Origin of the sequence: Micromonospora sp. NBC_00860 (assembly GCF_045207375.1) — a bacterium.
GTDB lineage: Bacteria > Actinomycetota > Actinomycetes > Mycobacteriales > Micromonosporaceae > Micromonospora > Micromonospora vinacea.
Map to the genome: position 1 here is coordinate 4,286,652 of NZ_CP108825.1, position 114,522 is coordinate 4,401,173.

At 71.9% G+C, this 114,522-nt stretch carries 105 protein-coding genes and 1 pseudogene (2 of these 106 running past the window's edge); 49 read left to right on the plus strand and 57 right to left on the minus strand.

Going from position 1 to position 114,522, the window contains the following annotated elements:
• The 3 genes in view from OH804_RS19620 to OH804_RS19630 are tightly spaced (at most 55 nt apart) and all read right to left on the minus strand, a layout consistent with a single transcriptional unit that may run on beyond the window.
• Positions 1-83, minus strand: partial view of a sensor histidine kinase gene (locus tag OH804_RS19620; protein ID WP_406058690.1) — the start only. The gene continues 1,489 nt to the left of window position 1, outside the view; the window shows 83 of its 1,572 coding nt (coding positions 1-83); the start codon lies at positions 81-83; its stop codon lies beyond the left edge, outside the window.
• Between the two features lie 54 nt (positions 84-137).
• On the minus strand, positions 138-863 hold the full coding sequence (gene bioD / locus OH804_RS19625; protein ID WP_196921778.1) for a dethiobiotin synthase: 726 nt from the start codon (positions 861-863) through the stop codon (positions 138-140).
• Between the two features lie 55 nt (positions 864-918).
• Complete coding sequence (locus tag OH804_RS19630; RefSeq protein WP_406058692.1) at positions 919-2,055, minus strand: 8-amino-7-oxononanoate synthase; 1,137 nt, start codon at positions 2,053-2,055, stop codon at positions 919-921.
• Between the two features lie 166 nt (positions 2,056-2,221).
• On the opposite strand from OH804_RS19630, the gene bioB reads away from it, so the two are divergent.
• The 3 genes from bioB to OH804_RS19645 are packed head-to-tail and all read left to right on the plus strand — an operon-like array spanning position 2,222 to position 3,925.
• The gene (gene bioB / locus OH804_RS19635; protein WP_196921776.1) at positions 2,222-3,217 is read left to right on the plus strand and encodes a biotin synthase BioB; all 996 of its coding nucleotides are present in this window, start codon (positions 2,222-2,224) and stop codon (positions 3,215-3,217) included.
• Positions 3,218-3,222: 5 nt separating this feature from the next.
• The gene (locus tag OH804_RS19640) at positions 3,223-3,414 is read left to right on the plus strand and encodes a hypothetical protein (RefSeq protein ID WP_196921775.1); all 192 of its coding nucleotides are present in this window, start codon (positions 3,223-3,225) and stop codon (positions 3,412-3,414) included.
• Between the two features lie 4 nt (positions 3,415-3,418).
• Positions 3,419-3,925: a GNAT family N-acetyltransferase gene (locus OH804_RS19645; RefSeq protein WP_196921774.1), complete on the plus strand. Its 507-nt coding sequence runs from the start codon at positions 3,419-3,421 to the stop codon at positions 3,923-3,925.
• 110 nt (positions 3,926-4,035) lie between these two features.
• On the opposite strand, the gene OH804_RS19650 is transcribed toward OH804_RS19645, so the two are convergent.
• Complete coding sequence (locus OH804_RS19650; protein WP_406058695.1) at positions 4,036-6,939, minus strand: glycoside hydrolase family 9 protein; 2,904 nt, start codon at positions 6,937-6,939, stop codon at positions 4,036-4,038.
• 355 nt (positions 6,940-7,294) lie between these two features.
• On the opposite strand from OH804_RS19650, the gene OH804_RS19655 reads away from it, so the two are divergent.
• Positions 7,295-8,077, plus strand: coding sequence for an LPXTG cell wall anchor domain-containing protein (locus OH804_RS19655; protein WP_406058697.1), 783 nt, complete (start codon positions 7,295-7,297; stop codon positions 8,075-8,077).
• 317 nt (positions 8,078-8,394) lie between these two features.
• Positions 8,395-9,960, plus strand: a complete 1,566-nt coding sequence (locus tag OH804_RS19660; protein ID WP_406058699.1) for an aldehyde dehydrogenase family protein — start codon at positions 8,395-8,397, stop codon at positions 9,958-9,960.
• A gap of 63 nt (positions 9,961-10,023) precedes the next feature.
• On the opposite strand, the gene OH804_RS19665 is transcribed toward OH804_RS19660, so the two are convergent.
• Positions 10,024-11,100: a GNAT family N-acetyltransferase gene (locus tag OH804_RS19665; RefSeq protein WP_406058701.1), complete on the minus strand. Its 1,077-nt coding sequence runs from the start codon at positions 11,098-11,100 to the stop codon at positions 10,024-10,026.
• An 89-nt stretch (positions 11,101-11,189) separates the two neighbouring features.
• Positions 11,190-11,891, minus strand: a complete 702-nt coding sequence (locus OH804_RS19670) for an amino acid-binding protein (RefSeq protein ID WP_196921771.1) — start codon at positions 11,889-11,891, stop codon at positions 11,190-11,192.
• A 150-nt stretch (positions 11,892-12,041) separates the two neighbouring features.
• On the opposite strand from OH804_RS19670, the gene OH804_RS19675 reads away from it, so the two are divergent.
• Together OH804_RS19675 and OH804_RS19680 are read left to right on the plus strand one after the other, a co-directional pair.
• Positions 12,042-13,121: a phosphotransferase family protein gene (locus tag OH804_RS19675; RefSeq protein ID WP_196921770.1), complete on the plus strand. Its 1,080-nt coding sequence runs from the start codon at positions 12,042-12,044 to the stop codon at positions 13,119-13,121.
• Entirely contained in the window at positions 13,121-14,335 is a 1,215-nt protein-coding gene (locus tag OH804_RS19680; protein ID WP_406058704.1) for an acyl-CoA dehydrogenase family protein, read from the plus strand. The genes OH804_RS19675 and OH804_RS19680 overlap by 1 nt, the downstream gene beginning before the upstream one ends.
• A gap of 197 nt (positions 14,336-14,532) precedes the next feature.
• On the opposite strand, the gene OH804_RS19685 is transcribed toward OH804_RS19680, so the two are convergent.
• The 6 genes from OH804_RS19685 to OH804_RS19710 all read right to left on the minus strand — a co-directional run bounded on the left by OH804_RS19685 (position 14,533) and on the right by OH804_RS19710 (position 21,176).
• Positions 14,533-15,579, minus strand: a complete 1,047-nt coding sequence (locus OH804_RS19685) for a LacI family DNA-binding transcriptional regulator (RefSeq protein ID WP_406058706.1) — start codon at positions 15,577-15,579, stop codon at positions 14,533-14,535.
• 82 nt (positions 15,580-15,661) lie between these two features.
• On the minus strand, positions 15,662-17,083 hold the full coding sequence (locus OH804_RS19690; protein WP_196921768.1) for a GH1 family beta-glucosidase: 1,422 nt from the start codon (positions 17,081-17,083) through the stop codon (positions 15,662-15,664).
• Complete coding sequence (locus tag OH804_RS19695) at positions 17,080-17,922, minus strand: carbohydrate ABC transporter permease (protein WP_406058709.1); 843 nt, start codon at positions 17,920-17,922, stop codon at positions 17,080-17,082. Before OH804_RS19695 ends, OH804_RS19690 begins: the two co-directional genes overlap by 4 nt.
• A 10-nt stretch (positions 17,923-17,932) precedes the next feature.
• On the minus strand, positions 17,933-18,904 hold the full coding sequence (locus tag OH804_RS19700; protein ID WP_196921766.1) for a carbohydrate ABC transporter permease: 972 nt from the start codon (positions 18,902-18,904) through the stop codon (positions 17,933-17,935).
• 109 nt (positions 18,905-19,013) lie between these two features.
• Positions 19,014-20,303: an ABC transporter substrate-binding protein gene (locus OH804_RS19705; RefSeq protein WP_196921765.1), complete on the minus strand. Its 1,290-nt coding sequence runs from the start codon at positions 20,301-20,303 to the stop codon at positions 19,014-19,016.
• A gap of 309 nt (positions 20,304-20,612) precedes the next feature.
• Complete coding sequence (locus tag OH804_RS19710) at positions 20,613-21,176, minus strand: plasmid pRiA4b ORF-3 family protein (RefSeq protein WP_406058712.1); 564 nt, start codon at positions 21,174-21,176, stop codon at positions 20,613-20,615.
• 150 nt (positions 21,177-21,326) lie between these two features.
• On the opposite strand from OH804_RS19710, the gene OH804_RS19715 reads away from it, so the two are divergent.
• The 9 genes from OH804_RS19715 to OH804_RS19755 all read left to right on the plus strand — a co-directional run bounded on the left by OH804_RS19715 (position 21,327) and on the right by OH804_RS19755 (position 31,941).
• Positions 21,327-22,073, plus strand: a complete 747-nt coding sequence (locus OH804_RS19715) for a pyrimidine reductase family protein (protein ID WP_406058714.1) — start codon at positions 21,327-21,329, stop codon at positions 22,071-22,073.
• 148 nt (positions 22,074-22,221) lie between these two features.
• Positions 22,222-23,976: an ATP-binding protein gene (locus tag OH804_RS19720; RefSeq protein ID WP_406058716.1), complete on the plus strand. Its 1,755-nt coding sequence runs from the start codon at positions 22,222-22,224 to the stop codon at positions 23,974-23,976.
• Between the two features lie 18 nt (positions 23,977-23,994).
• A complete protein-coding gene (locus OH804_RS19725) occupies positions 23,995-25,143 on the plus strand; it encodes an exonuclease SbcCD subunit D (protein WP_406058718.1) in 1,149 nt (382 codons plus the stop codon).
• Complete coding sequence (locus OH804_RS19730; protein WP_406058720.1) at positions 25,143-27,617, plus strand: AAA family ATPase; 2,475 nt, start codon at positions 25,143-25,145, stop codon at positions 27,615-27,617. The genes OH804_RS19725 and OH804_RS19730 overlap by 1 nt, the downstream gene beginning before the upstream one ends.
• Positions 27,580-28,617: a hypothetical protein gene (locus OH804_RS19735; RefSeq protein ID WP_231392560.1), complete on the plus strand. Its 1,038-nt coding sequence runs from the start codon at positions 27,580-27,582 to the stop codon at positions 28,615-28,617. The genes OH804_RS19730 and OH804_RS19735 overlap by 38 nt, the downstream gene beginning before the upstream one ends.
• 18 nt (positions 28,618-28,635) lie before the next feature.
• A complete protein-coding gene (locus tag OH804_RS19740; protein ID WP_406058722.1) occupies positions 28,636-29,493 on the plus strand; it encodes a spermidine synthase in 858 nt (285 codons plus the stop codon).
• A gap of 125 nt (positions 29,494-29,618) precedes the next feature.
• Positions 29,619-30,311 (plus strand): sigma-70 family RNA polymerase sigma factor, encoded by a 693-nt coding sequence (locus OH804_RS19745; RefSeq protein ID WP_196921758.1) that lies wholly within the window; start codon positions 29,619-29,621, stop codon positions 30,309-30,311.
• A complete protein-coding gene (locus OH804_RS19750; protein ID WP_196921757.1) occupies positions 30,308-31,090 on the plus strand; it encodes an anti-sigma factor in 783 nt (260 codons plus the stop codon). Before OH804_RS19745 ends, OH804_RS19750 begins: the two co-directional genes overlap by 4 nt.
• Before the next feature lie 203 nt (positions 31,091-31,293).
• Positions 31,294-31,941, plus strand: coding sequence for a hypothetical protein (locus tag OH804_RS19755; RefSeq protein WP_196921756.1), 648 nt, complete (start codon positions 31,294-31,296; stop codon positions 31,939-31,941).
• A gap of 78 nt (positions 31,942-32,019) precedes the next feature.
• On the opposite strand, the gene OH804_RS19760 is transcribed toward OH804_RS19755, so the two are convergent.
• The 5 genes from OH804_RS19760 to OH804_RS19780 are packed head-to-tail and all read right to left on the minus strand — an operon-like array spanning position 32,020 to position 41,517.
• On the minus strand, positions 32,020-33,780 hold the full coding sequence (locus tag OH804_RS19760) for a stealth family protein (RefSeq protein ID WP_406058725.1): 1,761 nt from the start codon (positions 33,778-33,780) through the stop codon (positions 32,020-32,022).
• A 25-nt stretch (positions 33,781-33,805) separates the two neighbouring features.
• Positions 33,806-36,049, minus strand: coding sequence for a glycosyltransferase family 4 protein (locus tag OH804_RS19765; RefSeq protein WP_406058727.1), 2,244 nt, complete (start codon positions 36,047-36,049; stop codon positions 33,806-33,808).
• Positions 36,046-37,695: a stealth conserved region 3 domain-containing protein gene (locus tag OH804_RS19770; RefSeq protein ID WP_406058728.1), complete on the minus strand. Its 1,650-nt coding sequence runs from the start codon at positions 37,693-37,695 to the stop codon at positions 36,046-36,048. The genes OH804_RS19765 and OH804_RS19770 overlap by 4 nt, the downstream gene beginning before the upstream one ends.
• On the minus strand, positions 37,692-39,629 hold the full coding sequence (locus tag OH804_RS19775; RefSeq protein WP_406058730.1) for a PIG-L family deacetylase: 1,938 nt from the start codon (positions 39,627-39,629) through the stop codon (positions 37,692-37,694). The genes OH804_RS19770 and OH804_RS19775 overlap by 4 nt, the downstream gene beginning before the upstream one ends.
• 25 nt (positions 39,630-39,654) lie before the next feature.
• Positions 39,655-41,517 carry a stealth family protein gene (locus OH804_RS19780; protein ID WP_406058731.1) on the minus strand — a complete coding sequence of 621 codons (1,863 nt, stop codon included), beginning with the start codon at positions 41,515-41,517 and terminating at the stop codon, positions 39,655-39,657.
• Positions 41,518-42,020: 503 nt separating this feature from the next.
• On the opposite strand from OH804_RS19780, the gene OH804_RS19785 reads away from it, so the two are divergent.
• Complete coding sequence (locus OH804_RS19785; RefSeq protein ID WP_406058733.1) at positions 42,021-42,941, plus strand: DNA-3-methyladenine glycosylase family protein; 921 nt, start codon at positions 42,021-42,023, stop codon at positions 42,939-42,941.
• A gap of 46 nt (positions 42,942-42,987) precedes the next feature.
• Here the strand turns inward: OH804_RS19785 and OH804_RS19790 are convergent, their stop codons facing one another.
• Positions 42,988-43,491 (minus strand): DUF1990 family protein, encoded by a 504-nt coding sequence (locus tag OH804_RS19790; RefSeq protein ID WP_406058735.1) that lies wholly within the window; start codon positions 43,489-43,491, stop codon positions 42,988-42,990.
• A gap of 95 nt (positions 43,492-43,586) precedes the next feature.
• Between OH804_RS19790 and OH804_RS19795 the strand changes: the two genes are divergently transcribed.
• Positions 43,587-44,081, plus strand: a complete 495-nt coding sequence (locus tag OH804_RS19795; protein WP_406058737.1) for a GNAT family N-acetyltransferase — start codon at positions 43,587-43,589, stop codon at positions 44,079-44,081.
• Here the strand turns inward: OH804_RS19795 and OH804_RS19800 are convergent.
• Together OH804_RS19800 and OH804_RS19805 are read right to left on the minus strand one after the other, a co-directional pair.
• A complete protein-coding gene (locus OH804_RS19800; protein ID WP_406058739.1) occupies positions 44,056-44,478 on the minus strand; it encodes an SRPBCC family protein in 423 nt (140 codons plus the stop codon). The two genes, OH804_RS19795 and OH804_RS19800, sit on opposite strands and share 26 nt — an antisense overlap.
• 172 nt (positions 44,479-44,650) lie before the next feature.
• Positions 44,651-44,863 (minus strand): hypothetical protein, encoded by a 213-nt coding sequence (locus OH804_RS19805; RefSeq protein WP_124858806.1) that lies wholly within the window; start codon positions 44,861-44,863, stop codon positions 44,651-44,653.
• A 135-nt stretch (positions 44,864-44,998) separates the two neighbouring features.
• On the opposite strand from OH804_RS19805, the gene OH804_RS19810 reads away from it, so the two are divergent.
• Together OH804_RS19810 and OH804_RS19815 are read left to right on the plus strand one after the other, a co-directional pair.
• Positions 44,999-46,114, plus strand: coding sequence for an ATP-dependent DNA ligase (locus OH804_RS19810; RefSeq protein ID WP_196921746.1), 1,116 nt, complete (start codon positions 44,999-45,001; stop codon positions 46,112-46,114).
• 58 nt (positions 46,115-46,172) lie between these two features.
• Entirely contained in the window at positions 46,173-47,744 is a 1,572-nt protein-coding gene (locus OH804_RS19815) for an alpha/beta hydrolase (protein WP_406066599.1), read from the plus strand.
• On the opposite strand, the gene OH804_RS19820 is transcribed toward OH804_RS19815, so the two are convergent.
• The gene (locus OH804_RS19820) at positions 47,671-48,183 is read right to left on the minus strand and encodes an ion channel (protein ID WP_196921745.1); all 513 of its coding nucleotides are present in this window, start codon (positions 48,181-48,183) and stop codon (positions 47,671-47,673) included. The genes OH804_RS19815 and OH804_RS19820 overlap by 74 nt on opposite strands.
• 74 nt (positions 48,184-48,257) lie before the next feature.
• Between OH804_RS19820 and OH804_RS19825 the strand changes: the two genes are divergently transcribed.
• Both OH804_RS19825 and OH804_RS19830 read left to right on the plus strand, forming a co-directional pair.
• Positions 48,258-48,710, plus strand: coding sequence for a GNAT family N-acetyltransferase (locus OH804_RS19825; RefSeq protein ID WP_196921744.1), 453 nt, complete (start codon positions 48,258-48,260; stop codon positions 48,708-48,710).
• Positions 48,711-48,774: 64 nt separating this feature from the next.
• A complete protein-coding gene (locus tag OH804_RS19830) occupies positions 48,775-49,272 on the plus strand; it encodes a hypothetical protein (RefSeq protein ID WP_406058743.1) in 498 nt (165 codons plus the stop codon).
• A 140-nt stretch (positions 49,273-49,412) separates the two neighbouring features.
• Here OH804_RS19830 and OH804_RS19835 read toward each other — a convergent pair whose 3' ends face one another.
• The 10 genes and pseudogenes from OH804_RS19835 to OH804_RS19880 all read right to left on the minus strand — a co-directional run bounded on the left by OH804_RS19835 (position 49,413) and on the right by OH804_RS19880 (position 60,691).
• Entirely contained in the window at positions 49,413-50,138 is a 726-nt protein-coding gene (locus OH804_RS19835) for an ABC transporter ATP-binding protein (RefSeq protein WP_406066601.1), read from the minus strand.
• An 11-nt stretch (positions 50,139-50,149) separates the two neighbouring features.
• Positions 50,150-51,145, minus strand: coding sequence for an ABC transporter ATP-binding protein (locus OH804_RS19840; RefSeq protein ID WP_406058745.1), 996 nt, complete (start codon positions 51,143-51,145; stop codon positions 50,150-50,152).
• Position 51,146: 1 nt separating this feature from the next.
• Complete coding sequence (locus OH804_RS19845; protein ID WP_406058747.1) at positions 51,147-53,855, minus strand: FtsX-like permease family protein; 2,709 nt, start codon at positions 53,853-53,855, stop codon at positions 51,147-51,149.
• Positions 53,852-57,034: an FtsX-like permease family protein gene (locus OH804_RS19850; protein WP_406058749.1), complete on the minus strand. Its 3,183-nt coding sequence runs from the start codon at positions 57,032-57,034 to the stop codon at positions 53,852-53,854. Before OH804_RS19850 ends, OH804_RS19845 begins: the two co-directional genes overlap by 4 nt.
• Positions 57,035-57,162: 128 nt before the next feature.
• Positions 57,163-57,327, minus strand: a complete 165-nt coding sequence (locus OH804_RS19855) for a hypothetical protein (RefSeq protein ID WP_196921739.1) — start codon at positions 57,325-57,327, stop codon at positions 57,163-57,165.
• Positions 57,324-57,539: a helix-turn-helix transcriptional regulator gene (locus tag OH804_RS19860; RefSeq protein WP_196921738.1), complete on the minus strand. Its 216-nt coding sequence runs from the start codon at positions 57,537-57,539 to the stop codon at positions 57,324-57,326. Before OH804_RS19860 ends, OH804_RS19855 begins: the two co-directional genes overlap by 4 nt.
• The gene (locus OH804_RS19865; protein WP_196921737.1) at positions 57,539-58,018 is read right to left on the minus strand and encodes a DUF2975 domain-containing protein; all 480 of its coding nucleotides are present in this window, start codon (positions 58,016-58,018) and stop codon (positions 57,539-57,541) included. Before OH804_RS19865 ends, OH804_RS19860 begins: the two co-directional genes overlap by 1 nt.
• Before the next feature lie 61 nt (positions 58,019-58,079).
• Positions 58,080-58,694: a YdeI family protein gene (locus OH804_RS19870; RefSeq protein ID WP_406058751.1), complete on the minus strand. Its 615-nt coding sequence runs from the start codon at positions 58,692-58,694 to the stop codon at positions 58,080-58,082.
• Positions 58,691-59,320 carry a hypothetical protein gene (locus OH804_RS19875; RefSeq protein WP_406058753.1) on the minus strand — a complete coding sequence of 210 codons (630 nt, stop codon included), beginning with the start codon at positions 59,318-59,320 and terminating at the stop codon, positions 58,691-58,693. Before OH804_RS19875 ends, OH804_RS19870 begins: the two co-directional genes overlap by 4 nt.
• Before the next feature lie 120 nt (positions 59,321-59,440).
• Positions 59,441-60,691 (minus strand): annotated as a pseudogene (locus OH804_RS19880) (DUF222 domain-containing protein).
• Positions 60,692-60,773: 82 nt separating this feature from the next.
• Between OH804_RS19880 and OH804_RS19885 the strand changes: the two are divergent.
• The 4 genes from OH804_RS19885 to OH804_RS19900 all read left to right on the plus strand — a co-directional run bounded on the left by OH804_RS19885 (position 60,774) and on the right by OH804_RS19900 (position 63,857).
• On the plus strand, positions 60,774-61,622 hold the full coding sequence (locus OH804_RS19885; RefSeq protein WP_406058754.1) for an MBL fold metallo-hydrolase: 849 nt from the start codon (positions 60,774-60,776) through the stop codon (positions 61,620-61,622).
• On the plus strand, positions 61,619-62,074 hold the full coding sequence (locus OH804_RS19890) for a MarR family winged helix-turn-helix transcriptional regulator (protein ID WP_231392558.1): 456 nt from the start codon (positions 61,619-61,621) through the stop codon (positions 62,072-62,074). Before OH804_RS19885 ends, OH804_RS19890 begins: the two co-directional genes overlap by 4 nt.
• Positions 62,075-62,199: 125 nt before the next feature.
• On the plus strand, positions 62,200-62,766 hold the full coding sequence (locus OH804_RS19895) for an RNA polymerase sigma factor (RefSeq protein WP_406058757.1): 567 nt from the start codon (positions 62,200-62,202) through the stop codon (positions 62,764-62,766).
• Positions 62,763-63,857: a hypothetical protein gene (locus OH804_RS19900; RefSeq protein ID WP_406058759.1), complete on the plus strand. Its 1,095-nt coding sequence runs from the start codon at positions 62,763-62,765 to the stop codon at positions 63,855-63,857. The genes OH804_RS19895 and OH804_RS19900 overlap by 4 nt, the downstream gene beginning before the upstream one ends.
• A gap of 63 nt (positions 63,858-63,920) precedes the next feature.
• On the opposite strand, the gene ligD is transcribed toward OH804_RS19900, so the two are convergent.
• Positions 63,921-64,958, minus strand: coding sequence for a non-homologous end-joining DNA ligase (gene ligD, locus OH804_RS19905; protein WP_196921730.1), 1,038 nt, complete (start codon positions 64,956-64,958; stop codon positions 63,921-63,923).
• Between the two features lie 47 nt (positions 64,959-65,005).
• Between ligD and msrB the strand changes: the two genes are divergently transcribed.
• On the plus strand, positions 65,006-65,410 hold the full coding sequence (gene msrB, locus OH804_RS19910; protein WP_091400676.1) for a peptide-methionine (R)-S-oxide reductase MsrB: 405 nt from the start codon (positions 65,006-65,008) through the stop codon (positions 65,408-65,410).
• A gap of 61 nt (positions 65,411-65,471) precedes the next feature.
• Here the strand turns inward: msrB and OH804_RS19915 are convergent, their stop codons facing one another.
• The 3 genes from OH804_RS19915 to OH804_RS19925 form a co-directional block, all read right to left on the minus strand.
• Positions 65,472-66,080, minus strand: coding sequence for a DUF305 domain-containing protein (locus tag OH804_RS19915; RefSeq protein ID WP_406058762.1), 609 nt, complete (start codon positions 66,078-66,080; stop codon positions 65,472-65,474).
• A gap of 64 nt (positions 66,081-66,144) precedes the next feature.
• Positions 66,145-66,885, minus strand: a complete 741-nt coding sequence (locus OH804_RS19920; RefSeq protein ID WP_196921728.1) for a lytic polysaccharide monooxygenase — start codon at positions 66,883-66,885, stop codon at positions 66,145-66,147.
• A 108-nt stretch (positions 66,886-66,993) separates the two neighbouring features.
• Positions 66,994-67,269 carry an isoamylase early set domain-containing protein gene (locus OH804_RS19925; protein WP_196921727.1) on the minus strand — a complete coding sequence of 92 codons (276 nt, stop codon included), beginning with the start codon at positions 67,267-67,269 and terminating at the stop codon, positions 66,994-66,996.
• A gap of 155 nt (positions 67,270-67,424) precedes the next feature.
• Between OH804_RS19925 and OH804_RS19930 the strand changes: the two genes are divergently transcribed.
• The 5 genes from OH804_RS19930 to OH804_RS19950 all read left to right on the plus strand — a co-directional run bounded on the left by OH804_RS19930 (position 67,425) and on the right by OH804_RS19950 (position 71,118).
• Positions 67,425-67,685 (plus strand): Prokaryotic metallothionein, encoded by a 261-nt coding sequence (locus OH804_RS19930; protein WP_091400670.1) that lies wholly within the window; start codon positions 67,425-67,427, stop codon positions 67,683-67,685.
• Between the two features lie 211 nt (positions 67,686-67,896).
• Positions 67,897-68,838 carry a DMT family transporter gene (locus tag OH804_RS19935; protein ID WP_406058765.1) on the plus strand — a complete coding sequence of 314 codons (942 nt, stop codon included), beginning with the start codon at positions 67,897-67,899 and terminating at the stop codon, positions 68,836-68,838.
• Positions 68,839-68,862: 24 nt separating this feature from the next.
• A complete protein-coding gene (locus tag OH804_RS19940; RefSeq protein WP_196921725.1) occupies positions 68,863-69,318 on the plus strand; it encodes a GNAT family N-acetyltransferase in 456 nt (151 codons plus the stop codon).
• A 118-nt stretch (positions 69,319-69,436) separates the two neighbouring features.
• Positions 69,437-70,537, plus strand: coding sequence for a lytic polysaccharide monooxygenase (locus OH804_RS19945; protein WP_406058767.1), 1,101 nt, complete (start codon positions 69,437-69,439; stop codon positions 70,535-70,537).
• A 92-nt stretch (positions 70,538-70,629) separates the two neighbouring features.
• The gene (locus tag OH804_RS19950) at positions 70,630-71,118 is read left to right on the plus strand and encodes a GNAT family N-acetyltransferase (protein ID WP_406058769.1); all 489 of its coding nucleotides are present in this window, start codon (positions 70,630-70,632) and stop codon (positions 71,116-71,118) included.
• Between the two features lie 145 nt (positions 71,119-71,263).
• Here OH804_RS19950 and hemQ read toward each other — a convergent pair whose 3' ends face one another.
• Genes hemQ through hemE form a run of 3 tightly spaced genes read right to left on the minus strand, consistent with a single transcriptional unit; the run spans position 71,264 to position 74,526 of the window.
• Positions 71,264-71,965, minus strand: a complete 702-nt coding sequence (hemQ, locus tag OH804_RS19955; protein ID WP_196921722.1) for a hydrogen peroxide-dependent heme synthase — start codon at positions 71,963-71,965, stop codon at positions 71,264-71,266.
• Complete coding sequence (gene hemG, locus OH804_RS19960; RefSeq protein ID WP_196921721.1) at positions 71,962-73,425, minus strand: protoporphyrinogen oxidase; 1,464 nt, start codon at positions 73,423-73,425, stop codon at positions 71,962-71,964. Before hemG ends, hemQ begins: the two co-directional genes overlap by 4 nt.
• Before the next feature lie 3 nt (positions 73,426-73,428).
• On the minus strand, positions 73,429-74,526 hold the full coding sequence (gene hemE / locus OH804_RS19965) for a uroporphyrinogen decarboxylase (RefSeq protein WP_406058772.1): 1,098 nt from the start codon (positions 74,524-74,526) through the stop codon (positions 73,429-73,431).
• A gap of 138 nt (positions 74,527-74,664) precedes the next feature.
• Between hemE and OH804_RS19970 the strand changes: the two genes are divergently transcribed.
• The 8 genes from OH804_RS19970 (at position 74,665) to OH804_RS20005 (ending at position 82,784) form a co-directional block, all read left to right on the plus strand.
• Positions 74,665-75,237 (plus strand): DUF3000 domain-containing protein, encoded by a 573-nt coding sequence (locus OH804_RS19970; RefSeq protein WP_196921719.1) that lies wholly within the window; start codon positions 74,665-74,667, stop codon positions 75,235-75,237.
• Positions 75,238-75,332: 95 nt separating this feature from the next.
• A complete protein-coding gene (locus tag OH804_RS19975; RefSeq protein ID WP_406058774.1) occupies positions 75,333-76,661 on the plus strand; it encodes a ribonuclease D in 1,329 nt (442 codons plus the stop codon).
• 259 nt (positions 76,662-76,920) lie between these two features.
• Positions 76,921-78,114 carry a thiolase family protein gene (locus OH804_RS19980; protein WP_196921717.1) on the plus strand — a complete coding sequence of 398 codons (1,194 nt, stop codon included), beginning with the start codon at positions 76,921-76,923 and terminating at the stop codon, positions 78,112-78,114.
• Positions 78,111-80,180 carry a 3-hydroxyacyl-CoA dehydrogenase NAD-binding domain-containing protein gene (locus OH804_RS19985; protein ID WP_406058776.1) on the plus strand — a complete coding sequence of 690 codons (2,070 nt, stop codon included), beginning with the start codon at positions 78,111-78,113 and terminating at the stop codon, positions 80,178-80,180. Before OH804_RS19980 ends, OH804_RS19985 begins: the two co-directional genes overlap by 4 nt.
• A 170-nt stretch (positions 80,181-80,350) precedes the next feature.
• The gene (locus OH804_RS19990) at positions 80,351-81,190 is read left to right on the plus strand and encodes a hypothetical protein (RefSeq protein WP_196921715.1); all 840 of its coding nucleotides are present in this window, start codon (positions 80,351-80,353) and stop codon (positions 81,188-81,190) included.
• A gap of 159 nt (positions 81,191-81,349) precedes the next feature.
• On the plus strand, positions 81,350-81,688 hold the full coding sequence (locus OH804_RS19995; RefSeq protein WP_196921714.1) for a helix-turn-helix transcriptional regulator: 339 nt from the start codon (positions 81,350-81,352) through the stop codon (positions 81,686-81,688).
• Positions 81,685-82,161: an SRPBCC domain-containing protein gene (locus OH804_RS20000; protein ID WP_196921713.1), complete on the plus strand. Its 477-nt coding sequence runs from the start codon at positions 81,685-81,687 to the stop codon at positions 82,159-82,161. Before OH804_RS19995 ends, OH804_RS20000 begins: the two co-directional genes overlap by 4 nt.
• Positions 82,158-82,784 (plus strand): dihydrofolate reductase family protein, encoded by a 627-nt coding sequence (locus tag OH804_RS20005; RefSeq protein ID WP_196921712.1) that lies wholly within the window; start codon positions 82,158-82,160, stop codon positions 82,782-82,784. The genes OH804_RS20000 and OH804_RS20005 overlap by 4 nt, the downstream gene beginning before the upstream one ends.
• A gap of 117 nt (positions 82,785-82,901) precedes the next feature.
• On the opposite strand, the gene OH804_RS20010 is transcribed toward OH804_RS20005, so the two are convergent.
• The 4 genes from OH804_RS20010 to OH804_RS20025 form a co-directional block, all read right to left on the minus strand.
• Positions 82,902-83,321 (minus strand): VOC family protein, encoded by a 420-nt coding sequence (locus tag OH804_RS20010; protein WP_406058780.1) that lies wholly within the window; start codon positions 83,319-83,321, stop codon positions 82,902-82,904.
• Complete coding sequence (locus tag OH804_RS20015) at positions 83,318-83,722, minus strand: VOC family protein (RefSeq protein WP_406058781.1); 405 nt, start codon at positions 83,720-83,722, stop codon at positions 83,318-83,320. Before OH804_RS20015 ends, OH804_RS20010 begins: the two co-directional genes overlap by 4 nt.
• A 160-nt stretch (positions 83,723-83,882) precedes the next feature.
• The gene (locus tag OH804_RS20020) at positions 83,883-85,058 is read right to left on the minus strand and encodes a cell wall metabolism sensor histidine kinase WalK (protein WP_196921709.1); all 1,176 of its coding nucleotides are present in this window, start codon (positions 85,056-85,058) and stop codon (positions 83,883-83,885) included.
• Positions 85,055-85,723, minus strand: coding sequence for a response regulator transcription factor (locus OH804_RS20025; RefSeq protein WP_196921708.1), 669 nt, complete (start codon positions 85,721-85,723; stop codon positions 85,055-85,057). The genes OH804_RS20020 and OH804_RS20025 overlap by 4 nt, the downstream gene beginning before the upstream one ends.
• 142 nt (positions 85,724-85,865) lie before the next feature.
• Between OH804_RS20025 and OH804_RS20030 the strand changes: the two genes are divergently transcribed.
• A complete protein-coding gene (locus tag OH804_RS20030) occupies positions 85,866-87,017 on the plus strand; it encodes a peptidase C39 family protein (protein WP_231392557.1) in 1,152 nt (383 codons plus the stop codon).
• Here OH804_RS20030 and OH804_RS20035 read toward each other — a convergent pair whose 3' ends face one another.
• Both OH804_RS20035 and OH804_RS20040 read right to left on the minus strand, forming a co-directional pair.
• On the minus strand, positions 87,018-88,301 hold the full coding sequence (locus OH804_RS20035) for a PQQ-binding-like beta-propeller repeat protein (protein ID WP_196921707.1): 1,284 nt from the start codon (positions 88,299-88,301) through the stop codon (positions 87,018-87,020).
• Positions 88,298-89,578, minus strand: coding sequence for a PQQ-binding-like beta-propeller repeat protein (locus OH804_RS20040; protein ID WP_406058784.1), 1,281 nt, complete (start codon positions 89,576-89,578; stop codon positions 88,298-88,300). Before OH804_RS20040 ends, OH804_RS20035 begins: the two co-directional genes overlap by 4 nt.
• Positions 89,579-89,704: 126 nt before the next feature.
• On the opposite strand from OH804_RS20040, the gene OH804_RS20045 reads away from it, so the two are divergent.
• On the plus strand, positions 89,705-91,597 hold the full coding sequence (locus tag OH804_RS20045; protein WP_406066603.1) for a hypothetical protein: 1,893 nt from the start codon (positions 89,705-89,707) through the stop codon (positions 91,595-91,597).
• 24 nt (positions 91,598-91,621) lie between these two features.
• Here OH804_RS20045 and OH804_RS20050 read toward each other — a convergent pair whose 3' ends face one another.
• Positions 91,622-93,418, minus strand: coding sequence for a hypothetical protein (locus OH804_RS20050; protein WP_406058786.1), 1,797 nt, complete (start codon positions 93,416-93,418; stop codon positions 91,622-91,624).
• The gene (locus OH804_RS20055; RefSeq protein ID WP_406066605.1) at positions 93,418-95,175 is read right to left on the minus strand and encodes a hypothetical protein; all 1,758 of its coding nucleotides are present in this window, start codon (positions 95,173-95,175) and stop codon (positions 93,418-93,420) included. Before OH804_RS20055 ends, OH804_RS20050 begins: the two co-directional genes overlap by 1 nt.
• Positions 95,176-95,551: 376 nt before the next feature.
• Between OH804_RS20055 and OH804_RS20060 the strand changes: the two genes are divergently transcribed.
• Complete coding sequence (locus OH804_RS20060; RefSeq protein WP_406058788.1) at positions 95,552-96,745, plus strand: hypothetical protein; 1,194 nt, start codon at positions 95,552-95,554, stop codon at positions 96,743-96,745.
• 201 nt (positions 96,746-96,946) lie between these two features.
• Here the strand turns inward: OH804_RS20060 and dxs are convergent, their stop codons facing one another.
• From dxs to OH804_RS20075, 3 genes are all read right to left on the minus strand, one after another.
• Entirely contained in the window at positions 96,947-98,893 is a 1,947-nt protein-coding gene (gene dxs, locus OH804_RS20065; RefSeq protein WP_196921703.1) for a 1-deoxy-D-xylulose-5-phosphate synthase, read from the minus strand.
• A gap of 125 nt (positions 98,894-99,018) precedes the next feature.
• Complete coding sequence (locus OH804_RS20070; protein WP_196924824.1) at positions 99,019-100,236, minus strand: class I SAM-dependent RNA methyltransferase; 1,218 nt, start codon at positions 100,234-100,236, stop codon at positions 99,019-99,021.
• A gap of 70 nt (positions 100,237-100,306) precedes the next feature.
• On the minus strand, positions 100,307-102,391 hold the full coding sequence (locus tag OH804_RS20075) for an APC family permease (protein WP_406058790.1): 2,085 nt from the start codon (positions 102,389-102,391) through the stop codon (positions 100,307-100,309).
• Positions 102,392-102,554: 163 nt separating this feature from the next.
• Between OH804_RS20075 and OH804_RS20080 the strand changes: the two genes are divergently transcribed.
• Positions 102,555-103,220, plus strand: coding sequence for a TrkA family potassium uptake protein (locus OH804_RS20080; RefSeq protein ID WP_196921701.1), 666 nt, complete (start codon positions 102,555-102,557; stop codon positions 103,218-103,220).
• Between the two features lie 3 nt (positions 103,221-103,223).
• Entirely contained in the window at positions 103,224-103,913 is a 690-nt protein-coding gene (locus OH804_RS20085; RefSeq protein ID WP_196921700.1) for a TrkA family potassium uptake protein, read from the plus strand.
• A gap of 24 nt (positions 103,914-103,937) precedes the next feature.
• On the opposite strand, the gene OH804_RS20090 is transcribed toward OH804_RS20085, so the two are convergent.
• The 4 genes from OH804_RS20090 to dut all read right to left on the minus strand — a co-directional run bounded on the left by OH804_RS20090 (position 103,938) and on the right by dut (position 106,366).
• Positions 103,938-104,621 carry a DUF3159 domain-containing protein gene (locus tag OH804_RS20090; RefSeq protein WP_196921699.1) on the minus strand — a complete coding sequence of 228 codons (684 nt, stop codon included), beginning with the start codon at positions 104,619-104,621 and terminating at the stop codon, positions 103,938-103,940.
• A gap of 25 nt (positions 104,622-104,646) precedes the next feature.
• On the minus strand, positions 104,647-105,027 hold the full coding sequence (locus OH804_RS20095) for an OB-fold nucleic acid binding domain-containing protein (protein ID WP_030489360.1): 381 nt from the start codon (positions 105,025-105,027) through the stop codon (positions 104,647-104,649).
• A gap of 114 nt (positions 105,028-105,141) precedes the next feature.
• Positions 105,142-105,804 carry a DUF3710 domain-containing protein gene (locus tag OH804_RS20100; protein WP_196921698.1) on the minus strand — a complete coding sequence of 221 codons (663 nt, stop codon included), beginning with the start codon at positions 105,802-105,804 and terminating at the stop codon, positions 105,142-105,144.
• A 25-nt stretch (positions 105,805-105,829) separates the two neighbouring features.
• Positions 105,830-106,366, minus strand: coding sequence for a dUTP diphosphatase (gene dut / locus OH804_RS20105; protein ID WP_406058794.1), 537 nt, complete (start codon positions 106,364-106,366; stop codon positions 105,830-105,832).
• 84 nt (positions 106,367-106,450) lie between these two features.
• Here dut and OH804_RS20110 point away from each other — a divergent pair, with 84 nt between their 5' ends.
• The gene (locus OH804_RS20110; RefSeq protein WP_406058796.1) at positions 106,451-106,984 is read left to right on the plus strand and encodes a DUF3093 domain-containing protein; all 534 of its coding nucleotides are present in this window, start codon (positions 106,451-106,453) and stop codon (positions 106,982-106,984) included.
• Positions 106,985-107,111: 127 nt separating this feature from the next.
• On the opposite strand, the gene OH804_RS20115 is transcribed toward OH804_RS20110, so the two are convergent.
• On the minus strand, positions 107,112-107,990 hold the full coding sequence (locus OH804_RS20115; RefSeq protein ID WP_406058798.1) for a hypothetical protein: 879 nt from the start codon (positions 107,988-107,990) through the stop codon (positions 107,112-107,114).
• Positions 107,991-108,106: 116 nt separating this feature from the next.
• Positions 108,107-108,403 (minus strand): DUF4193 domain-containing protein, encoded by a 297-nt coding sequence (locus OH804_RS20120; RefSeq protein ID WP_007075406.1) that lies wholly within the window; start codon positions 108,401-108,403, stop codon positions 108,107-108,109.
• A gap of 433 nt (positions 108,404-108,836) precedes the next feature.
• Between OH804_RS20120 and OH804_RS20125 the strand changes: the two genes are divergently transcribed.
• Positions 108,837-109,349 (plus strand): LytR C-terminal domain-containing protein, encoded by a 513-nt coding sequence (locus tag OH804_RS20125; RefSeq protein ID WP_196924823.1) that lies wholly within the window; start codon positions 108,837-108,839, stop codon positions 109,347-109,349.
• Between the two features lie 143 nt (positions 109,350-109,492).
• On the opposite strand, the gene OH804_RS20130 is transcribed toward OH804_RS20125, so the two are convergent.
• Complete coding sequence (locus OH804_RS20130; RefSeq protein ID WP_196921695.1) at positions 109,493-110,311, minus strand: inositol monophosphatase family protein; 819 nt, start codon at positions 110,309-110,311, stop codon at positions 109,493-109,495.
• Between the two features lie 667 nt (positions 110,312-110,978).
• On the opposite strand from OH804_RS20130, the gene OH804_RS20135 reads away from it, so the two are divergent.
• Both OH804_RS20135 and OH804_RS20140 read left to right on the plus strand, forming a co-directional pair.
• Positions 110,979-112,589 carry an RNA polymerase sigma factor gene (locus OH804_RS20135; RefSeq protein WP_406058801.1) on the plus strand — a complete coding sequence of 537 codons (1,611 nt, stop codon included), beginning with the start codon at positions 110,979-110,981 and terminating at the stop codon, positions 112,587-112,589.
• Between the two features lie 245 nt (positions 112,590-112,834).
• Complete coding sequence (locus tag OH804_RS20140; protein WP_030337431.1) at positions 112,835-113,068, plus strand: hypothetical protein; 234 nt, start codon at positions 112,835-112,837, stop codon at positions 113,066-113,068.
• 633 nt (positions 113,069-113,701) lie between these two features.
• Here the strand turns inward: OH804_RS20140 and OH804_RS20145 are convergent.
• Positions 113,702-114,522 carry the end of a DEAD/DEAH box helicase gene (locus OH804_RS20145; RefSeq protein ID WP_091400594.1) on the minus strand. The gene runs 913 nt beyond the window's last position, so 821 of the gene's 1,734 nt are visible here — the last part of the coding sequence; the start codon falls outside the window, past its right edge; it ends in the stop codon at positions 113,702-113,704.

A 114,522-nucleotide genomic window follows, 5' to 3' on the forward strand; every position in this document is an offset into this window, starting at 1 on the left:
ACCACCGCCCAGAGCAGCACGTCCAGCAGCAGGCGACGCCGCCGGTGCAGCCAAGCCGGCGGCGGGGAGTCGAGGATCCGCACGGCGGTCAGGCTACCTACGCCCGACCTGGGCGGACACCGACGAAAGTCAGGTGTTCAGCCGCTCTCCTCGGCCCATACCCGCCAGTCGTCGAGCACGCCGTGCAGGGCCGGGGTGAGCCAACCCGGCGCGGACCGTCGGAACACACCGGGGTCCATCGCGCCCGCGCCGTCGGGCAGCGCGCCGAGCAGGTTCGGCACCAGATCGGTGAGGTTCGTCCAGTGCACCAGCTCCGGCCGGGCCGGCCAGGCACCGATCACCACACCGGCCGGCACCGCCCTACGGTCCAACGCCTCCAAGGTCAACGCGGTGTGGTTGAGCGTGCCCAACCCGGCGCGGGCGACCACCACCGCGGGCGCACCGAGCGACACCGCCAGGTCGGCCATCGTCCACGGCTCCCCCGACGGCCGCAGCCCCATCGGAACCAGCAACCCACCCGCGCCCTCGATCAACACAAGGTCGTGCTTGTCGGCCTCCGCGCGGACGGCGTCCACCGCGGCGTACAACTCCAGCGGCGGAAGGTCGGCGACCCGCGCGGCGGCCAACGGGGCGAGCGGATCCGGATAGCTGGCCAGAGTCCGACCGGTCAGCGGCGCGGCCAGCCGGTTCACCGCATCCACGTCGCCCGGCTCACCGCCGGCCGTACCGGTCTGACCCGGCTTCACCACCGCCACCCGCAACCCGGCCGCCTGCGCGGCGGCCGCGATCGCCGCGGTCACCACCGTCTTACCGACCTCGGTGTCCGTCCCGGTAACCAGAACCGACCCCGCCCACCCGCTCACGGGGTGGTCTCTGTTCGCGACTGCGGGGCTCGCAAACCCGGCTCACTCCTCGCGCTCACGGGGCGCAGTCCACGATGACGTCCAGCGCCCGCTCGAACGCCGCCCGGGGCACTCCCGCGCTCACCGTGAGGCGCAGACGGGAGCGGCTGTCCGGGGTGGACGGTGGCCGGAAACAGCCCACCGCGACGCCCCGGTCCCGGCAGTCCGCGGCCCAGGCGGTCGCCGCCTCCGGCCCGGGGGCGGTCACCGAGATCACCGCCGCGTCCGGTGCGGAGACGGTCAGCCCTGCCGCCCGCAGCCGACCGACCGCCACCCTCACCCGGTCGGACAGTTCGGCGCGCAGGTCGTCGCCGACCTCGGCGAGCCGCAGCGCGGCGTGCACACCGGCGGCGACCGCCGGCGGCAGTGCCGTGTCGAAGATGAACGTGCGCCCCGTCTCGACCAGATGCCGCACAAACTCGGCCGGGCCGGCGACGACGCCACCCGCGCCACCGAGCGCCTTGGACAGGGTGGCGGTGACCACCACGTCCGGCTCGCCGGCCAGCCCGGCGGCCGCCACCGCGCCCGCGCCGGCCGGGCCGGTCAGCCCCAGCGCGTGCGCGTCGTCGACCAGCAGGAGCGCGCCGTGGCGGCGTGCCACCGCGTGCAGTCGAGCCAGCGGGGCGAGGTCACCGTCGACCGAGAAGACCGACTCGGTCACCACCACCGCCGGGCGGCCGGGTGCGGCCGCGAGCGCGGCGGCGACAGCATCGACGTCGGCGTGCGGGGTGACCACCGTCTCCGCGCCGGAGAGGCGGCAGCCGTCGATCAGCGACGCGTGGTTGTGCGCGTCGGAGACGAGCAGCGTCCGAGGTTGGACGAGCGCCCGCAGCGCACCGAGGTTGGCCAGGTAGCCGGAGGAGAAGACCAGGGCCCCGTCGGTGCCCAGCCAGTGGGCCAGGTCCTCCTCCAACGCCCGGTGCGCGTCGGTGGAGCCCCGCACCAGGCGCGACCCGGTCGCCCCCAGCCCGTACGCCGACAGGGCCGCCGTGGCCGCGGCGGTGACCTCCGGGTGGGTGGCCAGGCCGAGGTAGTCGTTGCCGGCCAGATCGGTCATCTGATCGTCGGCCGGACGCGGATGCAGTCGCCGGGTGAGCCCGGCCTTCGCCCGCAGCTGCGCGCGGCGGTCGAGCGCCGCCAGCCAGTCCGCCACCGTCACCCTCCCCCGCTGTGCGTGCCGGTCAGCCCGACACCCGCCGGGCGAAATTACCACCCGCCGCCACCGCCCCGACGATTCCACTCGGTGCGAGCTGTCCGCGAACTGCCAGGGCATTCCGGCTGATCGGGGGCTCTCGCACAGGCCTAGTAGGGTACGAGCCATGCCAGAGATCCTCGACCAGGCCCGGACCCAGGTCCTGGGTGACGGTGTCGGCCTCGATCAGGCCGGCATCCTCGCCGTGCTGAACCTGCCCGACGAGCACCTGCCCGCCGCCCTCCAGCTCGCTCACGACGTGCGGATGCGCTGGTGCGGCCCGGAGGTCGAGGTCGAGGGGATCGTCTCGCTCAAGACGGGCGGTTGCCCGGAAGACTGCCACTTCTGCTCACAGTCGGGCCTGTTCACCTCGCCGGTGCGCTCCGTCTGGCTGGACATCCCGTCGCTGGTCGAGGCGGCGAAGCAGACCGCCGCGACCGGTGCGACCGAGTTCTGCATCGTCGCCGCGGTCCGCGGTCCGGACGCCCGGCTGATGAAGCAGATGCGCGAGGGCGTCGCCGCCATCAAGGCGGAGGTCGACATCCAGGTCGCCGCGTCGCTGGGCATGCTCAGCAAGGAGCAGGTCGACGACCTGGTCGACATGGGTGTGCACCGCTACAACCACAATCTGGAGACCTGCCGGTCGTACTTCCCCAACGTGGTCACCACCCACTCGTGGGAGGAGCGCTGGGAGACGCTGCGGATGGTTCGCGACTCGGGCATGGAGGTGTGCTGCGGTGGCATCCTCGGCCTCGGCGAGACCGTCGAGCAGCGGGCCGAGTTCGCCGCGCAGCTCGCCGAGTTGAACCCGCACGAGGTGCCGCTCAACTTCCTCAACCCTCGCCCCGGCACCCCACTCGGTGACCGCCCGGTGGTGGAGGGCAAGGACGCGCTGCGGGCCATCGCGGCGTTCCGGCTGGCCATGCCGCGCACCATCCTGCGGTACGCCGGTGGTCGCGAGATCACCCTCGGCGACCTCGGCACCCGCGACGGTCTGCTCGGCGGCATCAACGCGGTGATCGTCGGCAACTACCTGACCACGCTGGGTCGGCCGGCGACTGCCGACCTGGAGCTGCTGAACGAGCTGAAGATGCCGGTCAAGGCCCTCTCCGACACGCTGTGACGACGATGACGACGACGCAGCTGTGGTGCGACCGGTGCGGTGAGTCGGCGACGGCCACCGCCCACCCGGCCTGCGCGTCGGCCCGCCAGTTGGAGCCGCCCCGGTTCTGCCCCTCGTGCCGACGCCGCATGAAGGTGCAGGTGCTGCCGGTGGGCTGGTCGGCGGTCTGCGTCGAGCACGGCGAGATCCGGGGCTGAGCCGGTGCTGCGAGGGCGGGCGGTGACGCTACGACCGGCAACGGGCGCGGACGTGCCGGCCCTCGCGGCGATCCGGGCCGACCCGGAGGTACGCCGGTGGTGGCGGGGCGGCGACGACCTGGCCGATTCGGTGCGCGCCGACCTCGCCGACGACGACCTGCACGTGTACGCGATCGAGCACGACGGCCGGGTGATCGGCGCGATCCAGTGGTACGCCGAGGCGGACCCGGACTACCGACACGCCAGCCTGGACGTCTTCCTCGACCCGGCGGAGCGCGGCGCCGGCCTCGGCGGTGACGCGATCCGCACCCTGGCCCGCCACCTGATCGACGAGTACGGCCACCACCGTTTCACCATCGACCCGGCGGCGGCGAACAGCGCTGCCATCCGGGCGTACGCCAAGGTTGGTTTTCGTCCGGTGGGGGTGCTGCGCCGCTACGAGCGCGGCGCGGACGGCCGCTGGCACGACGGCCTGCTGATGGACCTGCTCGCCGACGACCTCACCGGCTGACGCCGAGCCGCGGATCAGCCACGTTGCAGCAGATCTGGACAGTTACCGTCCGCACGGACTATTCAGCTCGCGCGGAACGGTAACTGTCCAGGATCTCGTCGCGGTGCCGGTCAGGCGATGGTGCAGGGGATGTTGTTGACGGTGAAGGCGGTCGGTTTCGGGTTGGTACCGCTGTACGTGCCGTTGAAGCCGAAGCTCACCGACGCGCCCGCCGCGATCGTGCCGTTGTAGGACAGGTTCGTGGCGGTGACCGCCGCGCCGCTCTGACTGAACGACGCCGACCAGCCCTGACTGACGCTCTGCCCACCGGGGAAGCTGAACCGCACTGTCCAACCGTTGATCGCTGTGGTGCCGGTGTTGGTGATCGACACGTTGGCGGTGAAGCCGCTGCCCCAGTCGGTGGTGGCGTACCCCACAGTGCAGGTGCCGCCGACCGGCGGGGCCGCGGTGGTCACCGCGACCGGCGCGGACGCCGCGGACGTGTTGCCGGCCGCGTCCACTGCCACCACGTAGAACTGGTACGCCGTCGAGGCGGTCAACCCGGACACCGCCTGGGTGGTGCCGGTCGGCGAGCCGACCAGCACGTCGGTGGCGCCGGCCTCGCGGTAGACCCGGTAACCGGTGACGCCCACGTTGTCGGTCGACGGGGTCCAGGCCAGTGTGAGCCCGGTGGCGGTGACGGCCGAGGCGACCGGAGTGCCGGGCGTGCTCGGTGCTGTGGTGTCGGCGGTGCCGGCCGGTGGTGTGGTCACGCTGAGCACCGGTGAGGCGGCCGACGTGTTGCCGGCACCGTCGCGGGCCACGACGCTGAACTGGTACGTCTGCGCCGGCAGCAGCGTCGAGATGGTAAGCGTGGTGCCGGTGACGGGCCGGTTCACCACCGTGTCGCCGCCGACCAGGATTTCGCGGACGTCGTAGCCGGCCAGGCCGCTGCCACCGCTGTCGGTGGACGGCGCCCAGGTCAGGGTGACAGTGCGGGGGCCGAGGTTGGACGCAACCGGGGTACCCGGGACGGTCGGCTTGGTGGTGTCCGGTACGACCGGGCCCGGCTCGTCGCCCCAGACGCGGGTGGCGCCGGAGTAGAGCGGCACCTTCCGGTTGGGCCCGGCGGTGGCCTGGTACGACGGGTCGTTCGTCGGGTCCCAGGTGCCGCCCTCCGGCACGCCGATCTTGAACTGGACCTCCATCCGGTGCTGCGACTGACCCGCCGGGGCGATGGTGTGCCCGGCGCAGTCCACCTCGACGTACCAGATGTCACCGCTGAACTGCTTGGCGGTGGTCGGGGACGGGCAGCCCTGGGTGTAGCCGGCGGTGACCTGCACCGGGCCGGTGCCGTCGGGCCGGAAGTAGTACCGGAACCGGCCGTCGGTCAGCGCACGGGCCGGGAACGCGGACTTGTTGTAGACCATCACCTTGAGCCCGGTGGCCCGTGGTTCGGCCTGCGTCACAGTGGTTTCCACTGTCAGCTCGTCGATGTCCGGCGTCTCGGCGACCGGGAAGTTCGCCAGCGGCGTGCCGCCGTACTCGGAGGTCAGCCGGACCAACGCGGACGTGAAGCCGGCGTTGTAGTCGGTGGCCACCTCGTTCATCACGTAGTCCGAGCGGCTGTCGCTGTACGCGTCGTTGGCCGAGGACGGGCCGCCGACCAGCGCGCCGTAGAGGGTGTGCCGGGTCTCCACGGGCACTGTCTGGCTGTCCCACCAGGAGCCGTGCGCGGTGCGGTGGTGCGGGTTCTTCGGCGAGTTGGCGCCGAACCCGATGACGTAGCTGGAGTTACGGGGGTTGTCGCCGAGCGCGTAGTTGATCTGCCGGACGGCGAAGTCGTGGTAGCGCGCCTTGCGGGTGGTGTCGGTGGTCTTGTCGCTGTAGACCAGCGCGGCGAAGGAGGTGTTCGCGGCGTAGCGCAGCGCGCCCCAGGAGTCGAGCACCGCCATCCCGCCCGGCGAGTACGGAACCCGCTGCCCGTTCACCCCGACGGTCCAGTAGTCCAGCCACCGGTTGGCGTCGTCGACGTACTTCTGCTTGCCGGTCAGGTTGGCCAGCAGCACGTACGCGCCGAACTGCTTGTTGTCCCAGGCGATGGTCCACTTGTAGGAGCGGGTGGTGGACTGGTTCTCGGTGCCGAGCTTGTCGTACTCACTCTCGGCCTTGGTCAGATAGCTGGCCTCGCCGGTGGCCCGGTGCAGCCAGATCGCGGCCCAGACCAGCTCGTCCTGCCAGCCGCTCCACGAGCGGTAGAAGCTCGTGGCGTCGGTGATGCACTCGTGGTAGGCCTTCCGAACGGTGTCGGCGAAGGTGTAGAGCTGCCGGGCGTGCCCGAGCAGCCGGTCGGCGTAGGCCGCGTCGGTGGGCCGGAACACCATCGACGAGGCGGCCATCGCGGCCGCCGTCTCCCCCGCCAGGTCCGCGCCGCCACAGCTCGCATCGATCTTGTACGCGGGCCGCGCCATCTGCATCACCTCGGCCGGGCCCCACCACTTGTGGTCGTCGTCGCCCTTGCCGACCTGTCCGTAGAGGACGTTGGCCGACGGGTGCGCCTTGATGAAGTAGTCGTTGACGAAGCGCAGGTTGTTGAGCAGGTGCGGCAGTTGCCCGGAGGAGGTGTAGCCGCTGCGGTACTCGACAGCTCCCCAGGCGAGCATCGTCGCGCTGAACGCCATCGGGAAACCGAACTTCACGTGGTCGCCGGCGTCGTACCAGCCGCCGGTGAGGTCCACCCCCGCGCTGGCGCCGTCGGTGAGCGCGCTGTCTCCCCGCCAGGAGACGCGGTTCCAGTCGGGCAGTCGACCGGACTGCTGCGCCTCGTAGAAGAGCAGCGACTTCTGCAACGCCTCGGCGTAGTTGTAGGTCGCGGCTGGCGCGGCGGAGGCGGGCGCGGGCGGCGGCGCGGTCACCGCGAGGGACGCGCCGGTGAGCAGCGCGACGCCGATGGTCAGCAGCCGCCGCGGCCAGGGCTGGTCGGCGGCCGGTGACCGGCCAGGCTGGCCGCTGAACGGCCGGGTCAGGTGGCGCATGGCGGGCTCCTGTCGGAGGCGCCGCCGGCGGTCGCACCGACGCGGGACGGCGTACGGGCGGCACGGCCACCGGCGACAGCGGGGGTGGCGGTGTGACCACGGGTCATGGAAGCGCTCCCATGGATAACCGACAATGTAATGTGCACGTCGTCGATTGGGAAGCCCGCGCTGCGCCGCCAGCGCCACCGCGCTCGCGGGTGTTACGGCGACACGCGCACGGCAGCACGGAAGGTCGACCCGGCAGGAACTTCCCGTCCGAGACGTCGTCCCAGCTCAGGCCGGTTGGCCGATGCCGTGGGCAGGCCCCACCCGTGGATCATGGGCGGCCCCCCTCGATCATCCCGGAGGAATTCTCATGCCACTGCGTCGGCGCCTGACGCGCGCGGCCGTCTGCACGGCCGCCGCCACGGCCGTTCTCGCCATCGCCTCCCCGGCCTGGGCATCGAGCATCGTCCCCCTCAACCCCGCCCACGCCGGCGCGACGGCGGGGACCTTCCAGCAGGAGTGCCAGGACCCCAAGTTCGGCACGCGCCCCACTAACCAGGACGGCTGGCACTTCGTGCTGCCCACCAAGGGAGCCGGCGACTTCCAGAGCCTGACCCTGACCTTCACTGACAATGCGGGCGCCCCGGTTACGGTGACCGTGCCGGACCCCGCGGATCCGTACACCGACTTCCTGTCCGCCAACGGCGGCGGCGACAAGCAGGTGAAGCACGCCTACCTCTTCACCCCGACGGGATGGACGTTGACCGGCGGCAGCGCCCTGGTCAGCGGCGGGGGCGACAAGTTCAACCTCAGCCACACGTGCGCCGGCACCGGCACCACCGAGTCGCCGACCCCGACGCCGACCACGCCGACCACGGAGTCCCCGACGCCGACGCCAACCACCGGCTCGCCGACGCCGACCACGCCGGCCACGTCGACGCCGACGGGCTCGGTCTCGCCGTCGGAGTCGGCAGCGCCCGGCGGATCAACCTCGACCCCGGGAGGCGGCGCGGGCGGCGGCGACAACGGTGGCAGCCTCCCGCTCACCGGCGCGGCGGTCACCAGCATGGCACTCGGCGGTGTCGCCCTGATCGGCGGCGGCGCCCTGCTGATGGTGCGTCGCCGGCGCGACCGGATCACCTTCACCAGCTGACCCAGGAACGCCCACGACCGGCTCCGGACATCGCTCCGGCGGCCGGTCGTCGGCGTTTCGCAAGCCTCGCGCGCCCCGTTCCGTACTCACGGGTAACCCAGCCAACAACCTCACATCATTCATTGGCATCGATTAATCGGTTGCCATCCTCGCTGGCCACGACCCTCCTCTCGGAGTCGACCATCAAGCGGCTTCGGTCGGCCAGCGTCCAGCCAGACGCACGTACTGTTGCTGACCCACTACCAGGCGCGAGACAGTACCGCTCACCAGCGGTGCCGTCGACGCCGCCGCTCCCCGGTCAACCCTGAGGAGAAGCGATGGCACTACGACTCGCCGACGACACCGCCTGGACCGACATCCTGGCCCGCGCGGTGGCCGTCACCCCGGAGGCGTTCGGCGCCGAGGTCGACGGCGTCACCACACTGCACAACCTGGTCGAGGGCGAATGGCGGGCGGTCGGCCAACCCGCCGCGATCCGCACTCCGGTGGACAACACAGTCCTCATCAACCTGCCCCGGATCGACGCGACCACCGCGCGCGCCGCTGTCGCCCACGCCGCCGCCGCGCACCGGACCTGGGCCTGGACCCCGCTGGCCGACCGCAAGGCCCGGGTCGTCGACGCCCTGGACTCGCTCACCGCCCACCGCGACCTGCTCGCCCTGCTGCTGGTCTGGGAGATCGGCAAGCCGTGGCGGCTGGCCTGCGCCGACGTGGACCGGGCGCTCGACGGCGTCCGCTGGTACGTCGGCGAGATCGACCGGATGCTCGCCGACGGCCGCCAGCCACTGCCCGGGCCGGTCAGCAACATCGCGTCGTGGAACTACCCGATGAGCGTGCTGGTGCACGCCGAGTTGGTGCAGCTCCTGGCCGGCAACGCGGTCATCGCCAAGACCCCGTCCCAGGGCGGCGCGGTCTGCCTGACCGTCGCGCACGCGCTGATGCGCCGAGCCGGACTGCCCGCCACGCTCGTCTCCGGCAGCGGCGGGGAGTTGTCCGAGGTGCTGGTCCGGGCACCCGAGATCGGCGCGGTGGCGTTCGTCGGCGGCCGGTCCAACGGTGGCAAGGTGGCCGCCGCGCTGCTCGACAGCGACAAGCGGCACTTCATCGAGCAGGAGGGTCTGAACGCCTGGGGCATCTGGAACTTCTCCCAGTGGGACCTGCTCGCCACCTACCTCAGGAAGGGCTTCGAGTACGGCAAGCAGCGCTGCACCGCGTACCCCCGGTTCGTGGTGCAGCGCGACCTGGTCGACGAGTTCCTCGACATGTACCTGCCGGTCGTCCGCTCGGTCCACTTCGGTCACCCGCTCGCCGTCGGCGACGACTGGGCCGCCGGTGACCCGCTACCCGAGCTGGACTTCGGGCCGCTGATCAGCGCCGCGAAAGCCGACGAGCTACGCCGCACTGTCGACGAGGCGGTCCGCGGCGGCGCGATCCCGCTGCACCGGGGCAAGCTCACCGGCGCGCCGTTCCTTCCCGGGCAGGACACGTCGGCTTACGTGGCGCCGTCGGTGCTGCTCGCCCCGCCCGGACGGTCCCGGCTGATGCACGCCGAGCCGTTCGGGCCGGTCGACACGATCGTCGTGGTGGACACCACCGACGAACTGCTGGCCGCGATGAACGCCTCCAACGGCGCGCTGGTGGCCTCGCTGGCCTGCGACGACACCGACGAGGCCGGCAAGCTCGCCGTGGACCTGCAGGCGTTCAAGGTGGGCATCAACAAGCCGCGCTCACGCGGTGACCGGGACGAACCGTTCGGCGGCCGGGGCGCCTCCTGGAAGGGCGCGTTCGTCGGCGGCGACCTGCTGGTGCAGGCCGTCACCGTCGGCGGCGACAGCCGGCTCTACGGCAACTTCCCCGACTACAGCAGCTACCCCACCACCTGACACCGGGAACGCGAGAGGCCCCCTTGTGGACGCCTGGCGCGCACAAGGGGCCCTCGTCGGGCCCTAGACGCCGGGCGCGGCGAACGCGCCCTTCCGGTCCGCCGGGGCGGCGACACCGAGCGGCACGGTGAGGGTGAGCAGCCCACCGTCGCGCTCCGTCGCGGCCGGCCGACCGAGCCGGTGCAGCGTGCGCAGCATCGGGTCGTTGGTGGCCTGGATGTGCAGCACCAGCGCCGCGTACCCGGACCGGTCGGCGTGCTGGACCAGCCGGCGCAGCAGCGCCGACCCGAGCCCGCGCCGCTGCCAGTCGTCCCGCACCAGCAGCGCCACCTCGGCCTCGTCGCCCTCGCCGAGCAGGTTCGCCATGGCGACCACCGACTCGGCAGTGCCGTCGGACCCGGTGGTGCTGGCGATCAGCGTCAACCCTCGGCTCGGCTCCAGCAGCCGACGCAGGCGGGCCGGCTGCGGCAGCGCCGCCCCGCCCAGGTAACGCCGCTGCCGGCTGCGCGGTGAGCACGCCTCGTGCAGCTCGACGACGCCGGACAGATCGCGGGCGCTGGCTGGTCGGACGGCCACCTCCGCGCCGTCGGGCAGCACCACTGTGACCTGTTCGGCGGCTCGGCGCGCCACTGTGGCGGCCAGCTCGACCAGGGCCTGCGCCCGCGCGTATTCCGCCGGGGTGAAGTCGGGCGCGGCCCGGCGCAGCGCGAACGAACCGCCCGCCGGGTCGGCCAGCAGCATGCTGGCCCCGGTGATTCCCCGTTCGACGCCCACCGACGCCGGCCGCCAGCTGACGACGTCGGCAGCGAGCAGGGTCCGCAACGCCTCGCCCGTGGCGTCCGGGTCACGGACCAGCCGGTTGGCCAGCCCGAGCACCCGGGTGGGCTGGTCGGCCAGACCACGCGCCTCGCTGCGCGCCACCCAGCAGTCCCGCCCCCGGCCCCGCTCGACGGCGGCGATCAACTCGGCCTCGTCGAGCGCGTCCGGCGCGTCGACCAGGAAGTCGTCCACCGCGCCCTGCTCGGTGGGCTGCACCTGCACGGTGAGGATGTTGACCCCGCGCAGCGCCAGGCTTGCCGTGAGCACCGACAGGTAACCCGGTCGGTCGTCCACCGTCGCTCGGATCCGCCACAACGTCATGGTTGGCTCCCTTCCCCGGTAAGAGCCTCACCCCCGCCTGTTGCCGCCCGGTTGCCCGGCGGTGTCGGCCCGGGAACTCCTCGGGCCGGTCAGGGGCCGGCGACCACCGGCGGCGCGCCGACGAGGTCGAGTCGGTCGCCGAGGATCACCGCGCAGGCGCGGACGAGCTGGGTGAGCCGGTCCACCTCGGTGCTGTGGAACGCTGCGGCGGAGAGGGTCTCGCTGCGCTCGCGGGCCACCACCAGCACCAGGCCCGCCCGGCCGAACGGCGCGATCGCGTGGTGGGTGCCGTCGGGCGTGGTCATCGACCGGCCGCGCAGCGGGGTCACCTCCGGCAACCGCAGGGGCACGGGGGTACGCCAACTGGCGTGCCCCACTGTCGCCCCGCCACCGCTGGTGCGCGAGGCCCAGTCGACCGGCACCACTGCGGCCACGGCCCAGTCGGCGGCCAACAACCCGGGCACCGCGTCGACCAGGGTGGCCAACCCGTCGGCCGGGTTGGCCGCGACCTGGGCCAACAGCTCCGCGTCCTGGCCGGTGGTGGTGGGCGCGCCGATCGCCCGCCACACGCCGTCCACCCGCACGCCCGGTATCGCCGCCAGGCCGGCCAGCAGCCGCTCCACACGCGCCGCACCCGGCCAGACGACAGTGAAGTCGTCCACCGCGCGCCCGCCGAGTCGTTCGAGGACCACCACCTGGACGATGTCCGCCCCCGAGACGCCCAACGTGCGGGCGACCTGACCGAGGGTGCCCGGACGGTCCGGCAGGGTGACCCGAACTCGCAGCAACATGTCTGTCCCTCCGCTCGGCGGGCCGGCGAGAGAGCGGCCGGCAGGCTGACCCCAGCCTGGTAGTTGACCATTTCGTCCCTGTTGCAGGGGCATGTCCCGAGCGGAAATTCTGACCTTGACAACGTGAGCGGGCTGCCATCAACTAGTCGGATGAGCGATCCGGCCGTCGACGCGTCACGGCCGGGGGCCGTTTCCCTCTCGCCGGCGGGGCTGGCCCTGGACCGTCTCGCCGAGCATCTGGCGGAGCACCGACCCGAGCTTGCCGTCGGGCCGCTGCGTGCCACGCTGATCGCGGGCGGCAAGTCCAACCTCACCTACCTGCTGCGCCTCGGCGACCACGAGGTGGTGCTGCGCCGCCCACCGCTGGGCCACGTGTTGGCGACCGCGCACGACATGGCACGCGAGTTCCGGGTGATCTCGGCGCTGGCGCCGACCGATGTGCCGGTCCCGGGCACGCTGCTGCTCTGCACCGACCCCGAGGTGATCGGCGCACCGTTCTACCTCATGGAGCGGATGCCCGGCGAGGTGTTCCGCACCCGCGCGCAGACCGACCCGCTGGGCGACGAGCGCCGCCGGGCCCTCGCCATGGCGATGATGGACACCCTCGCCGCGCTGCACAGCGTCGACCCGTCCAGCGTCGGGTTGGCCGACTTCGGCCGCCCCGAGGGCTACCTGGCCCGGCAGGTCCGCCGCTGGGCCGGGCAACTCGACCGCTCCCGCAGCCGCCCACTGCCCGGCATCGACGAGCTGCGCGACCTGCTCGCGGCGACCGCCCCGGAGGGCGCGAACGCCGGCCGGATCGTGCACGGCGACTACCGGCTGGACAACCTCCTCGCCTCAGCCGACCCGGTGGCCGTGCACGCGGTGCTCGACTGGGAGATGGCCACCCTCGGCGACCCCCTCGCCGACCTGGGGCTGCTGCTGACGTACTGGGACGTGCTCGGTGGCAGCGACACCGCAGCGGGCAACCCCGTCGCCGACGGGCTCGGCCCGCGCGCCGGCTTCCCCACGGGCAGCGAGCTGATCGACAGGTACGCCGGACGCAGCGACGTGGACGTCGGCCCGCTGCACTGGCACGTGGCACTGGGCTGTTTCAAGCTCGCTGTCATCTGCGAGGGCATCCACTACCGCCACACGCTCGGGCAGACGCTCGGCGAGGGCTTCGACCGGATCGGCGAGATGGTGGCACCGCTGGTCGCGCACGGGCTGACCGCCGCCAGGGAGCGGTGATGGACTTCTCATACGACAGCCGGACCGAGGAGCTGCGCGACGAGCTGACCCGGTTCCTGACCGAGCATGTCTACCCGGCCGAGGCCGTGCACGCCGAGCAGGTGGCCACCGGGGACCCGTGGTCGCGTACCCCGGTGTTGGCCGAACTGAAGGCGGAGGCCCGCAAGCGCGGCCTGTGGAACCTCTTCCTGCCCGACCCGCGCTACGGCGCCGGCCTGACCAACCTCCAGTACGCGCCGCTGGCCGAGCTGACCGGGCGCAGCCCGCACCTGGCGCCGGAGGCGGTCAACTGCGCGGCACCGGACACCGGCAACATGGAGTTGCTGGCCGAGTTCGGCTCGGAGGCGCAGCAGAAGCGCTGGCTGATGCCGCTGCTGGAGGGTGAGATCCGCTCGGCGTTCTGCATGACCGAGCCGGAGGTCGCGTCCTCCGACGCCACGAACATCGACACCCGGATCACCCGTGACGGCGACGAGTACGTGATCAACGGGCGGAAGTGGTGGTCGTCCGGAGCCATGGACCCGCGCTGCGAGATCTTCATCGTGATGGGCAAGACCGACCCCACCGCCGACCGGCACCGCCAGCAGAGCATGGTGCTGGTCCCCCGGGACACCCCCGGGGTGACAGTGCGCCGGGGCATGACCGTCTTCGGCTACACCGACGGTTCGCACGGCGGGCACGCCGAGATCGACTTCACCGACGTCCGGGTGCCCGCGGAGAACCTGATCGGCGCCGAGGGCACCGGCTTCGCCATCGCCCAGGCCCGGCTGGGGCCGGGCCGGATCCACCACTGCATGCGATTGATCGGAATGGCTGAGCGGGCATTGGAGCTGCTCTGCAAGCGAGCGCTCGAGCGGATCGCGTTCGGCCGGCCGCTGGCCGAGCAGGGCGTGGTCCGGGAGTGGATCGCCGAGTCCCGGGTCCGCATCGAACAGGCCCGGCTGCTGGTGCTGAAGACGGCCTGGCTGATGGACACCGTGGGCAACAAGGGCGCGCACACCGAGATCCAGGCCATCAAGATCGGAACGCCGGCGATGGCGGAGTGGGTGATCGACAAGGCGATCCAGGGGTACGGCGGCGCCGGCGTCAGCCAGGACACCCCGCTGGCCGCCCTCTGGGCGCAGACCCGCACCCTGCGCCTCGCCGACGGCCCCGACGAGGTCCACCGCAACTCACTGGCCAAGCGCGAACTCCGCCGCTGGGCCCCCGCCTGACCGCCAGGCAACAACCCGGCCCACTCACCCAACCCCGGCCCACACGCCCCACACGCTCAAGATCGCGCTCGATCTTGCCCGCCAGCCTTGTTGATCATGTGGTTGGCGAGGCGAGATGCCGGAAATGTCCAGGCCAGCTCCATGATCGACCGAAAAACGCGGGGACGCCGCCGCGCGGGCTTCCTGGGGCGGGGGGGTCAGGCGGAGGCTCGGTGGACCAGTTGGGTGTCCAGGAGGATGTGGGAGGCGGGTAGCTCCTCGCCACGGATCCGGGCCACCAGCAGGCGGGCCATCTGCCGGCCCATCTCCTCCACCGGCTGGAAGACAGTGGTCAACGGCGGTTCGGCCTGTCGGGCGATGGTCGCGTCGTCGAAGCCGATCACCGCGACGTCCTGCGGAACGCGGCGGCCGGCCTCGCGCAGGGTACGCAGTGCGCCGAACGCCATGAGATCGGACGCGACGAAGACCGCGTCCAGGTCCGGGCAGACCTCCAACAGCCGGCGCATTCCCGCCGCGCCGCTGCCCTCGCTGAAGTCGCCGTACGCGATCAGGTCGGGGTTGACGCTGGCGCCGGTGGCTTTGACCGCCTCGGTGTAGCCGGCCAAACGGGCCAGGCCGGCACCCATGTCCTGCGGACCGGCGATGGTGGCGACGCGTCGCCGCCCCTGCCTCGCCAGGTACTCCACGGCCTGCCGGGCCCCGCCAACGTTGTCCACGTCGACAAACCAGGCCGGTTGGGCGCCGGGTTGCAGCATCCGGGCGGGCCGACCGCCGAGCACGGCGGGCAGGCCGCGTTCCTCCAACAGCGTCGGCAGCGGGTCGGAGTCGTGCAACGACAGCAGCAGGACGCCGTCGACGTGCTGGTTGGTGAGGTGGTGCTCGACCCGCTCCCGTTCCACGGGCGACTGTGCCATGGCCAGCCAGAGCTGCATCGGCGTCTCCAGCAGCCCGGAGCTGATCCCCCGCACGATCGAGGCGAAGAACGGCTCGGTGAAGACCCGCTCACCGGATTCGGACACCACCAGCGCGACGGAGTCGGTCCGCTGGGTGACGAGCGCACGGGCGGCCCGGTTCGGCACGTACCCCAGCTCGGCGATGGCCTGTTGGACCGCGGCGCGGGCCTCCGGGCTGACCTGGGGCGAGCCGTTGACGACGCGGGAGACCGTGCCCCGACCGACGCCGGCACGCGCCGCGACCGCGTCGAGGGTCGGGCGCCCGAGCGACCGGGTGCGCTGCGTTGTCATCGTCTGCTCCTCCGACGGCGGGCGGACCCGGCGCCACCTGCGGGAGGTGGACGCCGGGGCCGTCCTGATGGCTGGCCCGAGCCTATTGTGCGGCCAGACCGTTGCGCCGGATCACCGAGGCGTACCACTTGGCGCTGGACTTGGGGGTGCGGACCTGGCTGTCATAGTCGACGTGGATCATGCCGAACCGCTTGGTGTAACCCCAGGCCCACTCGAAATTATCCATCAACGACCAGGCAAAGTATCCCCGCAGAGGCACTCCGGCGTCGATCGCCTGGTGGGCGGCGCGCAGGTGGGCATCGAAGTAGGCCAGCCGATCGACGTCGTCGACCTGCCCGTCGACCACGGAGTCGACGAACGCGGAGCCGTTCTCGGTGACGTACAGGGGCAGGTCGGTGTAGCCGTGTACCCGACGCAGCGTCTCGGTCAGGCCGGGGGCGTCGATCTCCCAGCCCATGTCGGTGACCGGGACGCCACGGGTGACGAACCGGACGTCCTCGCTGCCCGGCCAGCACGAGGGGGCCGGGTCGGCCTCGACGCCCTCGACCGGTGCGGCGACCACGTGCCGGCTGTAGTAGTTGACCCCGACCAGGTCCAGCGGCGTGGAGATGGTCGCCAGGTCGCCGTCGCGCACGTGGTCGAAGTCGGTCACCGTGCTGAGGTCGGCCACCAGGTCCTCCGGGTACGACCCGCGCAGCAGCGGGTCCAGGAAGAACCGGTTGGCCAGCCCGTCGATCCGCCGGGCGGCGTCCCGGTCGGCGGGGGCGTCGCTGGCCGGGTCGACCGGGTAGAGGTTGACGGTCACGCCCACCTCGGCGGTCGGCCGGGCGGCCCGCAGGGCCTGCACGGCCAGGCCGTGACCGAGCATCAGGTGGTGTCCGGCGCGCACCGCGTCCGCTCCGTTGGTGCGGCCGGGGGCGTGCACGCCGGAGCCGTAGCCGAGGAACGCGGAGCACCACGGCTCGTTCAGCGTGGTCCAGTAGCGCACCCGGTCACCGAGCGCGTCGGCCACCAGCGTCGTGTAGTCGGCGAAGCGGGCCGCGGTGTCCCGGGCCGGCCAGCCGCCGGCGTCTTCCAACGGCTGCGGCAGATCCCAGTGGTAGAGGGTGAGCCACGGCTCGATGCCGTTGGCCAGCAGCTCGTCCACCAGTCGCCGGTAGAAGTCCAGGCCGCCCGGGTTGGCCGCGCCGGTGCCGGTGGGCTGCACCCGGGACCAGGAGACCGAGAAACGGTACGACTTCAGGCCCAGCTCGGCCATCAGCGCGACGTCGTCGCCGAGGCGGTGGTAGTGGTCGCACGCGACGTCCCCGGTGTGCCCGGCGACGACCCGACCCTCGGTGTGGCTGAAGGTGTCCCAGATCGACGGGGCGCGGCCGTCCACGGCCGCGGCCCCCTCGATCTGGTACGCCGCCGTCGCGGCCCCCCAGAGGAATCCGGGTGGAAAGGTCAGCCCGGGGCGCTCGTCGAGGACGTCGACGGCGGGTGGGCTGGCGGGGTTGCTCACGACTTGACGGCACCTTCCATGATCCCGCCGATGATCTGGCGGCCGAACACGAGAAAGACGATTACCAGGGGGATGGTGCCGATCGCCGTGGCGGCGAACACCTGGGAGTAGTCGGTGTAGTAGGCGTACGACAGGAAGGAGAGCGAGACCTGCAGGGTCGGGTTCTCCGGGGTGAGGATGGCGTACGGCCAGATGAACGAGTTCCAGGTCTCCATGAAGGTCAGCAGACCGAGCACCCCGGCGGCGGGACGAAGCGCGGGCAGCACGATGCTCCAGTAGATCCGGAACGTGCTCGCCCCGTCGACGCGGCCGGCCTCGATCAGCTCGTCGGAGATGGCCTGGCTGGCGTACTGCCGCATCATGAACACGCCGAAGGCGCTGACCAGGAACGGCACGGTGACCGCGTACAGGGTGTCGTACCACCCCAGGTCCTGCATGATGGACCAGAGCGGGATGAGGCCCATCTGGGTCGGGATCATCATGGTGACGATGATCGCCAGCAGCAGGGCGTTGCTGCCCCGGAACTTCAGCTTGGCGAAGGCGAACCCGGCCAGTGAACCGGTGAGCACCACCGACACGGTGACCACCGAGGAGACGATGATCGAGTTCATCATGCCGGTGAGGAAGTTGGCGGCGTCGTTGTCGAGCACCCGCCCGAAGTTGTCACCGAACGCTCCGCCGGGGGTTACCGGTGGCGGGACTTCGTTGATGGAGTCCAGGCTGCGAGTGCCGATCACCAGCATGTAGTAGAACGGGTAGATCGACAGCAGTGCCGCCAGGACGAGCGCAACGTAGGTCAGCGGACTGGTGCGCCACAGGCGCTGGGAAGCCGAGATCATCGATCTCTCCTCACTTCGCCGAGCGGCGGACGAGTAGGAAGTTGAACAGCGACACCAGGATGATGATCATGAAGATGGCCCAGGCGACCGCAGCTCCGTAGCCGGCGGAGTTCAGGTTCACGATGCCCATCTCGTACATGTACATGGCCAGCGTCTGGAACTCCCGCTGGCTGCCGCCGAGAATGTTGCCGTTGGCGAAGAGCAGCGGCTCGGTGAAGAGCTGCATGCCGCCGATCGTGGACAGGATGACCACGAAGATGAAGGTGGGCTTGAGCATGGGCAGGGTGATCTGCCAGAACTGCCGCCACGGGCTGGCGCCGTCGATCGCTGCGGCCTCGTAGAGATCCTTCGGGATCGCCTGCATGCCGGCGAGCAGGATCAGGGTGTTGTACCCGGTCCAGCGCCAGTTGACCATCGAGGAGATGGCGAACCACGAACTCCACCGCTGCCCGTCCCAGTCGACCGGGTCGACACCGACGAGGCTCAGCAGCCAGTTGAACAGGCCGAACTCCCGCTGGAACAGCATCCCGAAGACGATCGCGACCGCGGCCACCGACACCACGTTCGGCATGAAGATGGCCATCCGGAAGAAGGTCTTGGCGCGCAGGAAGGTCCGGTTGAGCAGGTTCGCCAGGAAGAGGGCGAGCAACAGCTGCGGGATGGTCGACAGGGCGAAGATGCCGAACGTGTTGACCAGCGCGTTCCAGAAGTACTCGTCGGAGAACAGCCGGGTGTAGTTGTCGAAGCCGATGAACGAGTGCTCGCCGATCATGTCCCAGTCGTGCAGCGACATCCAGGCAGTACGCACCATGGGGTACAGCCCAAACGCACCGAAGATCAGGAAGAACGGGGCGATGTAGAGGTACGGCGAGTACTTGACATCGAGACGGTTGAGTAATCTTCCCCGGCTACGTCGGCGATCGACGTCGGGAGAAGGCGGTGCTGCTGGCGACGGCGGTGCCGTCGTGGCCGACAGGCTCATGCGAATTTCCTTTTCCGGCGAGGCCCGGGGGCCCTCGCGCAGGGCGCTACGCGGAGGGGACCGGCCGGTGGCGTCCGGGAAGCCCCGAACGCCACCGGCAGGGAATCACTCAGAAGGCACCCTGAGTCTTGGCATCCTTCGTGAACTGCTCCCAGGCCTTCGCCTTGTCGGCCTGCCCGCTCTCGAACGCCCGCAGGGCCGGCTCGAGCGCGTTCTCCTTGACCGCCTGGTGCTTCGGGCCCAGGTGGGTCGGCTGGATCTTGGCGACGCTCTCCCCGAAGATCTTGCCGGTCGGCGCGTTGCTGAAGTACTCGTTGGTGTAGCCGATGAACGCTTCGTTCTTCAGCGCCTCCAGGTTGGTGGGCAGCGGGCCCTTGGCCTTGAAGGCCTCCACCTGGCTCTTCGCGTTGGTCAGGTACTCGGCGAGCTTCGCCGCCTCCTTCGGGTACTTGCTCTGCGCCGGAACGGCGAGCCACGAGCCGCCCCAGTTACCGCCGCCACCCGGCACGGACGCGACGTCCCACTTGCCCTTGTTGGCCGCACCGGAGTTCTCCGAGACGATGCCGAGCATCCAGGACGGGCAGAAGGTTGCCGCGAAGGTGCCCTGCTTGAAGCCACCCGACCACTCCGGCGACCAGGTCTGCGCCTTGGCGGAGATGTCCGCCATCGACGTGGCGGTGTCCCAGGCGTTCTTCACCGCGGGGCTGGTGTCCGCGATGATGTTGTCTTCCTTGTCGTAGAACAGGTCACCGTTGCCCTGGAACATCACGCCGTTGGAGACGGCGGTGATCGAGTCGATGAACGCCTTGCCGCCGCTGCCCTGCTTGTACTTCAGACCGGCGTCGTGGAAGCCCTTCCAGTCCGGCCAGAGCGCCGACACCTGGTCGCGCTCGGTGGGCAGGCCGGCAGCCTGGAACAGGTCCTTGCGGTAGCAGACGGCGAGGCTGCCGACGTCGGTCGGGAGGCCGATCAGCCGGCCGTCCGGCGCCTTGCCCAGCTCCCACTTCCAGGGCAGGAACTCCTTGGAGTGGTCGGCAACCAGCGGGTTGAGGTCGGCCCAGTTGCGCGCGTTGGGCTTGAACTCGTTGAGGATGCCCTCTTCCAGGGCGGTGACGTCCGCCGCGCCCTTGCCGGTGGCCAGGTAGCGGACCAGCTTCGGCCGGTACTCGGCGAGCTGCGCGGTCTTGCGCAGCTCGACCTTGATGCCGGTGTCCTTCTCGTACTGCTTGACAAGCTCTTCGTAGCCGAACTCGCCGAACGTGTCGACGACCAGCTTGGCCGGCTTCTCGCCGGCCGCCGGCTTGTCGTCGTCGTTGCCGCAGGCTGCGAGACCGCTGACCGCGGTGATCGCGGCCAGGGCAGCGGCCGCCAGGCGGGTACGCCGCGTGGTGACACTCATTCGCTGACCCCTCTTTCCGGTGGTGAGGCTGATGTGTGTGGTGGGGGGGGTGCTCATCGCGCCGGGCCGGGGTCCGTGAGTGACACACACCACCTCCGGGAGCGCTCCCATGAGATTGCCGGCGGGTAACGGGAGTGTCAATAGGGCGTTGGGAGCGTTCCCAGATCGTTACCGCTGATCACTCCGGCCCCGCCTACCCCACCAACAACGCCGCCCATCCCGGGTGATCAAGAGGTTTCGGTCAGGGATCGCGGCTCTGCTGACGCCAACCTCTTGATCGACAACGCCTCCCCCGAGGGGACGGGCGGGTCAGCAGAAGCGGCGGAGGAGGGTGGTTGCGCGGTCGGGGTCGAAGCTGCCCGGGTCGAAGGTGGAACCCGCCCAGTCGCGCAGCATCGCCTGACGGGGGCCGACGAGGTCGACCGGGGCGGTCTGGTCGACCAGTGCCTCCAGGAGCGCCTGGTAGCCCGGCGGCCCGCCGATACCCTCCGGCGGGCAGGCCCGCTCGCCGGCCACGCAGACCGGGTACCGCTCGTCGGGGTCGGCGGTCAGCGCGTCCTCCACGACCAGGTCGTGCTCCCACCAGTCGCCGAAGTCGTACGTGTAGGAGAACCGGCTGCCCTTGCCGAGCACCGCGTCGAGCCGCACGTCCAACTCGTCGTGCAGCGCCAACTCCCCATCCGGGTCGGGCTCGCCGTACTGCATCGCGTCGATCTCGAACGAGTGCAGGTGACAGTCCCGCCAACCCATCGCGTGCTGCACCACACGGTGCAGCCGGTCCAGCGTGTAGCCGGCCGGCACGAGCACCCGCCGCCACACCGGCGGGCGGGTCCCGGCGAGGGACATCTTCAGCTGGAAGATCTGACGCGACATGCTGTCCTGTCCTCCCGCGGCTTAGGCTGCCAGCATGATCTGCCGAGCGTGCCGGGCCCGGCGACACGACGACTGCCCGGGCCGGAACTGGTGCGACTGCCAGCACCGTACCGCCGAACCCACCCCTCCGGTCACTGGTCCGGCCGGCGAATGACCGTCGGAATTCCGATCCGGCGGCTCTGGCCCGAGCCGTCGACACAGCCGATCGACGACGCCGCGCTGACCGCCCTCTACGACCGCGCCGACAAGCCCCGACTGCGGGTGAACTTCGTGGCCAGCCTGGACGGCGCGGTCACCGTGGACGGCTACTCCGCCGGGCTCTCCGGCGAGCCGGACAAGCGGGTGTTCGGCCTGCTGCGGATGGTCTGCGACGCCCTGGTGGTGGCCGCCGGCACACTCCGACACGAGGGGTACCGGGCGGTCCGCCTCGACGAGCGCCGCCGCGCCTGGCGTCGCGCCAACGGGCTGGCCGAGTACCCGACGCTGGTGGTCGTCTCCGGTTCGCTCGACCTGGATCCGGCGCAGGCTGCCTTCGCCGACGCGCCGACCCGCCCGGTGGTGCTCACCCACGCCGACGCCGACCCGCCGGCCGGGCTGACCGACGTCGCCGACGTGCTGCGCTGCGGCACCGAGCGGGTCGACCTGGCCGCCGGCCTCGCCGAACTGCACCGACGCGGGCTCACCCAACTGCTCTGCGAGGGCGGGCCCCACCTGCTCGGCGCGCTCACCGCCGCCGACCTGGTGGACGAACTGTGCCTGACCGTCTCGCCACTGCTGGCCGGGCCCGGTTCGGGCCGGATCACCGCCGGCGACGCCGCACCGCCCCGGCACCTGCCACTGCGGCACGTGCTCGCCGCCGAGGACGGTGTCCTCCTGCTCCGCCACGCCCGCCCGTAACCCGCCGTCGCCCGGTCACACACCCACCGTCGTGAGTGTGACGGCGCATGGTGTCGTCCGCCGCGTCGCGTGGCGACCTGTCGTACTCCTCGGGCAGGATGCACAGCATGGTTCCCGACCGTGCTGCCCGACCGACCCGAGTCGCCCGATGACCGACGCCGACCTCGACAGCCCTGGCGAGGCGGTCGGGCGGGTGCTGGGCACCGCCGACGCCACCCCGTTGCAGTTCTGGACGGCCGTGGCGCCCGGCAGCTACCTCCAGCTCGACGACGTGGTGGTCACGCGACGGGAGCTTCCGGACCGGGAGCCCGTGACGATCGCCGGGGTGGTCACCCAGGTCCGCGCGCGGCACGAGGGCGCCCAGTTCGACTCCGACGTGTTCGCCATCGCCGACGGCACGCTGCCCGCGCAGGTGCAGGAGGCGGCCGAGGTCACCACCACCCGGGTCGATCCCGAGCTGTACGTGCCGCCGACGCCGGGCGCCGTGGTGCACCGGGCCGAGGGTGACGCCCGGGCGCGCGCGCTGCACTTCGACCGGATGGAGCGGCGCATCCCGATGGGGATGGGTCGGGACGGCGTCCCGGTCTACCTCAACGCCGACTTCCTCGACGGCAGTCGGGGCGCGCACGTCTCCATCTCCGGCATCTCCGGGGTGGCCACCAAGACCAGCTTCGCCACCTTCCTGCTCTACTCGGTGTTCCGCTCCGGGGTGCTGGGCGGCGACGCGGTAAACGCCAAGGCGCTGATCTTCAACGTCAAGGGTGAGGATCTGCTCTTCCTGGACCACCCCAACACCCGCCTCGACGAGCCCACCCGCGCGGCGTACGCGAAGCTCGGGCTGAGCGCCGGTGCCTTCCCCGACGTACGGGTCTACGCCCCGCCCCGGGTCGGTGACGCGGCCGGCACGCCGGATGTGAGCAGCCGGCTCACCGGCGTCGACGCCTTCTACTGGACGCTGAGCGAGTTCTGCACCGACCGCCTGCTGCCGTACGTCTTCGCCGACGCCGACGACGAGCGCCAGCAGTACACGATGGTGGTCCACTCGGTGGCCGCGCACCTGGCCCGCTACGCCCAGCCCGCCGACGGCGGGGTGAGCATCGACGGGGTCCGGCTGGGTTCCTACGGCGACCTGGTCGACCACATCGTCGATCAGCTCAACGACGACGAGACCCGCTCCGACTGGGCGGGCAGCGCGGTGGGGCTGGGCACCGTCAACGCGTTCGCCCGGCGGTTGATCGGCAGTAAGAAGGACCTGGCCCGGCTGATTCGCGGTGACCTTGCCACCCGTCGCCCCCACTCGATCAACACGAGCGAGTCGGCGCAGGTCACTGTGGTCGACCTGCACAACCTGCCCGACCGCGCGCAGCGGTTCGTGGTGGGTGTGACGCTCAAGAGCGAGTTCGAGCGCAAGGAGAAGTCCGGCACCGCCAAGCCGCTGCTCTTCGTCGTCCTCGACGAGCTCAACAAGTACGCCCCCCGGGAGGGCTCCTCGCCGATCAAGGAGGTCCTGCTGGACATCGCCGAGCGGGGCCGCTCGCTCGGGGTGATCCTGATCGGCGCACAGCAGACGGCGAGCGAGGTGGAGCGGCGGATCGTCACCAACTCGGCGATCCGGGTGGTCGGCCGCCTCGACCCGGCCGAGGCGTCCCGCCCGGAGTACGGTTTCCTGCCGCCCGCGCAGCGCCAGCGGGCGTTGCTGGCCAAGCCGGGCACCATGTTCGTCAACCAGCCGGACATCCCGGTGCCGCTCTGCCTGGAGTTCCCGTTCCCGGCCTGGGCCACCCGGGTCTCCGAGGCGGGCCGGGCACCATCGGAGACGCTGCGCTCGATCACCCAGTCCGCCGACCCGTTCGCCGTGGTGGGCTCCGGCGGCGGCAGCACCGACGACGACATCCCGTTCTAGCTAGGGGCCAGCACAGCCATGAAGATCCTGCACACCTCCGACTGGCACGTGGGAAAGGTGCTCAAGGGGCAGTCCCGGGCCGACGAGCACAAGGCCGTGCTCGCCGGGGTGATCGAGATCGCCCGTGCCGAGCAGCCGGATCTGGTGATCGTCGCTGGTGACCTCTACGACACCGCCGCACCCAGTTCGGAGGCGACCCGCCTGGTCACCCGGGCGTTGACGGCGCTGCGGCGTACCGGCGCGGACGTGGTGGCGATCGGCGGCAACCACGACAACGGCCCGGCGCTGGACGCGCTGCGCCCGTGGGCCGATGCCGCCGGCATCACGCTGCGCGGTGGGGTGCGGGAAAACCCGGACGAGCACGTCATCGACGGCACCACCGCCGGTGGCGAGCGGTGGCGGCTGGCCGCGTTGCCGTTCCTGTCCCAGCGGTACGCGGTGCGCGCGTTGGAGATGTACGAGCTGACCGCCGCGGAGACCAACCAGACGTACGCCGACCACCTGGGCCGGGTGCTGGGGCGACTGACCGAGGGTTTCACCGAACCGGACCGGGTGCACCTGGTCACCGCGCACCTGACGGTGACCGGCGCGGCCACCGGTGGCGGCGAGCGCGACGCGCACACCGTGTTGGGTTACGCCGTTCCGGCCACCGTCTTCCCGGCCACCGCGCACTACGTGGCGCTGGGTCACCTGCACCGGGCGCAGCGGGTCGCAGGCCCCTGCCCGGTGCGGTACAGCGGCAGTCCGCTCGCTGTGGACTTCGGCGAGCAGGAGAACATCCCCTCGGTGACGATCGTCGACGTGACAGCCAGCACCGCCGCCCGGGTGCGGGAGGTGCCGGTGACGGCGGCGAGCGCGCTGCGGACGGTGCGGGGCACCCTGGCCCAGCTCGCCGAGATCGAGGCACCGGACGCGTGGCTGCGGGTGTACGTGCGGGAGCAACCCCGCGCCGGCCTGCGCGAGGAGGTTCAGGAGCTGCTCCCCCGGGCCCTGGAGATCCGGATCGACCCGGAGCTGTTGACCGCGCCGGGCAGTGGCGCGCGCATCGCCCAGCGGTCGGGGCGTTCGCCCCGGGAGTTGTTCGCCGACTACCTGGACAGCCGGGGCCACGCCGACGAGGGTGTCCGGGAGCTCTTCGACGAGCTTTTCGAGGAGGTCGAGCACTGATGCGTCCGATGCGGTTGGACATGGCGGGGTTCACCGTCTTCCGGGACGAGACCACAGTCGACTTCACCGACGCCGACTTCTTCGCGCTGATCGGCCCGACCGGTTCGGGCAAGTCCACCGTGCTGGACGCGATCTGCTTCGCCCTCTACGGCATGGTGCCCCGCTGGGGTGGTGCCCGAGGGTTGGCGAACGCGCTCGCGCCGTCGGCGACCGAGGCGCGGGTGCGGTTGGTCTTCGAGTCCGGCGGCGCCCGGTACGTGGCGACCCGGGTGGTCCGCCGGGACGGCCGGGGCAACGTGAAGACCGCGAACGCCGGGTTGCAGTTGATGCCGGCCGGCTTCGACGTGACCAAACTGGACACCGGGTTGAGCCCGGACGACCTCGGCGAGGTGGTGGCCGGCACCCCCGCCGAGATGGAGCAGGCGGTGCTGGAGGCGGTCGGGCTGCCGTACGAGCAGTTCACCAGCTGTGTGGTGCTGCCACAGGGGCAGTTCGCCGACTTCCTGCACGCCAAGCCGGCGACGCGGCAACAGATCCTGGTCAACCTGCTGGGCCTCGGCGTCTACGAGGACGTGCAGAAGAAGGCGACGGCGCGCGCCGCGCAGGCGGAGGCCCGGCTGGAGGCGGTCGACCAGGTGCTCGCCGGGTTGACAGGCGTGGACGACGAGGCGTTGGCCGAGGCCGACGCCCGGGTGGAGCGGATGGCCGAGCTGGCAGCCGCGGTGGCCGAGGCGGTGCCGGAGCTGGCGGCGGCCCGGGTCACCGCACGGGAGGCCGCGGCGGCGCTGACCGCGCTGGACGGCGAGTTGACAGTGCTGACCGGGGTGCGCGCGCCGGGTGGGGTGACCGCTGTCGCTCGGGCGGTCGCCGCGGCGCGGGCCGAGGCCGAGGCGGCGTCGACCGGGGTGTCGCTGGCCGAGGAGCGGGAGGAGAAGCTGCGCGGCGAGTTGGCCGGCGCCGGTGACGAGAGCGCGCTGCGGCTGCTGCTGCGGGCGTACGACGATCGGGACCGCCTGTCCGGCGAGGCCGACACGGTCCGCGCGGCGGTGCGCACGGCGAACGACGAGCACGCCGCTGCGGTGGCGGCCCTGGCCGCCGCACGCGTGATCGCCGACCGGGCCGACGCCGAGTTGGAGGCGGCCTTCCGGGCGCACGAGGAGGCGAAGGCCACCGATCTGGCGGTGAGCCTGCGGGTGCACCTGCATGCCGGTGCGGCGTGCCCGGTGTGCGAGCAGCCGGTGGCCGAGGTGCCGGCGGTGCCGGCCGATTCGGCGGTGGCCGCCGCGACGGCGGCGGGCAAGGCCGCGCGGGCAGCGACCAAGGCCGCGCAGGCGACGGTGCAGGAGCGGGACACGGCGGCGCGTGAGCTGGAGCGGCTCCTGGTGCAGGCGCGGGCCCGGCAGGAGCAGGTGGAGGCCCGGCTGGCCGAGCTGGCCGGTCAGCTTGCCGGCGCGGCCGAGCCGGCCGTGCTGCGGCGGGAGTTGGCCGAGCACGCCCGGTTGCGGCGCGCGCTGGAGGAGGCGGCGACGGCGGTCCGGGCCGGCCGCGAGACCGCTCGGCAGGCCCGGGCCGGGGTGGACGCCGCCGAGGAGCGGCTGCGGGCGGCGTGGCGGGCCTTCGACACCGCTCGTGACGGGTTGGCCCGGTTCGGCCCGCCGGCGACCGATCGGGACGACGTGGCCGCCGCGTGGGCGGCGCTGACCGACTGGGCGACGACCGAGGCGGATCGCCGCCGCGCCGATCGGGCCGTCCGGGCTGCCGCCGTGGCGGAGGCCGAGTCGGTGGCCGACGGGGTGCAGCGGGCCATCGCGGGCATCTTCGCCGCCGCCGACGTGCCGGTCGGAGACGATCCGGTGCACGCGGCGACAGTGGCGGTGGAGCGGGCCGACGCCGAGCGGCGGCGGCTGCACGAGCGTCGCGAGCAGGCCGGGACGTTGCGCGAGCAGCGGGCCGGGCACGAGCGGGAGGCGCAGGTGGCGCGCGCGCTCGCCGGGCACCTGCGGGCCAACAACTTCGAGCGGTGGTTGCTGGCCGAGGCGTTGGACCTGCTGGTCGACGGCGCGTCGGGGATCCTGCGGGAGCTCTCCTCCGGGCAGTACGAGCTGGTGCACGACAAGGGCGAGTTCGTGGTGGTCGACCACCACGACGCGGGGCTGCGTCGGGGCGTTCGCACCCTCTCCGGCGGTGAGACGTTCCAGGCGTCGCTGGCGTTGGCGTTGGCGCTCTCCGAGCAGCTGGCCGGGATGTCCACCACGGCGGCGAGCCTGGAGTCGATCGTCCTGGACGAGGGTTTCGGCACGCTCGACGCCGCCACCCTGGACACGGTGGCGGCGACACTGGAAAACCTGGCGGCCCGGGGCGATCGGATGGTCGGCGTGGTCACCCACGTGCCGGCGTTGGCCGAGCGGATCCCGGTCCGCTTCGAGGTGCGCAAGGATGCCCGGTCCGCGCGCGTGGAGCGGACGGGCCGGTGAGCGCGAGGAGTGCAGCGCGGCGGATGGGACGGGCCGGCCGGTGAGCGACGCCGCGTTCTTCGTGGATTCGTGGGATCCGGCGTACGGTGCGTCGTTCGAGGCGTCCGCCGCCGGGCCGGCCGCGCCGAGCAGCGCCCAGGTCGACGCGGACGTGGAGTTGCCCGCAGTGGACTGGCGGGCCATCGGGGTACGCCCCGGGGTGCGGGCACCCGACGTGGTGTTGCTGGTCGACGGGGTCCGCCGTATCGACGCGAGCATCTGGACGGCGGAGACCGACGGCCTGTCGTTTCCCGGGTTGGCCGCCTCGTACGCCGCCGGGGTGGTCCGGTGCGACCTGGGCCGGGGTGCGGCGCAGTTGGCGGGCACCCGGGTGGGCCGGGGCCTGTTCACCGCGAGCCCGTCGGCGCAGGATGTGGTGGCGGGCGCGATCCGTTACCCGGTGCACCGGGTGGGTGGCACCGGTGAGCTGGCGAAGCTGCCGGCCGCCGTGCAGGGTCCGCTGACCGCGTTGGAGGTGGCGGTGTCGGACGCCGCCCGGGTCGACGGTGACCTGTTGGTGGTGGACGGCCCGTTGCGTAGTCGCCGGCAGTTGCCGCGCACCCTGGGCTACATCAAGACGCAGCACAGCCAGTACCTGGATGCCCGGTTGACCGCTGTGGTGACCGGGATGGCGTCGGGTGAGCGGTCCCCGGTGTTCCGGCTCGGCACCGCCTGGGGTGGTTGGTCGTGGTATTTGCGTCTGCCGGTGGCGATCGGCGCGCCGTGGGCGGGCATCGTTCGGGTGGAGTGCTCTGCCGACCTGCCCGTCGAGGCGGCGATCGAGCTGGCCGACCTGTCGCTGGTCACCCTGCCGCGTTTCGCGTCCACCCCGTACAAGGATCCGCGGGCCCCGCAGAACCTGATCCCGATCGCCGGCCTGGAGCGTCGGCTGCGGGCCCTGCTCGGCGATTCCCGGCTGCTGCACCGCGCGTTGACCGCAGCGGCCCGCGCGGCCCGGTGAGCGCGGATACTGGTTCCGGTGGGGCGTAAACGGGCAGGTGACCGGGTGGTCGAGCAGGTGGACACCGGGCTGGCGGAGCTGGTGCCGGATCCGGACCGGGCCGGCTCGTGGACGTTGCTGTTGGACGGCGCGCCGCAGTCGCACGTCGACCTGACCGACCCCACACACCTGGAGTTCGAGTACGTGCGGCGGTTGGCCGCCGCAGTGGATCTGATCGCACCGGCCGGGGATCCGCTGCGGGTGCTGCATCTGGGTGGCGGCGCCCTGACCCTGCCCCGGTACGTCTCCGCCACCCGGCCCGGGTCCACCCAGCGGGTGTCCGAGGTGGACGGTGCGCTTGTGGAACTGGTCCGTCGGGCGTTGCCGTGGCCGTCCGACGCCCGGTTGCGGGTCCGGGTGGAGGACGCCCGGGCGGTGCTGGCGTCCACCCGGGAGGCCAGCTACGACGTGGTGGTCGCCGACGTGTTCGCCGGTGCGCGTACCCCGGCCCACCTCACCTCTGTGGAGTACGCGGCCGAGGTGGCCCGGGTGCTGCGCCCCGGCGGTTGGTACCTGGCGAATCTGGCCGACGGCCCGCCGCTGCGGCACGCCCGCGGGCAGGTCGCCACTGTCCGTTCGGTGCTGCCACAGGCCTGTCTGGTCGGGGACGCGGCGGTGTTGCGCGGACGCCGGTACGGCAACCTGGTGCTGGTCGCCGGCCGGTCCACACCCCCGGTGCCGGAGCTGACCAGACGTGCTGCCGGCGACTGGTTCCCCGGGCGGGTGGTGGCCGGTGACGAGCTGGACCGCTTCGCCAGTGGTGCGCCTGTCGTGCGGGATGCCGACGCGACCGGCTCGGATCCGCCACCGCCGGGGCTGTTCTCGGTGCGCCGCTGACCGTCCGAGCAACGGCGGCGCGGAAATTTCTTCCCCGTTTGTTGATCCGTTGGGGCCGGCGCTGCGTACCACCGGGCGGCCCACCTTGTGGGCCGGCGTTGGTCACGGACATCCCGGAGGTCTGCATGCACGCGGTGGCGGCCGGTTGGCATGGCGACGCGGTACGCGCTGACTGGTTGTCGGCGCGACCCTCGTCACGGTCAACTTCGTCTGCCCGGGGGGTCGACTCGCGGGCGACGTCTCGCCAGAATGGTCCGGTGACGCCGCGACCGGCGCCCGGGCGCCATCAGGCGACGTCAACCGAGGCGAGCCACTCCGACCAGTTGATCCGTCAGCTCTACGCCGAGCACGCCGGCCCGTTGCTGATGTTCGTCATGCGCCTCACCGGTGGGGACCGGCAGCGCGCGGAGGACATCGTCCAGGAGACGCTGCTGCGGGCCTGGCGCAACGCGCACCGGCTGGGCACGCAGGGGCAGGGTTCGTTGCGGCCGTGGTTGGTCACTGTGGCCCGCCGGATCGCCATCGACGAGCATCGCAGCCAGGAGGCCCGGCCGCCGGAGACGTACGACCGGGACCTCACCGCGTTCGCCGAGGCGGACAGCACCGACCGGGTGCTGCGCACCATGACGGTGGCGGACGCCCTGCGTACGCTCAGTCAGTCGCACCGGGAGATCCTGATCTCGACGTACTTCCGGGGGCGGACGGTGCCGGAGGCCGCCGAGGAGTTGGGGCTGCCCCTCGGCACCGCCAAGTCGAGGGTCTACTACGCGCTGCGCGCGCTGCGCACGGCTCTGCAGGAGCGGGGGGTGACAGAATGAGCCGGCCGGACCACATGGACGTCGCGGCGTACGCGCTCGGTGTGCTCGACGAGCAGGACACTGAGCGGTTCGAGGAGCATCTCGCCACCTGCTGGGCGTGCGCGGCCGAGTTGGAGACGATGGTGCCGGTGGTCGGGCTGCTCTCCGACATCGACGGCGAGACGATGATGGCGCTGGAGCAGACGGCGACCGACCCGGCCCTGCTGGACCGGACGCTCGGCGCGGTCCGGGCCGACCGGCGGCGTACCCGGTTTCGTCAGTTGCTCGCGACGGCCGCCGCTGTGGTGGTCTTCGGCGGTCTGACCGGGTACGGCTTCTCCAGCGTGGCCGGCAACGAGCAGTCGCCGGGGGTGCTCGCCGAGTCGACGCCGAGCGCACCGAACGATCCGCCGACCAGCGGGCCGACGGCCGCGCCGAGTGGCCCGGGTGTGGGCGGCACCGAGGAGGAGGGTGACCAGGTCGAGGCGACCGACCCGACGACCGGTGTGCAGACCACCATGTTCCTGGTGACGAAGGACTACGGCACCCGGATCAATTTCAGCCTGCGGAAGCTGCCCGGCCCGCGTATCTGCCGACTGGTGGTGGTGCGCAAGAACGCCACCACGGAGGTCATCTCGACCTGGTCGGTTCCGGAGAGTGGCTACGGCACCAACACCCGACCGCAGGGTCTGGAACTGAGTGCCTCGACGTCGGCTCTGCCGGCCGACATCAAGCAGCTCCAGGTGCAGTCGGTGGATGCCAACGGCGTGGCGAGTCCGCTGGTCACCGTACCCATGTAAGCGTTTCTGCCGCATCGGCGCCGGTCATTGTCACAATGACCGGCGCCGATCTGTCGTTGCGGGCGGCCCGCCTCGCGGGGGCGCACGCATGACGGCCGGAAATGGTTCAATAGATTTACGTGAAATTGACCACTGTTACTACTTCAACCTTGACAGCCCGCCCGCCGTACCTATGGGTGAACTGTCAAGAATGAGGAGGGCACGTGGCACAGATGAAGCGGACCGTCATCGTCGCGAGCGCGATGGTCGCACTAACGGCCTGCGCTCCCGCGGGTTACGACGGGGCGAACTCGAGCGCGGCCGAGCCGGTCGCCGTCGCCGCGGCCGAGCCCACCGCGACGGTTGAACCTGAGGTCTCGGCGTCCGCGGAGGCGCCGGCCGCCGACGCCCCGCCCGCGGACGTCGACCTGACCGAGAAGTTGGTCGGTAAGAGTGTCGCCCGGATGGGCAAGGTGGTCACCGACCAGGACGGCTGGATCCTGTACCGCTTCGACAAGGACACCGCCGACCCGCCGTCGTCGAACTGCGTCGACAAGTGCGCCGAGGTGTGGCCTCCGGCGTTGACCGACGGCAACCCGGAGCTCACCGGCGTCTCTGACGACAAGGTCGGCAGCGTGACCCGGCAGGACGGCACCCGTCAGCTCACCATCGCCGGCTGGCCGGTCTACCGCTACATCGGCGACAAGAAGCCCGGCCAGTGGAAGGGCCAGGCTGTCGGTGGCACCTGGTTCGTGGTCCAGCCGGACGGCAAGAAGAACCTGAGCTGCCTGCCCAAGGGCACCCCGAAGGCTGTCGCACCGCCGGCGGACAGCGGTTCGAGCGACGCCGGGGGCTCGGGCTACTCGTACTGAGCCCGATCGCCCGCGAGGGCACGGTGGTCGGTCGTCGCCGGGGAGGGCGCGACCGGCCACCGTCGTGTCCGGGGTGGTTCAGGCCCGTTCCCACGGGCTCGGCACCGGGAAGTACGTCTCCAGGAACGGGATGAGCAGCGCCAACTGCGCGTCGAGGTCCTCCTCGACGGAGAACGCGTCGTTCAGGCAGAACACCTGCCGGTCCCGACGGGCGAGCAGGTGCGCCAACCGGGCGGGTGTGTCCGGGTGGGACAGCTCGGCGATGGTGTACCGCAGGTTCCCCGGTGCCGCGCGACCGGTGTGGAACGCGTAGTAGTGGTGCAGCGACGAGGCGACCGACAGGTCGTCCATGCTGCGGAACTGACTCGCCGCGGTCCGCCGGTACTGCTGCGGGAACGTCTGCTCGATCTCCTGGAGCACGCTTCGCCGCAGCGCGTGCGGCATGTGCTTCATCTTCTGGGTCAGCACGGTGCCGAACCGCTCCGCGATCAACGCCCGGTTGTTCTTCCCGGCCGCCGACGACGGGATGTCCCCGGCGGTGGGTGGGCCCGGCGGCACCAGCGCCGGCGAGGGAAAGAACCGGGAGATGCCGTTGGCCAGGAAGAAGTCCTGGGGCAGCACCTCGGTGCCGAGGAAGACGTCGTCGTTGAAGTACAGGAAGTGCTCGGAGAGCCCGTCGATGTGGTGCAGCTGGCTCTCGATGGCGTGCGAGTTGTAGGTCGGCAGCACGGTCGGGTCGGTGAAGATCTCCCGATGGCTGACCACCCGCAGCCCGGTGGCGGACGGGTCCAGCCAGGTCGGCACCTGGTCGTCGGTCACCACGTAGACGTGGCGCACCCAGGGCGCGAACAGGTGCAGCGACCGGAGCGAGTAGCGCAGCTCGTCGCGGCTGAGGAAGCGGGCCGCGCTCGCCGCCTCCGCGTGGTACGGCACCCCGGCCACCTCGGCCCGTCGGCGCAGCCAGGCCGGGTCGGTGCCGTCGACCCAGGTGTAGACCACGTCGACCGGGAACGGCACGTCGTCGGGTCGGGGCGCGGCGAACTCCGCACGGGTCCGGGCGGTCGCGGGGGCGGCGGCGGGCGCCAGGCCGGTGAACCGCGACTCCGGTACGAGGACCAGAGGCGCCGCCACCGTCACCTGTTCGGCGACGACGTTGGGTCGCGGCGCGACGAGTGTGTCACCGTCCCGGGTCCAGAACTCGACGTCGCACCCGTACTCCTGCCCCAGCACCAGCCGCCGCTGGGGGTCGGTCCAGTACCAGGTCAGCCGCACCACCGGGGCGTCGGCCAGCCGGTCCCAGGTCTTCGGTTCGAAGCCGGCGGCCGGCTGCCCGGTGCCGTCCGGCACGCAGACGTAGCCGGGGACCCGACCACAGGCGGCGGCGAGTGCGGCGTACGCCCGCGCGCGGTGCTCGGCGTCGACGGCGACCATCGACGAGCGGTGGGATTCGCCGCGTACCCGGAAGTGGGGTACGCCGGCCTCGTCGAGTGCCGCCGTCACAGTGGTGAGGTTGTCCAGCCGCGCCGTCAGCGGGGTGACCGTCGCCCCGATCCGGGCCACCCGCGGTCCCCGGTCGGCGGTGACGACCACCCGGTCCGCGCCGGCCAGCAACTCCGGCTGGCGGCGGGCCAGCCGCTCGCCCCGGCGCTCGGAGAGGTGACCATCGCGGGCGGCCCGGGCGACCCACTGCTTCAGCTGGTGCCGGGCCCGGGGGCTCACCTTCGTCGCGATGGCACGCCGGGTCTGCGGGCTGAGCACCCGGCGGTAGACCTCCACGAACCCGGTGGGTTCGGCCAGCGCCCGGGGTGCCTCCCCCGGCGGGGGCTTCGACTCGGTCACCGCTCGTTTCTCCTCGTGTCCGTGCTCATGGGCGATCGACGACGACGATCGACAGTTCGCTGTCGCGGGTGTAGTACGGGCGGACCCGCAGCAGCGGCGCCGGGTCCTCCTCGACAAGATCCAGCCCCGGATCGTCCACCAGGTAGATCTCCGGGTAGTTGTAGACGAGCTTCTTGTCGACGACGTCGTCGACGAGCAAACCCAACCGGACCTGACGGTCCGTGCCGGCCTGCCGCAGCCACAAATCCCAGTCCTCGTACCGGCCCAGTCGATGTGCGGCCAACTCGTCGACAGCCACGTCGATACGCAGGTGGCCGCCGCGGGTTCGTACCACCGGCACAGACACCGCGCACTCGTGGTGACCCCGTCGGTGGAGCACGGCCTGCTCGGGAATGCCGGATCCGCACCAGACGGCCTCGATCGACACCCGCTCACCGCTGAGGGCGATCCGCCGCACCTCGGCGTGCTCTGCCCGGACCCAGCTGCGCACCGCCAGGAAGCCGTCCGCCGTGCGGTACGGCAGGTGTGAACGGACCGCGTACCCGCCGGCCGGATCATCCGCCGGTCGGTGACCGCCGGCGAGTACCCGCGTGTCGATCCGGTCCGGGCACAGGCGGAGGCGCGCCCCCGTCAGCGGTTGCAGGTACGCGTTCCAGCGGCCCTCCGGCAACTCGTCGGCGGGCAGCACCGCCACCTGGCGTGCCCCGTCGTCCCGTGCTTCCAGCGGCACCCGCACCTTGTGCCCGCTGTCCCGGTCGCGCAGCAACAGGTGCGCGCCCGCGGCAAGGCCCGGTGCGGCGATACTCAGGCTGAGGCCGTGGTCCGGCAGCACCTGACAGTCCACTTTCGGCCCGGCGGCTGGAGCGGCGGCCCGCCGCCGGATCGCCTTCTGCAATCTGGCGGAGGTGGCCCGGGCCTGCCGAATGCGGGAGAGTCGCACCAGTGCCCCGATGCTCGCCCGACGGGCCAGGTCACTACCCGCGATCCCGCGAAGGACCGGGTCGCCCAATAGCCGGACCAGATCGGGTTCGCGAACCAGGTCACCGCTGCGTGCCAGCACTGAACGCCCGGTTCGCGGCCCCTTACCCGACCGGGCGACCCGCGAGGAACGCCCGGGCGCCGGGCCCCGCTCGACGAGCACGGCGTCACACTGCCGGGCGAAGGAGTCGGCGAGTGTATCCGGGTCGAACCGCGCCGCGTTCACCAACGCCTGCTGGGCCAGTCGGGCCCGGAGATCGTCGTCGTGCATCAGCGTCCGCAACGCCGAGGCGTACGCGTCGAGGTCGTCCATCGGGACCAGCAGACCATCGACCCCGTGCTGGATGATCTCGCGGGGTCCGACCGGGCAGTCGGTGCTGATCACCGGCAGGCCGAGCCGCATCGCCTCCACGATGGTCATGCCGAACGATTCCCGCTCCGAGGAGACCGCCGCGATCGAGCCCTTGACCCACTCCGTGGACATGTCCTCGCGCCGGCCCATCAGTTGGACCTGGTCGGACATCCCCAGCTCGCGGATCTGCGCGACAAGCGCCGGGCGTTGTGGACCATCTCCGTAGATCCGCAGTTTCCAGCCCGGATGATCGCCGGCGACCCGCGCGAAGGCGGCGATGAGCCGGTCGTACCGCTTGATCGGGTCGAGTCGCCCCGCGCTGACCACGATCCGGTTGGTTCCGTCGGCCGGCGGCACGGTGGGCTGGGGAACGCTGTTCGGCAGTGCCACGACGCGGGTGTGTGGCACCGGATTGCCCGATCGGAACGCAGCGGCGTCGGCCTCCGTCACCGTGAAGGCCAGGTCGATCCGGTGGTACGAGAGCCGGATCTCCTCCTTCAGCGCGTCGTCGATCAGATCCTGCGTCATGTGTTCCTGCGCCACGCGGACCGCATGGTCGGGGCCGTGCCGCGCCACCACCATGTTGATTCCCGGACGGGTACCCACAATCACGTCGGCCGCGGTCGAGCGCAGGTAGTCGATCATCCGTTCGTCGGTCAGCCGGCTGTACTGGGTGTGGAACTCCTCGCTCTTCGGCACCAGCAGGGACGGCTCCCGGAGGCGAGGGTCGGCTCGGTCGGGACGCCGGGGTCGGGTGTCGAGCAGCGGCACGAGCGCGATCCGGTCGTCGATGGCGAACATCGGCTCGTCGGTGCGGCGGAAAACAGAGACGATCTCCACTCCGTGCCCCCGGCCCACCAGGGCGGTCGCCAGGTTCAGCACGGCTCGGTTGGTGCCACCGACGCCGTACATGTTGTGGATCAGGAAGGCGAACTTCACCCGGAGGTCCTCAGTTCGTAGGGGCTCGGCACCGGGAAGTACGCCTCCATGAACGGCTCGAGGATGGTCATCTGGTGTTGCAGTTGGGCGAACGTCGAGTAGGCGTCGTTGATGCAGAAGGTGTCCCAGTCCCGCCGCGCCTCCGCGCGCCGCAGCCGCGCTTCGAGGTCGGGTACCGCGAGTTGGACGTAGCCGTAGTTGACGCGTCCGGGCAGCGCGCGGCCGGTCAGGAACGCGTAGTAGTGGTGCAGCGAGTACGTGATGGTCAGGTCGTTTGCGCTGCGGAACCGACTGCGCATGGTGGCCTCGTGCTCGACCGGAAACTCCCGCTCGATCTCCGCGAGGATGCTGCGCCGCAACGGGTAGGGCACGTGCTGGGAGCCCTGGGTGAGGGTGCGGCCGAACCGCTTCTCGATCAGGGCCCGATTGTTCTTGATCATCGCGTCCACCGGGCTGTCCAGCTCGGTGATATCGCCGAGCGGGATCCGGTTCTGGGACAGGAAGAACTTGGTGTTGCCATTGGCCAGGAAGAACGTCTGCGGTGCCAGCGGCCGACCGAAGAACATGTCGTCGTTGAGGTACAGGAAGTGCTCGGCGAGCCCGTCGATGCGGTGCAGCTGGCTCTCGATGGCGCACGAGTTGAAGCTCGGCAGGGCGTCCGGGGCAGCGAAGATCTCGTCATGGTTGACCAGGAAGATGTTGCCGGCGCTGAGGTCCAGCCAGGCCGGACGCTGGTGGTCGGTCACGATGTAGATGTTGCGGACCCACGGGGCGTTCAGGTGGAGCGACCGCAACGAGAACTTCAACTCGTCACGGTTGATGTACCGCGACTCACTCGCCGCCTCGGCGTGCAGCGACTCGCCACGGACGCTCGCCCGGCGTTGCTGCCACTCCGGGTCCGCGCCGTCCACCCAGGTGTAGACCACGTCGATGGGAAAGTCGATGTCGTCCGGAAGCAGGTGGTCGAACTCCGCGCGGCTACGCCGGGGTGGGTGCCACTTCGCCGGAGAGGCGAGGCGGGTCAGCCGGTGCTCGTCCACCTGCACCGGAGTACCCTCCAGTGCCACCGCCCGCATCATCCGGTTGGGCCGGGGCGAGCGGAGCAGCCCGGCCGACCGGTCGGGTTTCCAGAACTCGATCTCGCAGCCGTACGCGGGGCCCAGGATCAGCTTGAGGGTCGGGTCGGCGCGGAACCAGGTCAGCTTGATCGCCTGCGCGGCGTACAGCTCGGTCCAGGCCGGCGCCTCCGACGCGTCGGTGAGGCCGCCGACGATCGGCGGCCGGGGTAGAACCTGGCTCACGTAGCACGTCTCGACCCCACCCAGCTTCTCCAGTGCGCTCAGCGTGGCGAGCCGATCAACCTCGCTGACGCCGATCACCGGCGTCCGGTCGTCCATGCCGCGGACGAGGAAGTAGTCCACCCCGTGCGCGTCCAGCGCGCCGCTCACCGCGTCGACGTTCAGCTGACGTCCCAGGATCGGGGTCAGGTCGGCATGCACGTGCGCGGTACGACGTCCACCGTCGACCAGGACCTCGCGAAGCGCGGGAAGGTCTCGTCCGACGCTCCCCACCGACGCGGCCCTGGCCGCCTCGGCAGTCCGGGATGGCTCTCCCGCGCGCTGCGGTACCACCGGCGTGTTGTTCACGGCACTTCCTTCATCGGGTTCAAGGACGATCCGAGTCGGTCCGGTCGGGAGGCGAGGAGTCCGCCCGCTGTCGACACAGCCAGGAGAACGGGGCAGCCGGCCTCGTCGATCTGCACCGCGTGACCACCGACGATCGGCGTCGACTCGCGCAGCCAGCGGCAGGGCGTCCCCCCGGCCGGGTCGAGCCAGGCCACGCTGGAGCCGGACGCGTCGTCTCGGACGGCTACCAGGACCGCGCCCGCCTCGGAAACGAACCGGGCGGTCAGTGGGCCGGGACCGCCGTGACCACCGAGGTCAGCGGCCGTCGACAGATCCCACTCCCGGCCGGCGCCGCGCGTACGGTACGACAACACGGACGCCGAGTCCCGTCGCCGGAACAGAAGTAGTCGCTCGCCGTCGGGCAGCCGCGTCACGGCAGGCGGGCCTGCCGGCGCCTCTGTCTCCAGCGGGGCGTACTCGGCGACGAGTTCCGGCACGGAGACCAGCCAACGTCCGATCCCGGTACGCCCGGCAGCCAGCACCTCCACGTGGTGGTCGTCCACCACGACCGCTGCCAGGCCGTCCTGAATGTCCCGGCCACCGAGGTCCTGCCACTGCGTCCAGGACGTCCCGTCGTACAGCCGGGCGCTCAGTCCCTTGCCGGCGTTCCGTGCCAGCAACAGGACACCGCCGTCAGGCAGGGAGACCGCGTGCGGCATGCCGATGTTCCGTCGATCCGACGGGGCATTGCGCCGGGCGGGGTTGCCCAGCGACTCCCAGCGAACGGTGGCGTCGCCGGCGGCGGGCAACACAGTTGTCCAGATGTCGCGGACGTGCCGATCGGGCTCTGCCGTGAGTTCTTGACGCACCGCGAAGAGCCGCCAGTCGCCGTTCGGGGTGGCCAACGCGGCGACGTGCGGAAGGAGTCCGCCGCCGGGAACCACCTGGCTCGGGGCAAACGGGCCCGAGCCGGCCTGCTGCCAGCGAACCACCTGGCCACCCCGTACGGCGAAGGCCGACAACTCACCGTTCGGGCCCGCCGCAGCCCACGTTCGCGAGCCGGGATAACGCAACGTGGTTCCGGAGGCGTTCCCAGTGCCGATCGCGTCGCCACCGACCTTACGGTCGCCGTGACCCACGGGTCCGTCGGCGGGGCGGCCGTCGGCCCACCCGTAGATGTCCTTGTACCGCTGCTTGAGTGCCCGCGCCTTGGGGCTGAGGTTGGACGGCCACCGTCGGACGTAGTAGCCGCGGAACGCCTCGACGGTCGTGGCGCTGCCACCACCCTCGGCGAACCATCGTTGGGCCGCCTCGTGCGCAAACAGCCCGGTGATGGTGTGGGCGAGGTGGTCGGAGTAGTCACCGGTGTCGGCGTGCTGGGGGTTGGCCTTGTCGTGCAGTTGACGATCGGGATCCGGGTCCATCGTCCACAACAGCGTCGGCTCGACGTCGCGCAGCAGGTGCAGCAGCGCCTCGATCAGGTTCTCGCGAGAGTAGGCGAACGAACCGGAGACCGGCGAACCCAGCGGGACCATGGTGGGCGTGACGGCGGCCTCGCCGGTCCACAACCGTGGCAGCGAACCGGCCCCGACCGGCGAGCCGGGAGGCGGCGCACACCAGAGGTTCAGCGACACCAACCGGATCCACGGGGCGTCGACAAGCGTCGAAAGGTCCGCCTCGGTCGTCGAACCCAGGGTGATCGCCGCACGCCGCCACTTGGCGTTCCGATCGCCGAGAACCATCTCCCCGTACGCCGAGCGGAGCCCGTTGAACCGCGCGGCCGCGAAGCCCTCGAAGTCGACCGGCAGCGCGGCGTGTGCCGCCGACCCACCGGGGGCGTTACGTCCGTCCGCCTCACCGGCGGTCAGGCAGACCGTCAGGTGCGTCGCGCTGTGGTGCAGCTGGCTGGCGAGCAGCGGGTTCAGGAAGTAGAGATCGTCGTCCTGGTGAGCCATGACGGCCATGGACCGAGGACGGCCCTCAGACGTCATGGCGCTCCCCAAACGGATCGGATCGCCGCAGGCCCGGTTGCTCTCGTGAGCCGAGGACGGCCTTGAAGTCGGTGACCGTGTTGAGCATGTTGTTGGGCATGGTGGGCGCGTCGACCGGGGCGTTCCGGCGGGCATCCCGCACCGGGCGGTACGAGCGCCGCCACAGCTCCCCGGCGCCCACGTTCCGCCGCTCCGCCACCACGTCGTCCGGCAGCTCGAACGGGGCGGGGAAGGGCAGGTAGCGGGGCAGGAAGTCGGCCAGCATCCGCTCCTGCTCGGCGAACGACCGAGGGTCGGAGTCGGTGTCGTTGAGGCAGAACACGTCGCGGTGCCGGCGCGCCAGCAGCTCGGCCAGCCGGGCGGGGGTCGAGGGGTGACCCAGGTCGGCGTACTCGTACTCGATGTCACCGGGGACGGCCTGCGCGGTCAGGAACGCCCAGTACTGGTGCAGCGACGACGGGATGGACAGGTCGCCGTGGTGCCGGAACCGGTGCCGCGCGGTGGCCGTCACCTCGTCCGGCAGCATGCCCTCGATCTGCTGCATGATGCCGCGGCGCAACGCGAAGGGGGTGTGCTTCATCTTCTGCGTGATGGTCACGCCGAACTGCCGTTGGATGTGCCGACGGTTGTTCTTTCCGGCGGCCTTCACCGGCGGGTCCTCCGGCTTCGCCTCCCCCAGGCCGAACTGGGCCGGGGAGGGGAAGAACTTCGCGATCCCGTTGGCGTGGAAGAAGTGGTTCGGCAGCAACGGACGACCGAGGAACACGTCGTCGTTGAGGTAGAGGAAGTGTTCGGCCAGTCCGTCGATGCGGTGCAGCCGGGACTCGATGGCGTGCGAGTTGTACGACGACCGGCCACCGAGGTCGGCGAAGAGCTCGGCGTGCGAGATGACAGTGATCATCGGATGGCTCGGGTCGAGCCAGCTCGGCAGTTGGCTGTCGGTGATCAGGAAGATCCGCCGCAGCCAGGGCGCGAAGCTGTGCAGCGAGCGCAACGAATACCGCAGCTCGTCGCGGTTGTGGTAGCGCGACGAGTTCGCGGCGACCGCGTGCAGCGGGCCGTCCGGAGCGCAGAGCGCTAGCGACTTCCGCTTCAGCCACTGCGGGTCGGAGCCGTCCACCCAGGTGTAGACGGCGTCGATCGGGAAGCCGACCCGGTCCGGCGCCCGGACGGCCAGGTCCCGCCGGGTGCCGTAGGTGTGGTCGTCGGCCTCGGGCACGAAGTGGCTCATCAGCGCCGCTGCCACCCGGACCGGCTGGGCCTGGGCGGGCGCCTCGTCGACGACCCCGTTGCGCCGGGGTGCCCGGACCATGTCCCCGTGCCGGCTCCAGAACTCGATCTCGCAGGCGAACTGGGCGCCGAGGACGACTCCGGCGCGGGCGTCGGTCACCGGGAAGCAGACCTGGATCACCTCGGTCGGGGCGGCGTCCGGTTGGTCCCGACGGGGTTGGATCTGCACCACCCGGACGTCCGCGCCGGAGAGTGCCGGCGCGGAGCGGATGAGGCGTTGCACCGCCGGCCGTTGGTCGTCGAGGACCGCGACGGTGCTGCGCAGGTGGTCGTCGTTACGAATGCAGTGGTATTCGATGCCGGCGGCGTGCAGCGCGGTGGTGACGGCGGTGAGGTTGCGGTGCCACTGCTCCAACGGGGTCGCCGTGGCGACGACCTCGGCCCGGGTCCGAACGCCACCGTCGGTCACTGCCACCCGGGCGCCAAGGTGGTGCACGGTGTCGCTGCCGCGCGGTCGGGAGAGCGTCTGCACCAGGCCGATCCGCCGGTGTGCGGGCAGCAGACCCAGCAGCCGTCGCCGTGCCGACGACGGTAGGAGTCGATAGACCTTCAGAGCGATCATGCGCTGGGCCGTCCGCTCGGGACGGCCGCCCCGTCGGCGGGCACCCGTCAGCCCTGCGAACGGGTAGCGGGGTGAGATCCCACTGGCGATGATTCGACACAGACTCGCGCAGCCATCACTGCATGCCCTTCCACAGATCCCCCGTTGGCACTACGTGGCGATCCGGCGTCGGCCGCGCGCCGCCTGGTGGCGGCTGCCGACGGACACCGGTCTCCGGGCCGGACCGGGTTCTCCCGCGAGTGGGAGTTGCTGGCCGCCGCAGGTGGCCCGGGGCAGTGCGTTTACCTGCAGGCCATCAAACAACCACATGATCGATACCTGGCCCACCGCCAAAAATGGCATAAGGGCGGTATGCGCCTGTTCGCCAAGATAATCCTGGCCATTCGGGTGGTTCAACGACACCGGGACGGTCGGCCGAACGTACCCCCGCGAAGCTCCTCAACCCCGGGCGCGACCGGTACGGCCGGTCGTCAGCCCCTACCGTGACCTGGCAGAGTAGCGGGGTGACCGAGACCGGACCCGCCGCGACCAGGGTGCTGCACCCACCGGCCGGCTACCGGCTGGCCGCCTCGGTCCGCGCGCTCACCTTCAGCCCGTACGACCCGTGCGCCCGGGTGGCGGCCGGCACCTTCTGGTGGGCCACCCGCACCCCGGACGGGCCGGCGACGCTCGCGCTGCGACCGGCCGGCGGCGAGTTGCTCGCGGAGGGGTACGGGCCGGGCGCCGAGCACGTCCTCGCCCGCGCCGACGCGATCGCCGGGCTGCGCGACGACCTGACCGGCTTCACCGAACTGGCCGCGGCGCACCCGCTGGTGGCCCGTCTGGCCCGGGAGCACCGAGGGCTACGGATGCCCGCCACCGGGGAGGTCTTCCCCCGGCTGCTGCGCGCGGTCTTCGAGCAGAAGGTCACCGGCAAGGAGGCCTACCGGGCGTACGCGGCGATGGTGCGGCACTTCCGGGAGTCGGCTCCCGGCCCGCTCCAGCCGCTGCTCCTGCCGCCCGAGGCCGCCGCCGTGGCCGCGACCCCGTACTGGGTGTTCCACCCGTTCGGGGTGGAGCAGCGCCGCGCCGACACGCTCCGTCGCGCCGCGGCGCTCGCCGACCGTCTGGAGCGCAGCACCGACGCCACCGACGCCACCCGCCGGCTGACCGCGATCCCCGGCATCGGGCCGTGGACGGCCGCCGAGGTGGTCCGGATCGCGTACGGCGACCCCGACGCGGTCAGCGTCGGCGACTACCACATCCCGAACACGGTGGCCTGGGCGCTCGCCGGCGAACCGAGGGGCGACGACGCCCGGATGATGGCCCTGCTGGAGCCGTTCCGAGGTCACCGAGGGCGGGTGTGTCTGCTGCTGGAGGCGGCCGGCATCCGGGCACCGAAGTACGGCCCGCGCGCCCCGATCCGCTCGTTCGCCCGGTTCTGAGTCGCTCCGCCGCCACGACCTTCTGGTCGCTCCGGCGCCGCGGTGGTCAGCGAACCGCGCAGAGCCGACGTAGGGTGCGCCCGAGCCACCAGGCGTACGTGTGCTGCACGGCCCGAACCGCCGGACCTCCGACGCGGGTGAACCAGCGGTCCGGCAGGCTGAACGCGCGGACCTCGAACCAGACCCCGCCGGTGTCGTCGCGGACGACCTCGAAGGCCTCCTCGCCCCGCTCCGGGTGCCCGGGCAGCGTGCCGTAGCCGAAACCGGCGAGCGTTGGCGAGTCCGCACTCCAGACCACCTGACACGGCCCCCAGAGGCGGGCCGGGCCGACGCCGAGGCCGGCGGTCACCAGCACACCGTCGGTGGCCCGCGGAGCGTCGGTGCGCATCCGGACACCGGCGGCGCGGTGCAACCGCCAGCTCAACACCGCCTCGGCGGCCGTCTCGAAGCAGCCGTCGGGCAACGGATACCGGTGGCGCAGGTGGTGGTACCCGCCGGGCAGCGGCCCGTGCCGGGTCGACCCCACCTCCGGGTACGTCAGCTCGGCCACCGTTCCCCCTCGACCTCGACCGGACACGGCCAGGGTACGGCCGGCGCGGTCGGGCCGCCCATCGATGGCGACGGCGGCTGTGATGTGCTGCCCCGATGAGCGCCGAGGCGAACATCGTCCCGGCCGGCATCCTGGACGCCGGCGAGATCCTCACAGTGCAGCGCGTCGCGTACCTGAGCGAGGCGCAGCACTACACCGACCCGTTCCTGCCTCCGCTGACCGAGACGGTGGACGAGGTCGCGGCGGTGCTGGCCGGCCCGAGCATCGTGCTCGTCGCCCGGTTGGGGCACCGGCTGGTCGGCTCGGTGCGGGCCCACCTGGACGGGGACACCGCGCACGTCGGCCGCCTCTCGGTCGCCCCCGACCAGCAGGGGCGGGGCGTCGGGGCGCAGCTGCTCACCGCCATCGAGCGGGCCTGTGCCGGCCGGGTGGCCCGGTTCACCCTGTTCACCGGAGCGGACAGCGCTCACAACCTGCGGCTGTACGAGCGGCACGGCTACCGGATCGTGGCGCACCGTCCGTCCCCGCGCGGCATCTCGTTGGCGGTGCTGGAGAAGCCGGCCGTCAGCCCCGTTCGCAGCGACGCCTGAGCCCGTCGGCCTCCATCCGCACGTAGCGGCGGAACAGCTCGCCGTACAGCCAGCCGATCAGGCCGGCCAGCGGACCGGACTGGTCGATGACCAGCTCGACGCGGGTACGCCCGTCGGGCAGCGGCAGCAGCCGGTGCTCCCCCGTGGTCCGCACGCCCGGAGCGGCGGAGACCCAGACGAACTCCCGCCGCTCGGTCAGCTCGGTGACCCGCCACACCGCCGGGCGCAGCTTCGGCTGGGTCAGTCGGGCGGTCGCGCCGACGGCGAGCGGCCCCGGCTCCCCCCGCTCGGCCCGGGTCACCGAGTCCGTCCACTCGGGCCAGCGCGGCACGTCGACCAGCACCGCCCAGACCTGTTCGGCATCCGCGGCTATCTCGGCATCGGCTACGAACCGCATGGTGTCCCCTCCCCTGCGGCGCCGCTCGGCACCGCCACGGGTGCAGACGAGGCCGCCGGGAGGAGTGTGACACCGATGTGCGATCCCGTCCGACCCTCCTCAGTGGAGGTAGACCGGGCCTGGCACCCGTGGTTCCCGGCCGCACACACACCGTCCTCGGCCGCCGCGCGGATCAGGCGGCCTCGCGCAGGTCGGCCAGTGTGAGCGGGGTACGCCGCCGCAACAGCTCCTCCAGCTCGGGCACCGAACCGACCTCGCCGAGCACGTTCCGGCCGCCGCCGAACCTCTCCGGGTAGCGGCGGGTCAGCCGGAAGCGGTAGCGGCCCCGGATCAGCTCGACGCTCACCCGCCACCGCCCGCAGCAGTCACAGACCCACTCGGACACCTCGCGAAAGTAGCTCTGACCTGCGGTTATTCGATTCGCCCGGTCGGGACGAGCGACGCGTAGGCGGACACGCCGCCCCGCCGTCCACGGTGATCTGCCTCACGACTGTCGGTACCGTCTGATTGACTGGTCGGCGTGGACCTGCCGATCAACCCGCCGGTCGAGCCGATGCTGGCCAAGAGCGTTCCCAAGCTGCCCACCACGCCGGGGGTGACCTACGAGCCCAAGTGGGACGGGTTCCGGTGCATCGTGTTCCGCGACGGCGACGAGGTCGAGTTGGCCAGCCGGGGCGGCAAGTCGATGACCCGCTACTTCCCGGAGGTGGTCGAGCAGGCCCGCCGGCAGTTGCCGGAGCGGTGCGCCGTCGACGGGGAGTTGATCGTGATTCGGCGCGACGGGCCTAGCGGCCAACCTCGGTTGGATTTCGAACTGCTGGCCCAGCGTGTCCACCCGGCCGCGTCCCGGGTGAAGATGCTGGCCGAGACCACCCCGGCCGACTTCGTCGCGTTCGACCTGCTGGCGATCGGTGACGAGGCGCTGCTCGACCAGCCCTACCCGCGCCGCCGCGAACGTCTGGTCGAGGCGCTGGCCGGGGTGCGCCCGCCGATGCACGTCACCCAGGTCACCACCGATCCGGACACCGCGCGTCGCTGGTTCGACGTCTTCGAGGGCGCCGGGCTGGACGGTCTGATCGTCAAGCCGGCCGACCTGCCGTACGAGCCGGGCAAGCGACTGATGTTCAAGGTCAAGCACGCCCGCACCGCGGACGCGGTGGTGGCCGGCTTCCGCTGGCACAAGTCCGGCCCGGTGGTGGGCTCGCTTCTGCTCGGCCTCTACGACGACGCCGGGGTCCTGCACCACGTGGGCGTGAGCGCGTCGTTCAGCATGGCCCGCCGCGCCGAGTTGCTCGACGAGCTGGCGCCCTATCGGGACACCGGCGGCGAGCACCCGTGGGTGCACGGCGACCACGAGCGTGGCCAACGCATCCCGGGTGGGGTCAGCCGGTGGACCGGCACGAAGAACCTGGAGTGGGAGCCGGTGCGTCCGGAGCTGGTGGTCGAGGTGGGCTACGACGCGATGGAGGGTGAACGGTTCCGGCACACCGCCCAGTTCGTTCGGTGGCGTCCGGACCGCGACCCCCGATCCTGCCGCTATGACCAGCTCGACCGGCCGATCCGCTTCGACGTGGACCAGGTGCTGCGCGGCGACCCGACGGCCACCGTGGACCGAGCCGCCACCGGCTCGGCGTAGCCTGGCCGTCGACCCGACTCCGGAGGACCACGTGACCCGCACCGCCGACCAGCCTCGGATGGCGACCAGCCGCCGGGTCCGTCGCACTCTGGCCGCCTTCGGCGTCGCCGCGCTGCTCACCGCCGGCTGCACGCTGCCGGCGTTCGCGCCGCGTACCGAGGTGGAGGGCGCGGCTGCCCCGACCGGCAGCGCGCCGACCTGGCGGGCCTGCCCGGAGGTGGCCGACGAGTTGGTCGGGCGGAGCGCACCGAACATGCGCTACGAGTGCACCCGGATCGCGGTGCCCCGTGACTGGGGCACCGGCGGTGGGGCGAGCGCCGGCCCGGGCGCCGGGGAGACCTTCGAGATCGCCCTGCTGCGGGCCCGGTCGACGAAGCAGCGCGACCGGGTGGGCTCGTTGGTGATCAACCCGGGCGGCCCGGGCGGCTCCGGTGTCGACACGGCCGTCTACCTCTCCTTCGGTCCCCAGTTCGGCGGGCTGCCCGCCTCGATCACCGAGCGCTTCGACATCGTCGGCTTCGACCCGCGCGGGGTCTCCCGGTCCAGCCCGGTGAAGTGCATCTCCGACGCCGACCTGGACGCCAGCTTCGGCTTCGACCCGGACCCGGCGAGCCAGGCGACGTTCGACGGCTTCGTCGGCCTGAGCCAGCGGATCGGGCGCGGCTGCGGCGACCGTTACGGCGACCAGTTGCCGCTGTACGGCACCGAGCAGGCAGCCCGCGACATGGACGCGGTACGCGCCGCCGTGGGCGACGACAAGCTCACCTACCTGGGCTACTCGTACGGCACCCTGCTCGGCGCCACGTACGCCCAGCTCTACCCGCAGCGGGTGCGGGCGCTGGTGCTCGACGGCGCTGTCGACCCGCAGCAGCGGCTGGTCGAGGGCTCGGAGAGCCAGGCCCGCGGCTTCGAACGGGCCTTCACCAACTTCACCCGCTGGTGCGCGGCGAACGCCGGCCGCTGCCCGATCGCCCCGGACGCCCGCGCCGCTGTCACCTCGGCCATCGACAAGGCCAAGGTCTCCCCGGTGCGCGGCGCCGACGGGCGGGAGGCCACCGCCGGCTGGGTGTTCTACGCGGTCATCTCCTCGCTCTACACCGAGTCCGGCTGGCAGGAACTGGCCCAGGCGATCGACAAGCTGGCCGAGGGCGACCCGAAGGACGTGTTCCGGCTCGCCGACGCGTACGCCGGTCGGGAGGACGACGGGCGCTACTCGAACCTGTTCGACGCCAACCTGGCCATCAACTGCGCCGACGAGACGGAGAAGCCGAGCCGGGCGCAGATCCGGCAGTTGCAGTCCGAGTGGCGCGGCAAATACCCACTGTTCGGGCCGGCGTTGGCGGTCGGCATGTTGAGCTGCGTCGAGTGGCCGGGCGGTCGCGACCCGTACCCGACCGGGAAGGCGAACGGCGCGCCGCCGATCCTGGTGGTCGGCACCACCGGCGACCCCGCCACACCGTACGAGCAGACCCCACGGCTCGCGTCGATGCTGGGCGTCGGTCGGGTGCTCACCTGGGAGGGCGAGGGGCACACCGCCTACCCGCAGACGTCCTGCATCACCGACGCGGTCGACGCGTACCTGCTCGACCTGACCGTCCCACCGGAGGGGAAGCGCTGCCCGGCCCGCTGACCGGCTGGGTCGGCGGCAGTGGGGGCAGATCGATCCCCTGCCGGGTGGCCAGCTCCTCCAGCAGCGCCCGCATCCGGCGCACGTCGGCCTTGAGCTGCTCCTGCTCCTCATGCTCGAAGGCGTTGTCGTCGACGATGAGCCGGCTCGCGAAGTGCGCGGTGATCAGCGGGATGACCAGCAGCACCATTGTCGAGATGAGCAGCGCGGCCAGTGTGCGGCCCGCCCAGGTGGTCGGCGAGATGTCGCCGTATCCGACGGTGGAGGCGGTCACCACCGCCCACCAGACGGCGTCGGCCGGGCTGCGCTGCTCGACCTCCCCGTAGATGATCCCGGCTACCACGATCATCAACAGGTACGAGGTGATCAGCGTGCGGGGCGAGTTCGCGAACCACACCAACGCCCGGTATATCCACCGGAACGGCAGTAGCAGGAGCTCCATGCCGCCCCATGCTGCCCGTTGCCCGCAACCGGCACACGCCCATTCGCCGGTTTCGCTGTGTCAGGATCGCCGGCATGACCGACGTGATCTACCGGGAGGCGGTCCGGGCTGACCTGCCGGCCGTCATCGCCCTGCTCGCCGACGACGTCCTGGGTAAGGCCCGCGACTTCACCGAGGTCGACGAGGCGTACGAGAGGGCGTTCGCGGCCATCGACGCGGACCCCCGCAACCAACTGATCGTGGCCGAGCGGGCCGGTGAACTGGTCGGCTGCCTGCAGATCACCTACATCCCGGGCCTTGGTCGGCACGGCAGTGAGCGGTCGCTGATCGAGTCGGTCCGGGTCCGCTCCGACCAGCGCGGCCGAGGGCTGGGCCGGGATCTGATGACCTGGGCGGTCGAGCAGGCCCGGCAGCGTGGCTGCGCGCTGGTACAGCTCACCACCGACAAGACCCGCGAGGACGCGCACCGCTTCTACCTGGGCCTCGGCTTCGTGGCCAGTCACGAGGGCATGAAGCTCGCGCTCTGACCCGGCGTCGCGTTCAGCCGGCGGGGGCAGTGGGAGTCGCCGCGACCGGGTTACGTTCGCTGCCATGAGCAGGCCGACGATGCCCGGCGCCGCGCCGTCGCGCCCGCCATGGCGGCGAACCGGCTCGGCGCTGTTGGCGGTCGGCGCCCTCCTGGTCGTCGTCGCGTTCTGGCTGCCCGCCTGGCGCAGCGTCCACCCGGATCGGACGGAAATCACCCCGGGTTCGGAGGTGCTCGGCTGGGCGCTACCGTTCGCGGTGATCGCCGCCGTGTTCGCGGTGCTGTCGCTCGCCAGCACCGGCCCGGCCCGCTGGGTCTGGCGGCAGGCCAGCCTGGGGATGCTCATCTCCAACGTGCTCGCCTGCGGCAGCCTCACCGGGGCGTACTGGTACTTCGAGGCCGAGGACCCCTACGTCGAACACGAGCTGATCTCGACCGGGCCGGGCTCCGGTCTTCTCCTCGCCCTGCTGGGCTGCCTGCTGATCCCGCTCGCCGGGTCCCTCCCTGACGGCCGGAAGCGCACCGACCGACCCGGAGACGACCGGCCCGACCAGGCGCAGTAGAGAGTCCCGGAGAAACGCTGTGGAGCTGATGTCGTCGACGAGTCACGCCGGCGATTCGTTTACGACATCAGCTCCACAGCGAGCGACAGACCACCATTCGCCATCCGCCAACCCGCCGAGGGCCAGCCCGCCGTCAGCGGTCAGCCGTCGACCAGGCGACCGTCGCGCAGGACGAGCACCCGGTCGGCGAGGTCGATCAGGGCCGGGTCGTGTGTGGCCACCAGGGCCGTCATGCCACGGGCGTGCACCACCGCGCGCAGCAGATCCATGATGGACCGTCCGGTTTCCGAGTCGAGCTGACCGGTGGGCTCGTCGGCGATGAGCAGGTCCGGCTCGTTGGCCAACGCACGCGCCACCGCGACCCGCTGCTGCTGGCCACCGGACAGCTCGTACGGACGCTGGGCGGCGTGGCCGCCCAGGCCGACCATCTCCAGCAGCACGGAGACGCGTTCTTCTCGCTCCGCGGCCGGCACCTGCGCCAGCCGCAACGGCACGCCCACGTTCTCGGCGGCGGAGAGGATCGGCACCAGCCCGAAGGTCTGGAACACGAACCCGACAGTGCCCCGGCGCAGCCGCAGCAACTCCGCCTCTCCGGCCGAGGTCACGTCGTGTCCGGCCACCACCACCTGACCGCTGTCCGGCCGGTCCAGCCCGCCGATCAGGTTCAGCAGCGTGGTCTTGCCGGCCCCGGACCGACCTCGGATGGCCACCAGCTCACCCCGGTTGGCGGTGAACGACACGTCCCGCACCGCGTGCACGGCGTGCTCACCCCGGCCGAAGGTCCGGCTGACCTCGCTGACCCGGACCACCTCGTCGGTGCCCGCCGGGGGCGCACCGCCGAACCCGGCCGCGCCGGTCACCACCATGTCCTGCCGGCTCATGCCCGCGCCCCCCGCTCCTCCGAGGCCCGGTCGCCGGGCCGTACCTGCACATGGTCCGGCTCCAGGTCGAGCCGGACCCGCTCCTTCAGCGAGAGCGCGTCGACGAACGCAGCCGGCAACTGCATCCGACCGTTGCGGTCCAGCACCGCGTACTCCTCGCTGACCAACTCGGTGTTGCCGTCCGCGTCGATCCGCGCGGTCCGGCGTACCTCGGAGGCGGTCCGGCCGTCGCGGATCGCGACGGTCCGGCGGACCTGCGTGGCCACGGCGTGGTCGTGGGTGACGACCACGATGGTGACGCCCAGTTCCGCGTTGATGGTGCGCAGCGCCGCGAAGACCTCCGCGCCGGTCGCCTCGTCCAGCTCGCCGGTCGGCTCGTCGGCGAAGAGCACCTCCGGGTCGTTGGCCACCGCCACCGCCACCGCGACCCGCTGCTGTTCGCCACCGCTGAGCTGCCCGGGCCGCCGGTCGGCGCAGTAGCCCACACCGACCAGGTCGAGCAGTTCCCGGGCCCGCTCCCGACGGGCCTTGCGGCTGCGCTTGCCGGCCAACTGCATCGGCAGCTCGACGTTCTCCAACGCGTTGAGGTACGGCAGCAGGTTGCGGCCGGTCTGCTGCCAGACGAACCCGACCAGCTGCCGCCGGTAGCTCAGCCGTCGCTTGGCCGAGAGCGAGAGCAGGTCGTAGTCGGCCACCCGGGCGATACCGGCGGTCGGGGTGTCCAGGCCGGAGAGGATGTTGAGCAGGGTCGACTTGCCCGAACCGGAGGCACCGACGATCGCCACCAGCTCGCCCCGGTCGATGACCAGGTCGAGTCCCTGCAGGGCGACCACCTCCACCCCCTCGGTCTTGAAGATGCGCACCAGGCCGTCGCAGACGATGTGCCCGCGGAGGCGGTCCTGCCCGCCGGCCCGCTCGGCGGCGCGTTGCGCGGCCCGCTGTTGCAGGGCGGCCAGGTCCGGCACCAGTGGAGTCTGGGCGGTAGCGGTCATCTCAGCTCTCCTCTCCGAGCCGAAGCACCTCTCCGAGGCGCAACCGGCGGTTGTTCAGGGCCTCGACGGCGACCGCGAAGCCGAGGGCGATCGCCCCGAGCGCGAGCACCGCGGCGACCAGGCTGGGCTCGAAAGCCACCCGGACCGGTACACCACTGGTGAACGCGGACAGGCCGAGCACCGGGTTGAGCAGCAGGGGCAGCGCCGTCCCGACCAGCGCACCGGTCAGCACCGACACCGCGACCAGCGGGGTCAACTCGACCAGCAGCAGCCCACGCCACTGCCGGCGGGACAGGCCGAGCGTGCGCAGCCGGGACAGCACCTGGCCCCGCGAGCGCGCGCCAGCCAGCACTGTGAACGCGATGGCCAACAGCCCGAGCAGGGTGCCGCCGACGGCCCCGGCCACGAACCCGAACGCCAACACCCCGTTCGCCCCGCCCTCGCCAAGCTCCCGGCGGACGTCCGCCCGGGTGTCGACGGTGACCCCGATCGGCCGGGCCCTACCGGTGACCGTGCCGTCCCGCTGGTAGCGCACCTGCCCCTGGTCACCGACGACGCGCAGCGCCTCGGCGTCCAGCGAGTCCCCGGCGATCAGCAGGCTGGTCGGCACCGGAATGGTGGTACGCGTCGGCAGGGCCTGCCAGGGCAGGATCACGAACCGGCCGGTGTCCGCCGCCAGCAACGGGAAACCGTCCTGGGTGCCGGCCACCCGGAACTCGTACCGCTGGCCCTGCACAGAAATGAAGGCCGAGTCGTCCAGCCCGGCCTTCGCCAGGTCGGCGGCGACCGCCGGTGAGACGATCGCCGGCAGCGGACCCGAGCCGGGCCCGGCGGTGCGCAGTGCGGCCGGAACCGGGAGGTCCACCTCGGATTCGCGAGCGACGGTGTCCAACCCCGAGCCGTCGACCAGCAGCACGTCCGTCTGCCCGATGAAGGCGTCGGTGCCTACCTCGTCGGACGCGAACCGCTCATCGTCCTCGTACAGGACCGGGGCGACGGCCCGGACCCCCGGCAGACGGCCCAGCTCGTCGACGGTGTCGGGTGCGAAGCGCTCCCCACGGATCACCGCGTCGGCGGGGACGATCTGCTCGGCGGCCCGTTCCCGGCTCGCGTCGACGCCGGCGGCCACGACCGCGCAGAACGCGGCGGTGCCGATCGCCAGCACCACCACGACCAGCGGGGCGGCGACCGCCGCGCGGCCGGCGCGGGCCGTGCCGAGGAAGGCCACGCTGCCCCGGGTCCGTGCGGCCAGGCGGCTGACCAGCAACAACGGCCAGGGGTACGCCCGCAGCGCCAGCACCGCCGCCGCGACCGCGAGGAGCACCGGCACCGACACCAGCAGTGGGTCCACCTCGCCGAGCGTCAGGCCACGCCGGCGCAGCAGCACCGCGGCGAGCCCGGCCAGGAGCAGCAGAGACACCTCCACTGTGAGCCGACGGGCCGACGGGCGCACCCGGATCAGGTCCCGGCGCGCCGCCCCGCCGGCCGGTACGGCCAGCGTCGCCAACGGCAGCGCCAGCGTGACCAGCACGGTCACCACGATGACGTACGGCGTGGTCGGATCCGGGGCGCCGGGGAACAGCGTGCCCAGCCACCAGCCCAGCGCGGCGGCGACCGGCACCACAAGCACCGACTCGGCGAGGCTGCGCCGGGCACCGGCGGTGGCCCCGCCGCCACGGGCGCGCAGCAGCGCGAACTCCGAGCGACGCCGTCTGGTGGCGAGACCCGCCGCGAGCACGATGAGCCCGGCCAGGGTGGCCAGTACGCCGGCCGCGATCACCGCGAGCAGGGTCCGGACGGCATCGATCTGGGCGGCGAACGCGCGCAACGGGACGTCGACGCCCTGGGTCAGGGTGATCCCCGTCGGCTGGTTGCGCTGCATCACCTGCAGGCCGTCGATCAGCTGGTCCAGCTCGCGTGCGTCGATCCGGTCGACGCCCAGTCGGTAGCGCCAGTTGGACTGGATCGGCCAACCCGCGGCGGCCCGCTTGTTGAAGGGCGACTGCGCGACGACGCCGACGATGACGAACGGCTCACCATCACCCTGCGGTTCGATGACCCGCAGCAGCTGTGGCAGCCCGTCCCAGATGCCGTTGGCGCGGTCGACAGGGCGGAACAGCCCGGTCACCACCAGCGGGGCACCGTCGATGAGCCTGCCCTTGTCGTCGGTGTTGCCGATGCGCAGTTGGCTGCCGGCGCGCAGGTTGAGCTTGCCGGCCACGTCGACGTCGAGCGCCACCTCGATCGGCCGTTCGGGAACGTACGTCTCGCTCGGCCACGTCCCCTCGACGAGGGTGCTGGCGCCCTGTATGTCGGGCATGGCCCGCAGGCCCAGGTCGACCAGCAGGTTGCGGGCCGCCAGGTCCGGTCCGGCCACGCGGGCCGCCGCGGTCTCGACGCTGTACCACCGCTCGGTCACTGCCGAGCGCACCGGCGGCGGCATCTCCGCGGCCAGGGCGTCGAACCGTTCGGCGGCGTCGCCCATCGCCGTCCGCCGTGACGTCGCCGGCTCCAAGCTGGTGGTGTACGAGAGGTCCCGGCGGGCGGCCGGCTCGCTGTTGAGTTGCGCTCGCAGTCCCTGTTCGGCGAGCCGGTTGACCAACCGGGGCACTCCGCTGATCAGCAGCGTGACCACCAGGGTCAGCACCGCCAGCAGCAGGAACTGCCCCCCGTACGCCCGGACCCGCCGGACGGCCGCCCCGACGTTCATCGTTCTCCCCCGATTCGCAGCTGCACCGCCGCCACCCGCTGACGGATGCCGGTGGCGATGAACGCGCTGAAGGCGAGCGCCGCCAGCAGCAGACCGACCGCGGTCAGGCCGATGGGCACCCAGGGCAGCACGAACGCCGCCGGGGGTGTCGGCCGGCCGGCGGCCGGGGTGAGGATGACAAGTGGGGCCATCGTCGCGCCGACCGCGGTGCCGAGCAACAGCCCGACGCCCACGCCGATGCCGGCGAGGAACGTCTGCTCGGCCAGCAGCGCCCGGGCCATCAGCCGGGGCGTGGCGCCGAGGGTGTGCAGGACCGCGAACTCGCCGAGCCGACGCCGGGCGGTGGCCCACACGTCCACCATCAGGCCGACGAGGGCGAGCAGCACCGCGCCGAGCGCGGCGGCGAGCATTCCGGTACGCGAGCCGCGCCAGTACGGGTCGTCGGCGGCCGCCTCGATGGCCGCCTCCCGGTTGAGCACTGTGACGCCGGGGAGTGCGCTGGCCGCCTGGGCGGCGGCGTTCGCGTCTCCGGCGCCGACCCACCATTCCGGTACGGGTCGCAGCGTCCCGCCGGCACGGATCAGCGCGTCGACCGCCGCGGGCAGGTCCAGCAGCACGCCTGCCGCGGTGGTGGTCGGCACGGCGCTCAGCTCACCGACCAGCCGCACCGGCACCGTCACCCCGGAGAGCGGGAGGTCGACTGTGTCGCCGACGCGCAGGCTCAGCGCCTCGCGTACCTGGGGGGTCATCAGCACCGGTACGACCGCCTTCGCGGCCGGAACGACAACGAACCGGGTCGGGCCCTGGTCGATGCGCTCCAAGCCCGGCCAGCGTTGCACCGGACGGCTGGCGACGAATCCGCTGCCGCTCTTCTGCACCGGCACGCGCGGTCCGTCGGCCCAGGTCGCCGCCCACTCACCGGTGAGATCGGCGGGGCGAGCCTCACCGCCCGCGTCGACGAGCGTCAGCCCCTCTACCTGAAGCCCGTACGAGTCGCCGCCGGCCCGCCCGCCGTCGGCTTCGAACCCGGCCACCCGGAGCGGCACTCCTCCCACGTCCGGTAGCTGGACCGTGAAGCGCGTAGCCCGCCCGTCGCTCGGGGCGTCCACCGCCGGCAGCCGGAAGGCGAGGCCCTCCGCGCTGGTGACCAGCAGCGCCACGGAGATCCGGTGCGGTTCGTCGGGCGTTCCCACCGGCGTACGGACGGTGCCGGTGATCGTGCGGGTGCCCTCGGGTAGCTCGACGCCCCCGACGGCTTCACGCGCCCCGACCATCCGCTGGTACTGCTCCGAGGCCGACCCGTCGGCGAGCCGGTCGGCGAGCCGGACGACACCCGGGGCGCTGGCCGGGTCGACGCCGATCACAGTCACTGGCAGGTTTTCCCGCCCGACGCGCACCTCGTCCCGCCACGCCGGCAGCACCCGGCTCACACTCGGCAGCGCGGCGAGCTGAGCGGCCCTGTTCGGCGGGGCGACGCCAGCCCGTTCGGTGACCCGAACGTCGGCGCCGACCGTGTATCCGGCTTGTTCGACCTGGGACCGCTCGCCCGTGCTGATCAGCGACCAGGCCAGGGTGCTGCCACCGACGGCGAGGGCGAGCAGCAGGACCGGGCCGGCGTGCGGACGCCGTCCGGCCTGCCACATGCCGAACATGGTGGCGGTCCAGGGACGTCGGTCGACGAACCGCTCCGCGAACCGGGTGAGCGGCGGGAGCACCCGCAGCGCCAGCACGGCACCGGCCAGCACACCGAGCGTCGGGGCGGCGACCAGCAGCGGGTCGAGCCCGAGCCGGCCGCCCGAGCCCGCCAGCGGGGAGGCGTACCGGCGTAGCTGCACCCAGGCGAGCACGGCGAGCGCCACGAGCATCAGGTCCACGCTGGCGCGCTGCACGCTCGCCGCCCGGTTCGGCCGGGATCGGGCCGCCATGTCGGCGACGTACGTCCCGGCGCCGCGCAGCGCCGGAAGGACCATGGCGACGAGGCAGCCGGCCGCGGTGGCCGCTGCCGCCGCCCAGACAAGGGTGGCGTTGCCGCCGGCGGTGGAGAGGTCAGCCGAGCCGCCGGGTCGGATGTAGCGCAGCGCCTCACCGGCGATCAGCGGACCGAGCACGGCGGCCGGGGCGACCACCAGGGTCGCCTCGCGGGCGGCCAGGCCGGCCAACTGCCGACGGGCGGCGCCGCGGGCACGTAGCAGCGCGGTCTGTGGGCGGCGGTCCTCGTGCAGCAGCGCGGCGACCAGCACCAGCGCGTACCCGGCGAGCACCAGGATGAGCAGCAGCGGGGTGGCCAGCGACGAGCGACCCACCAGGTCGGCGCGGGCGACCCGGTCCAGCAACTGCGGCATCTTCGTCACCGTCTGCCCGGAGCTGCCCAGTTGGGCGGCCTCGGGCACGGCCGAGACCGCCTCGGTGAGGGCTTTCCGAACGGCGGGCAGGTCGGCGGTGTCGACGCCACCGAGGTCAGGCTGGGCCAGCCAGGACGCCGACACCGAGCCCGGGAAGGTGGCCGCGAAGTCGGCCGGGTCGAGCGTGAACGGTCCGTACGAGGTGCCGGAACCGGCGCTGCCCGTGCCCACACCGGGGGCCAGCAGCCAGTACGCGTCCGCCGGGTCGCGGGGCCGCCAGGTACCGGCGAGCACCAACTCTCCCCGTCGTTCGGTGGCCCGGTCGCGCACCGGGACGCGTTCGCCGACGGTCAGGCCGAGGGCGCCGGCGACCCGCTCGGGCAGACTCACCTGGACGGGGTTCGCTCCGGGGCGGGGCCAGGCGCCGCTGGTCAGCTCCGCGTGGGTGGCGAGGTCGGCGAGCGTGGCCAGGTTCGCGAAGACCGGTTCGTCGGCCGTACGCGGGATCTGACCGAGGTCGCCGGTCAGCTCGCGGCCGGTGCCGTAACGGGCGGCGGTGACGCTGACCGGGACGCCGCCGAGCCCGGTGGCGAGCTCGGCTCGGACCGCCTTGTCCCGGCTTGCGAACTCGGCCGCGTCCCGCCCACCCGAGCCACTGACCAGAAGGCCGCGCTCCTCGGCGGGCGAGGCGGCGACCAGTGCCCGCTGCCCGGCGTCCACCGCCCGACGGTTGTAGTCGGACAGCCCAGTGACCAACGCGACGGCGACGAGGGCAGCGATCACCGCCGCGACCAGCAACCCTCGCGCCTCGCGGGCCCGCCTCCACACCAGCTTCATCCGACGCCTCCCCTGGCCCTGGCGGGCCGACGACCATCAAGACAGGCCATCTACCGGGAAAGGTTCGCGCCCGTTACATGATCGTTATTACGGAAGGGTCAGCTCAGGCGGTGAGCACGCCTGGACGGCTAACTGCCGCCCCGAAGGTTGCGGATGCCGAACACCACCGCGCCGAGCACCAGCACGACCCCCAGGAGTTGGAGGCCCGGCGAGTCGTCGGCCTCCCCGTGCACGATGCCGGCGACGCCGAGGGCGACCACGAGAACGGCGGCGACGGTCAGGACGTACCTCATGAGGTTTCCTCCTCGACCCACTCCAGCAGGTCTCCGGGCTGGCAGTCGAGCACGCGGCACATCGCTTCGAGGGTGCTGAAGCGGACCGCCTTGGCGCGGCCATTCTTCAGCACCGCCACGTTGGCGGGGGTGAGCCCGATGCGCTCGGCGAATTCACCGACGCTCATCTTGCGCTTGGCCAACTCCACGTCGATGCGGACGACGATGGGCATCAGATCACCGCTTCCATGTCGGTCCGCAGGGTGGTGGCCTGCCGCAACAGCGCCCGCATCACCACCATGAGGAGCCCCAGCACGCTGACACCCACCGTCAGCAGGAACAGCAGCAGCGGCAGCCCTGGGTCGTCCGCGTTGAACCCCACATAGAGGAAGACACCCACGAGCACCAACCATGCGGCGGCGATGGCCCACACGATCGCGTCCACCCACTTCAGGGACGCTTCGGTGAAGATGCGGTCGCTCTTGACCAGGCTGAGCAACTTCCAGGTCGCGACGATGACGACCTGGACGCACAGCACCCAGAACACCGCCACGACCGTTGCCGGCCACCTGAGGTAGGCGTCCTGCGGCGATTCCTGGGCCATGTGGGCGAACTGCCCGGGCAGGGAGAAGGTCTGGAACAGGACCAGGACCCCGAACAGCACCACGAGGAAAACTCTGAGAGCGGCTACCGCTCGATGCTCCGTAACCATGCATCGAGTTTCGCTCGTTACCTATCGAAAGTCAATCGGTTGCCTCAGTGTCGACTCCGACTCACGGCAGCGTCGGCCCGGACACCGGCCTCGCCTTCTGGGGGTAGAAAGTCTCGTGACGGGCCAGCATGGCGACGAATTCGCCGATCTTGCGCTCGCGGGTCTCCGCCCGCTTGACGGCATTGAGGCGGTGGATGAGAGCGAACCGGTTGGCCTTGGTGAGCACGTCGAGCATGGCCTGGGCGGCGGGCTCGGCGGCGATGGCGGCGAGCAGGTCGGCCGGCACCTCCGCCTCCGACGGCGGGGCGTAGGCGGCCGCCCACCGCCCGTCCGCCTTCGCGGCATCCACAGCGGCGCGGCCCGCCGGCAGCATCCGCCCCTGCTCCTCCAGCCGGGCCACGTTGGCGACGTTGCGCTGGGACCACGAACTGCGCTGCCGACGCGGGGTGAACCGGATCCAGGAGGACTCCTCATCCCGCTTACGGGCCTGCCCGTCGATCCAGCCGACACACAGGGCCTCGTCGACCGCCTGCTGCCAGGTCACCGTGGTGACCGTGCCGCCCTTCCTGGTCAGGGCGAGCCAGACGCCGGGCGACGTGGCGTGGTTGGCCGCCAACCATGCGCGCAGGGCCTCGGCGTCCGCGACGACCAACTCAGCCAGCTCGGTGCTCGTCATGCGGGCAAACTATCCCCCGGGTCCGACAGCCGGTGCCCGCCGTGCGACGCGACCAACGCGTCTACCACGGCGTCAGCGTCAGCGTCAGCCACGTCCGATGGGTACTCCGGCAGCAGGTCGTCCCAGGCGATCAGCCACGACCCGAACAACTGAGCCTGCCCCTCGGGCCGAGCGAAGAACCAGACGTGCAGGTGGGCGCCGCCATCTCCGAAGCGGTAGACGTGGGCTCGCGAGATGTTCGGCAGCGCCTGCACGTGGCGAGCGATCCGAGTGCTCAGCAGCCCCAGTTCGGCCGCCAGTTCGTCGGGGAGATCCTCCATGTCGTGGTGGTCGCGCGGCAACAGCATGAGCACCAGCGGGACGCCCACGCCCGGGATTTGGATCAAGCGCCAACGCTCGTTGAACCAGATTCCTTCGTCCCGATCGCGGCAGGTGTCGCAGTCTGCCGGATCCTCGCCGTGCCGCGCCGGCTCCGGGAGCACCGGCGGCCGCAGCGGCGCCACTCGAAGCCCGTCCGGCTCGAACGGACTGATCTCCCACCCGGTCATGCGCGCCAGGGGAAGGCGGTGCTCGTCGTCCGCGGCGGCGATCGCGTGGTCGTAGAACTCGTCCGGTCGCATGGCCATGTGGCACAGATTAGTACGACAAGATCCACATTGGTCGACGGCAGATCATCACCGAGCGGCAACCGCCGGAGGCCCGCCCCACACCCCAGCCGCTTTCCCGCCTGGTGGATGCCGATCGGCCTACGTTCGTCGGCGGTAGTGGTTGCGGCGCGGGATCTGGTCGGGGTCGAGCCAGGCCGGCGGGACGAACTCCGGGTGGCCGTCGTGGCCCAACTGAACCGCCCACTCGGTCTGGTGGATGTGCCGGTGGTGATGGCCGCAGAGCAGCACCGCGTTGTCGAGGCTGGTCGGACCGCCGTCGGCCCAGTACCGGAGGTGGTGGGCGGCGCACCAGCGGGGTGGCCGGTCGCAACCCGGGAAGGCGCAGCCACCGTCGCGCAGCACCAGCGCCCGACGCAGTGGGCCGGTGACGAGGCGACGTTGTCGGCCCACATCGAGCACCTGCCCAGCACCGCCAAGCACGGCGGGCAGGATGGCCGCATCGCAGGCGAGCCGGCGCACCGTGTCGGGAGTGAGCCGCAGGCCGATGTCGAGGGTGCCGGAACCCAACTACCGCGCCAGTGCGTCGTAGCCGGTGGTGACGACGAGCTGGGCCGGGTCGCCGCCGTTCTCCGGGAGCTCGCCGGTACGCAGCGCCAGCCGACACACGCCCGCGAGGGCATCGTGGCGACGTTGCCCGGCACACCGGGTGTCGTCGGGTCCGGTTGGTGCGCTGAGCGGGTCGGTGACGGCACGCAGCAGTGCTGCGGCCTCCGCGTCGAGGGTGCCGCTGAGCCGAAGCCGCCCGTCGGTCTGCTCGGAGATGGTGAGGTGCCGGTCGCGGGCGGCCCGGGCGGCCTCGGCGGCCAGGGCCGCCGCAGCGGTGGCGTCGGCGACTTCGGGGGCGACGTGGTCGAGAATCCGGGTGCCCATCCGACGCAGCAGGGTGGGGTCGAACTGCGCGGCCCACTCGACCAGCACGCCAACGGCCTTGTCGGCCACCTCTGCGCCCGCCGAGACCGACACCGTGACGGCCGTGTCGGCGATGACCCGGGCCTGCTCCACGCTGACCGCCCCACTCGCCAGCGCCTCGCGCACGGCAGGTGGGGCCACGTCGACGGAGGCGGCGAGGCCGACCAGCCGACGGGCGGCGGAAACATCGAGTCGCAGGCGGTGGCGCAACCACACCGCCGTCGAGGAGGCGCCCTGCGCGACCGCGCTGCCCCGACCGTCCAACTCCCGGACGACCGCCAGCTGCACCGCCGCGAGCCGCTGCTGAAGCCGGTGGGTGGCGTCGAGCGCCGCGATCAGGTCAGGCTCGGAGAGCGCCCAGACGGAGGCATCAGCGCAGGTCGCCACTGCACTGTCCGCCCGTGCCAGCTCATCGATCACACGCAAATCCTAGAACAGGTGTACGACGACGCCGCCACGGATTCGTCTGGACTCGGATGATCCGAGACCATACGATCTAGTCATGAGATCCCTCCCTGCCCCCGACCTGTGGACGGATGCCCTCCCCACGGCGACGCCGCCGCCGGACATGGCGATCTACCAGCTCCCCACGGGCACCTACGAGACCCGAGCGGCGTTTGCCATTCGGGGCGGCTCGTTCCGGGACAAGCGGCAGTTCGCGGCCACCGCCATCCTCGTGCAGCACCCCAACGGCGACTTCCTCATCGATGCCGGCTTCGGGGCCAACGTCGCCGCACACGTAGCCATGCAGCCGCGGTTCGCCCGCGCCCCCTTCCAGACCACCCGAACGGTGCGCGAACAGCTCGACGACAGTGGTTACGACCGCACGAGGCTCAGCGGAGTCTTCCTGACGCACTCGCACTGGGACCACGCCAGCGGCCTGGACTCGCTCGACCTCCCGGTCTGGATGAACCGGGGCGAGCTTGAGTACGCCGCCAAAGACGGTGACGGCAAGGTCTTCCGCGCCGTCTCGCCCGGCCACGAGATCCGCGAATACTCCTTCGAGGGTCCCGCCTACCTCGGCTTCTCCGCGAGCTTCGACGTCCACGGCGACGGGTCACTGGTGTTGGCGCTGGCCGGGGGCCACACAACGGGGTCCGTGGTCGCGTTCGTGACCCTTCCATCGGGGCAGCGCTACGCGTTCATCGGCGACCTGACCTGGCAACTGGACGGCGTCCAGCGAAGGGTGGAACGCCCCTGGTTGCTCCGGACCCTCGCCGACAGCGACGCCGGGCAGGTGCGACAGGGCATCCTGCGATCGGCCGCATTGACCGAGTTGATGCAGGTCGTCCCCGCCCACGACCAGCGCGCCTACCAGGGAATCCCGCTCCTTGAGGGTGCGGCGCGATGACTGCTGGACCAGCGCCGTCACTCGACTCCGAGATCACCTGGCTGTTGCATCGCGCCGCCCAACGAATGCACGTGGTGACCGGCGAGCAGGCCGAGAAGCACGGCCTCCAGCTGCGCGACTACATCGTGTTGAGCGCGCTCGACAAGACACCGGGGCTGACCCAGGTCGAGCTGGCCAGAGCGCTCGGCCTCGACAAGACCACGCTGATGACCCAACTGGATCGACTCGAACAAGAAGATCTCGTCGTACGCCACGCCGACCCCAACGACCGCCGACGACGCATCCCGGCGATCACCGCCGTCGGGGACGACGTACGGGCGCGGGTCGCTCGCGCCAGCGAGGAGGCGGAGCGCAGCGCGATGGCCGACTTCAGCCAGGCCGAGGTCGACATGTTCCGCCGGATGCTGTTCACGATCATCGGCACCACTGTGGACCCGGGCTCATGCCTGTGACGCACGGCCGCGGACGTGCGGACCGTCGATGCTCACGTCGCTCGTGACATCGACGGACCGCGTGCCGCGATTATTCTCGGCTCGACCGCTGTCACGAGAGGCGCCGGACCGGACATGGAATAGACGTGAGCTCCGGGACTGAACACGAGAAACGCTTCCAACGCGTCTACGCGGCCAACTTCGAACCACTGCTGGCGTACGCGATGCGACGCGTCGAGCAGCCCGAGGACGCGGCCGACATCGTCGCCGAGACCTTCCTCGTCGCCTGGCGGCGCAGCCACGAGATGCCGCCGGAGGCCGAGGTCCGGTTGTGGCTGCACGGCGTGGCTCGGCGGGTGCTGGCCAACCACCACCGCAGCGGGGCCCGCCGGGGGCGGCTTGGCGACCGGCTGCGGCAACGATTCCGGTCGGCCCTCGCCGTCGACCCGGGCAGCGAGGTGCCCGAACTACTCACCGTCCGGGCCGCGCTGGCCCGGCTCAACGAGGTGGACCGGGAGTTGCTGATGCTGACCTTCTGGGAGGGGCTGGAGCCGCGCGAGGTCGCCGTGCTCCTTGAGTTGAACCCGGCTGCGGTCCGTACCCGACTGTCTCGTGCCCGAGCCCGGTTGCGAGACCTCATCGGTCACGACCTCGACCCACCCGGACATGTACTCGACGTCATGGCCGTACGCGCCCTTGAGGAGGGCAGATGACCGACGAACAGTTCGACCGGAGGGTCCGCGACGCCGACCCGTACCGCCCCGAGGTCATCGCGCACCTCGGCGGGGCCGAACAGGAACTCCTGGAGGAGATCATGTCCACGCCGATCCTCGAATCCGTCACCGAGCCTCCGGGCCGGCGCTCCCGCCCGCGCCGCCGCCTGACGGGGGGCCTCGCCACCGCAGGCGTCGCGGCCGCCGTACTCGCCGTCGTCTTCGGCATCTCGATGGTGAAGACCGGGCAGCCGGGGGGCCAGGAAGCGGCACCGGAGACGAGCTCCAGCTCCGTGGCTCCGGGAATGGGCTCCTACTCGGCGATGGTGCTCAAGGCAGCCGAGCAGAACCCGCGGCTGCTGGTCGACCAGCCCGGCTGGAAGGCACAGCACGTCGACGGGTTCGCCAAGAGAACGGGCAGCATCACCTACAGCAAGGGTGAGCGAGGCCTCAGGATGAGCTGGTACGAGGCCACCGAGTACGCCGTGCGTCACAAGGATCGGCTCCAGGTCAGCAAGCCGGAGTCCGTGCAGGTCGACCGCTGGCCGGGTGATCTGTTCCGATACAACGAGCGCGAGTTCGAGGTCCTGCTCAAGCCTCGCGACGGGTCCTTCGTCGAGGTGCGTACCGTGGGCGCCTGGACGCGCGCCGACTTCGACCGGGTTCTCGCCAGTGTGGTCCGCGTGGATGCCCGTACGTGGCTGGCCTCGCTCCCGGCGGAGATCGTCACGCCGGAGCGGGTGAACGAGCGGGCGGCCGCGGTGCTCGCCGACGTGCCGCTCCCTCCGGGCTTCGACCCCGCCACGCTGAACGTCGAGGGCATCAACGACCCCTCCCAGTTCGGCATCCGGGTGATCGGCCCGGTCGGCTGCGCGTGGATCACCGAATGGAAGCGCGCGAAAGAGAGCAACGACGAGGACGCTCTCCGGCGGGCAACTGACGCGTTGCGCAGCAGCCACAACTGGAAGGCACTCCAGCAGATCGACATCGACGGTTACTGGGCGGACGGTTTCTGGGAGACCGCCGACAGGTTGGCCGCCGGCGGCCCTGTCCACCCCAAGATGTTCAACCCCTGCAACGCAGAGCAGTAGCAGACGTCGGGCTGCTCGGGGACGACGACCTGCCGACCCCGGGCAGCCCGGCACCCAGCGCGCTCAGGCGCTCTCGTCCTCGGGAGGGCGCTTGGCGCGGCTCGGCTGCACGCGCTTGGGCTCTCCGGGCATCTTCGGGTGGTCCGGCGGGTACGGCAGGTCACCCTGGCCGGCGGCGGCGTCACGCTCCGCCCACTCCAGCAGCGGGGTGATGTCCCACGGTGCGTCGTCGATGCCGGCGTGCGGATCACCTCGCTCGGCGAGCCGGGCCGGCACGGTGCGCAGGTCGAAGTCGTCCGGGTCGACGTCGGGTAGCTCGTCCCAGGTGACCGGGGTCGAGACGGTGGCCCGCGCGTTGGCCCGCAGCGAGTACGCGCAGGCGATCGTGCGGTCGCGCGCCATCTGGTTGAAGTCGACGAAGACCCGGGTGCCGCGCTCCTCCTTCCACCAGGCGGTGGTGACCAGGTCGGGGTTGCGGCGCTCCACCTCCCGGGCCAGCGCGATGGTGGCCCGGCGCACCTCGGTGAACGTCCAGCGGGGTTGGATGCGCAGGTAGACGTGAACGCCCCGGCCGCCGGAGGTCTTCGGCCAGCCGGTCGCGCCCAGCTCGTCGAGGAGCGCGCGGACCTCACCGGCGGCCCGTGCCGCGTCGGCGAAGTCGGTGCCGGGCTGCGGGTCCAGGTCGATGCGCAGCTCGTCGGGGCGGTCGACGTCGGCGGCCCGCACGGGCCAGGGGTGGAAGACGATGGTGCCCATCTGCGCCGCCCAGGCCACGTGCGCCAGGTCGGCCGGGCAGAGCTCCGCCGCGTTCCGCCCGCTCGGGAAGGTGATCTGCGCGGTCGTCACCCAGGGCGGCACGCCCCGGGTGGGCACCCGCTTCTGGAAGAACGCCTCACCCTCGACGCCCTCGGGGAAGCGTTGCAGGGTGGTCGGCCGGTCCCGCAGGGCGCGCATGATCCCGTCGCCGACCGCGAGGTAGTAGTGGAACACGTCCGCCTTGGTGAACCCCCGCTGCGGGAAGATCACCCGGTCTGGACTGCTCAGCCGGACGGTGTGCCCGGCCACCTCGACCTCAGCGGCCGCAGCCTTGGTGCCACCCATCCCGCGACCTTATGCCAAGCCCCCGACGTTCGACGTACCGTTGACGGGTGAGTCTTGACGACAACGAGCTGCCCCGTACCGACGAAGAGTGGCGGGTCCGACTGACCCCCGAGGAGTTCCACGTCCTGCGGGAGGCCGGCACCGAACGCCCGTGGACGGGCGAGTACGTGGACACGAAGACCCAGGGGGTCTACCACTGTCGCGCCTGCGGGCTGGAGCTGTTCTCCAGCGACACCAAGTTCGACTCGCACTGCGGCTGGCCGAGCTTCGACGATGCCATCCCGGGCCGGGTCAAGGAGATCGAGGACCGCACCCTCGGCATGGCCCGTACGGAGATCCGCTGCGCCCGCTGCGACAGTCACCTCGGGCACGTCTTCCACGGCGAGGGCTTCACCCCGAAGGACACCCGGCACTGCGTCAACTCGGTCTCCATCAAGCTGGAACCCCGCTGACCCGGGCACCCAGGGCGTGACGGCACTCAAGGCGTGACCGGGCTAAAGGCGTGACCGCTGCTCAGGGCGTACCCCTGAGCAGCTCGACCTCGGCGGTCCGGGACTGCTCGATCCGCCGGGCCAGGTCGCGGACCCGTTCGTTGCGTCCGACGCCGACGTGGGACCGGGCCAGGTCGGCGGCCGACCGCTGGTGGTCGGCGAGCACCTCGCGCAGCACGCTGTCGACGTCCGCGTCCGGCGCGGTCCGCAGCCGGTCGAGCGCGGCGTCGTCGCCGTGCCCGTCGTGGTGGTGTGCGGCGGCGCTGGCACCCGGCCCGGTCGTGGGCAACCAGCCGCGCATGGCGGCCAGTTCGTCGCCCTCGGTCGCCTCGATGGCGGCGGCCAGGGTGCGCAGCGTCTCGTCGCGCACCCGGTCCCGGGCCAGCCCGACGATCTGCAGGGTGCGTTCGCTGTGCCCGACCATCGTGCTCAGGAACACCACGTCGATCCCGCTCATCGCGTCCGCCCCGACTGCGGACCCGACGCCCGCGGACCCGGCCGCCGCCGAGCCGGCCGGGGACGCGGGGGCCGGCTGCGGCAGGGTCGGCGGGCTCGACGTGGGCGGTCCGGCGCAGGCTCCGGTGAGCAGCAGAGCGGCAACGACTGACGCCAGCGGGGTACGGCGGGGCATGCCGGTGGCTCCGTTCACGCGAGGGCGGCGACACGGGTGCAGCCAGAGGGCCGCACCCGTGCGGTCAGACCTGGAGCCAGAGCGCCGGTACGTTCGGCGGCTCCCAGCCCGGGATCGCTGTGTGCGCCTGCCGGCAGCGGTACGTCGCTCCGCCGTAGGTGACCTGGTCGCCGACCTGGTACGCCCGGCCCGTCGTCCAACTGCCGCCCGGCGCGGGCGGAGTGGTCGGCGTGGCGGTCGGGGTGGGCCGTGGGGTGGGCGAGGTGGTGGGGGTCGGGGTCGGGGTCGACCCTCCGCCGCCGATCTGCACGTCGATGCAGGAGTAGAAGGCGTTCGCAGTGTCGGAGATGTTCCACACCGCGAGGATCTTCTGTCGGCCGGAGAAGCCGCCGAGATTGACGTTGTGGGACACCGTGGCGCCCGGCTGTTGGCCGTTGCCGTTGACCACGCCGACCCGGGTGTTGCCGATCCAGTACTCCCAGTTGCTGGTGGCGTGCCGGGCGGTGTTCACCCAGGTGAAGGTCAGCGAGCTACCCACCGAGGTGGCCGGCCAGCCCCGACTGTCGTCGTTGAGGACGGCGAACTGGGCGATTCCGGCATTGCAGCTGCGCAGGCCCTTGGGGCCCTCGACGCTCTGCGGCTCGTACTTGATCTGCCCGCAGTCGGGCACCCGGCCCTGCGCGCAGAGCGCCTGCCGGCTCGGTGGGGCGGAGACGTATCCGTGCGCCTGCGCGGGGGCGGCGACGGTGAGGGTGGCGGCGACGGCGCCCGCCGCCACCAGCGGGACGGTGATTCTTCGACGCATGGGGGCAGCTCCTTCTCCAGGTGCGGTGAGGTGCCCTCAAGGTAATTTAAACATTGTTAACAGTAAAGACTCTCATCGATAAATCCATCGATGGCGGCAGTTTTCTTCTCAGAGCCGGAGCAGGCAGCCCCGGTCGTCGACCTGGTCGGCCGACTCGTCGTCCAACCAGACGCCCCCGGTACCGAGGTAACGGAACCGGTACTCCCCCGGCGGCAGCTTCACGGTCACCGTCCTGGTGCCGTCGCGGCGGGCCACCAGTTCGTGCCGGCCCGGCTGCCATCCGTTGAAGGAGCCGACGACACTCACCGGGCCGGGCGGGACGTCGCGGGGCAGACAGAAGGTGACCCGGGTCTGGTTGCCGAAGAGCTTGTTGCGCTTGATCACGGTGATCCTCCGGGGGTTGCGGCGGTTCACCCGGCATAACGGACAACACGCCGACGCCGACACGCCGTCGACGCGGCCAGGCGTCGGCGTTCCGCCCCACGTCGCGGCCCTCCGGGGGATTCTGTAGGTACTTGTTCACTTAACGGAGGTTTTCGGTGGCAACCTGCGAGGTCTGCGGCAACGACTACTGGATGGCGTTCGAGGTGCACACCGTCAGCGGCGACGTGCACACCTTCGACTCGTTCGAGTGCGCGATCCAGCGCATGGCACCGATCTGCGAGCACTGCCAGGTCAAGATCGTCGGGCACGGCGTCGAGGTCAACGGCCGCTTCTTCTGCTGCGCACACTGCGCCCGCGCCGTCGAGGGCGCGGTGGGCGCCGAGATCCGCGACGCCGTCGGCGCCCGCCCGGCCTGACCGCGCCAGCCCGGCCGTAGGCCCTCCGGACCGCCACGCTGGGGTACGGTCGTCGCCATGCGGCCATTCCTGGGCGTCCTGCCCCCGCCGCGCTCCTGAGCGGAGCGCCGCGCCTCTCGCCGACCGGGTGACCTGACCCCGCTCGGCCACCCTGTCGTACGCGCTCCGTCGACGTCGTCCCCGTCAACGGCTCACCCTTCGGAGCGCTCCCGTGTCCACAACCCGTACCCCGCTGCCGGCCGCCTCGGCCGCCCGCCACGCCGCCCGCAGCGGCCTCATCCAGATCAGCGTCACCGGCGTGCTGTGGGGCACCACCGGCGTGGCGGTGCAACTGCTGCGCGAGAGCACCGGGCTCAGCCCGGTGAGCATCGGCTTCCACCGCCTCGCCATCGCCGCGCTCGTGCTGCTGGCGTGCACCGCCGGCCGGCTCCGCACGATAGTGGCCACAGTGCGCGCCGCACCCGTACCGCTGCTGCTCACCGGCGTCGGCCTCGGCCTCTACCAGGCGCTCTACTTCGCCGCCGTGGCCTGGGCCGGCGTCAGCGTGGCCACCATCGTCAGCCTGGGCCTGGCCCCGGTGCTCGCCGCGGCCTGGGAGTCGGTACACGCCCGCCGACTCCCCGGCCCGCAACGACTCGGCACGCTGGTCGCGGCGATGGCCGGCCTCGTCCTGATCACCGGCGCCACCGAGCACCCCGGCGCTGCGGCGCCCGCCCCGCTGCTCGGCCTGCTCGCGGCGGCCGGCTCCGGCCTCGGGTACGCGGTCACCACCCTGATCAGCCGCCAGGTGTCGCAGCGCACCGCGCCGATGGCGCTGACCACCATCTCCACAGTGGTCGGCGCGTTGACCCTGGCGCCGTTCGCTGTGGTCGCCGGGGTCGGCCTGCCGGTACGCCTCGACACCGTGGCGCTGCTCCTGCACCTCGGCGTGGTCACCACGGCTGTCGCGTACGCGCTGTTCTACGCCGGACTGCGCACCACACCGGGCAGCGTCGCGGCAGTGCTCACCCTGCTCGAACCGCTCACCGCCGCGGCCCTGGCGGTGGCCCTGCTGCACGAACCGCTCCCCCTGCCGGTGATCGGCGGCGGCGTCCTGCTGCTCACCGCCGTGGCCGCCACCTACCTGGCACCCGACCGGGCGGAAGCCCGGTGAACCCGCCCGACCTACCATCGGTGGATGCCCCAGCAGACCACCGAGCTCCGGACGGCCTCCTTCGCCGACCTGAACGCCCGCACCTTCCACGACCTGCTCAAGCTGCGCATCGACGTGTTCGTGGTGGAGCAGAACTGCCCGTACCCGGAGCTCGACGGGCGCGACGTCGAGCCGGGCACCCGGCACCTCTGGCTCACCGACGGCGGCGCGCCGCTGGCGTACCTGCGGATCCTGGCCGACCCGAACGGCGACGCCCGGATCGGTCGGGTCGTGGTGGCCCCGGAGGCGCGCGGCGGCGGGCACGCCGGCCGGCTGATGACCGCGGCGCTGGAGGTGGTGGGCAACCGGGCCTGCGTGCTGGACGCCCAGTCGCACCTGGTCGCGTTCTACACCCGGCACGGCTTCGCGGTGAGCGGCCCCGAGTACGTCGAGGACGGCATCCCGCACACCCCGATGCGGCGCGATGCCATTGACGGCTGACGATCGAGCTGGCATGGTGCCGGGTAGAGCCATCGCGGGAGCCAGCGATCAGGCACGGGAGTGGGCAACTCCCGGCGATCCGGGTGTCGACGTCCGACCTCATCCCCCCGGGGGCTCCATGTTCACTCCCACCCGATCACGACGCGTGCTCTGGCTGTTCGCCATCGCGGCGACCACCACGCTCCTTTTGACGACCGCAGTGACCACCATGCGGGCCGAACCCGCCTCGGCGCACGGTTCGGTCGTCGACCCGGCCTCACGCAACTACGGCTGCTGGCAACGTTGGGGCAGCGACTTCCAGAACCCGCGGATGGCCACCGAGGACCCGATGTGCTGGCAGGCCTGGCAGGCCGACCCGGCCGCCATGTGGAACTGGAACGGCCTGTACCGCGAGGGTGTGGGGGGCAACCACCAGGCCGCCGTCCCCGACGGCCAACTCTGCAGCGGCGGACGCACCCAGAGCCCGCGCTACAACGCGCTGGACACCATCGGCGCCTGGAAGACCACAGCGGTGTCAAACAACTTCCGGCTCCGCTTCGTCGACCAGGCCCGTCACGGCGCCGACTACATCCGGGTGTACGTGACCAAGCAGGGCTTCAACGCGGCCAGCCAAACACTCGGCTGGGGCAACCTGGAGTTGGCCGGCCAGATCGGCAACACGCCCGCCTCCCAGTGGAGCCCGGACCCCAGTGGTGTCTCGATCCAGATCCCGGTCAGCGCGCCGGGACGCACCGGACGGCACATCGTCTACACCGTCTGGCAGGCCAGCCACCTGGACCAGTCGTACTACCTGTGCAGCGACGTCGACTTCGGTGGCGGTTCGACCACCCCGCCACCCACCACTCCCCCGCCGACGACCCCGCCACCGACCACGCCCCCGCCCACCACGCCGCCGCCGACGACCCCGCCGCCGGCCGGTGCCTGCACGGCGACGTACCAGGTCACCGGTCAGTGGTCCGGTGGCTTCCAGGCCGAGGTGAAGGTGACAGCGGGCGGTTCACCGACCCAGGGCTGGTCGGTGAGCTGGAACTACAACAACGGCCAGCAGGTCACCTCGTCGTGGAACGCGACGGTCGGCGCCAACGGCACGCTGGTCACCGCACGTAACGCCAACCACAACGGCACCCTCGCCGCCGGAGCGAGCACCACGTTCGGTTTCCTCGGCTCGTGGAACGGCAGCAACCCGGTTCCGCTGGTCTCCTGTACGACGACCAGTTGATCCCCGTCCGGCGCCGCACCCGGGCGGGGGTGCGGCGCCGGACGGTGGGAAATGCGGTGGTGCCCGGCGGTCCGTCCGGGCACCATCCCCGCATGATCGAGATCAGGGTGCTCACCCCCGATGACTGGCCCACCTGGCGCGAACTGCGGCTGGCCGCCCTCAGCGAGGCGCCGGGGGCGTTCGGCTCCCGGCTCGCCGACTGGCAGGGCGACGGCGACCGCGAGCAACGCTGGCGCGACCGGCTGAGCATCCCCGGCTCACACAACCTGGTGGCCGTCCTGGACGGGCGTCCGGTCGGGATGTCGAGCGGCGTGCCCACGGCGGACCCTCTGGTGATGGACCTGATCTCGATGTGGGTGCACCCCGACGCCCGCGGCAAGGGTGTCGGCGACTGCCTGGTGGACGAGGTGGCGCGCTGGGCCCGCGAGCGCGGCGCCGACCGGCTGCGCCTCAGCGTCATGCCGGACAACACGCCCGCAAAGGCCCTCTACGAGCGCGTGGGCTTCACGCAGACCGACGAGTTGGGCGATCACCTACCCGACGGCGTAGGCCGCGAACAGGTAATGCAACGCACCCTCTAACCACGCCCTCACCCCGCCCCCCGTGCCCTCCCCGCCCCTCCCCTCCCCGCGATCTTGCACTTTCGGTCGCCGGATCGCGACTTATGCCCTTTTCGTCGGGACAGAAAGTGCAAGATCGCGGGGTGGGGACGGGGGTGGGGGTGGGTCAGACCAGGCAGTTGACGATCTCGGCTACCGAACGGCGGCGGCCGGTGTAGAACGGGACCTCTTCGCGGACGTGCCGGCGGGCACCGGAGGCGCGCAGGTCCCGCATCAGGTCGACGATCCGGTGCAGTTCGTCGGCCTCGAAGGCGAGCATCCACTCGTAGTCGCCGAGCGCGAACGAGGCGACGGTGTTGGCCCGTACGTCCGGGTAGCCGCGGGCCATCTTCCCGTGCTCGGCAAGCATCTCCCGCCGCTCGGCGTCGGGCAGCAGGTACCACTCGTAGGAGCGGACGAACGGGTACACGCAGATGTAGGGGCGGGCCTCCTCGCCGGCCAGGAACGCCGGGATGTGGCTCTTGTTGAACTCCGCCGGCCGGTGCAGCGCCATCTGCGACCACACCGGGGTCAGCGCCCGGCCCAGCGTGGTGCGGCGGAACCGCAGGTACGCGTCCTGGAGCGCGTCCGGGGACGCGGAGTGCCACCAGATCATCACGTCCGCGTCGGCGCGCAGCCCGGAGACGTCGTACACGCCTCGGACCACGACGTCCTTGCCGGCCAGCTCGTCGAAGAGGGACACCACCTCGCCGGTGACGTTGTCCCGCAGCGACGGCAGCGGGGAGCTGGCCCGGAACACCGACCACATGGTGTAGCGGATGCTGTCGTTCAGCTCCCGCAACCGGGCCGCGTTGGTCTGCTCGGTCATCTCGCCGATCCTCCCAGTGCTGTGATGATCTCTTCGGCCGCCGTCTCGCCGGAGCGGACGCAGACCGGGATGCCGACGCCGTCGTAGCCGGCGCCGGCGAGGACCAGTGTGGGGTGCGCGGCCCGCAACGCCGTCCGCGCGGCGGCGAGCCGGTCGGCGTGCCCCGGCGCGTACTGCGGCAGCGCACCGCCCCACCGCTGCACGTGCCCGTCGACCGGTGCGGGCAGCGGGGTGCCGAGCACCGCCGACAGCTCGCGGTGCACGGTGGCCGCCAGGTCCGCGTCGGGGCGTTGCAGGTGCGCCTCCTCGCCGTACCGGCCCACCGAGGCGCGCACCAGGGCCAACCCGTCCGGCCGGCGCAGGTGCCCCCACTTGGTGGTGAAGAAGGTCGCCGCCTTGATCAGCAGGCCCTCGGTGCTGGGCACCAGGAAGCCGGACAGCTCGGGCAGTCGCGGCTGCGGCAACGCCATGGTGACCAGGGCGACGCTCGCGTAGTCAAGCGCGCCGACGCCCGCCGCCACCGCCGGCGCGGGGCCGGCGAGCAGCCGCGCCGCCGGTCGGGCCGGCACCGCCAGCACCACCGCGTCCACGTCGACCATCGACGACTCCAGCTCGGCGCGTCTACCGCCGCGCCGCGACCTGGAGCCGTCGTCAGGGTCGCGGGTCGGGCCGACGGTGAGCCGCCAACCGGTGCCGGTAGGCGTCAACTCGCGCACTGCGGCGTCCCGCCGTACCGTCGCGCCGCTGGCCGTCACCGCCGCCTCGACCAGGGTGCTCAGCCCACCGGCCAGGGTGCCGAAGACCGGCGCGCCCGGCGCACGCGGCGCGGCGGCCTGCGCGGCCCGGACCGCGCCGACCAGGGTGTGCTCCACCCGGGCCGCCCGGGCCAGCGCGGGCATCGTCGTGACCAGGGAGAGATCGTCCGCGCGGCCCGCGTACACGCCACCCAGCATCGGGTCGACCAACCGCTCGACCACCTCGTCCCCGAAGCGGGACCGGACCAGCGCACCCACCGAGACGTCCGCGTCGGGCCCGACCAGCGGCCGACCGCCGTCGGTGTCGGCGTCCGCGGCCGGGCGGGCGACAGCGGCCACCCGATCCAGATCCCCGGGTACGCCCACCAGGGTGCCGCCCGGGATGGGGCGCAGCCCCCCGTCGACGACCAACGCGGCCTGCCCCACTGTGGGGTGCACGATCCTCTCGGCCAGCCCGAGCCGGCGGGCCAACGCCACCGCCGCGCTCTCGGCGCCGGTCGGGTCGCGCATCAGGAACGATTCCGCGCCGAACTCCACCGGCTGGCCGGCCAACTCCCCGGTGCGCAGCTTTCCGCCCAGCGCGCCGGACTGCTCGTACACGGTGATCTCGGTGCCGGCCGGTGCGCGGTCGCGCAGGCGGACCGCGGCGGCCAGGCCGGCGATCCCGCCGCCGACCACCGCCACCCGCCAGGGCTGCCGCGTCACCGGTCAGCCCTGGTCGGCCCGGCGGCTGGACAGCTCGTGCACCAGCGCGACCACCCGGGTCAGCACCTCCGGGTCGGTCTCCGGCAGCACACCGTGGCCGAGGTTGAACACGTGCCCGGGGGCCGCCCGGCCCTGCTCCAGGATGCGGCGTACCTCGGCCTCGACGACCGGCCACGGCGCCAGCAGAACGCACGGGTCCAGGTTGCCCTGCACCGCCTTGTCCGCGCCGATCCGGCCGGTGGCCACGTCCAGCGGCGTACGCCAGTCGACGCCGACCACGTCCGCCCCGGCCTCGCCCATCGCGCCGAGCAGCTCGCCGGTGCCCACCCCGAAGTGGATCCGGGGCACCCCGGCGCCCACCAGCCCGCTCAGCACGGCGGTCGAGTGCGGCAACACGAAACGACGGTAGTCGGCCTCGGAGAGCGCGCCGGCCCACGAGTCGAACAGCTGCACGGCGGAGACGCCGGCCTCGATCTGCACCCGCAGGAAGGCCAACGTCACCTCGGCGAGCCGGCCGCAGAGCGCGTGCCACAGCTCGGGATCGCCGTACATCAGGGCCTTGGTCTTAGCGTGGGTGCGCGACGGCCCGCCCTCGACGAGGTAGCTGGCGAGCGTGAACGGCGCGCCGGCGAAGCCGATGAGCGGGGTGTCGCCCAGCTCGACCACCAACTGCCGGACGGCCTCGTCCACGTACGAGACGTCGTCGCGGGTGATCGGGCGGATCCGCTCCACGTCGGCGGCGGTGCGGATCGGCTCGGCGACCACCGGGCCGGTGCCCGGCACGATGTCCAGGTCGATCCCGGCCGCGGCGACGGGCACCACGATGTCGCTGAACAGGATGGCCGCGTCCACGCCGTGTCGGCGCACCGGCTGGAGGGTGATCTCGGTGACCAGCTCCGGTCGGCGGCAGGACTCCAGCATCGGCACGCTCGCCCGGATCTCCCGGTACTCCGGCAGGGAGCGGCCTGCCTGGCGCATGAACCAGACCGGGGTGTGCGGAACGGGCCGACGTCGGCAGGCCCGGATGAAGGGCGAGTCGGCCGGTCCGCCGGGGCGGGATTCTCCGTCTCGGGCGACAGTGCCCGTGGTGTCCGTGGTCATCGCCGCAATCGTGCCACGCCCGCCACCCCCAACCGGGTGGGGGTGAGAGGAAGGGCACCGTTCCTTACGCCCGGTGCCCTTCGCTGAGCGTCGGCGCGCCGTCGAAGCGGGCGACGGACGGCGGCATAGGCTGCCGACATGGCCCCCCCGATCGCGCTCCCGGAGACGTTCGCCCGAGCGGTCGCCGGGCTGCGGTCGGCCGCCCCCCGGCCGGAGATCACCCTGGAGGAGGTCGGCGCCCCCCAGCGGCTGGCCCCGTACACGTTCGCGCTCGCCGCGACAGTGCTGCGCGACGACGACGAGGTCGCGACCGGCCGGCTGATCCTGCTGCACAACCCGGTCGGGCACGAGGCGTGGCAGGGCACCCTGCGGCTGGTCACCTACGTGACCGCCGAGTTGGAGGTCGACCTGGCCGCCGACCCGCTGCTGCCCGGAGTCGGCTGGACGTGGCTGACCGACGCGCTGGACGCCCAGGACGCCGGCCACCGGGCGATCGGCGGGACGGTGACGCAGACCATGTCGACCCGGTTCGGCGACCTCGCCGGGCCACCGACCGTCGGTGACATCGAGATCCGCGCGTCCTGGACGCCGATCGACGACGACCTGACCCCACACCTGCTCGGCTGGTGCGCGCTGCTCGCCTCCACCGCCGGCCTCCCCCCACCGGGCGTGACGGCCCTCTCCGACCGCCGCCCGGCCGGCGCGGCCTGATGTTCGGCGCTCGGAACGACACTTCGCGGACACCTGATCGACACACGCCGGACCGGCTGCACCCGTCGGATCTCCGCGCGCACTAGGGTTGGCAGGTGACCGACGAACCACCCCTGCGCCGTCGGCCCACCGAAGAACTTCCGGGAAACGCACCCCAGCACCCGCCGTCGGCCCAGCCGCAGCCGGCGGGCGAGGGGGCCGACCCGGCCGACGGTGGGCCCGTTCCGCTGATCGCCCCGCGTGACGGCACCCCCGATCCGGTGGCCGCCCCGGCCGAGCTTGCCGAGGTGGTGGCCCGCTTCGCGGCGGGCACCGGCCCGGTCGCCCTGGACGCCGAGCGGGCTTCCGGCTACCGCTACAGCCAGCGCGCGTACCTGGTGCAGTTGCGCCGGGCCGGTGCGGGCACGGCGCTGATCGACCCGCTGCCCCTGCCCGACCTCAGCGCGCTGGACGCGGTGATCGGCGAGGCCGAGTGGGTCCTCCACGCGGCCAGCCAGGATCTGCCCTGTCTGGCCGAGGTGGGGTTGCGTCCGCGCCGACTGTTCGACACCGAGCTGGCGGCTCGGCTGGCCGGTTTCGAACGCGTCGGGCTGGCCGCGCTCACCGAGCAGTTGCTCGGGTTCACCCTGGAGAAGCACCATTCGGCGGCCGACTGGTCGAGCCGACCGCTGCCCGAGTCGTGGTTGACGTACGCCGCCCTCGACGTGGAGCTGCTCACCGACCTGCGGGACGCGCTGGACGCCGAGTTGACCCGGCAGGGCAAGTCGGCCTGGGCCGCGGAGGAGTTCGCCGCGCTGGTCCGCACCGGGGCACGTCCGCCCCGGGTCCGTGCGGAGCCGTGGCGGCGCACCTCGGGCATCCACCGGCTGCGGGGGGCGCGGGCCCAGGCCCGGGTCCGCTCGATGTGGTACGCCCGGGACCAGATCGCCTCCCGGCGGGACGCCGCTCCCGGTCGGGTGCTGCCCGACTCGGCCATCATCGCCGCAGCCGAGCTGGATCCGAAGGACGAGAAGACCCTGCTGACCCTGCCCGGTTTCGGCGGCCGGTCGGTCCGTCGGCTGGCCCGCACCTGGCTGGCCGCGCTCGACGACGCCCGGCAGCTGCCGGAGGATTCCCTGCCGGTCTCGCCGGCCGTGGAGGGTCCGCCCCCGCCGCACCGGTGGGCCGAACGGGACCCGGTGGCGGCCGGTCGGCTGGCCCGCTGCCGGGAGGTCGTGATCCGCATCGCCGGTGAGCACAACCTTCCGCCGGAGAACCTGATCACTCCAGATTCGATCCGCCGACTGGCCTGGACCCCGCCGGAGGAGATGACCGAGGCTTCGGTCGCGGAGACCCTGCGCGGCCTCAACGCCCGCGAGTGGCAGATCGGGCTCCTCACTCCCGACCTGACCGAAGCCCTGACCCCCACCCCACCCCTCCCCTGACCCCCTCCCACGAACCCTGGTGATCATGAGGTTGACGGGCCTCCAGGAGATCCACAGCCCCGCCAACCTCATGATCGTCGGAAGTTGGACGAGCCCAAGGTGACGGTGGGGTGTGGGGTGGGCCACAGCGGGGGGGTGGGGACGGGGTTGGTTACTGGCGAGTAGCATCCGAGGGAAACGTGCCCGTGTCCGCGACCCTCGTTCGGTCCGGCGTGCCGCCCGGCGCGAAGGCCGAATCACGGTCGAATAGGAGGCTCAAGTGCCCCGTGAAGTTCGCGATGTCGTCTTCGTCGACGGCGTCCGTACCCCGTTCGGCAAGGCGGGTGGCATGTACGCCAACACCCGCGCCGACGACCTGGTGATCCGCTGCATCCGGGAACTGCTGCGCCGCAACCCGCAGCTGCCCCCGGAGCGGGTCGAGGAGGTCGCCATCGCGGCCACCACCCAGATCGGCGACCAGGGCCTCACCATCGGCCGCACCGCCGCCCTGCTGGCCGGGCTGCCCAAGACCGTTCCCGGCTTCGCCATCGACCGGATGTGCGCGGGGGCGATGACCGCCGTCACCACGGTGGCCAGCGGCATCGCGATGGGCGCGTACGACATCGCCATCGCCGGTGGCGTCGAGCACATGGGCCGCCACCCGATGGGTGAGGGCGTCGACCCCAACCCGCGCATCATCGCGGAGAAGCTGGTCGACCCGTCCGCGCTGGTGATGGGCTCCACCGCGGAGAACCTGCACGACCTGGTCCCGCACATCACCAAGGCACGCACCGACGCGTTCGCGCTCGCCTCGCAGCAGAAGACCGCCAAGGCGTACGCCAACGGCAAGCTCCAGGACGACCTGGTGCCGATGTCGATCCGCGACGCCGAGGGCGGCTGGGGTCTGGCCACTGTGGACGAGGCCCCGCGGGACACCTCGCTGGAGAAGCTCGCCACCCTGAAGACCCCGTTCCGCCCGCACGGCAAGGTCACCGCAGGTAACGCGGCCGGCCTGAACGACGGCGCCACGGCGAGTCTGCTGGCCGACGAGGCCACCGCCCGCGAGCTGGGTCTGCCGGTCGCCATGCGGCTGGTCTCGTTCGGCTTCGTCGGAGTCGAGCCGGAGGTGATGGGCGTCGGCCCGATCCCGTCGACGGAGAAGGCGCTGCGCCTCGCCGGCCTCAGCATCGACGACATCGGCCTGTTCGAGCTGAACGAGGCGTTCGCCGTGCAGGTGCTCGCCTTCCTCGACCACTTCGGGATCGCCGACGACGACGCACGGGTCAACCCGTGGGGCGGCGCGATCGCCATCGGTCACCCGTTGGCCTCCTCCGGCGTGCGGCTTATGACGCAGCTGGCCCGCCAGTTCGCCGAGCACCCCGAGGTCCGCTACGGCCTCACCGCGATGTGCATCGGCATCGGCATGGGCGGCACTGTCATCTGGGAGAACCCGCACTGGGAGGGAGCTAAGTGAGCGCGCTCGCCGCACCGAACGAGGTCGTCACCAGGGCGTTGCTGCGCCAGGTGAACGTGCCGGGGCTGGACCGGCCCGCCGCCCTGATCACCCTGGACAACGGCTTCGACCACACCAAGCCGAACACCTTCGGCCCTGGTGGGCTGGCCAGCCTGGACGAGGCGATCACCGCCGCGCTCGCCGCCGACCCGGCGTTCATCGCGGTCACCGGAAAGCCGTACATCTTCTGCGTGGGCGCGGACATCGTCGGCCTGCCGCAGCTCGCCGATCGCGCGCAGGCGCTGGAGATCGGCCGGCTCGGCCACCGGGTCTTCGCCCGGCTCAAGGACAGCAGCGTCCCCACCTTCGCGTTCGTCAACGGCGCGGCGATGGGCGGTGGCCTGGAGTTGGCGCTGCACTGCCACTACCGGACGCTCTCCGGTGGGGCGGCGGCCCTCGCGTTGCCCGAGGTCTCCCTCGGTCTGGTGCCCGGCTGGGGCGGCACGCAGCTGCTGCCGAACCTGATCGGCATCCCCGCCGCGACCCAGGTGATCATCCAGAACCCGCTGATGCAGAACAAGATGCTCAAGCCGAAGCAGGCGGCCGAGCTGGGCATCGCGGACGTCCTGCTGGAGCCGGCGGACTTCCTGGAGCGGTCCCTGGAGTGGGCGGCCAGCGTGGTCCGGGGTCAGGTCACAGTGACCCGGCCCGAGGTCGACAAGGACATGTGGGCGGGCGTGCTCTACTTCGCCCGGGAGACCCTGAACCAGCGGCTGCACGGCGCGGTCCCGGCCGCGTACAGGGCGCTCGACCTGTTGGAGACGGCGAAGGACGGCGACTTCGCCGCCGGCACCGCCGCCGAGGACGAGGCCCTCGCGGATCTGGTCTTCTCCGAGGAGTTGCGCAGCGGCCTGTACGCGTTCGACCTGGTGCAGCGGCGGGCCAAGCGCCCGGCCGGCGCACCGGACAAGGGCCTGGCCCGGACGATCACCAAGGTCGGCATCGTCGGCGCGGGTCTCATGGCCAGCCAGCTGGCGCTGCTGTTCGCCCGCCGCCTCCAGGTGCCGGTGGTGATGACCGACCTCGACCAGTCCCGCGTGGACAAGGGCGTCGGCTACGTGCACACCCAGATCGAGAAGGCCGTCACCAAGGGCCGGATGGACAAGGGCACCGCCGCCAAGCTGTACGGCCTGGTCAGCGGCACTGTCGACAAGAGCGCCTTCGCCGACGCCGACTTCGTCATCGAGGCGGTCTTCGAGGACCTGGGCGTCAAGAAGCAGGTCTGGGCCGAGTTGGAGAAGATCGTCTCCCCGGAGGCGGTGCTCGCCACCAACACCAGCTCGCTGTCGATCACCGAGATGGCCGCCGAGTTGGAGCACCCCGAGCGGGTGGTCGGCTTCCACTTCTTCAATCCGGTGGCGGTGCTGCCGCTGCTGGAGATCGTCCGGGGCGAGCGCACCGACGACGTCACGCTGGCCACCGCGTTCGCGGTCGGCAAGCAGCTCAAGAAGTCGAGCGTGCTGGTCAAGGACGCACCGGCGTTCGTGGTGAACCGGCTACTCACCCGCTTCCTGGGCACCGTCTTCGCCGCCGTCGACGCCGGGACGCCGCTGGACGTGGCGAACAGCGCACTGGACCCGCTGGGCCTGCCGATGCGCCCGCTCGCCCTGCTCCAGTTGGTCGGGCCGGCCGTGGCGTACCACGTGGGCGGCACTCTGCACGCCGCGTACCCGGACCGGTTCGGGGTCAGCGAGAACCTCAAGCGGATCGCCGACTCGGGCCAACCGATCGTGGTCGACGACCAGGTCAACGAAGAGGTCGCCAAGCTGCTCGTGGTGGGTGACCAGCCGCTGACCGCCGAGCAGGTACGCCAGAACGCGCTGGACGCGCTCGCGCAGGAGATCCGGCTGATGCTGGACGAGGGTGTGGTCGCCGAGGCGCAGGACATCGACCTGTGCATGATCCTGGGCGCCGGTTGGCCGTTCCACCTGGGCGGTGTCACGCCGTACCTGGACCGGACCGGCACCTCCGAGCGGGTCACCGGCCAGCGGTTCCTGCCGCGTGGCGCGGCGAGCCTGCCGGCCTGATCGATAGCTCTACCACAGTCGCGGTGGTCGGACCGTCCCTCGTGGACGGCCCGGCCACCGCGACCGTTTGTGATCAGTCGATCGCCGGTTGCGGGTTTCCGCAGGGACAACGGCGGACTCCGCACCGGGTTAGGATCACGCGTTTTGCACACCCATCTTGGAGCTGACTGATGTCCCAGCCGCCGGCCAATCCCTACGGCCCGCCGCACGATTCCCCCGACCCGTCGCAGCAGCCGGGCCAGCAGCCTGGCGGTTGGCCGCCGCCACAGCAGCAGGGACAGCCGCAGCAGCCCGGTGGCTTCCCGCCGGCGCAGCCGGGCTTCCCACCGGCGCAGGGTGGCTTCCCGCCCGCGCAGTCGGGTTTCCCGCCGGCGCAGCCGGGTCAGCCGTACGGTGACCCGAACCTGGCCGGCGGCCCGCCGCCGGCGAAGAAGTCGAACGTCGGCAAGATCGTGCTGATCGTGTTGGCAGTGGTGCTGGTGCTCTGCCTCGGCGGCGTGGCGATCACCTGGTTCGCCGTCAAGGACGACGTGGGCGCCGTCGTGGATGCCAGCAAGACCCGGGTGGTCGCGCCGGCCACCCTCGCCGGCCGGCCGAAGCTCACCAACCCGGAGCTCCAGACGGCCGCCGACCAGGCGGTCAACGAGATGAAGACGGCTGCGGGGAACGCGACGAGCACGGTCGCCGCCTTCTACGGTGACCCGACCAAGCAGGATCTCGTCATGATCACGGGCGTGTCCGGGCTGCTGACGGACCCGAAGAAGGAGCTCGACGCCTATGTGGACGGCCTGTCCAAGCAGCTGACCGTGGGCGAGATGGCCGCCGTCGACGCCGGCCCGCTCGGCGGTGAGGCGCGCTGCGGCGACGGCAAGGCCGAGACCGTGCCGCTGGGCATCTGCGTGTGGGCCGACCGGGGCAGCCTGGGCATGGTGGTGATGTACTTCAAGACCGCCGACCAGGCGAAGGCCGAGTTCGCCACGATCCGGGGCCAGGTCGAGCAGCAGTCCTGATCGGTACGAGACCGGGGCCCCGGCCACCCTCGGGTGGCCGGGGCCCTGCTGCTGTTCCTGAAGCGCGCCGATCGGCAGCCGTCGTCGCGGCGGTCACCCCGTGGGGCCGCCAATACTTTGCCCTTGCGCTAACTGTCATCTCCGGCAACACTTAGCCGCATGGCACAGTATTCGGCGCAGCTCGACGGCGTGTTCGTCGCCCTCGCTGACCCGACCCGGCGCTGGGTCATCCGACGCCTCGGCCACGGCCCGACGAGCGTCGGTGATCTCGCCCGCGAGTTTCCGATGACCCTTCCCTCGTTCATGAAACACGTGCAGACGCTCGAGTCGAACGGACTGATCCACACGACCAAGTCCGGCCGGGTGCGCACCTGCGTGCTCAACCGCGAGCGCCTCGCCGTCGTCGACGACTGGCTCGCGGAGCAGCGCCGGATCTGGGAAGAGCGCACGGATCGCCTGGAACGCCTCGTCACCGATCAGCAGGAGAACCAGCAGTGAATCCCGACCTGGACCTGACCATGGCGCGGGTCATCCGTGCCCCTCGCGCCTCCGTGTGGAGCGCCTGGACCGACCCGTCCCGCTTCGAGAAGTGGTGGGTACCGTCGCCAGCCCTGTGCCGCGTCGATCGCTTGGACGTCCGGCCCGGTGGCGCATTCGTCACCCGACTGAGCGAGGACGGGGTGGAGTTCGTCCCACACCTCGACGCGTGCTTCCTCGTCGTCGACGATCTCGAACGGATCGTGTTCACCAATGTGATCGACAGCGCCTGGCGGCCCGCGAACCCTGCCCCGGTCCCAATGACCGCGGAGATCACCATGAGAGATCATCCGGACGGTACGGACTACCGGATCATTGTCCGCCACGGTGATCCCGCCGCTCGTGACCTGCACGAGAAGATCGGCTTCGCGGACGGCTGGGGCTCTGTCACCGAACAACTCGCCGGGGTCGCCGAGAGCCAGGGTGCGCCGTGAAGCTCGTCCTTACCGAGTTCGTCACTCTCGACGGCGTCAGCCAGGGTCCCGGCTCGCCGACCGAGGATCCGAGCGACGGCTTCACCCGCGGCGGCTGGCTCGTGCCCTACCTGGATGAGGCGTTCGTCCGCCGCACCTCTGACTGGTTGGGTCTCGCCGACGGTCTGCTGCTCGGACGGCGGACCTACGAGGCGTTCGCTCGCGACTGGCCGCAGATCACCGACCCGAACGATCCGTTCACCGAACGGATGAACTCACTACCGAAGTACGTCGTGACCAACACCCTGGCGGAGGGTTGTTGGCCCCCGACGACAGTGCTCCACGGTGACCCGATCCACACCGTCGGGGAACTCAAGGCGCAGCCAGGACGGGAGCTCCAGATCCACGGGAGCGCACGGCTTGGCAGGGCACTGTTGTCGGCCGGCCTCGTCGACACACTCCGACTCGTCGTCGCCCCCACCGTGGCCGGTGCCGGGCGTCGGCTGCTCGACCAGCCGAGCGCATCCGTCGGCCTCCGGCTGGTTCGCCACGAAGCGACGGCGAAGGGTCTGCTCCTGCTCGAGTACGAGCATGTCGGCGCCGCCCCGGTGGCGGAATACGAGGGCGTGACGGCCTTCGTCTAGTCACCGCGCAACGACACGGCCACCGCCTGAATCTTGCGGGCAAGTCCTGCCCCAGCAGCGTGGCACGCGGCCCCGGCAACCCGAGGGTGGCCGGGGCCCCGTGCCGTACGAGGACGGTCAGGCCTGTTCGGCAACCGCTGCCGCGGCCCGCGCGGCCGCTGCGGCCGCCCGCTCGTCGGCGTTGCCGAGCACGCAGAACTCGTTGCCCTCCGGGTCGGCCAGCACCACCCAACCCCCGCCGGTCGGGCCGACGTGGTCGGCGACGAGCGTCGCGCCGATGCCCAGCAGTCGCTCGACCTCCTCGGCCCGGGTCCGGTCGGCGGGTTGGAGGTCCAGGTGCAGCCGGTTCTTCACCGTCTTGCCCTCGGGCACCGCGAGGAAGAGCACCTCCGGGCCGCCCGGCGGCAGGAGCATCGCCTCCGGGTCGCCGGGGAAGTCGTCGGGCTGCCGGGGGCAGTCGAAGACCTGCGACCAGAAGCCGGCGAGGGCGTACGTGTCGTGACAGTCGATGCTGATGTTGTGGATCGTCGTACTCATGCTTGGTCCTCCACAGTCGTGTCGACCCGCTCCCCGGCGCTGCGGACCACGCAGAACTCGTTCCCCTCCGGGTCGGCGAGAACCGCCCAGCCCGTCCCGTCGGTGCGCCGCTGATCGGTGATCATGGTGGCCCCGAGGCCGAGAACCCGCTCGATTTCCTCGTCGCGGGTCCGGTCGACCGGTTCCAGGCAGATGTGGACCCGGTTCTTGGTCACCTTGTCCTCGGGCACCGCTTGGAAGAACATGTTCGGCGTGGCACCGTCCGGCGGCAGCAGGGCAGCTTCCGGGTCACCCGGAAGGTCCTCCGGGAGCCGGGCGTAGCCGAGCACCGCCGACCAGAAGCCGGCCAGGGCGTACGTGTCGTGACAGTCAAAACTGATGTTGCGGATCCGTGGATACACGGGTGTTCCCTCCGTGCGGATGGGACGCTCCGCTTCCGGGAGTCAGCCGGCGCAGACCCGGGGTGCGGAGTCATGATTGGCGGACATCGACGCACCCCCCTTCACTTCTTGGGCTGACGCGGTGATCTTGCCATCGGCCAAGCCTCCTCCGCAACCCCGTTCAGCCGGGGCTGGGCACCGCGCCGTTGACCACCGGGGCGTCCGCCGACGGCAGGGTGACAGTCACCTCCAGACCACCACCCGATTGCGCGATCACCCGCACGGTGCCGCCGTGGGCAGTGCAGACCGCCCGGACGATGGACAACCCCAGGCCGGAGCCACGGGCGCCGGTGCGTTCCCGGCCACCACGGCGGAACGGCTCGAACAGTCCCGGCACGTCGGCCTGGTCCACCTCGAAACCGGTGTTCCCCACCACCAGCCAGGACCGGTCGCCGTCGGTGCCGGTACGCACCCAGAGCCGGCCGTGCAGGTGGTTGTAGCGGACCGCGTTCTCGATCAGGTTTCCGGCCAGCCGGTCGAGCAGCCCCGGGTCGCCGACGACCGGCGCCGACTCCAGCGACGTCTGCACCCGCAGGCCGATCCGTTCCACCTCGCGGCGCATCGCCGACAGCGCGTTGGCGGTGCCCGCGGCCAGATCACACTCGGTACGCCGTCCCAACTGCCGCCCGGCCTGCGCCTCACTGCGGGCCAGCACCAGCAGCGCGTCCACCAGGCCGTTGGCCCGCTCGGAGGCGTCGCGGACCACTGTGGCCATCCGTCGGTACTCGGCGGCGTCCGCGTCGTCGTCGCTGAGCGTCACGTCGATCTCGGTCCGCATCACCGCGAGGGGGGTACGCAGCTCGTGCGAGGCGTTCGCCACGAAACGCTTCTGGGCCTCGAACGCGGACGCGATCCGGTCCAGCATGGCGTCGAACGTCTTGGCCAGCTCGGCCACCTCGTCGTCGGCGCCCGAGTAACCGATGCGCTGGTCCAGGGTCGCCTCACCGAGCCGCTGCGCGGTCGCGGTGACCTGGTGCAGGGGGCGCAGCGCCCGCCCGGCCACCGCGTACGCGCCGGCCACCCCGACCACGCTGATCGCCAACAGCGCGACCAGGCCCTTGGCCAGCAGCTCCCCGGAGGCGGCGTCGACCAACTGTCGCTGCCACTCAGCGGCGTCCATCTGCCGACCGTCGGAGAGCAACACGATCGTGCCGGGCACCAACTCGTCGGTGGGTCGCAACGCGTCGCGGACCAACAGCCAGGCCAGCACCACCAGGATCGCTCCGGCCCCGACCAGCAGCACGCCGTTGAGCACTGTCAGCCGCAACCGCAGGGTGGGCCGCAACCGGCGGCTCATGCGCCCACCTCGGCGGTGCGGTAGCCCGCCCCGACCACCGTCTCGATCAACGGCGGGTCACCGAGCTTCTTGCGCAACGTCATCACTGTGACCCGGACGATGGTGGTGAACGGGTCGGTGTTGGCGTCCCAGACCCGTTCCAGCAGCTCCTCACTGGAGACCACCGCGCCGCGCGCCTTGAGCAGTTCGCAGAGCACCCCGAACTCCTTGTTGGTGAGGTCCACCGGCACACCGGCGCGGGTGGCCACCCGCCGGGCCGGGTCGAGCACCAGGTCGGCCAGTTCGAGCACCGGCGGCGCGGCCGGGGTGGCCCGCCGTCCCAGCGCCTGCACCCGGGCGACCAACTCGTCGAACGCGAACGGTTTGGGCAGGTAGTCGTCGGCGCCGAGCTGCAACCCCTCCACCCGGTCAGCCACGGTGCCGCTGGCGGTCAGCATCAGCACCCGGGTCAACGCACCGGAGGCCGCCAGGTCGGCACAGATCTGGTCGCCGTGCACGCCGGGCAGGTCGCGGTCGAGCACCACAACGTCGTACCGGGTGATGAAGGCCGCCTCGTGGCCGGCGTCGCCGTCGTACGCCACGTCGACGGCCATCCCCCGCTTGCGCAACCCGCGCGCGATCGCGTCGGCGAGGTTGCGCTCGTCCTCGACCACCAGTACCCGCATCCCGGCCTCCTCGCTGCTGACCACCGACAACCTAGTGCCGGCCGGCAACCATCGTCCCTCGCCGTCCGCGCCGGCCGGCGTTGCGGGCCACCACGGCGTACGCGATGCTGGCCGGCGGCACCGAGCGACGGACGGACCTGGCATGACCACTGCGGCACCACCCACCCGACGGGACATCGCCTACCGGGGTTTCCACCTGCCGGCCGACACGGCCAGCGGCAGCGGCGACGGCCTGCGCGCCAGCGGTCGAGGGCTCGCCCTCGACGGCGTCGCCTCGCGGGGCACCTGGACGTCGCCGCCGGTACCGGTCGGCTTCGCCGTCGCCGAGGTGGTGCCGTCCTGGACGGCGGACACCCCGGACGGCTGCTGGATCGAGGTCGACCTGCGCGGCTGGCACGACGACGCGCCCAGCACCGACTGGTACCGGCTGGCCCGCTGGGCCGCCGGCGACCACACGGTACGACGCACCTCGCTCCCCGGACAGCGCGACGGTGCCGCCCGGGTCGACACCGACACCCTGATCATGACCGGAGCGACGGTCACCGGTTGGCAGGCGCGAGTGACCTTGTGCCGGCCCGCCGGCAGCCCCACCGGCCCGGTGCTGCGCAGCATCGGCGCGGTCGCCACCGGGCCCACGACCCCCGACCACTGGTACGCGCAGGAGCCCACCTCGTCCGCCGCCTGGGGCCGGGTGCTGGACGTGCCCCGCTACTCGCAGCGGCTGCACGCCGGCCAGTATCCGCAGTGGGGTGGTGGCGGCGACTCCTGGTGCAGCCCCACCTGCACCTCGATGGTGCTCGCCTACTGGGGCGCCGGGCCGACCCCGGACCGCTACGCCTGGGTGGAGCCGTCCGGCCCGCGTCCGGTGGTGGTGCACGCCGCCCGACACTGCTACGACCACGCGTACGCCGGGGCCGGCAACTGGCCGTTCAACACCGCGTACGCCGGTCTGCACGGGGTGAACGCGTTCGTCACCCGACTGCGGTCGCTGGCCGAGGCGGAGGCGTTCGTCGCCGCCGGCATCCCCCTGATCGTCTCCGCCGCGTTCCGCGCCGACGAGGTGCCGGGGCTCGGGTACGACACCGGAGGGCACCTGATGGTGCTGGTCGGCTTCACCGCCGACGGCGACCCGGTGCTCAACGACCCGTACGCCTCGGACGACGACGCGGTCCGTCGTACCGTGCCCCGGCGGGGTTTCGAGGCGGTCTGGCAGCGCGGCAGCGGCGGGGTGGCGTACGTGTTGCGACACGACTCGGTGCCGCTGCCCCCGCCGCCCGCCCAGGCCAACTGGTGATCAGTCGGCCAGTTTCCAGAGCTGGTAGGAGCCGGCCGCGGCGGCGCTGCACACCAGGTAACCGGTGATCGCCTGACACTCCCCGGTGGCATCGGGCAGCACGTCCACAATGCGCACCTTTCCGGCGGCGATGTCCAACTCGCTGACGAGCATCCCTCCGTCGGGATGCCGTCGTATGCCGACCAGCCGACCGCCGACATCGAGTTGGTACAGCTCCCACTTGCCCAGGTCGGCCAACTGCCGGCCGGTCAGCGCATCGATCACGACGTACTGCTCCATCGGACCGAAGCCGCTGATGTTGGCCATCAGCCGGCCTCCGTACGGCCAGCCCCACAGCCAGCGGTCACTGCGCCAGCGCACGTCGCCGGTCGCGGGGTCGAGCGCCTGTAGCTCGTTGCCGCCGGTGCGCAGACACACGATGGGCCCACAGTCGAGCGCGAACTCGATCGGGCCGCTCGCGCGTGTCCAACGCCGATCCAGCCGGTCCAACCCGTACGCGTTGATCGTGCCCGAGCCTCTGTCGATGGCCAGCAGCAGGTCGTCGATCAGATCGATCCCGAGCCGCGCCCCGCCGGGTGGGCGCATGTCGGCGTGGGCCAGCGCCGCGCCGGTGGTGGCGTCGCGTACCTCGACCATCCCGTTCTCCTGGTTGAGCACCAGCCGGTCCACCCCGTGCCCGGTGTCCCGGACGCTGACCTCGGCGGTGGTGGGAGGTAGCTGCCAGCGCACGGTCCCGCAGCACGGATCGACAGCGCGCAGATTGGACGGCAGGGTCTCGCCACCGCTCCGCAGCAGCAGGTTGCCGTCGGCCAGCCTGGAGACGCTGCCCGGCTGCTGCCACCGGTACGCCCCGGTCGCCCGGTCCAGGGCGACGGTGAGTATGTCCCGACCCTCCGGGCCGATCTCGAACCCGGTGGCCAGCAGCATGCCGCCCAGCGGCTTCATTCCCCAGTAGCGGGCCTCCGCCGACAGCGGCGCCTGCCAGACCAGCTCGCCGCCGGGCAGCCGGTACGCGGACAGCCGCCCCTGCCGGGTCGAGGTGTTGACCGGCTCCATGACCAGCAGAAGGTCACCGTCGACCATGATGTCGGACCCGCGTTGGGCCTGCAGTGTCACAGGGGTTCGCCGGGGTGGCGACACCGCGGCGGCGGCGAGCGTGACGAGTGCGAGCAGCAGGACCAGCGCGCAGCGCAGCGGGCGACCGTGGCCGCGGGGCGGGCGGGGCATCGGGTCCGGGTCCGAGTCGTGCCGTAGCTCGCCGAGGTCGATCACCGAGTCGCTCACCGCGTCAACCTCCACAGCGCTGTCGTGCCGTCGAGACGCTGGCACAGCAGGACCGGCAGGGACGCCTGGCAACTGCCGGCGATGCCCGGCAGCACGTCGACGATCCGCGATCGGCCGGCCACCAGATCGAGTTCGGCGACGACCATCCCACCGCCGTCGCCCCGCCGCACACCGACAAGCGGATCGTCCGGTCCGAGCACCGGCAGCAGGACCCACGCACCCAACTCGATGCGCACCTGTCCGGTTGCCGCGTCCCGCACCGTGTATCCCCGACCGGGACTGGCCATGAGCAACCGACCGGACCGGACGTCGGCCAGGTTGTCCTGGCCCGCTTCCGACCACCGCACCGCGCCGGTGACCGGGTCGAGCACCTGGAGGCCGCCGGTCTGTGGCACCGCGCAGAGCAGACCACCGCAGGCGAGCACATGCGACACCAGCGTCACCTCGGCCGTCCACCGTGGCTCCAACTGGGCCAGCCCGAAGGCCACCAGCCGGGTGCTGCCGGGCGGAACGAGCAGCAGCAGGTCGTCCACGACCTGCACCCGCTGGTACGCCGACCGGTCACCGGGCAGCGTGTCGACGCTGCGCAGCAGGTCGCCGGTGCCGGCGTCGTGCACCTGCACCTCGCCGGTCGGTTGCAGGAGCACGAACCGGTCGACCTGGCCCTCGGAATCGAGATGGGAGGTGGGATTGGCGGCCGGCGGGATCGGCACCGACCAGAGCACCCGGCCGGTGTCGGGCTCGACCCCGCTGATCGTGCCGGACCCGTCCTCCCGGACGTCGGTCAGCAGCAGGCCGCCGCCGACGGTCGGTTGCAGAGCACCCGGATGCTGCCAGCGTTGCCGGCCCGTGGCGCCGTCGAAGGCGGTGGTCTGGAACAACCGGTTCGGGGCGTTGACCGCCATCGCCAGCACCAACCCCCGTTCGGCCCGGACGTCGAGGTAGTCACCGGTGCGGGCCAGCGACGCCTGCCACCGCCGCCGCGCACCGGCGCCGACCGGTGCGGGCTGGGCGTACGCGGTGAGGTACCGGTCGCCGTCGGGTGCCGGCGGGTCGACCACGAAGACGCCGTCCCCGGCCAGGTACGCCGTGGACCTCCGCGACGCCGGCACCTCGCTCACCGTTCGCTGCGGTGGCGGCGTGGCGCCGGCCAGCACCACCAGGCTGAGGACCAGCACCGCCCCGCTGCGCAGCGGGCGACCGGCGGCGCGGGGGCGCCGAACCGCAGGCGCCGACGCGGGCTCGTCCCGGATCTCGCCCAGCTCGATGATCGACAACGACCGTCCTTCCGTCACCAGTAAGGCTGGCCGACGGGTCGCCATCCGGCAAACCGACCGCGAGCGCACCGGGCCGGCAAAAGCGACGGAACCCCGCCTGTACGATGGCGCGTCGTGGCTGTGCCGGTGGTAGACCCTTCGCTGAATTCCCTGACCGACGCCGACCCGGCCGAGGCCGAGTCGACACGGCGGCCTCGACGCCGTCCGGCCCGAGCCGACCTGTTGGCCCTCGGAGCCTATGTGCTGCTGGGCGTCTTCGTCTGCCTCAACTACTGGGGTGACGTCACCGGCCGGGTCTCCTCGCACCTGCCCACCGATCACAGCTGGTTCGAGTGGCTGTTCGCGCACGGCGCGTACTCGGTGCGGCACCTGGAGAACCCGCTGTTCACGGCCCGTCAGAACGCCCCGGACGGGGTGAACATGATGGCCAACACCTCGCTGCTCGGGGTGACCCTGCCGCTGGCCCCGCTGACCATGCTGCTCGGCCCCCAGGTGATGTACGCGCTCTACCTGGGCGCGGCGCTGGCGGCCACCGCCGGCACCGGGTACTGGATGCTCTCCCGCCACCTGGTGCGCTCCCGGGCGGCGGCGTTCGTCGGTGGCGCGTTCCTCGGCTTCGCGCCGGGAATCATCCACCACGCCAACGGCCAACCGAACTTCGTGTCCAACTTCCTGCTCCCGCTGATCGTGGTGCGGGTGCTGAGCCTGGGTGAGCCGGGCCGGTGGCGACGCAACGGGCTCGTGCTCGGTGCGCTGGTGGCGTACCAGATCTTCATCAACGAGGAGATGTTGCTGCTCACCGCGCTGGCCTGCCTGGTCATCGTGCTGGCATACGCGGTGCAGCGGCCGCGCGCCACCCGGGCCGCCGCCGGCACGTTCCTGGCCGGGCTCGGCGTCGCGGGCGGGCTGGCCCTGGTGCTCACCGCGTATCCGATCTGGTTCCAGTTCAACGGCCCGCAGTCCTACCGGGGTCTGCAGGGTGGTGTGTTCCACAACTGGGGCGAGGATCTGGTCGCCTTCGTCACCTTCGCCCGGGACACCTGGGCCGGTGACCCGGCGGTGGAGAAGACGATCGGCCTGACCGAGCAGAACACCTGGTTCGGTTGGCCGCTGGTGCTGCTCTCGGTGGTGGCTCTGGTGCTGCTCGTACGCCGCTCGCTGGCCACCCGGATCGTCGCGGTGCTCATCGTGGTGTTCAGCGTGGCCGCGATCGGGCCGTGGGTGCGGTTCAACGGCGTGGAGACCGGTGTACGGGGCCCGTGGTCGTACGTGTCGGACGACCTGCCGCTCGTCGAGATGATGATGCCGACCCGGTTGACGCTTGTGGTCGCCGCCGCGGTGGGCGTACTGCTCGCGTTGACCTGGGAAGCCGCGCACCGCCAGGGGCGCCCGGTGGCAGACCCGCCGCGGGTGCCGGCCCAGCGCACCGCCGAAGCGACCCCGGCCACGTCCGCCGAGCGGGCCGAGCCCGCCGCGCCGGCCGCGGCGCGCCGTCGGTGGCTGCGTCCGGTGGGGTACGCGGCGGTCGCCCTCGCCGTGCTGCCGCTCTTCCCGCGGCCGCTGCCCGCCCAGCAGATCGACCCGCCGCCGCACTTCATCAGCGCGGGCGGCTGGCGGCCGTACGTGCCGGCGGGTCGGACCCTGGTGCCGGTGCCGATCCCGAGCAACGTGCACGGTCTGCCGACGCTGCGGTGGAGTGCGCTGACCGGGCAGGAGTTCCCCGTGCCGGGCGGTTACTTCATCGGGCCGAACGAGCTGGGTGAGGGGGTCTTCGGTGCGCCGAACCGACCGACCAGCTCCCTCATCTACTCCACCATGGACAGCGGCACGGTTCCGGCGCTCAGCGACGACGACCGTCGTCAGGCCGTCGAGGACCTGCGGTTCTGGCGGGCGTCGGTGGTGGTGCTCGGGGCGCACCCCCGCGAGGCGGTGCTCCGTGAGCTGGTCACCGCCCTGATCGGGCCACCGCAGCGGGTCGACGACGTCTGGGTCTGGGACGTCCGCACCCTGGTGGGCTAGTCGAGGACCGGGCCATCGGTCGGCTCAGCCGACCCGGTCCCGGACGTCCCACAACCATCCGCCGTCGACCGGTCGGCCCGGTCCGATCAGGTCGTCGACGGTGCGGCGGACCGGGTCACCGTGCTCCAGCTGGCCGAGTACGACCACCGCGGCCCGCCAGTGCCGCAGGTCCTCGACGGCCTGACGACGGTCGTCGTCGCTGAGCACCGGCACCGCGCCGGTCTCGGCCACCTGCCGCAGCAGCACCGACGTGGGCCGGTCCGGCGCACCCCAGCGGGCCGCCGGGTCGTCCGGGCCGCTGGGGCCGATGAAGTAACCGCCCGGCGCGGAGAACCCCAGGCCGGTACGGGCGGACCAGAGCATCACCGGGCTACGCGCGGCACCGGTGACCGGGGGCACCGCGACCACCGTCCGGCCGGGCGGCACCAGCGGACGCCAGCCGCCGGCGGCGACGAACGCCGGCACCGGCGCGACCGGCACCACGCGGATCGGCGTCGGCGTCAGGGGCAGCAGCGCGGCGGCGACCGCGCCGGCCCACAGCAGCCGCACCGGTGGGCCCGCCGCCACGTTCGGCCCGCGGGCGGCCCGGACCCGGTCCACTGACAGCGCCACCAGCACGCCCAGCACCGGTACGCAGACCAGCGCGAACCGGGCCGGCACAGCGAGGTCGAGCAGCGGTACCCCGGCGACCAGCCGGTACGGTCCCGGAATGCCTGTGGCTTCACCGTCCACCCGCAGTTCGCCGCCGAGCGAGAGCACTGCGAAGACCACGCCGCAGGCGGCCAGTGCCCGGACCATGGGTCGTCGCCACTGCCAGATCACGATCACCACGGCGAGCACCAGCAGACCCGGGCCGAAGAACGAGTTCTCCTCGGTCGGGTTGGGCGAGAGCAACCCCGGCAGCCAGTCGTCACCCAGCACGGTCTGCCGGGCCGACGCGGTGAACGAGGCGACGTCCAGCTGAAAACCCTGCGTGGCGAACGCCATCCCGGAGTAGTGCTGCGGGCCGTGGAACTGGAACCACAGCGGATACGCCAGCGGCACCGCCGCCACCCCGGCCGCCACCGCGAGCCGGCCGAACAGGGCCGGCGCGAGCCGCCGCGCGGCCACCCGGTCGGCGAGCGCGTAACCCAGCGCGAAGACTCCGGCCGCGAGCGCCAGGAAGACCAGCACCTCCTCGCCGATGAAGACCTGCCAGACGAGCAGCAGTCCCAATCCGACGCCGGGGCGCCACACGCCGTGCCGAGTCGTGTCCGAGGCGGGCCGGAACACCAGGGCGAGGATCGCGGGCACCAGGAACTGGGCGGCGATGTGCAGATGGGCGCCCGCCTGAGCGATCATGCCCGGGGCGAAGCCACAGATCAGCCCACCCACCGCGGCTGCGGTCCGGGTGCCGACCAGCCGGCGGCGCAGCAGCACGTACCAGGCGACGGCGGTCCCGGCGAGGCAGCAGACGACCGCCACGCAGAACGCCACCTGCGAGCCGAAGAGCACTGTGACAGGGGTCAGCGGGACACCCAGGCCGAGCACCGAGGTGTTCGCCATCAGGTTGACCCCGTCGGGCGCGTTCAACCCGGTGCCGAGGAGCGGGTTCTCCCCCTCGACCACGGCATGCGCGGCGTGGGCCAGCATCCACTCGAAGAGGATCTGGTCACCCGCCTGGTGGAAGAGCCGCCACGGGCGACCCCACTGCCCGCTGGTCACCATCACGGCGAGGCCCAGATAGCCGGCCACCACCAGCGCGTCCCGCAGCCAGGCCGGACGGGAGGTGCCGACCGTCGCCGGGGACGAGGTGTTCGGGGACGTTGTCCCGGTGGTCATCAGACCGAACGGTCGGTGAGCGCCCGGACGTCCCAGACCCAGACATCCAACTCCTGGCGGCCCGGGCCGACCAGCTCCTCGACCGTACGTCGCAGCGGCTCGGCGTTCTGCTGCCGCACCGGCAGGACCAGGATCGCCGCCCGCCAGTGCCGCAGCTCGTCGGTGAAGCGCCGACGCTGCCGGTCGTCGAGCTTGGGCGTACGGCCGGTGGTCGCCACCTCCTCCAGCATCTGACCCACCCCGCTGGGACGACCGCCGAACCGGCCCGCGTCGCCGGTGTTGCCGTTACGGGGTGCGAGGAAGTAACCGCCGGGGATCTTGAAGTCGAGGTTGGTAGCCGCCGCCCAGCGCATGCCGTGCGTGTTGCCCATGCTGGGCACCGGGATCGGCACCAGCGTCTGGTCCGGTCCGACGTACGCCCGCCACCGGTCCGCCGTGATGAAGTCCGGCACCGGCGGCCGGGAGACCATCCGCAGCGGCATCGGTGCGATCGGCAGCAGCGCGAAGGCCAGGCCCGCCGCGGTGAGCACGCGGACGGTGCGGCGGTCGGCCGGGCGGAGCGCCCAGGCCCGCTCGACGGCGAGCGCCAGCAGCAGACCGACCACCACGCTGGTGATCAGCCCGAACCGGGTCGGCACCACCGCGTCCAGCAGCGGCAGGTGCACCAACCACTGCCACGGCCCGGTGATCAGCTCGCGGTCCCACCAGGAGACCCGCTCGCCGAGGGAGAGCACGGCGAAGAACACGCCGGTCACCGCGAGCGCGCGGACGATCAACTCCCGGCGCAGCCAGACCACGATGCCGATGGCCAGCATCGACAGGCTCCAACCGAAGAAGGCGTTCTCCTCCGAGTAGTTCGGCGCCAGGTTGATGTTGGCGCGCTGGTTGCCGCCGAGGGTGGGCGAGCCGGGGGCGAAAAACGCGGCGATGTCGTTGCCGTAGTCCTGCACCGCGTCGCTGAGCCCGTGGTAGGCCATCGGCCCGGCGAACTGCACGTAGAGCGGGTACGCCAGCAGCGCCCCGGCCAGCAGCGCGCAGGTCGCCACGCCGACGCCCAGGGGTCGCCACGCCGCCCGCCACCGGGCCGGCTCCTGGGCGAGCACCGCCAGCAGGAAGACGCCGCACGCCAGCGCCGTGAAGAGCAGGATCTCCTCGTTGATGAACGCCTGCGCGGCGACCAGCAGGGCGAGCAGGGCCCCGTCCCGAACCGGTCTTCCGGACCGGGTGAGCACCAGCACCCGCCACACGATGAACGGCAGCAGGAACTGGCTGATGATGTTCGGATGCCAGCTGGCGTGCGAGAGCATCGCTGGCGAGAACCCGCAGAACCAGCCGCCGACCGCCGCCGCGAGCGGGGTACGCACCAGGTGGCGGGAGAGCATGAGGTACCAGGCCATGGCGGTGCCGGCGAGACCGAGCGTGACCAGCACCACGAAGGAGACCGCCGGCCCGAAGAGCAGCGTCACCGGGACCATCGGGATACCCAGCGCCAGCACGGCCGTGTTGGCCATCAGGTTGACGCCGTCCGGGTAGTTGAACTGCTCGGTGTAGAACGGGTACTCGCCGTGCAGCACCACTCGTACCGAGTGGGCGAGGAAGAACTGCACCTGCGCCGGGTCTCCGGTGTAGAGCGAGGCCACCCGGCCGGACGGGTCCAGCCAGATCCGGCTGGTCACCCAGAGCGCGGCGAGCAGGAACAGCCCGCCCACCGCCAGGTGCTGCCGACGCCGGGTCCACCGACGCCACCGCGACGGCACCGCGCTCTCCGCCGGCGCCTCGGGCTCGGCCGGTGCCGCGCTCTCCGTTGGCACCTCAGGCTCGGCCGGCGCCTCGGGCTCGGCTGGTTCCGTGGTGGGGGCGGTCAGCGCGGGCGGGCCGGCGAAGAGGCCGACCGGTGTGCGGTAGCTCACCAGCTCGGCGGAGTCGGCTGCCGCCTCCGTGTGCGGCGCGGGCAGGGCGCGGGACTCGGCAGGCGTCACAGTCGGCGGAGTCTACCGGAGCAACCAAAACGCCCTAAACCCCCGGTGGCGTCCACTGTGGTGGGTCGGGCGCCGGCCAACTGAGGTGGCGCACCGGACATCTCGTACTATGGCGCTTTCCGACAGCGACGCGAGGCGATCGGGGGCGGGCCAGGTGACTCCAGGCCGTCGGTACGGCAGGGCGCTTCCCGTCCTGCTGAGCGCGCTGCTGGCCGCCACGGCCTGCGGTCCGGTAGCCGAGCGGAAGCCGCAGGACCTCCGGGTCGGGTACGACAGCCTGGACGGCACTCTCGCCGTGTGGCCGCCCCGCGGCGACCTCTCCGGGGACGCCACGGCGACGGCGGCGGTCACCGCGGCGGTCCGCAACTGGCGGTCGCCGGCCGACGACCGCGCGCACCTGCCCTCGTCCGGCATCCTCTTCTCCGGTCGGGTCGACGGCGCCCCGATGGCGCTGGTGGCCGCCGACGTGCCCGGCGAGAGCGCGTCCTGGCTGCTGCAACTGACGCGCGAGGGTGACCGGTACGCGGTGACCCGCGCCACCGAGTACACCGACCCGGGTTACCTCGTCTACTCCGACGTGCTGCCGGTGCAGACGGCCGGCGGCCGGCGCTACCTGGTCTCGGCCCGGGTGCAGACCCTCCTCGGGCCGCAGGACCGGACGCTCGCCATCGCGGACGGCCTCAGCGCACCGGTCGACGTGCCGTCCTGCACTGCCGTCGGGGTGACCGCGACCCTGCGAACCACTGAGTCGCTGCCCCGGGGGCGGGCCGCCGACCGGCTACTCGACCTGGGCACCGGCACCGTCGATCCGCGCTACCCGCTGGTTCGCGACGAGTCCGGCACGGGCCGGCGGGCGCTCACCGGCCTGGACACCTGCGTGCTGGCCGGCGATCGGGGGCCGTTCGGCAGCATTCCACGCCGGATCGGGGACCGGGACGCCCCACGCTCGGTGCCGACGTCCTGGCCGATGGCGAAGCTCACCGTGCGCTCGCTCGGCGAGGTCGCCCTCGGCGGCGGCGAGCCGGCCGAGTTGCAGCAGCTCAGCTGGGACACCGACGCCGGCGCGATGACCGCGGTGATCTATCGACCGGCCGACGGGAGTGCGCCCGTGGTCTCACCCGCCGACCGGGCCACCCCGTTGCAGGCGTACCAACTGCCGGTGCCCGGTCAGCCGCTGGTGGTGCTGAGCTGGCGGGCCACCCGGGACAGCTCCCTGTCCGTCCCACCGGGAACTCCCGTGCTTGTCGAACGGCCCGGCCTGGCGGTCGTCCCCACCCCGTCCCGTTCCCAGACCTACAGCCTCGCCAACACCGACAAGACCCACTACCGCTCGATCTCCCCCCGCTAACCCCCGGGCAGCGCGCTCCCCACCCACCCCCTGCCCGCGCGATCTTGCACTTTCTGCGCCGACAAATCGGGGCTCAAGGCGCATCACGCCGACCGAAAGTGCAAGATCGGCGGGGCAGAGCGGGGCAGAGCGGGGCGGGGCATTGGGCAGGGATACACGACGGCGGGCGCCCCGAGGGACGCCCGCCGTCGTTCGTTCTCGTTAGTTCTGCGCTGCCGCGTCGCTGGCGGTGAGGCGATCCGGAGTGGCGTCCAGGCCGGAGATCCAACCGGTGACGTTGCGGGCCACGTCCTGAGCGGTCAGGCCCAGGTCGGCGAGGATCTGCGCGCGGGTGCCGTGCGGGTGCCAGTCGGCCGGCACACCCAGGTCCTTGAGCGGCACCCGGACGTCGGCGTCACGCATCGCCTGGGCGAGCGCGTCGCCCACCCCGCCGACCCGGACGCCGTCCTCGACGCTGACCACGAGCCGGTGGCGGGCGGCCAGGTCGACCAGCTCCGCCGGGACCGGACGCACCCAGCGCGGGTCGACGACGGTGACCCCGTAGCCCTGCTCGGCGACCCGGGCGGCCACCTCCATGCCCAACTGGCCGAAGGAGCCGACCGCGACGAGCAGCACGTCGGTACGGGCGGACTCGGCCAGCACGTCGACAGTGCCGACCCGGCGCAGCGCCGGCAGGTCCGCGGCGACCGCACCGGTCGGGAACCGCACCACGGTCGGGCCGTTGTCGACGGCAACCGCCTCGCGCAGCTCCTCCCGGAGGGTGGCGGCGTCGCGGGGAGCGGCGATCCGCAGCCCCGGCACCACCCCGAAGACCGACATGTCCCAGATGCCGTAGTGGCTCGGCCCGTCCGGGCCGGTGATGCCCGCCCGGTCCAGCACGAAGGTCACCGGCAGCTTGTGCATCGCCACGTCCAGCAGGACCTGGTCGAAGGCGCGGTTGAGGAAGGTGGCGTAGACCGCGACCACCGGGTGCAGGCCACCGAGCGCCAACCCGGCCGCCGAGGTGGCAGCGTGCTGCTCGGCGATGCCCACGTCGTACACCCGCTCGGGGTACTTGCGGGCGAGCTTGGCGATGCCGGTCGGCTCGGCCATCGCGGCCGTGATGCCCACCACGTCCGGGCGCTCGTCGGCGATGGCCAGCAGCTCGTCGGCGAAGACGTGCGTCCACTTCACCGACGGGGCGGCCAGCAGCGCGCCGGTCTCCACGTCGAAGGCGCTGCCGGGGCCGTGCAGGCAGTCCGCCTCGTCCTCCTCGGCGGGACGGTAGCCGTAGCCCTTGCGGGTGACCGCGTGCACGATGACCGGGCCGCCGAAGTTCTTCGCCGCGCGCAGCGCCGCCTCGACCGCCGTCACGTCGTGCCCGTCCACCGGGCCCACGTACTTGATGCCGAGGTCCTCGAACATGGCCTGCGGGGCGACCGCGTCCTTGATGCCCTTCTTGACCGCGTGCAGCACCTCGTACATCGGCTTGCCGACCAGCGGCGTGGAGCCGAGGGCGTCCTTGACGGTGTCGAGGACCTTCTCGTAGCCGGGGTTGAGCCGCAGCGAGGAGAGGTGGTCCGCCAGGCCACCGATGGTGGGCGAGTAGGAACGGCCGTTGTCGTTGACCACGATCACCAACGAGTTGCCGGCGGTGGCGATGTTGTTCAGCGCCTCCCAGCACATGCCGCCGGTCAGCGCGCCGTCGCCGACCACGGCCACGACGCTGCGCGCCTCACCCCGGAGGGCGTACGCCTTGGCGAGGCCGTCGGCGTAGGACAGCGCGGTGGAGGCGTGCGAGTTCTCGATGAGGTCGTGCTCGCTCTCCGCCTGGCTGGGGTAGCCGGAGAGGCCACCGCGCTGGCGGAGCTTGTCGAAGCCGGCCTGACGTCCGGTGATGATCTTGTGTACGTACGCCTGGTGGCCGGTGTCGAACAGGAGTCGGTCCCGGGGGGAGTCGAAGACGCGATGCATGGCGAGCGTCAGCTCGACCACACCGAGGTTGGGTCCGACGTGCCCGCCGGTGCGGGAGACCTTGGTGATCAGGAAGTCCCGGATCTCGGCGGCGAGGACGTCCAGTTCCTCGCCGGACATCCGCTTGACGTCCTGCGGACCGCGAACCGTCCCCAGCAGCCGGCCGTGGTTGGCCGTGTCCTCTTCAACGCTCATGACCGGAGAGTCTATCGGCCGCCCGGTACTCCGCAGCCCGGCCCGAGCCCCGCCCACCCGGGGTGGGCGGGGAGTCGGCAGCTGAGTAGCCGGTCAGGCGCCGACAAACGCGGACGCGCGGTGTTCTACCTCTCCGGCGGAAGCAGCAGCCCGACCTGCTCGACGTGCTGCGTCATCGGGAAGAGGTCGAAGCCCCGGAGCGCCGCCAACCGCCAACCGAGGTCGGCGAAGGTCCGCACGTCCCGGGCGAAGGCGGCCGGGTCACAGGCCACGTACGCGACCGCCCGCGGGCCGGCGGCGGCCAGCGCGCGCACCACCGGGGCGCCGGCCCCGGAGCGCGGTGGGTCGAGCACCACCACGTCGACCGGGCCGGTGATCCGTCGGCGGGCCAGCGCGGTCTCCACCCGGGCCGACACCACCTCGACGCGGGGCAGGTCGGCGAGGTTCTCCCGGGCGGCGGCGACACCCTGCGCCGCCGCTTCGACAACTGTCACCCGCCCTGTCGCGCCGACCCGTGCGGCCAGCCCGGCGGCGAACAGCCCAGCGCCGCCGTAGAGGTCCCAGGCAATCTCACCCGGCTGCGGGTCCAGCAACTCCAGCACCGCCGCGGAGAGGGCGTCCGCCGCGGCCGGGTGCACCTGCCAGAACGCGGACGCCGGCAGCGCCCAGTCCCGTCCGGCGGCGACCTCGCGGACCTCGGCCGGGCCACTGACCGGGGTGGGCACCCCGTCGCGGATCTCCGTGACGGTCACGTCCCCGCCGGTGCTGGCGACGGTCTCCACCGCCTCGGCGGCCGGCCAGCGCGCACCGGTCGGGGTGAGCACCGGCAGCTGCTGGATGGCCGGGTGGGCGATCCGGCAGCGGTCGATCGGCACCACCTCGTGCGAGCGGTGCTTGAGCAGGCCGGCCCGGTCCGCGGCGTCGACCGCGTAACGGACCCGGGATCGCCAGCCGAGCAGCCCACCGGGCAGCGCCTCGACACCGACGCCGAGCCGGTCCAGCTCGACGTCGGTCAGCCCGCCGAGGCGGACCAACTGCTCGCGGACCACTGCGGTCTTCCAGGCCAGCTGCGCGGCCGGGGCGACGTGCTGGAGGTCGCAGCCTCCGCAGGCACCCGGCTTCGCGTACGGGCAGGGTGGCTCGACCCGGTCCGGTGAGGGCTCCAGCACGGTCACCGCGTCGGCCCGGACGAACCCCCGGTGCACCTCGGTGACCTCGGCGATGACCCGTTCACCGGGCAGGGCGTGCCGGACGAAGACCACCTGCCCGTCCACCCGGGCCACGCAGTGCCCGCCGGGGGCGACCGCGTCGACGGTCAGCTCGACCCGGTCCGCCTCGGCCAGGCCCCGCTCGAACGCCGACGGGGCCGACGCCGACGGCGTCCGGGGTGTCGCGGTCCGCTGACCGCCCGACTCAGTCACGGGTGTTCCCCATCGTTTCGTTGTTCTCGGGACCACCCTCGCCGGGCGGCGCGGAGGCCACCGGCGGGGCGGCGACCAGCGGCGGCACGACGCTGCGTGGCCCTCGCGCCGGGGTCCGGGACAGCGTGGCGTCCAGCCGGTCCAGGTTCTTGCTCGCCGTCGAGGCGAGCTGCCACGGCACGCTGACCACCATCACCCCCGGTTCGAAGAGCAGCCGGCCCTTGAGGCGCAGGGCGCTCTGGTTGTGCAGCAGGTTCTCCCACCAACGGCCGACCACGTACTCCGGGATGAACACGGTGACCACGTCCCGGGGCGACTTGCGGCGGGTGGAGGCGACGAAGTCCAGGATCGGGCGGGTGATCTCCCGGTACGGCGAGTCGATCACGGTGAGCGGGATGGCCATCTCCCGCCGCTCCCAGTCTGCCTGCAGGTCCCGGGTGTCCTTCTCGTCCACGTTCACGGTCACCGCGGTGAGCGTGTCCGGCCGGGTGGCGCGGGCGTAGGCGATGGCCCGCAGCGTCGGCTGGTGCAGCTTGCTGACCAGCACGATCGCGTGGTTGCGGGCCGGCAGCACGGCACGGCCCTCGTCCGGCGGGGTCAGCTCGACGGCGATCCGGTCGTAGTGCCGGCGGATGGCCAGCATCAGCACGTAGATCACCGCCATCGCGGCGATCGCGATCCAGGCGCCGAGCAGGAACTTGGTGATCAGGACGATCACCAGCACCGCGCCGGTCAGACCCGCGCCGAACGTGTTGATCGCCCGGGAGCGGTACATCCGGCGACGCGCCTCCGGGTCCCGCTCGGTGCGCAGGTGCCGGTTCCAGTGCCGGATCATGCCGACCTGGGAGACGGTGAACGAGACGAAGACCCCGACGATGTAGAGCTGGATCAGCTTCGTCACCTCGGCCTGGAAGCCGACGATCAGCACGATCGCGAAGAGGGCGAGGAAGGTGATGCCGTTGGAGAAGGCCAGCCGGTCGCCCCGGGTGTGGAACTGGCGGGGCAGGTAGCGGTCCTGGGCGAGGATCGAGCCGAGCACCGGGAAACCGTTGAACGCGGTGTTCGCGGCCAGGAAGAGGATCAGGGCGGTCACCCCGGCCAGCACGTAGAGCAGGACCGACCCGGAACCGAAGACCGTCTCCCCGAGCTGGGTGGTGACCGTCTTCTGCACGTACCCCTCGGGGCCGGAGACGATCTGCAGGCCCGGATCCTCGACGAACTGCAGGTGGGTCAGCCGGGCCAGCCAGATGATCCCGACCAGCATGCTCACCGAGATGGTGCCGAGCAGCAGCAGGGTGGTGGCGGCGTTGCGGCTCTTCGGCGCCTTGAACGCCGGCACCCCGTTGGAGATCGCCTCGACGCCGGTGAGCGCGGCGGCGCCCGAGCTGAACGTCCGCAGCAGCAGGAAGACGAGCGCGAAACCGGTCACGCTGTGCTCGGCCTGGATCACCAGGTCGGCGCTCGGCGCACGGAGTTCGTCACCCAGGACGAAGACCCGGAACAGCCCGGTCAGCAGCATCCCGAGCATCACGATCACGAAGCCGTAGGTGGGGATGGCGAACGCGGTGCCGGACTCGCGCAGGCCGCGCAGGTTGACAGCGGTCAGAAGGACCACCGCGAGCACCGCGATCAGGACCTTGTGGGTGGCCACGAACGGCACCACGGAGCCCAGGTTGGCCACTCCGGAGGAGACCGACACCGCCACCGTGAGCACGTAGTCGACCAGCAGGGCGCTGGCCACCCCGACGCCGAACTTCGGCCCCAGGTTGACAGTGGCCACCTCGTAGTCGCCGCCACCGGACGGGTAGGCGTGCACGTTCTGCCGGTAGCTCGCCACCACAGTGAGCATGACCACGACCACGGCCAGCGCGATCCACGGCGAGAAGAAGTACGCGGAGGCGCCGGCGATGGAGAGGGTCAGCAGGATCTCGTCAGGCGCGTACGCGACGCTGGACAGCGCGTCGGAAGCGAACACGGGCAGCGCGATGCGCTTCGGCAGGAGGGTGTGTTGGAGCCGGTCGGACCGGAACGGTCGACCGAGAAGAAGCCGCTTCAGCAGCGAGGTGGGACTGGCCACGAACGCCAAGAGTACGACCACCACAGCGGGAGCACGGGGGTGGGCGATCACCGCTGCTCGCGACGGCGGGGTACGGTCGGTCCCCGCTCGCGACCGGGACGTGGCAGGCTCGCACTCGAAGGCCACCGGCAGCGGGAGTGGTACGCACCTTGGGAGGGACAGCGTGCACGTCGTGATCATGGGATGTGGTCGGGTCGGGTCGACCCTCGCCCACAGCCTGGAGTCCCGAGGGCACTCGGTGGCGGTGATCGACCAGGACGCCGACGCGTTCCGCCGGCTCGGCCCCGACTTCGCCGGGATCACGGTGACCGGTGCCGGTTTCGACGGCGAGGTGCTCCGGCAGGCCGGCATCGAGCGCGCGGACGCCTTCGCGGCGGTGTCGAGCGGCGACAACTCCAACATCATCTCGGCCCGGCTGGCCCGCGAGACGTTCGGCGTGTCCCGGGTCGCGGCCCGCATCTACGACCAGCGCCGGGCGCAGGTCTACGAGCGGCTGGGCATCCCCACGGTGGCGACCGTGCGGTGGACCGCGGACCGGATGCTGCGACACCTGGTGCCGGAGGGCAACGTGGAGATCTTCCGCGACCCCACGAGCACTGTGTCGATCGTCGAGGTGCCCGTACACAAGGACTGGATCGGCCGACCGGTGCGGGCGCTGGAGGACACGACCGGCGCGCGGGTGGCCTACCTGATCCGCTTCGGCATCGGCACGCTGCCCACCGGCTCCACAGTCATGCAGGAGGGCGACCAGGTGTTCATGCTGGTCAGCGATGACATCGTGGCGACTGTCACGTCGGTGGCGGCGACGCCGCCGGAAGGAGGGCACTGAGCCATGCGGGTCGCCATCGCGGGCGCGGGCAACGTGGGCCGCTCGATCGCCCAGGAGTTGATCGACAACGGTCACCAGGTGATGCTGATCGAGCGCCAACCGAAGATGCTGCGCCCGGACCGGGTGCCGGCCGCCGAGTGGGTGCTGGCCGACGCGTGCGAGCTGAGCAGCCTGGAAGAGGCCGACGTCGCCGGATGCGACGTGGTGGTCGCGGCGACCGGCGACGACAAGACCAACCTGGTGCTGTCGCTGTTGGCCAAGACCGAGTTCGCGGTGCCCCGGGTGGTCGCCCGGGTCAACCGGGCCGAGAACGAGTGGTTGTTCACCGAGCAGTGGGGCGTGGACGTCGCGGTGAGCAAGCCGCGGGTGATGGCCGCGCTCGTCGAGGAGGCGGTCACCGTCGGCGACCTGGTCCGGCTGATGACCTTCCGACAGGGCGAGGCGAACCTCGTCGAGATCACCCTGCCGCCGACCGCGCCCTACGTCGGCCAGCCGATCCACGCCGTGCCGCTCCCCCGCGACTCCGCCCTGGTGGCGATCCTGCGCGGCAAGCGGGTCCTGGTGCCCAGCCCGGACGACCCGATCGAGGCCGGCGACGAGCTGATCTTCGTCTGCACCGCCGAGGTGGAGGACCAGGTCCGCGCCGTGATCCTCGGACCGGACAGCGTCGAACGGACCCGCGGCTCACGCTGAGCGGCCCGGGTGACCCGGCCTCGCTCAGGCGCTGGGCAGCGGGGCCGGCGGCGACTCCCGGGTGACCCGGCGCACCGTCCAGACCGTGATCAGCAACAGCAGCGCGTACGGCGGGTAACCCAGGGCCAGCCGGGCCACGCCCAGCGCGGTGTCCTGGTGGGCCAGGTAGAGCCCGGCCTGCACGCCCACCTTGGCCAGCCAGACCACACCCCAGAGCACTGTCAGCTGGGTGAAGGTACGCACCAGCTTCGGGTCGGCCCGCCACTCCGAGCGGCCCTTGGCCACCAACACCGACCAGATCCAGCCCACCAGCGGCTGCCGGATCGCGGCCGAGATCAGCAGGGCCACGCCGTACCCGATGCCGTAGAGGATGCCGGGGAGGTAGAAGTCACGCTCGTCGCCGGTACGCCAGGCGATGGCCGCGCCGACGCCGACGCCGAAGAGCCCGTTGACGGCGTGCCGGATCGGCCGACGCTGGGCCAGCCGCAGCCCGGCGATCAGCACGGCGACCGCGATCGACGCGATCACCGCCGGCCGCAGCTCGCCGATGATGTTGGCGACGACGAACACCACGACCGGGATGCTGGACTCGACCAGCCCGCGCCACCCGCCGAGCTGGTCGGCCATCTGCTCGGCGATCGTCGGCAGCGGCTCCTCGCCCTCGGGGTCAATCTCCGGCTGTGCCGCCCGGTCCTGTCCCGTCGTCATCGCCGGCCTTCCGTCCGCAGTGCCGTCACTTGGGCGAGTCCAGCTCGTAGTAGGGGTTGTAGATGACCTTGCGGTCGTCCCGCACGGCCACCCGACCACGGGCGGTCAGGTGCCGGCCCGGCTCGATCCCGGCGATGTGCCGCCGACCCAGCCAGACCAGGGTGACCACGTCACTGCCGTCGTACAGGTCGGCCTCGAGGGTGGGCAGGTTGGTGCGCGGCGTGTAGACCACAGTGCGCAGCCGCCCGGCGACCGAGACCAGCTGGCCCCGGGAGCACTGCTGGGCGGGGATCCCGCCGCACTCGGCGCTCTCCCGACGCAGCTCCTGCGCGTCGATCTCGGCCTCGCTGGCGGTGAACCTCTGCAGGATGCGCCGTAGCGACACCCGGCTCTCGTCGGTCGTCATGACCTCCGCGTCACCCTCTCCACGCTCGCCGTCCCCGGCCGGCCCCGGCGGCGCCGGAACCGTGCCGCCAGCGTACGCCGACGGGGCTGGTTCCGGCGGGCCGGTGCGCGCGGGTCAGACCTGACGCGGCGCGGCGGCGGCGTCGCCCGCCTCGGCCTCGGCCTGGTCGGCGACCTCCCGGGGCAGCCGCAGCGGCAGCGGCTCGCGGACCGGCTTCGCCTCCTGCCCACGGTCGACCACCAGGCCGTCCAGGCACTCGACGAGCGGCCCGGCCATGGCCGGGTCGGTGGCCACCGGGCCCTGGAACACGCCACGGACCATCCAGCGCGGCCCGTCGATCCCGACGAACCGCAGGTTCGTCACCCCGTCCGGGGTACGCACCTGGGCGTGCAGCTCCGGGCCGTACTCCCCGGCGACCTCCTGCGCGCTCGCGCCGTCACGGAGCAGCGACTGCCGGATCTCCTCACGCACCTCGTCCCAGATCCCCTCGGACCGGGGGGCGGCGAAGACGCCCAACTGGAGCGCGTTGTCGCCATGCACCAGCACCACCTGCTGGATCACACCCTGCGGGTCGGCCTGCACCCGCACCTCGACGTCGGCGATCGCCGGGATGTGCAGGCTGCCCAGGTCGAGTCGCTGCACGTCGTCGTAGCTCTCGGAGATGTCGTACGGGCCGCGCTCCAGCGTCGGCGCCGCATCGCCCTGGTCCGGGACCTGGGTGGCCCGCTCGTCACGGGTCTGCCGCTCGGCATCGGCCCGCTTTCGGGAGAAGATCACTGCGCCTGCCCTCCGCTGTTCACACTCACCCTGCCACCTCTTCCGCCTGCCCGCGGCCCAGCTCGCTCGGCCGCCGCTCGACCCGGTCCTGGCCCGTCGGCGACGGCACCAGCCCGGCGTGCCCACCGGTGGACCCGTGCCCACCGGTCCCGCGCCGGGACGCGGGCAGCTCGACCACCGGCTCGAACCGCGCCCGTGCGACCTGCTGGACCACGAGCTGCGCGATCCGGTCGCCGCGGGAGATCTTCGCCGGCACATCCCGATCATGATTGATCAGGTTGACCAGGATCTCACCCCGATAGCCGGCGTCGACCGTACCGGGCGCGTTGAGCACCGTCACGCCGAGCCTGGCCGCCAGACCGGACCGGGGATGGACCAGGCCCACGTACCCCTCCGGCAACGCGATGGCCACGCCGGTGGGCACCAGGGCACGACCGCCGGGCGGCAACTCCACGTCCGCGGCGGCCACCAGGTCGGCCCCGGCGTCGCCGGGATGGGCGTACGTGGGCAGCGGCAGCTCCGGGTCGAGCAGCTGCACGAGCACGGGTACGACGTCGGTCACGGGTCCCCTCTTCCGTCCGGTTCGCGGGGTGACCCTGCCATCCTGCCGGTTCGTCGAGCCGCCGTGCGCCGTACCCTCGCAGGAGTGAGCATGTCGCCCTCCCCGTCCACCGATCAGCCGCCGGTCGCCGCCCGCTCGGCGTACACCGAGCGGCTGGATCTGCCCTGGTGGCTGTGGCTGGCCGGGCTGGTCGCCGCCGCGTTGCTGGCCGTCGAGATCTGGATGGGCGCCTCCGGCGTCCGCACCTGGCTGCCGTTCGCCGTGCTGGTGCCGCTCACCGCGGCCGGGCTGTGGTGGCTGGGCCGGATCCGTATCGGGGTGGCCGACGCCGAACTGCGGGTGGACGACGCCCGCCTGCCGGTCCGTTTCGTGGCCGACGTGGTGCCGCTGGACGTGGCCGGCCGACGTGAGGTGCTCGGCGTCGGCGCGGACCCCCTCGCCTTCGTGGTGCAGCGACCGTGGATCGGCGGCGCCGTGCAGGTGATCCTCGACGACCCTGCTGATCCGACCCCGTTCTGGGTGGTGAGCACCCGCCACCCGGTCGAGCTGGCCGAGGCGGTGCTGACCGCACGGGACGCCCTGGCGACCTCCCAGGCGGCCGCGGGCGAGCCGGGCTGATCCGACGGCCCAGGCCGGCTCAGCCGACCGGGGTGCCGGCCTCAGGCCGGCCCAGCGGCGCAGGCCCGCTCAGGTGCCGGTCCGGGGCCGCAGGCGCTCAGGTGCCGGTCCGGCGGTGCACGCCCGCTCAGGTGCCGGTCGGTGGGCCCGGGAGGGCGTTCGGTGGCGCGGGCCGGGCGATGCCCCGCCGACGCAGGTCGACCTGGAGTTGGTCGGCCATCTGCTGGGTGGCCCGGCGGTTGAGGAAGCTGGCCACCGCCGCGCCGGTCAGGAACGGCCCGAGCGTGGTGAGGTTGCGACCGAAGCGCCGCAGCAGCATGTCCCGCAGTTCCTTGCGGGCGGCGGTGCCGAGCACCGCTCCCACTCCCACGCCGGGCACCATCGGGTTGACGCCGCGCTGAGTGGCCCAGGAGTGCACCAGTGCGACCGCCCGCTGGCTACCGGTGGCTGGTAGCGCCACTCCGTGGATCTCGTGCAGCTCGCCGACCAGCTTCAGCTCCACCGCCACCACGGCCACGGTCTCCGCGGCGAGCAGCACCGGCGCGGAGAGCAGGGTCGGGGCCACCGTCCACTCGACGGCGGCGACGCCTCCACCGGCCGCGCCGATCGCGGCGGTGGTCCTCGACGCGTTGCGGATGAGTCTGTCGGCCAGGGCGGCGTCGTCCAGACCGGGGAAGTGCCGGCGCAGCGTGTCCAGGTCCCGCACCGGCACGTGCGGGGCGATCTCGGTGACGGTGTCGACCATCCACCGTACGGCGGCGCGGGGCTTGAACAGGTCGGAGATGCCACGCGCACGGGCCTGCCCGACCATCCGGGTCAGCAGTTGGCGGCGCCGGGCCGGCTCGATGTCGTCCGCGGTCAACGCCGCGACGGTGGCACCGAGGTCATCGGTACGCGCTGTCGCACCAAGGTCATCCGTGCCACGGGCGGCATCAAGGTCGTCCGTGGCACGGGCTGCACCCAGGCCGTCCGTGCCGCCATCGGTGGTGCCGCCTCGATCGCTCATCGGACCTCCCGGTGCTGTGGCTACCCGCTACGAGTCAAGCAGGTACCCACCGCTGCCGCATGCCTACACCGGCAGCGGCGGCCCCGTTCAGGAGGCCGCCGCTGGTGTCATGGCTGTCAGACGCACTCGCGGCAGATCAGCTCGCCGTTACGCTCGACCGCCAGCTGGCTACGGTGGTGGACCAGGAAGCAGCGGGCGCACCGGAACTCGTCCTGCTGCATCGGAAGCACCTTGACCGTGAGCTCCTCGTCGGCCAGATCGGCACCGGGCAGCTCAAAGCTCTCGGCCACCTCGGCCTCGTCGACGTCCACCGCGCCTGACTGTGAGTCGACGCGCCGTGCCTTGAGCTCTTCCAGGCTGTCCTCGCCGAGGTCGACCTCGTCGCGACGCGGGGCGTCGTAGTCGGTGGCCATCGGTTTCACTCTCCCATATCGATGTTGTCGCTTCCGGTTGTAACGCCGGACGACGCTGTTTCGGTTCCGCTGGCCGGCCACCACTTGTGTCGGGCACCCGACCCGAGGACCGAACGGGTCGAGCTCGCCGGGGCGACTCCCCTGCGAGCGCGGAACCTTACCCCCCCTTGGGCGAGGCATGTATACCGCCCTTGCGGCTGAGATGTACGCCCCCGCACGCGAAGTTGTTCCCAATGTGATTCAGGCGACACGAAGATAGGGGTAGTAGTACCCGGTTCGCGGTCGCCGCGCCGGCATGTCGGGCTGTTTCCACGCGACGGCCGGACAACCGTTAACCTCAGCGGCGTATTCGACGGCCGGCGGCCTGAGCGATCGTTTCTGGCCGTCACCACCCACCTGAGGTCCGGGGAGTGCCCTGATGAGTTTTGCGCGCGTGCGAGCACTCGTCGTCGTCGGCCTGCTGGCGGTCATCGCCCTGGTCTTCGTCGTCGTGGCCGTGGTCCGCGACAGCCAGGGCAACGCGGGCACCGCGGCGGGTTGCCCCGAGGGCTGGCCGCTGGCGGATCTGACCCTGCGCGAGCGCAAGGACGTCAAGATCAACGTCTTCAACGCCACGGATCAGCCCGGCCTCGCCTCCACCGTCGCCGACGAGTTCAGCAATCGACAGTTCCAGGTCAAGAAGACCGGGAACGAGAAGAAGGTCAACAGCGTCGCGGTGCTGCGGTACGGCCCGAAGGGCGTCGGGTCCGCGCACCTGCTCCAGGCGTACTTCCTCAACAACGCCACCCCGGGCTACGACCCGAAGCGCACCGACGACACCGTGGACGTGGTGCTGGGCAACAACTTCCAGCAGCTCGCCACCACGACCGAGGTGAACCAGTCACTCGGCGACTCGGGCCCGCCGGAGGCGCCCAAGGGCTCCTGCCCGTCCCCACCCGCCAAGTGACGGCGTAACCGACCCACAGCGGCGCCGGGTCGGCGGCCAGGCCCGGCCAGGCACCGACCTGGTCCGCAGGATCACGGCCCGGCCGTTCACGACCCGCTGGTCAGGGCCCGGCCGGCCCCGAGCCGCTGGTCAGGGCCGGCCGCTCAGGGTCCGCCGGCGGCGTCCAGCGCGGCCAGCCGATCGTGCAACGGCGCGAAGAGAGCGGGCGGGGCCGCGACCACCAGGTCCGGCCCCGGCGGCCGACCGGCCAGGCCGGCGACCCGAACCCCCGCCTCGGCGGCCACCAGCCCGCCCGCCGCCAGGTCCCAGGCCGCAAGACCCTTCTCGAAGTACGCGTCGAGCCGCCCCTCGGCGACCAGGCAGAGGTCCAGCGCGGCGGCGCCGAGCCGGCGAATGTCGCGTACGTGTGCGATCAGCCCGGCCACCACCTGCGCCTGGTGTGACCGACGGGCGGCGTCGTAGCCGAAGCCGGTGCCGACCAGCGCCTGCCCGAGGTCGACCTCACCGGAGCACCGCAGCCGGTTGCCATCGCGCCAGGCCCCACCACCGGCCGTGGCGGTCCACTCCTCACCGGTGTTCACGTTGCGCACGACGCCGGCAACCACCGTCCCGTCCACCTCGGCGGCCAGCGAGACCGCGGAGTGCGGCAGCCCGTACAGGTAGTTCACTGTGCCGTCGATCGGGTCGACGATCCAGCGCACCCCGCTGCGTCCCGTGCCGGAGGTCTCCTCGCCGTACTCCTCACCGAGCACCGAGTCGTCCGGGCGCAGCGCGGCCAGCGCGTCGAGGATCTGCCGCTCGACCGCCCGGTCGGCGGCGGTGACCACGTCGGTGACGGTGCTCTTGGTGGCGGCGACAACGACCCCCTCGGCGCGCATCCGGTACGCGGTGTCCGCCGCGTCCCGGGCCACCTGCACCGCGATGCTCAGCAGCTCCGATGACGTCGTCGCCGAGTTGGTCATGATTCGCCTCTTTCCGCACTCCGGGTGCATGTGGATGTGTGGAACTACCGACCCGGCTTTCAAAGATCATCGTTCCGGACAGCGCGCGACGGCGCCAGACCAGGATCTCTGGTGCTCCACATCCCGCGGCCAGGGGTGTGCCGATACCGCCCGCGCGACTCAAGGGGCCAACCTCCGGCAATATGCCCCTTTAGGTCCGGTAATGTGGCTTAAGTGCTTACCACCCCGTCCACGCTCGGCCCGCAACCGTTGCCCAACCGCGACCTGGTGGGGACGCCACCGGCCGGACCACCAGCGACCTCGGTGATCCGCACGCGCTCCCTCGCAGCCGCCCCGCTGACCCGGTACTGGCTGCTCAGACGGCAGTTCGGACACGATCTGCGCACCCTCGGGCTCGACGACGGAAGCCCTTCGCCGGCCCGGCGGCTATCATTACCGCGAAGCCCATACCTCCGCCGCACCGACGGTCCCCACCGGCGGTACGCGGTGCGGAGCAGGATGATCGCCGCAGACGGCGTTACAATTCACCCCTGCCCACGCGGCACGGACCGCCGACCACCGGCCGGACCGTGACACGAGGGTCCCTCAACCACATCGCCCGGCACGGTAACCCTCGCTGCGCCGGACGAACCCGCCGTGCCCGCTCTTCGCCTCCGGAAGGTCATTCGTGACAGAACCCCGCCAGCCCGGCGCCGACGTTCGCTCGCTCACCGACACCCTGATCGCCCACGCGCAGAGCGCCGGTGGTCAGCTCACGTCGGCTCAGCTCGCGCGCACCGTCGAGTCCGCCGAGGTGACTCCGGCCCAGGCCAAGAAGATCCTGCGCGCGCTCTCCGAGGCGGGAGTGACCGTCGTGGTGGACGGCTCGGCGAGCACCCGTCGCCGCGTCGCCGCGGCCCGCTCGACCACGCCAGCGTCCCGGGCCACCACCGCCAAGACCACCAAGAAGGCCGCCGCGCCGGCCCCGAAGCAGGCGCCCTCCCTCGACGACGCCCCGGCGACGTCGGTCCCGCGCAAGGTGGCCGCCCGCAAGGCGACCGGCACCGGCGCTGAGGCTGCCGCCGCGACCCCGGCGAAGGCGACCCGGTCGACCCGCGCCACCAAGGCGACGGTGGCCGCAGCTGCCGGAGCCAAGCCGACCAAGGCTGCCGGCAAGGCCAAGGGCGAGGGCGCCGAGGGCGAGATCGACCCGGAGGAGCTTGCCGCCACGATCGAGGACGTGGTGGTCGAGGAGCCGGCCGAGCTGGCCCAGGCCGCCGAGACCGACGCCGCCGCCTCGGCGACCGACAACGACTTCGAGTGGGACGACGAGGAGTCCGAGGCCCTCAAGCAGGCGCGACGCGACGCCGAGCTGACCGCCTCCGCCGACTCCGTCCGCGCGTACCTGAAGCAGATCGGCAAGGTTCCGCTGCTCAACGCCGAGCAGGAGGTGGAGCTGGCCAAGCGGATCGAGGCCGGGCTCTACGCCGCCGAGCGGCTGCGGGCTGCCGACGAGGGCGAAGAGAAGCTCGTCCGGGACATGGTCCGTGACCTGGGCTGGATCTCCCGCGACGGCGAGCGGGCCAAGAATCACCTCCTGGAGGCGAACCTCCGACTGGTGGTGTCGCTGGCCAAGCGCTACACCGGCCGTGGCATGGCCTTCCTCGACCTGATCCAGGAAGGCAACCTCGGTCTGATCCGGGCCGTGGAGAAGTTCGACTACACCAAGGGCTACAAGTTCTCCACGTACGCCACCTGGTGGATCCGCCAGGCCATCACCCGCGCCATGGCCGACCAGGCCCGCACCATCCGCATCCCGGTGCACATGGTGGAGGTCATCAACAAGCTCGGCCGCATACAGCGTGAGCTGCTCCAGGATCTGGGCCGCGAGCCCACTCCGGAGGAGCTGGCCAAGGAGATGGACATCACACCCGAGAAGGTGCTGGAGATCCAGCAGTACGCTCGGGAGCCCATCTCACTGGACCAGACCATCGGCGACGAGGGCGACAGCCAGCTCGGCGACTTCATCGAAGACTCCGAGGCCGTGGTCGCGGTCGACGCGGTCTCGTTCTCGCTCCTGCAGGACCAGCTCCAGCAGGTGCTGCAGACGCTCTCCGAGCGTGAGGCGGGTGTGGTACGCCTGCGCTTCGGCCTGACCGACGGCCAACCTCGGACGCTCGACGAGATCGGCCAGGTCTACGGGGTGACCCGGGAGCGGATCCGGCAGATCGAGTCCAAGACGATGTCCAAGCTGCGCCACCCGTCCCGGTCGCAGGTCCTCCGGGATTACCTGGACTGAGCGGGTTTCGTCAACCGAACGTGTCGTTTTGACCACCTGGTGTGCAACACCAGATGGTGATCGTCCGGATGCACGAATGTGATCGTTGACGTGGCACCCTGGGTGCACGGCACACTGTCCCTTCCAGGTGTGACCTCGGTCCCCCGCGGGCACACAGGGAAGGCAGTGCCTAGTAAGGGTGTTGCACGATAGGTGAGCAACGACCGAAGAGATTGTTCATCGGTGACGACCAGAGGAGGAAGGCGATGACCCCGACCCTCACGCCGCCGCCCGAGACGGTGGCGCCCCCAGCCGCCGATGAACGGTGCGACCGCTGCAATGCTGCCGGGAAGCTCCGGATCACTCTGGCGGGTGGGAGCGAGCTGGTGTTCTGCGGGCACCACGCGAACAAGTACGCGGAGGATCTCGTGAAGATCACCGAGCGGTTCGCAACGGAGCCCGATTTCAGCTGGCGTGGCGCCGATCTGATGGCGAACTAAATCCGCAAACCGACATAGTCGGCCGGAGGCACCCCGAGGGTGCCTCCGGCCGACTTTTATCTGTCCGGGCCGCCCCGCGCCCCGCGCCCCGCGCCCCGCGCCCCGCGCCCCGCGCCCCGCGCCCCGCGCCCCGCGCCAAGATCTCCGCAACTTCCCCGAAGTTGCTGCCTCCGACACGCGGGAAGCACCAACATCCCCGAAATTGCGCGGACCTTGACGACGCATACCGCCCCGAGGGACCGGGAACAGGTTGCGAGCGCCCACGAACTCCACGGTCGTGCTCGAACCAGGATGTAGTGGTCTCACCGACGCACCGATGCCACTACATCCCGGATATTGCGCGATCTTGAAGTAGAGGCACCCCGCAGAGGCCCACCAGCGCGGGCGTTTTAGGAAGACAATCCTCGGCCCCACCCCGGACGAAAGCCGTGATCCACTCGGTTTCAAGGAAGTCGCGCCCTCCACGCCGCTCCAAGACCGCGTCTTCAAGGAAACCGAGTGGATCAAACCGCCAGCACGGCCACCGACCCCACCGCAGGCACGGGCGCAGTCAGTGCGTTCCAAGCGCGGGCGCATACAGGACCGCCGACCGGGCAGGACCGCCCACCGGGCAGGACCACCCACCGGGCAGGTCTAGAGGGTTTGCACGGTGGCGATGCGTTCCTCGAGCTGCTCGATCGTGGCCTGGGCGCTCGGCGGGCCGCCGCAGAGTCGGCGCAGTTCGGCATGGATCTTGCCGTGTGGCTGGCCGGTGCGGTGGTGTCGGGCGGCCACCAGAGCGTTCAGTTGGCGCCGGAGGGCCACGCGGCGCTGGGCGGCGCTCATGGGTGCGGGTGGCGCTGCTGTGGCCGCAGCGGCCGGCTGAGCGGCTCCGTCGGCCGTACGGCGGCGTTGGGCGGCGAGTTGTGCGGCCTGCCGCTTGGTCAGCAGGAGCGAAACCTGGTCGGCGGTGAGCAGGCCGGGCAGGCCGAGGTATTCCTCTTCCTCGGGGGTGCCGGCCTGGGCGGCGGTGCCGAACGAGGCGCCGTCGAAGATCACCTGGTCCAGTTCGGCGGTGGCCGAGAGCGCCGCGAACCGCTTCTCCAACTCCCCGCTGGCCTGGTCGTCGCGCTGCGCGCGTTCCAGCAGGTCGTCGTCGAAACCGTCGGCTTCCTTGGGTTTGCCGAGGACGTGGTCGCGCTCGGTCTCCATCTCGCTGGCCAAGCCGAGAAGGTGCGGCACGCTGGGGAGGAAGACCGACGCGGTCTCCCCGGGTCGGCGGGCCCGCACGAACCGGCCGATCGCCTGGGCGAAGTAGAGCGGGGTGCTGGCGCTGGTGGCGTAGACCCCGACCGCCAGTCGGGGGATGTCGACCCCCTCGGACACCATCCGCACCGCGACCAGCCACCGCTGGTCGGACGCCGCGAACGTCGCGATCCGGGCGGACGCGCCCTGGTCGTCGGAGAGCACCACGG

Coding starts and splice junctions, on each gene's coding strand:
- bioB (WP_196921776.1), top strand. CDS start 2,222: ATGCCAGAGATCCTCGACCAGGCCCGGACCCAGGTCCTGGGTGACGGT.
- OH804_RS19640 (WP_196921775.1), top strand. CDS start 3,223: ATGACGACGACGCAGCTGTGGTGCGACCGGTGCGGTGAGTCGGCGACG.
- OH804_RS19650 (WP_406058695.1), bottom strand. CDS start 6,939: ATGCGCCACCTGACCCGGCCGTTCAGCGGCCAGCCTGGCCGGTCACCG.
- OH804_RS19655 (WP_406058697.1), top strand. CDS start 7,295: ATGCCACTGCGTCGGCGCCTGACGCGCGCGGCCGTCTGCACGGCCGCC.
- OH804_RS19660 (WP_406058699.1), top strand. CDS start 8,395: ATGGCACTACGACTCGCCGACGACACCGCCTGGACCGACATCCTGGCC.
- OH804_RS19665 (WP_406058701.1), bottom strand. CDS start 11,100: ATGACGTTGTGGCGGATCCGAGCGACGGTGGACGACCGACCGGGTTAC.
- OH804_RS19670 (WP_196921771.1), bottom strand. CDS start 11,891: ATGTTGCTGCGAGTTCGGGTCACCCTGCCGGACCGTCCGGGCACCCTC.
- OH804_RS19675 (WP_196921770.1), top strand. CDS start 12,042: ATGAGCGATCCGGCCGTCGACGCGTCACGGCCGGGGGCCGTTTCCCTC.
- OH804_RS19680 (WP_406058704.1), top strand. CDS start 13,121: ATGGACTTCTCATACGACAGCCGGACCGAGGAGCTGCGCGACGAGCTG.
- OH804_RS19685 (WP_406058706.1), bottom strand. CDS start 15,579: ATGACAACGCAGCGCACCCGGTCGCTCGGGCGCCCGACCCTCGACGCG.
- OH804_RS19695 (WP_406058709.1), bottom strand. CDS start 17,922: ATGATCTCGGCTTCCCAGCGCCTGTGGCGCACCAGTCCGCTGACCTAC.
- OH804_RS19700 (WP_196921766.1), bottom strand. CDS start 18,904: ATGAGCCTGTCGGCCACGACGGCACCGCCGTCGCCAGCAGCACCGCCT.
- OH804_RS19705 (WP_196921765.1), bottom strand. CDS start 20,303: ATGAGTGTCACCACGCGGCGTACCCGCCTGGCGGCCGCTGCCCTGGCC.
- OH804_RS19710 (WP_406058712.1), bottom strand. CDS start 21,176: ATGTCGCGTCAGATCTTCCAGCTGAAGATGTCCCTCGCCGGGACCCGC.
- OH804_RS19715 (WP_406058714.1), top strand. CDS start 21,327: ATGACCGTCGGAATTCCGATCCGGCGGCTCTGGCCCGAGCCGTCGACA.
- OH804_RS19720 (WP_406058716.1), top strand. CDS start 22,222: ATGACCGACGCCGACCTCGACAGCCCTGGCGAGGCGGTCGGGCGGGTG.
- OH804_RS19725 (WP_406058718.1), top strand. CDS start 23,995: ATGAAGATCCTGCACACCTCCGACTGGCACGTGGGAAAGGTGCTCAAG.
- OH804_RS19730 (WP_406058720.1), top strand. CDS start 25,143: ATGCGTCCGATGCGGTTGGACATGGCGGGGTTCACCGTCTTCCGGGAC.
- OH804_RS19735 (WP_231392560.1), top strand. CDS start 27,580: ATGCCCGGTCCGCGCGCGTGGAGCGGACGGGCCGGTGAGCGCGAGGAG.
- OH804_RS19745 (WP_196921758.1), top strand. CDS start 29,619: ATGCACGCGGTGGCGGCCGGTTGGCATGGCGACGCGGTACGCGCTGAC.
- OH804_RS19750 (WP_196921757.1), top strand. CDS start 30,308: ATGAGCCGGCCGGACCACATGGACGTCGCGGCGTACGCGCTCGGTGTG.
- OH804_RS19775 (WP_406058730.1), bottom strand. CDS start 39,629: ATGGCTCACCAGGACGACGATCTCTACTTCCTGAACCCGCTGCTCGCC.
- OH804_RS19780 (WP_406058731.1), bottom strand. CDS start 41,517: ATGATCGCTCTGAAGGTCTATCGACTCCTACCGTCGTCGGCACGGCGA.
- OH804_RS19795 (WP_406058737.1), top strand. CDS start 43,587: ATGAGCGCCGAGGCGAACATCGTCCCGGCCGGCATCCTGGACGCCGGC.
- OH804_RS19800 (WP_406058739.1), bottom strand. CDS start 44,478: ATGCGGTTCGTAGCCGATGCCGAGATAGCCGCGGATGCCGAACAGGTC.
- OH804_RS19815 (WP_406066599.1), top strand. CDS start 46,173: ATGGCGACCAGCCGCCGGGTCCGTCGCACTCTGGCCGCCTTCGGCGTC.
- OH804_RS19820 (WP_196921745.1), bottom strand. CDS start 48,183: ATGGAGCTCCTGCTACTGCCGTTCCGGTGGATATACCGGGCGTTGGTG.
- OH804_RS19825 (WP_196921744.1), top strand. CDS start 48,258: ATGACCGACGTGATCTACCGGGAGGCGGTCCGGGCTGACCTGCCGGCC.
- OH804_RS19830 (WP_406058743.1), top strand. CDS start 48,775: ATGAGCAGGCCGACGATGCCCGGCGCCGCGCCGTCGCGCCCGCCATGG.
- OH804_RS19835 (WP_406066601.1), bottom strand. CDS start 50,138: ATGGTGGTGACCGGCGCGGCCGGGTTCGGCGGTGCGCCCCCGGCGGGC.
- OH804_RS19840 (WP_406058745.1), bottom strand. CDS start 51,145: ATGACCGCTACCGCCCAGACTCCACTGGTGCCGGACCTGGCCGCCCTG.
- OH804_RS19845 (WP_406058747.1), bottom strand. CDS start 53,855: ATGAACGTCGGGGCGGCCGTCCGGCGGGTCCGGGCGTACGGGGGGCAG.
- OH804_RS19850 (WP_406058749.1), bottom strand. CDS start 57,034: ATGAAGCTGGTGTGGAGGCGGGCCCGCGAGGCGCGAGGGTTGCTGGTC.
- OH804_RS19855 (WP_196921739.1), bottom strand. CDS start 57,327: ATGAGGTACGTCCTGACCGTCGCCGCCGTTCTCGTGGTCGCCCTCGGC.
- OH804_RS19860 (WP_196921738.1), bottom strand. CDS start 57,539: ATGCCCATCGTCGTCCGCATCGACGTGGAGTTGGCCAAGCGCAAGATG.
- OH804_RS19865 (WP_196921737.1), bottom strand. CDS start 58,018: ATGGTTACGGAGCATCGAGCGGTAGCCGCTCTCAGAGTTTTCCTCGTG.
- OH804_RS19870 (WP_406058751.1), bottom strand. CDS start 58,694: ATGACGAGCACCGAGCTGGCTGAGTTGGTCGTCGCGGACGCCGAGGCC.
- OH804_RS19875 (WP_406058753.1), bottom strand. CDS start 59,320: ATGGCCATGCGACCGGACGAGTTCTACGACCACGCGATCGCCGCCGCG.
- OH804_RS19885 (WP_406058754.1), top strand. CDS start 60,774: ATGAGATCCCTCCCTGCCCCCGACCTGTGGACGGATGCCCTCCCCACG.
- OH804_RS19890 (WP_231392558.1), top strand. CDS start 61,619: ATGACTGCTGGACCAGCGCCGTCACTCGACTCCGAGATCACCTGGCTG.
- OH804_RS19900 (WP_406058759.1), top strand. CDS start 62,763: ATGACCGACGAACAGTTCGACCGGAGGGTCCGCGACGCCGACCCGTAC.
- ligD (WP_196921730.1), bottom strand. CDS start 64,958: ATGGGTGGCACCAAGGCTGCGGCCGCTGAGGTCGAGGTGGCCGGGCAC.
- OH804_RS19915 (WP_406058762.1), bottom strand. CDS start 66,080: ATGCCCCGCCGTACCCCGCTGGCGTCAGTCGTTGCCGCTCTGCTGCTC.
- OH804_RS19920 (WP_196921728.1), bottom strand. CDS start 66,885: ATGCGTCGAAGAATCACCGTCCCGCTGGTGGCGGCGGGCGCCGTCGCC.
- OH804_RS19940 (WP_196921725.1), top strand. CDS start 68,863: ATGCCCCAGCAGACCACCGAGCTCCGGACGGCCTCCTTCGCCGACCTG.
- OH804_RS19945 (WP_406058767.1), top strand. CDS start 69,437: ATGTTCACTCCCACCCGATCACGACGCGTGCTCTGGCTGTTCGCCATC.
- OH804_RS19950 (WP_406058769.1), top strand. CDS start 70,630: ATGATCGAGATCAGGGTGCTCACCCCCGATGACTGGCCCACCTGGCGC.
- hemQ (WP_196921722.1), bottom strand. CDS start 71,965: ATGACCGAGCAGACCAACGCGGCCCGGTTGCGGGAGCTGAACGACAGC.
- hemE (WP_406058772.1), bottom strand. CDS start 74,526: ATGACCACGGACACCACGGGCACTGTCGCCCGAGACGGAGAATCCCGC.
- OH804_RS19970 (WP_196921719.1), top strand. CDS start 74,665: ATGGCCCCCCCGATCGCGCTCCCGGAGACGTTCGCCCGAGCGGTCGCC.
- OH804_RS19990 (WP_196921715.1), top strand. CDS start 80,351: ATGTCCCAGCCGCCGGCCAATCCCTACGGCCCGCCGCACGATTCCCCC.
- OH804_RS19995 (WP_196921714.1), top strand. CDS start 81,350: ATGGCACAGTATTCGGCGCAGCTCGACGGCGTGTTCGTCGCCCTCGCT.
- OH804_RS20010 (WP_406058780.1), bottom strand. CDS start 83,321: ATGAGTACGACGATCCACAACATCAGCATCGACTGTCACGACACGTAC.
- OH804_RS20020 (WP_196921709.1), bottom strand. CDS start 85,058: ATGAGCCGCCGGTTGCGGCCCACCCTGCGGTTGCGGCTGACAGTGCTC.
- OH804_RS20025 (WP_196921708.1), bottom strand. CDS start 85,723: ATGCGGGTACTGGTGGTCGAGGACGAGCGCAACCTCGCCGACGCGATC.
- OH804_RS20030 (WP_231392557.1), top strand. CDS start 85,866: ATGACCACTGCGGCACCACCCACCCGACGGGACATCGCCTACCGGGGT.
- OH804_RS20050 (WP_406058786.1), bottom strand. CDS start 93,418: ATGACCACCGGGACAACGTCCCCGAACACCTCGTCCCCGGCGACGGTC.
- dxs (WP_196921703.1), bottom strand. CDS start 98,893: ATGAGCGTTGAAGAGGACACGGCCAACCACGGCCGGCTGCTGGGGACG.
- OH804_RS20085 (WP_196921700.1), top strand. CDS start 103,224: ATGCGGGTCGCCATCGCGGGCGCGGGCAACGTGGGCCGCTCGATCGCC.
- OH804_RS20090 (WP_196921699.1), bottom strand. CDS start 104,621: ATGACGACGGGACAGGACCGGGCGGCACAGCCGGAGATTGACCCCGAG.
- OH804_RS20095 (WP_030489360.1), bottom strand. CDS start 105,027: ATGACGACCGACGAGAGCCGGGTGTCGCTACGGCGCATCCTGCAGAGG.
- OH804_RS20115 (WP_406058798.1), bottom strand. CDS start 107,990: ATGAGCGATCGAGGCGGCACCACCGATGGCGGCACGGACGGCCTGGGT.
- OH804_RS20120 (WP_007075406.1), bottom strand. CDS start 108,403: ATGGCCACCGACTACGACGCCCCGCGTCGCGACGAGGTCGACCTCGGC.
- OH804_RS20130 (WP_196921695.1), bottom strand. CDS start 110,311: ATGACCAACTCGGCGACGACGTCATCGGAGCTGCTGAGCATCGCGGTG.
- OH804_RS20140 (WP_030337431.1), top strand. CDS start 112,835: ATGACCCCGACCCTCACGCCGCCGCCCGAGACGGTGGCGCCCCCAGCC.